Origin of the sequence: Blastococcus goldschmidtiae (assembly GCF_031845325.1) — a bacterium.
Lineage (GTDB): Bacteria > Actinomycetota > Actinomycetes > Mycobacteriales > Geodermatophilaceae > Blastococcus > Blastococcus goldschmidtiae.
The window spans coordinates 55539-170881 of sequence record NZ_JAVREI010000003.1 but is presented as its reverse complement, the minus strand read 5'-3'; the positions used below and the strand labels follow the sequence as shown (position 1 = coordinate 170881).

Annotated in this window: 103 protein-coding genes and 4 tRNA genes (1 of these 107 only partly in view); 67 read left to right on the top strand and 40 right to left on the bottom strand. The window is 73.9% G+C overall.

Going from position 1 to position 115343, the window contains the following annotated elements; genetic code table 11:
• From RM425_RS07715 to RM425_RS07700, 4 genes are all read right to left on the bottom strand, one after another.
• A protein-coding gene (locus RM425_RS07715; RefSeq protein WP_311344610.1) for an ABC transporter permease crosses the window boundary here: on the bottom strand, window positions 1–698 show its 5' portion. Its footprint begins 46 nt before the window's first position; the window shows 698 of its 744 coding nt (coding positions 1–698); it begins with the start codon at window positions 696–698; its stop codon lies beyond the left edge, outside the window.
• On the bottom strand, window positions 695–1414 hold the full coding sequence (locus tag RM425_RS07710; RefSeq protein ID WP_311344609.1) for an ABC transporter ATP-binding protein: 720 nt from the start codon (window positions 1412–1414) through the stop codon (window positions 695–697). The genes RM425_RS07715 and RM425_RS07710 overlap by 4 nt, the downstream gene beginning before the upstream one ends.
• A gap of 59 nt (window positions 1415–1473) precedes the next feature.
• Complete coding sequence (locus RM425_RS07705; protein ID WP_311344608.1) at window positions 1474–2790, bottom strand: sensor domain-containing diguanylate cyclase; 1317 nt, start codon at window positions 2788–2790, stop codon at window positions 1474–1476.
• Window positions 2791–2865: 75 nt separating this feature from the next.
• The gene (locus RM425_RS07700) at window positions 2866–3819 is read right to left on the bottom strand and encodes an NAD(P)/FAD-dependent oxidoreductase (protein WP_311344607.1); all 954 of its coding nucleotides are present in this window, start codon (window positions 3817–3819) and stop codon (window positions 2866–2868) included.
• 55 nt (window positions 3820–3874) lie between these two features.
• Between RM425_RS07700 and RM425_RS07695 the strand changes: the two genes are divergently transcribed.
• Complete coding sequence (locus RM425_RS07695; RefSeq protein WP_311344606.1) at window positions 3875–4675, top strand: TrmH family RNA methyltransferase; 801 nt, start codon at window positions 3875–3877, stop codon at window positions 4673–4675.
• An 82-nt stretch (window positions 4676–4757) separates the two neighbouring features.
• Here the strand turns inward: RM425_RS07695 and RM425_RS07690 are convergent, their stop codons facing one another.
• Genes RM425_RS07690 through sepH form a run of 4 tightly spaced genes read right to left on the bottom strand, consistent with a single transcriptional unit; the run spans window position 4758 to window position 9851 of the window.
• Window positions 4758–5231 (bottom strand): general stress protein, encoded by a 474-nt coding sequence (locus tag RM425_RS07690; RefSeq protein ID WP_311344605.1) that lies wholly within the window; start codon window positions 5229–5231, stop codon window positions 4758–4760.
• Window positions 5232–5267: 36 nt separating this feature from the next.
• Window positions 5268–7112 (bottom strand): ABC transporter ATP-binding protein, encoded by a 1845-nt coding sequence (locus tag RM425_RS07685; protein WP_311344604.1) that lies wholly within the window; start codon window positions 7110–7112, stop codon window positions 5268–5270.
• A complete protein-coding gene (locus tag RM425_RS07680) occupies window positions 7109–8890 on the bottom strand; it encodes an ABC transporter ATP-binding protein (RefSeq protein ID WP_311344603.1) in 1782 nt (593 codons plus the stop codon). The genes RM425_RS07685 and RM425_RS07680 overlap by 4 nt, the downstream gene beginning before the upstream one ends.
• Window positions 8891–8945: 55 nt before the next feature.
• Window positions 8946–9851, bottom strand: a complete 906-nt coding sequence (sepH, locus tag RM425_RS07675; RefSeq protein WP_311344602.1) for a septation protein SepH — start codon at window positions 9849–9851, stop codon at window positions 8946–8948.
• 308 nt (window positions 9852–10159) lie between these two features.
• Here sepH and RM425_RS07670 point away from each other — a divergent pair, with 308 nt between their 5' ends.
• Together RM425_RS07670 and RM425_RS07665 are read left to right on the top strand one after the other, a co-directional pair.
• Window positions 10160–12058, top strand: coding sequence for a S9 family peptidase (locus RM425_RS07670; RefSeq protein WP_311344601.1), 1899 nt, complete (start codon window positions 10160–10162; stop codon window positions 12056–12058).
• Window positions 12055–13506, top strand: coding sequence for a circularly permuted type 2 ATP-grasp protein (locus RM425_RS07665; RefSeq protein ID WP_311344600.1), 1452 nt, complete (start codon window positions 12055–12057; stop codon window positions 13504–13506). The genes RM425_RS07670 and RM425_RS07665 overlap by 4 nt, the downstream gene beginning before the upstream one ends.
• 15 nt (window positions 13507–13521) lie before the next feature.
• Here RM425_RS07665 and RM425_RS07660 read toward each other — a convergent pair whose 3' ends face one another.
• The 3 genes from RM425_RS07660 to RM425_RS07650 all read right to left on the bottom strand — a co-directional run bounded on the left by RM425_RS07660 (window position 13522) and on the right by RM425_RS07650 (window position 18568).
• Window positions 13522–16233 carry an ATP-binding protein gene (locus RM425_RS07660; RefSeq protein WP_311344599.1) on the bottom strand — a complete coding sequence of 904 codons (2712 nt, stop codon included), beginning with the start codon at window positions 16231–16233 and terminating at the stop codon, window positions 13522–13524.
• Between the two features lie 3 nt (window positions 16234–16236).
• Window positions 16237–17349, bottom strand: a complete 1113-nt coding sequence (gene serC / locus RM425_RS07655) for a phosphoserine transaminase (protein WP_311344598.1) — start codon at window positions 17347–17349, stop codon at window positions 16237–16239.
• 100 nt (window positions 17350–17449) lie between these two features.
• Window positions 17450–18568 carry a citrate synthase 2 gene (locus RM425_RS07650; RefSeq protein ID WP_311344597.1) on the bottom strand — a complete coding sequence of 373 codons (1119 nt, stop codon included), beginning with the start codon at window positions 18566–18568 and terminating at the stop codon, window positions 17450–17452.
• A gap of 166 nt (window positions 18569–18734) precedes the next feature.
• On the opposite strand from RM425_RS07650, the gene pdxH reads away from it, so the two are divergent.
• Window positions 18735–19382, top strand: coding sequence for a pyridoxamine 5'-phosphate oxidase (gene pdxH / locus RM425_RS07645; protein ID WP_311344596.1), 648 nt, complete (start codon window positions 18735–18737; stop codon window positions 19380–19382).
• Window positions 19379–20701 (top strand): MFS transporter, encoded by a 1323-nt coding sequence (locus RM425_RS07640; RefSeq protein ID WP_311344595.1) that lies wholly within the window; start codon window positions 19379–19381, stop codon window positions 20699–20701. The genes pdxH and RM425_RS07640 overlap by 4 nt, the downstream gene beginning before the upstream one ends.
• Before the next feature lie 84 nt (window positions 20702–20785).
• Here the strand turns inward: RM425_RS07640 and RM425_RS07635 are convergent, their stop codons facing one another.
• Window positions 20786–21475, bottom strand: a complete 690-nt coding sequence (locus RM425_RS07635; protein WP_311344594.1) for a UdgX family uracil-DNA binding protein — start codon at window positions 21473–21475, stop codon at window positions 20786–20788.
• Between the two features lie 55 nt (window positions 21476–21530).
• On the opposite strand from RM425_RS07635, the gene RM425_RS07630 reads away from it, so the two are divergent.
• From RM425_RS07630 to RM425_RS07605, 6 genes are all read left to right on the top strand, one after another.
• Window positions 21531–21959 carry a GNAT family N-acetyltransferase gene (locus RM425_RS07630; protein ID WP_311344593.1) on the top strand — a complete coding sequence of 143 codons (429 nt, stop codon included), beginning with the start codon at window positions 21531–21533 and terminating at the stop codon, window positions 21957–21959.
• Between the two features lie 81 nt (window positions 21960–22040).
• Window positions 22041–22955 (top strand): ABC transporter ATP-binding protein, encoded by a 915-nt coding sequence (locus RM425_RS07625; RefSeq protein WP_311344592.1) that lies wholly within the window; start codon window positions 22041–22043, stop codon window positions 22953–22955.
• Window positions 22952–24142 (top strand): ABC transporter permease, encoded by a 1191-nt coding sequence (locus RM425_RS07620; protein WP_311344591.1) that lies wholly within the window; start codon window positions 22952–22954, stop codon window positions 24140–24142. The genes RM425_RS07625 and RM425_RS07620 overlap by 4 nt, the downstream gene beginning before the upstream one ends.
• A 37-nt stretch (window positions 24143–24179) precedes the next feature.
• Window positions 24180–25160 (top strand): TIGR03557 family F420-dependent LLM class oxidoreductase, encoded by a 981-nt coding sequence (locus tag RM425_RS07615; RefSeq protein WP_311344590.1) that lies wholly within the window; start codon window positions 24180–24182, stop codon window positions 25158–25160.
• Between the two features lie 115 nt (window positions 25161–25275).
• Entirely contained in the window at window positions 25276–26136 is an 861-nt protein-coding gene (locus tag RM425_RS07610) for a tetratricopeptide repeat protein (protein ID WP_311344589.1), read from the top strand.
• Window positions 26137–26197: 61 nt separating this feature from the next.
• Window positions 26198–27262, top strand: a complete 1065-nt coding sequence (locus RM425_RS07605) for an inositol monophosphatase family protein (RefSeq protein ID WP_311344588.1) — start codon at window positions 26198–26200, stop codon at window positions 27260–27262.
• Window positions 27263–27278: 16 nt separating this feature from the next.
• Here the strand turns inward: RM425_RS07605 and RM425_RS07600 are convergent, their stop codons facing one another.
• Window positions 27279–28679: a ferredoxin--NADP reductase domain-containing protein gene (locus tag RM425_RS07600; protein ID WP_311344587.1), complete on the bottom strand. Its 1401-nt coding sequence runs from the start codon at window positions 28677–28679 to the stop codon at window positions 27279–27281.
• Window positions 28680–28763: 84 nt separating this feature from the next.
• Between RM425_RS07600 and RM425_RS07595 the strand changes: the two genes are divergently transcribed.
• Window positions 28764–29072 (top strand): putative quinol monooxygenase, encoded by a 309-nt coding sequence (locus RM425_RS07595; RefSeq protein ID WP_311344586.1) that lies wholly within the window; start codon window positions 28764–28766, stop codon window positions 29070–29072.
• Between the two features lie 24 nt (window positions 29073–29096).
• Here the strand turns inward: RM425_RS07595 and RM425_RS07590 are convergent, their stop codons facing one another.
• Genes RM425_RS07590 through RM425_RS07580 form a run of 3 tightly spaced genes read right to left on the bottom strand, consistent with a single transcriptional unit; the run spans window position 29097 to window position 31156 of the window.
• Window positions 29097–29951 carry a hypothetical protein gene (locus tag RM425_RS07590; RefSeq protein WP_311344585.1) on the bottom strand — a complete coding sequence of 285 codons (855 nt, stop codon included), beginning with the start codon at window positions 29949–29951 and terminating at the stop codon, window positions 29097–29099.
• Window positions 29952–29991: 40 nt separating this feature from the next.
• The gene (locus tag RM425_RS07585) at window positions 29992–30801 is read right to left on the bottom strand and encodes an Fpg/Nei family DNA glycosylase (protein WP_311344584.1); all 810 of its coding nucleotides are present in this window, start codon (window positions 30799–30801) and stop codon (window positions 29992–29994) included.
• Window positions 30802–30835: 34 nt separating this feature from the next.
• Entirely contained in the window at window positions 30836–31156 is a 321-nt protein-coding gene (locus RM425_RS07580; protein ID WP_311344583.1) for a GNAT family N-acetyltransferase, read from the bottom strand.
• 181 nt (window positions 31157–31337) lie between these two features.
• On the opposite strand from RM425_RS07580, the gene RM425_RS07575 reads away from it, so the two are divergent.
• Window positions 31338–31413: transfer RNA gene (locus RM425_RS07575), tRNA-Arg, on the top strand.
• Window positions 31414–31482: 69 nt separating this feature from the next.
• Here RM425_RS07575 and RM425_RS07570 read toward each other — a convergent pair.
• Complete coding sequence (locus tag RM425_RS07570) at window positions 31483–32772, bottom strand: hypothetical protein (protein WP_311344582.1); 1290 nt, start codon at window positions 32770–32772, stop codon at window positions 31483–31485.
• Between the two features lie 240 nt (window positions 32773–33012).
• On the opposite strand from RM425_RS07570, the gene RM425_RS07565 reads away from it, so the two are divergent.
• The 7 genes from RM425_RS07565 to RM425_RS07535 all read left to right on the top strand — a co-directional run bounded on the left by RM425_RS07565 (window position 33013) and on the right by RM425_RS07535 (window position 39509).
• Window positions 33013–34218 carry a serine hydrolase domain-containing protein gene (locus tag RM425_RS07565; protein WP_311344581.1) on the top strand — a complete coding sequence of 402 codons (1206 nt, stop codon included), beginning with the start codon at window positions 33013–33015 and terminating at the stop codon, window positions 34216–34218.
• 267 nt (window positions 34219–34485) lie between these two features.
• The gene (locus tag RM425_RS07560; protein ID WP_311344580.1) at window positions 34486–35883 is read left to right on the top strand and encodes a hemolysin family protein; all 1398 of its coding nucleotides are present in this window, start codon (window positions 34486–34488) and stop codon (window positions 35881–35883) included.
• Window positions 35880–36899 (top strand): hemolysin family protein, encoded by a 1020-nt coding sequence (locus tag RM425_RS07555; protein WP_311344579.1) that lies wholly within the window; start codon window positions 35880–35882, stop codon window positions 36897–36899. Before RM425_RS07560 ends, RM425_RS07555 begins: the two co-directional genes overlap by 4 nt.
• A gap of 34 nt (window positions 36900–36933) precedes the next feature.
• The gene (locus tag RM425_RS07550; RefSeq protein ID WP_311344578.1) at window positions 36934–37380 is read left to right on the top strand and encodes an SRPBCC family protein; all 447 of its coding nucleotides are present in this window, start codon (window positions 36934–36936) and stop codon (window positions 37378–37380) included.
• Window positions 37381–37418: 38 nt separating this feature from the next.
• Window positions 37419–38273, top strand: a complete 855-nt coding sequence (locus tag RM425_RS07545; RefSeq protein ID WP_311344577.1) for an NAD-dependent protein deacetylase — start codon at window positions 37419–37421, stop codon at window positions 38271–38273.
• The gene (locus RM425_RS07540) at window positions 38270–38575 is read left to right on the top strand and encodes a biopolymer transporter Tol (RefSeq protein ID WP_311344576.1); all 306 of its coding nucleotides are present in this window, start codon (window positions 38270–38272) and stop codon (window positions 38573–38575) included. Before RM425_RS07545 ends, RM425_RS07540 begins: the two co-directional genes overlap by 4 nt.
• 31 nt (window positions 38576–38606) lie before the next feature.
• Window positions 38607–39509 carry an MSMEG_6728 family protein gene (locus RM425_RS07535; protein WP_311344575.1) on the top strand — a complete coding sequence of 301 codons (903 nt, stop codon included), beginning with the start codon at window positions 38607–38609 and terminating at the stop codon, window positions 39507–39509.
• On the opposite strand, the gene RM425_RS07530 is transcribed toward RM425_RS07535, so the two are convergent.
• Both RM425_RS07530 and RM425_RS07525 read right to left on the bottom strand, forming a co-directional pair.
• Window positions 39506–39913, bottom strand: a complete 408-nt coding sequence (locus RM425_RS07530) for a PaaI family thioesterase (RefSeq protein ID WP_311344574.1) — start codon at window positions 39911–39913, stop codon at window positions 39506–39508. The genes RM425_RS07535 and RM425_RS07530 overlap by 4 nt on opposite strands.
• Window positions 39910–40266: a VOC family protein gene (locus RM425_RS07525; RefSeq protein ID WP_311344573.1), complete on the bottom strand. Its 357-nt coding sequence runs from the start codon at window positions 40264–40266 to the stop codon at window positions 39910–39912. Before RM425_RS07525 ends, RM425_RS07530 begins: the two co-directional genes overlap by 4 nt.
• A 66-nt stretch (window positions 40267–40332) precedes the next feature.
• Here RM425_RS07525 and RM425_RS07520 point away from each other — a divergent pair, with 66 nt between their 5' ends.
• Window positions 40333–41031 carry a YbaK/EbsC family protein gene (locus RM425_RS07520; protein WP_311344572.1) on the top strand — a complete coding sequence of 233 codons (699 nt, stop codon included), beginning with the start codon at window positions 40333–40335 and terminating at the stop codon, window positions 41029–41031.
• On the opposite strand, the gene mscL is transcribed toward RM425_RS07520, so the two are convergent.
• The 3 genes from mscL to RM425_RS07505 form a co-directional block, all read right to left on the bottom strand.
• A complete protein-coding gene (mscL, locus tag RM425_RS07515; protein WP_311344571.1) occupies window positions 41032–41493 on the bottom strand; it encodes a large conductance mechanosensitive channel protein MscL in 462 nt (153 codons plus the stop codon).
• A 41-nt stretch (window positions 41494–41534) separates the two neighbouring features.
• The gene (cpaB, locus tag RM425_RS07510; protein WP_311344570.1) at window positions 41535–42149 is read right to left on the bottom strand and encodes a Flp pilus assembly protein CpaB; all 615 of its coding nucleotides are present in this window, start codon (window positions 42147–42149) and stop codon (window positions 41535–41537) included.
• 85 nt (window positions 42150–42234) lie between these two features.
• Window positions 42235–42555: an FmdB family zinc ribbon protein gene (locus tag RM425_RS07505; RefSeq protein ID WP_311344569.1), complete on the bottom strand. Its 321-nt coding sequence runs from the start codon at window positions 42553–42555 to the stop codon at window positions 42235–42237.
• Between the two features lie 184 nt (window positions 42556–42739).
• Here RM425_RS07505 and RM425_RS07500 point away from each other — a divergent pair, with 184 nt between their 5' ends.
• The 3 genes from RM425_RS07500 to RM425_RS07490 are packed head-to-tail and all read left to right on the top strand — an operon-like array spanning window position 42740 to window position 44528.
• Window positions 42740–43660: a hypothetical protein gene (locus RM425_RS07500; RefSeq protein ID WP_311344568.1), complete on the top strand. Its 921-nt coding sequence runs from the start codon at window positions 42740–42742 to the stop codon at window positions 43658–43660.
• Between the two features lie 39 nt (window positions 43661–43699).
• The gene (locus RM425_RS07495; RefSeq protein WP_311344567.1) at window positions 43700–43993 is read left to right on the top strand and encodes a hypothetical protein; all 294 of its coding nucleotides are present in this window, start codon (window positions 43700–43702) and stop codon (window positions 43991–43993) included.
• 40 nt (window positions 43994–44033) lie between these two features.
• The gene (locus tag RM425_RS07490) at window positions 44034–44528 is read left to right on the top strand and encodes a MarR family winged helix-turn-helix transcriptional regulator (RefSeq protein WP_311344566.1); all 495 of its coding nucleotides are present in this window, start codon (window positions 44034–44036) and stop codon (window positions 44526–44528) included.
• 109 nt (window positions 44529–44637) lie between these two features.
• Here RM425_RS07490 and RM425_RS07485 read toward each other — a convergent pair whose 3' ends face one another.
• Entirely contained in the window at window positions 44638–46146 is a 1509-nt protein-coding gene (locus RM425_RS07485; RefSeq protein ID WP_311344565.1) for a carboxyl transferase domain-containing protein, read from the bottom strand.
• 541 nt (window positions 46147–46687) lie between these two features.
• On the opposite strand from RM425_RS07485, the gene RM425_RS07480 reads away from it, so the two are divergent.
• Complete coding sequence (locus tag RM425_RS07480; protein ID WP_311344564.1) at window positions 46688–47449, top strand: FkbM family methyltransferase; 762 nt, start codon at window positions 46688–46690, stop codon at window positions 47447–47449.
• 177 nt (window positions 47450–47626) lie between these two features.
• Here the strand turns inward: RM425_RS07480 and RM425_RS07475 are convergent, their stop codons facing one another.
• Window positions 47627–48220, bottom strand: coding sequence for a 5-formyltetrahydrofolate cyclo-ligase (locus RM425_RS07475; protein WP_311344563.1), 594 nt, complete (start codon window positions 48218–48220; stop codon window positions 47627–47629).
• 26 nt (window positions 48221–48246) lie between these two features.
• On the opposite strand from RM425_RS07475, the gene galU reads away from it, so the two are divergent.
• The 6 genes from galU to RM425_RS07445 all read left to right on the top strand — a co-directional run bounded on the left by galU (window position 48247) and on the right by RM425_RS07445 (window position 55425).
• The gene (galU, locus tag RM425_RS07470) at window positions 48247–49167 is read left to right on the top strand and encodes a UTP--glucose-1-phosphate uridylyltransferase GalU (protein WP_311344562.1); all 921 of its coding nucleotides are present in this window, start codon (window positions 48247–48249) and stop codon (window positions 49165–49167) included.
• A gap of 124 nt (window positions 49168–49291) precedes the next feature.
• Complete coding sequence (gene glp / locus RM425_RS07465) at window positions 49292–50671, top strand: molybdotransferase-like divisome protein Glp (protein ID WP_311344561.1); 1380 nt, start codon at window positions 49292–49294, stop codon at window positions 50669–50671.
• Between the two features lie 52 nt (window positions 50672–50723).
• Window positions 50724–51290 (top strand): GNAT family N-acetyltransferase, encoded by a 567-nt coding sequence (locus tag RM425_RS07460; RefSeq protein WP_311344560.1) that lies wholly within the window; start codon window positions 50724–50726, stop codon window positions 51288–51290.
• A 189-nt stretch (window positions 51291–51479) separates the two neighbouring features.
• Window positions 51480–52175 (top strand): hypothetical protein, encoded by a 696-nt coding sequence (locus tag RM425_RS07455; protein ID WP_311344559.1) that lies wholly within the window; start codon window positions 51480–51482, stop codon window positions 52173–52175.
• Between the two features lie 156 nt (window positions 52176–52331).
• Window positions 52332–52405, top strand: a tRNA-Ala gene (locus RM425_RS07450).
• Between the two features lie 197 nt (window positions 52406–52602).
• On the top strand, window positions 52603–55425 hold the full coding sequence (locus RM425_RS07445) for a PQQ-dependent sugar dehydrogenase (protein WP_311344558.1): 2823 nt from the start codon (window positions 52603–52605) through the stop codon (window positions 55423–55425).
• Window positions 55426–55552: 127 nt separating this feature from the next.
• On the opposite strand, the gene RM425_RS07440 is transcribed toward RM425_RS07445, so the two are convergent.
• Window positions 55553–57076: a dolichyl-phosphate-mannose--protein mannosyltransferase gene (locus tag RM425_RS07440; protein ID WP_311344557.1), complete on the bottom strand. Its 1524-nt coding sequence runs from the start codon at window positions 57074–57076 to the stop codon at window positions 55553–55555.
• 105 nt (window positions 57077–57181) lie between these two features.
• On the opposite strand from RM425_RS07440, the gene rsmI reads away from it, so the two are divergent.
• The gene (gene rsmI / locus RM425_RS07435; RefSeq protein ID WP_311344556.1) at window positions 57182–58021 is read left to right on the top strand and encodes a 16S rRNA (cytidine(1402)-2'-O)-methyltransferase; all 840 of its coding nucleotides are present in this window, start codon (window positions 57182–57184) and stop codon (window positions 58019–58021) included.
• 120 nt (window positions 58022–58141) lie between these two features.
• Window positions 58142–59011, top strand: a complete 870-nt coding sequence (locus RM425_RS07430; RefSeq protein ID WP_311344555.1) for an endonuclease domain-containing protein — start codon at window positions 58142–58144, stop codon at window positions 59009–59011.
• A gap of 64 nt (window positions 59012–59075) precedes the next feature.
• On the opposite strand, the gene corA is transcribed toward RM425_RS07430, so the two are convergent.
• Entirely contained in the window at window positions 59076–60215 is a 1140-nt protein-coding gene (gene corA / locus RM425_RS07425; RefSeq protein ID WP_311344554.1) for a magnesium/cobalt transporter CorA, read from the bottom strand.
• A gap of 153 nt (window positions 60216–60368) precedes the next feature.
• Between corA and RM425_RS07420 the strand changes: the two genes are divergently transcribed.
• The 7 genes from RM425_RS07420 to RM425_RS07390 all read left to right on the top strand — a co-directional run bounded on the left by RM425_RS07420 (window position 60369) and on the right by RM425_RS07390 (window position 68141).
• Entirely contained in the window at window positions 60369–61034 is a 666-nt protein-coding gene (locus tag RM425_RS07420; RefSeq protein ID WP_311344553.1) for a hypothetical protein, read from the top strand.
• Between the two features lie 125 nt (window positions 61035–61159).
• On the top strand, window positions 61160–62959 hold the full coding sequence (metG, locus tag RM425_RS07415) for a methionine--tRNA ligase (protein ID WP_311344552.1): 1800 nt from the start codon (window positions 61160–61162) through the stop codon (window positions 62957–62959).
• Window positions 62956–63852 carry a TatD family hydrolase gene (locus RM425_RS07410; protein ID WP_311344551.1) on the top strand — a complete coding sequence of 299 codons (897 nt, stop codon included), beginning with the start codon at window positions 62956–62958 and terminating at the stop codon, window positions 63850–63852. The genes metG and RM425_RS07410 overlap by 4 nt, the downstream gene beginning before the upstream one ends.
• Before the next feature lie 213 nt (window positions 63853–64065).
• Window positions 64066–64914 (top strand): hypothetical protein, encoded by an 849-nt coding sequence (locus RM425_RS07405; protein ID WP_311344550.1) that lies wholly within the window; start codon window positions 64066–64068, stop codon window positions 64912–64914.
• A 353-nt stretch (window positions 64915–65267) separates the two neighbouring features.
• Complete coding sequence (locus RM425_RS07400) at window positions 65268–66353, top strand: ubiquitin-like domain-containing protein (RefSeq protein ID WP_311344549.1); 1086 nt, start codon at window positions 65268–65270, stop codon at window positions 66351–66353.
• Window positions 66316–67230, top strand: a complete 915-nt coding sequence (rsmA, locus tag RM425_RS07395; protein ID WP_311344548.1) for a 16S rRNA (adenine(1518)-N(6)/adenine(1519)-N(6))-dimethyltransferase RsmA — start codon at window positions 66316–66318, stop codon at window positions 67228–67230. The genes RM425_RS07400 and rsmA overlap by 38 nt, the downstream gene beginning before the upstream one ends.
• Window positions 67227–68141: a 4-(cytidine 5'-diphospho)-2-C-methyl-D-erythritol kinase gene (locus RM425_RS07390; protein WP_311344547.1), complete on the top strand. Its 915-nt coding sequence runs from the start codon at window positions 67227–67229 to the stop codon at window positions 68139–68141. The genes rsmA and RM425_RS07390 overlap by 4 nt, the downstream gene beginning before the upstream one ends.
• A 7-nt stretch (window positions 68142–68148) precedes the next feature.
• Here RM425_RS07390 and RM425_RS07385 read toward each other — a convergent pair whose 3' ends face one another.
• Together RM425_RS07385 and RM425_RS07380 are read right to left on the bottom strand one after the other, a co-directional pair.
• Window positions 68149–68757 (bottom strand): TetR/AcrR family transcriptional regulator, encoded by a 609-nt coding sequence (locus RM425_RS07385; RefSeq protein ID WP_311344546.1) that lies wholly within the window; start codon window positions 68755–68757, stop codon window positions 68149–68151.
• An 89-nt stretch (window positions 68758–68846) separates the two neighbouring features.
• The gene (locus tag RM425_RS07380) at window positions 68847–69830 is read right to left on the bottom strand and encodes an acyl-CoA desaturase (protein ID WP_311344545.1); all 984 of its coding nucleotides are present in this window, start codon (window positions 69828–69830) and stop codon (window positions 68847–68849) included.
• A gap of 235 nt (window positions 69831–70065) precedes the next feature.
• On the opposite strand from RM425_RS07380, the gene RM425_RS07375 reads away from it, so the two are divergent.
• The 11 genes from RM425_RS07375 to RM425_RS07325 all read left to right on the top strand — a co-directional run bounded on the left by RM425_RS07375 (window position 70066) and on the right by RM425_RS07325 (window position 80341).
• A tRNA-Gln gene (locus RM425_RS07375) sits at window positions 70066–70138 on the top strand.
• A 30-nt stretch (window positions 70139–70168) separates the two neighbouring features.
• The gene (gene glmU / locus RM425_RS07370; RefSeq protein ID WP_311344544.1) at window positions 70169–71701 is read left to right on the top strand and encodes a bifunctional UDP-N-acetylglucosamine diphosphorylase/glucosamine-1-phosphate N-acetyltransferase GlmU; all 1533 of its coding nucleotides are present in this window, start codon (window positions 70169–70171) and stop codon (window positions 71699–71701) included.
• On the top strand, window positions 71698–72678 hold the full coding sequence (locus tag RM425_RS07365) for a ribose-phosphate diphosphokinase (RefSeq protein WP_311344543.1): 981 nt from the start codon (window positions 71698–71700) through the stop codon (window positions 72676–72678). The genes glmU and RM425_RS07365 overlap by 4 nt, the downstream gene beginning before the upstream one ends.
• A gap of 33 nt (window positions 72679–72711) precedes the next feature.
• Window positions 72712–73740: an adenylyl-sulfate kinase gene (gene cysC, locus RM425_RS07360; RefSeq protein WP_311344542.1), complete on the top strand. Its 1029-nt coding sequence runs from the start codon at window positions 72712–72714 to the stop codon at window positions 73738–73740.
• A 191-nt stretch (window positions 73741–73931) separates the two neighbouring features.
• Complete coding sequence (locus tag RM425_RS07355; RefSeq protein ID WP_311344541.1) at window positions 73932–74627, top strand: 50S ribosomal protein L25/general stress protein Ctc; 696 nt, start codon at window positions 73932–73934, stop codon at window positions 74625–74627.
• 98 nt (window positions 74628–74725) lie between these two features.
• Window positions 74726–75283 (top strand): aminoacyl-tRNA hydrolase, encoded by a 558-nt coding sequence (pth, locus tag RM425_RS07350; RefSeq protein WP_311344702.1) that lies wholly within the window; start codon window positions 74726–74728, stop codon window positions 75281–75283.
• A gap of 192 nt (window positions 75284–75475) precedes the next feature.
• Complete coding sequence (locus RM425_RS07345; RefSeq protein WP_311344540.1) at window positions 75476–76972, top strand: sugar transferase; 1497 nt, start codon at window positions 75476–75478, stop codon at window positions 76970–76972.
• A 151-nt stretch (window positions 76973–77123) separates the two neighbouring features.
• Window positions 77124–78353 carry a DUF1972 domain-containing protein gene (locus RM425_RS07340; protein ID WP_311344539.1) on the top strand — a complete coding sequence of 410 codons (1230 nt, stop codon included), beginning with the start codon at window positions 77124–77126 and terminating at the stop codon, window positions 78351–78353.
• A gap of 248 nt (window positions 78354–78601) precedes the next feature.
• Window positions 78602–79015, top strand: a complete 414-nt coding sequence (locus RM425_RS07335) for a hypothetical protein (protein ID WP_311344538.1) — start codon at window positions 78602–78604, stop codon at window positions 79013–79015.
• 7 nt (window positions 79016–79022) lie between these two features.
• On the top strand, window positions 79023–79484 hold the full coding sequence (locus tag RM425_RS07330; protein ID WP_311344537.1) for an adenylyltransferase/cytidyltransferase family protein: 462 nt from the start codon (window positions 79023–79025) through the stop codon (window positions 79482–79484).
• Window positions 79485–79660: 176 nt separating this feature from the next.
• Window positions 79661–80341, top strand: a complete 681-nt coding sequence (locus RM425_RS07325) for an acyltransferase (protein ID WP_311344536.1) — start codon at window positions 79661–79663, stop codon at window positions 80339–80341.
• A 103-nt stretch (window positions 80342–80444) separates the two neighbouring features.
• Here RM425_RS07325 and RM425_RS07320 read toward each other — a convergent pair whose 3' ends face one another.
• Window positions 80445–81212, bottom strand: coding sequence for a CDP-alcohol phosphatidyltransferase family protein (locus RM425_RS07320; protein ID WP_311344535.1), 768 nt, complete (start codon window positions 81210–81212; stop codon window positions 80445–80447).
• 497 nt (window positions 81213–81709) lie between these two features.
• Between RM425_RS07320 and RM425_RS07315 the strand changes: the two genes are divergently transcribed.
• On the top strand, window positions 81710–86185 hold the full coding sequence (locus tag RM425_RS07315) for a PKD domain-containing protein (protein ID WP_311344534.1): 4476 nt from the start codon (window positions 81710–81712) through the stop codon (window positions 86183–86185).
• 77 nt (window positions 86186–86262) lie between these two features.
• Window positions 86263–87513, top strand: a complete 1251-nt coding sequence (locus RM425_RS07310) for an MATE family efflux transporter (protein ID WP_311344533.1) — start codon at window positions 86263–86265, stop codon at window positions 87511–87513.
• A gap of 7 nt (window positions 87514–87520) precedes the next feature.
• Here RM425_RS07310 and RM425_RS07305 read toward each other — a convergent pair whose 3' ends face one another.
• Window positions 87521–88684: a glycosyltransferase family 4 protein gene (locus RM425_RS07305; RefSeq protein WP_311344532.1), complete on the bottom strand. Its 1164-nt coding sequence runs from the start codon at window positions 88682–88684 to the stop codon at window positions 87521–87523.
• A gap of 83 nt (window positions 88685–88767) precedes the next feature.
• Here RM425_RS07305 and RM425_RS07300 point away from each other — a divergent pair, with 83 nt between their 5' ends.
• Window positions 88768–90003: an O-antigen ligase family protein gene (locus RM425_RS07300; protein ID WP_311344531.1), complete on the top strand. Its 1236-nt coding sequence runs from the start codon at window positions 88768–88770 to the stop codon at window positions 90001–90003.
• Between the two features lie 55 nt (window positions 90004–90058).
• Here the strand turns inward: RM425_RS07300 and RM425_RS07295 are convergent, their stop codons facing one another.
• On the bottom strand, window positions 90059–91261 hold the full coding sequence (locus RM425_RS07295; protein ID WP_311344530.1) for a YveK family protein: 1203 nt from the start codon (window positions 91259–91261) through the stop codon (window positions 90059–90061).
• Between the two features lie 277 nt (window positions 91262–91538).
• Window positions 91539–92159, bottom strand: coding sequence for a hypothetical protein (locus RM425_RS07290; RefSeq protein ID WP_311344529.1), 621 nt, complete (start codon window positions 92157–92159; stop codon window positions 91539–91541).
• 213 nt (window positions 92160–92372) lie between these two features.
• Here RM425_RS07290 and mfd point away from each other — a divergent pair, with 213 nt between their 5' ends.
• From mfd to RM425_RS07275, 3 genes are all read left to right on the top strand, one after another.
• The gene (mfd, locus tag RM425_RS07285; RefSeq protein WP_311344528.1) at window positions 92373–95939 is read left to right on the top strand and encodes a transcription-repair coupling factor; all 3567 of its coding nucleotides are present in this window, start codon (window positions 92373–92375) and stop codon (window positions 95937–95939) included.
• A 101-nt stretch (window positions 95940–96040) separates the two neighbouring features.
• Window positions 96041–97018 carry a hypothetical protein gene (locus RM425_RS07280; RefSeq protein ID WP_311344527.1) on the top strand — a complete coding sequence of 326 codons (978 nt, stop codon included), beginning with the start codon at window positions 96041–96043 and terminating at the stop codon, window positions 97016–97018.
• 5 nt (window positions 97019–97023) lie between these two features.
• Window positions 97024–97938: a MazG family protein gene (locus RM425_RS07275; RefSeq protein ID WP_311344526.1), complete on the top strand. Its 915-nt coding sequence runs from the start codon at window positions 97024–97026 to the stop codon at window positions 97936–97938.
• Here RM425_RS07275 and RM425_RS07270 read toward each other — a convergent pair.
• Window positions 97890–98624, bottom strand: coding sequence for a hypothetical protein (locus RM425_RS07270; protein ID WP_311344525.1), 735 nt, complete (start codon window positions 98622–98624; stop codon window positions 97890–97892). The two genes, RM425_RS07275 and RM425_RS07270, sit on opposite strands and share 49 nt — an antisense overlap.
• 129 nt (window positions 98625–98753) lie before the next feature.
• Between RM425_RS07270 and eno the strand changes: the two genes are divergently transcribed.
• From eno to RM425_RS07250, 4 genes are read left to right on the top strand one after another with little or no spacing between them, the layout of a single operon-like run.
• Window positions 98754–100034, top strand: coding sequence for a phosphopyruvate hydratase (eno, locus tag RM425_RS07265; protein ID WP_311344524.1), 1281 nt, complete (start codon window positions 98754–98756; stop codon window positions 100032–100034).
• A gap of 10 nt (window positions 100035–100044) precedes the next feature.
• Window positions 100045–100641, top strand: coding sequence for an FtsB family cell division protein (locus tag RM425_RS07260; RefSeq protein WP_311344523.1), 597 nt, complete (start codon window positions 100045–100047; stop codon window positions 100639–100641).
• Window positions 100638–101138 carry a DUF501 domain-containing protein gene (locus tag RM425_RS07255; protein WP_311344522.1) on the top strand — a complete coding sequence of 167 codons (501 nt, stop codon included), beginning with the start codon at window positions 100638–100640 and terminating at the stop codon, window positions 101136–101138. The genes RM425_RS07260 and RM425_RS07255 overlap by 4 nt, the downstream gene beginning before the upstream one ends.
• Window positions 101135–102085: a Ppx/GppA phosphatase family protein gene (locus RM425_RS07250; protein WP_311344521.1), complete on the top strand. Its 951-nt coding sequence runs from the start codon at window positions 101135–101137 to the stop codon at window positions 102083–102085. Before RM425_RS07255 ends, RM425_RS07250 begins: the two co-directional genes overlap by 4 nt.
• A 4-nt stretch (window positions 102086–102089) precedes the next feature.
• Here the strand turns inward: RM425_RS07250 and RM425_RS07245 are convergent, their stop codons facing one another.
• Entirely contained in the window at window positions 102090–102674 is a 585-nt protein-coding gene (locus tag RM425_RS07245; RefSeq protein ID WP_311344520.1) for a hypothetical protein, read from the bottom strand.
• Between the two features lie 98 nt (window positions 102675–102772).
• Here RM425_RS07245 and RM425_RS07240 point away from each other — a divergent pair, with 98 nt between their 5' ends.
• The 3 genes from RM425_RS07240 (at window position 102773) to RM425_RS07230 (ending at window position 104619) form a co-directional block, all read left to right on the top strand.
• On the top strand, window positions 102773–103540 hold the full coding sequence (locus RM425_RS07240; RefSeq protein ID WP_311344519.1) for a uracil-DNA glycosylase: 768 nt from the start codon (window positions 102773–102775) through the stop codon (window positions 103538–103540).
• Between the two features lie 44 nt (window positions 103541–103584).
• A tRNA-Leu gene (locus RM425_RS07235) sits at window positions 103585–103661 on the top strand.
• Window positions 103662–103797: 136 nt separating this feature from the next.
• On the top strand, window positions 103798–104619 hold the full coding sequence (locus RM425_RS07230) for a Bax inhibitor-1/YccA family protein (protein ID WP_311344518.1): 822 nt from the start codon (window positions 103798–103800) through the stop codon (window positions 104617–104619).
• A 207-nt stretch (window positions 104620–104826) separates the two neighbouring features.
• Here the strand turns inward: RM425_RS07230 and RM425_RS07225 are convergent, their stop codons facing one another.
• Both RM425_RS07225 and RM425_RS07220 read right to left on the bottom strand, forming a co-directional pair.
• Window positions 104827–106047 carry an acetyl-CoA C-acetyltransferase gene (locus RM425_RS07225; RefSeq protein ID WP_311344517.1) on the bottom strand — a complete coding sequence of 407 codons (1221 nt, stop codon included), beginning with the start codon at window positions 106045–106047 and terminating at the stop codon, window positions 104827–104829.
• 134 nt (window positions 106048–106181) lie between these two features.
• A complete protein-coding gene (locus RM425_RS07220) occupies window positions 106182–107210 on the bottom strand; it encodes an SGNH/GDSL hydrolase family protein (protein ID WP_311344516.1) in 1029 nt (342 codons plus the stop codon).
• Window positions 107211–107287: 77 nt separating this feature from the next.
• Here RM425_RS07220 and RM425_RS07215 point away from each other — a divergent pair, with 77 nt between their 5' ends.
• A complete protein-coding gene (locus RM425_RS07215; RefSeq protein ID WP_311344515.1) occupies window positions 107288–108652 on the top strand; it encodes a DUF2252 domain-containing protein in 1365 nt (454 codons plus the stop codon).
• Here the strand turns inward: RM425_RS07215 and RM425_RS07210 are convergent.
• From RM425_RS07210 to RM425_RS07195, 4 genes are read right to left on the bottom strand one after another with little or no spacing between them, the layout of a single operon-like run.
• Window positions 108547–109278 carry an alpha/beta fold hydrolase gene (locus tag RM425_RS07210; RefSeq protein WP_311344514.1) on the bottom strand — a complete coding sequence of 244 codons (732 nt, stop codon included), beginning with the start codon at window positions 109276–109278 and terminating at the stop codon, window positions 108547–108549. The two genes, RM425_RS07215 and RM425_RS07210, sit on opposite strands and share 106 nt — an antisense overlap.
• Before the next feature lie 29 nt (window positions 109279–109307).
• A complete protein-coding gene (locus RM425_RS07205) occupies window positions 109308–109820 on the bottom strand; it encodes a GNAT family N-acetyltransferase (protein WP_311344513.1) in 513 nt (170 codons plus the stop codon).
• Window positions 109821–109853: 33 nt separating this feature from the next.
• A complete protein-coding gene (locus tag RM425_RS07200; RefSeq protein ID WP_311344512.1) occupies window positions 109854–111836 on the bottom strand; it encodes a VWA domain-containing protein in 1983 nt (660 codons plus the stop codon).
• A gap of 27 nt (window positions 111837–111863) precedes the next feature.
• Window positions 111864–113330 carry a sigma 54-interacting transcriptional regulator gene (locus RM425_RS07195; RefSeq protein WP_311344511.1) on the bottom strand — a complete coding sequence of 489 codons (1467 nt, stop codon included), beginning with the start codon at window positions 113328–113330 and terminating at the stop codon, window positions 111864–111866.
• Window positions 113331–113532: 202 nt separating this feature from the next.
• On the opposite strand from RM425_RS07195, the gene RM425_RS07190 reads away from it, so the two are divergent.
• The gene (locus RM425_RS07190) at window positions 113533–114531 is read left to right on the top strand and encodes an ATP-binding cassette domain-containing protein (protein WP_311344510.1); all 999 of its coding nucleotides are present in this window, start codon (window positions 113533–113535) and stop codon (window positions 114529–114531) included.
• Entirely contained in the window at window positions 114528–115334 is an 807-nt protein-coding gene (locus RM425_RS07185; RefSeq protein ID WP_311344509.1) for an ABC transporter permease, read from the top strand. The genes RM425_RS07190 and RM425_RS07185 overlap by 4 nt, the downstream gene beginning before the upstream one ends.
• The last annotated feature ends 9 nt before the right edge of the window (window positions 115335–115343 follow it).

Sequence of the window (115343 nt, the reverse complement as noted above, 5' to 3'; positions counted from 1 at the left end):
AGCACGGCCGCTCCCGCCACGACGGCGACGTCGACCCACATGGTGCCGGTCGGCTCGGTCGAGCGTCCCACCTCCTGCAGCGCGTCCACCGCGTAGGTCAGCGGGAGGGCGTCGCTGACCGCCTGCAGCCACCCGGCCATCTGCTCGCGCGGCACGAGGAGACCGCAGAGGAAGAACTGGGGCAGCACGATCACCGGCATGAACTGCACCGCCTGGAACTCGCTGCGGGCGAAGGCGCTGGCCAGCAGTCCCAGCGCCACCCCCAGGACGGCGGTGACCACCGCGATGAGCACGACGAGGGCGAGCGACCCGGCCACCTCCAGGTCGTAGACCGTCGTCGCCACCCCGACGGTGACCAGGGCCTGGACGGCGGCGGCCAGGCCGAAGGCGCAGCCGTACCCGGCGAGCAGCGCCGGCCGCGACAGGGGAGTGGTGAGCAGCCGTTCCAGCGTGCCCGAGGTGCGCTCCCGCAGCATGGCGATGCTGGTCACCAGGAACATGACCACGAACGGGAAGATCCCGAGCATGGTCAGGCCGACCCGGTCGAACGTGCTGACCTGGCCGGGTGGCGTCGGCAGGTCCTGCCACAGCAGGTACAGCAGGCCGAGCAGCAGGCTCGGCACGACCAGGAGCATGGCGATCGTGCGCGGGTCGTGGCGCAGCTGGCGGAGCACCCGGAGTGCCGTCGCGGTGGTCATGCCCGGACTCCCTCCGAGACGCGGACCAGGGTCAAGAAGGCCTGCTCCAGGTCGTCGGAGCGGCCGTCGGCGCGCAGCCGGGCCGGGGTGGTGTCGGCGAGCAGGTCGCCGTCGCGGAGCAGGAGCAGGCGGTCGCAGCGGGCGGCCTCGTCCATCACGTGGCTGGAGACGACCAGGGTGGTGCCGCCGGCGGCCAGCGCCGCGAACCGCTCCCACAGCTCCACGCGGAGCACCGGGTCGAGCCCGACGGTCGGCTCGTCGAGCACCAGCAGTTCCGGCTCGCCGACCAGTGCGCACGCCAGTGAGGCCCGGCCGCGCTGGCCGCCGGACAGGTCGGCGACCAGCTGGTGCGACGCGTCGGCGAGCCCGACGTCGGCCACCGCGGCGTCGGCGGCCCGGGCCCCGCGGCCGTACAGCGCGGCGAAGTAGCGGGCGTTCTCCCGCACGGTGAGGTCGGCGTAGACGCTGGGCGCCTGGGTGACGTACCCGACGCGGGTCCGCAGTCCCGGCGAGCCGGCCGGCTCCCCGAGCACGGTGACCTCGCCGGCGCGGACGCGCTGCACCCCGACCAGCGCCCGCATCAGCGTGCTCTTGCCGCTCCCGCTCGGTCCGAGCAGGCCGGTGACCTGACCCGGCGGAACGCTGAACACCAGCCCGTGCAGCACGCGGCGGCGGCCGCGGTCGACCACCAGATCCCGGACGACGACGGCGTCCATGACGGCTCCTCAATTCAACGGCTGATGAACTCAACGCTAGATGAGTTCGATCGCCGTCGTCAACGGGGCGTCGGGATCCGGTTCTCCCGGGCGTCGGCGTCCGCGTCGTAGACCTCGACCCCGCTCCGCCTGCCCTTGGCGGTGTACATGGCGACGTCGGCCTGGCGCAGCAGCGAGTCGACGTCGGCCGGGCCCGTCCCGGAGATCGCGACACCGATGCTGCCGTCCACGGCGAGGGTCAGCTCGTCGACCAGGAACGGTTCGCGAACGGCCGCGCGGACCCGTTCCGCCGCAGCCCGGGCGCCCTCGGCGGTCGTGTCGGGGAGCAGGAGGAGGAATTCGTCGCCGCCCAGGCGGGCGACGATGTCCACGTCCCGCACCTGCGGCCGCAGCCGGGGACCGACCTGGGCGAGCAGCCGATCGCCGAAGGCGTGTCCCAGCGTGTCGTTGACCTCCTTGAAGCCGTCGAGGTCGAGCAGGAGCACGGCGACCCGCTCCGACCCGCGCCGGTCGGCGAGCAGCTCGGCTCCACGGGCCAGCACCGCGGCCCGGTTGGGGAGGGCGGTCAACTCGTCGTGGGTGGCCTGGTAGGCCAGGCGTTCCTGCAGCTCGATCCGGTCGGTGACGTCGCGGGCGGTCAGCAGCAGGCCACCGATCACCGGGTCGCTGCGCCGGTCGGAGGTCGTCATCTCCAGGTGCCGCCAGCTGCCGTCGCCGTGGCGCACGCGGACGACGAAGGCGCCCGGGATCCTCCGGTCCGCGCCGGCCGGGCCGGGCGCGATGGGGGCGATGTCGTCGGGGTGGGCCAGATGCCGCGCTCCGGCGCCCACGAGCTCTGCCGGGCGCCGGCCGAGCAGGCCCTCGACGGAGTCGGAGACGAAGGAGACCTGGCCGCCGTCGTCGATCAGGAAGATGGTGTCGCTCGTCCCGTGCACGACCGACCGGAACCGGCGTTCCCGGTCGAGGGCGCCGAGCATGGCGTTGAAGGCGGCGGCCGTGCGGCCCAGGTCGTCCGGAGCGCCCGGGGGCAGCGTGAGGTCCGCGTCGGTCGGGCCGGCCACCCCGTTCGTGCCCAGGGGAGTGCCCACGGCATCGGCGACGTCGGTCAGCCGGGTCGCGAGCAGCTGGAGCCGTCGCCCGATGACGTGCCGGGCGAGCAGCCAGTTGGCTGCGCCCAGGGCGATGCCCGCGCCCAGGCAGGCGAGGCGGAAGGTGGTGGCGCGCGAGTACTCGGTCGGCACGGCGAGCAGCTCGGCGAACCAGGGGAACACCGCTCCCACGGCGATGCCCAGCGCGGTCATGCCGAGGGCCAGACGCGTGAACACGCCCCATCGGGGACGTCCGGCTGCGGCACCGGCGTCCGCTCTCTGGGTCACGCCCGCTCCATCGGCACGGGCTCACGGCTGCTGGACGGCGGCCTCCCTCGCACGGGTGGCCGGACGCCCCGGGGGTCATGGGGACAGCGCACGGCCGAGCGCGGTGCCCGACCGCCAGGCGTTCTCCACCTTGGCCGGTGCGTGCCAGCCGTCCCCGCACAGACCGATGCCGTCGACCAGGCCGAAGGGCTCCTCCCGTGGCGCGGCCGGCCGGGCGAAGGTCCAGCGCTGCACCTCGGTCCATGCGGGCTCCTCGTCGATGCCCAGGGCGGACCGGACCGCCGCCACCACCGCCGGCACCGCCGCGGCCGGGTCCTCGAGGTGCTCGGTGGCCAGGCCGGCCGTCGTGTGCGCGACCAGCACCGGAGCGGAGTCACCGCGTCGGTCGCCGTCGTCGGCGATCCACTCCACCGCGGGGTCGTCGTGCACGAAGGCGCCGTGCAGGTCGGCCGGCCACCGCCGCTCCGCCCAGCCGAGGACCACCGCCAGCGCCGGGTGCCAGGTCTCCGTGACGGCCAGGCCGCCCGCCTGGCCGGCCGGGTCCAGCAGCCGCGCCGCCTGTGGTCCCGGCATGGCCAGGGCGACAGCCGGCACCGGCCGACCGTCCACGGCAGGTCCAGCGGTCACCTCGCGCACGGTGGTGCCCGGCCGGACGGTCAGGCCGGTGGCGAGATCGGCCGCCAGGCTGCGCGATCCGCCGGGAGTGCCGTAGCGCAGCGGCCCGGATTTCCACTCGCGGAATCCTTCCGGCCCGACCAGCGCGAAGGTGTCCGTCCAGGGGCGCGCCAGCCCGCGGTCGACCCAGTCGGCCACCACGTCGGCGAAGGGAGACCCCTCACCGGCCGTCAGGTACGAGGCGCCGAGGTCGACCGGGCGTCCTCGCACGGTGCGCGAGGACAGCCGCCCTCCGGGGGCGCGCCCGCGGTCCAGCACCTCGACGTCGCGGCCTGCGTCCTGGAGGGCGCGGGCGCAGGCCAGGCCGGCGATGCCGGCACCCACGACGGTCAGGGGTGCGCGCGGGAGACCCATGGGCCCGATCCTGGGGGCTGCGGCTCGTCGGCGCCCACCCGGCAGAATCCTCCGGGTGCCCGTGACCATCACCGATCCCGGCGACCCGCGGGTGGCCGACTTCCGCGACCTCAAGGCGGGGGACCGCCCCGCCGGGACACCGCGGGGCACCGGCCCGGTCATCGTCGAGGGCACCGCGGCGGTCGAGCGGTTGCTGCTCTCGCCGTACCCCCTGCGTGCGGTGTTCGGGGTGCCAGGCCGGGTCGAGGACCTCGACCTGCCCGACGACGTCGCCGTCTACGTGGCCGACAAGTGGGTGCTGTCGGAGGTCATCGGCTTCCGCTTGACCCGCGGAGCGCTGGCGTCGGCCGACCGCCTGCCGCCGGCGGACCTCGACGCGCTGCTGAGGGGCGCCGACCCCGCGGCGCCCCGCCGGCTGGCCATCCTGGAGGGGCTCAACGACCACGAGAACCTGGGCTCGATCGCCCGGTCGGCCGTGGCGCTGGGCATCGAGGGGCTGCTGCTGGACCCCCGGTGCGCCGACCCGCTCTACCGGCGGTCGGTGCGCGTCTCCATGGGGCACGTGCTGACGCTGCCGTTCGCCGTGCTGCCCGACTGGCCCGCGGGGCTGGACCGGCTGCACGACGCGGGTTACCTCACCGTGGCCCTGACCCCGGCCGACGACGCGGTGGACCTGACCGAGGTCGACCCCCGGGAGCACACGCGGACCGCGGTCCTGCTCGGCGCGGAGGGCCCCGGGCTCACCCCGGAGGCACAGCGGGCCGCCCGGGTGCGCGCACGCATCCCGATGCGGTCCGGTGTCGACTCCCTCGGCGTGGCCGCCGCCGCTGCCGTCGCCTTCGCCACGCTGCGGTGACGGCCCCCTCGCAGGGCCCCGCCGTCGGCCCCGTCCCGGGTCCCGCCCTGAGCTTGCGAAGGGTGGGGAGGACGGGGTCCTTCTAGAAGCGGAGGGCGAACCTCGCGAGGACCTCGCGGGCCTGCTCGGCGTGGGCGGGCTGGCACATCACGTCGTAGCGCCCGGCGACGATGGTGCTCGTGCTGGTGAAGTCACGCTTGCCCTGGGTGGCCGCGTAGCCCATCCAGCCGAAGAGCGCACCGAACGCCAGACCCACCAGCAGACCGGTGAGCACCGACCCGATCCAGCCGGTGCCGTCGACGCTGAAGATGCCGAGCAGCAGCCCGACGAACAGACCCCACCAGGCGCCGCCGGCCGCTCCGGCGGCGATCGCCCGGCCGGTCGTCATCCGGCCGAGCACCTTCTCCACCTGCCGCAGGTCCGACCCGATGATCGTGACGTTCTCGACGGGGAACTTCTCGTCGGAGAGGTGATCGACGGCGGCCTGTGCGCGCTCGTAGCTGTCATAGGAACCGACCTGGACGCCGCCCAGCGGCATCGACACAGAAGCACTCATACCGGGTCAACTACCCACCCGGCGGGGCTGTTCCCCTCAGACCAGGCTGTCGGCCCAGGCCTGGTGCAGCGCGGCGAAGCGGCCGGTGCCGCCCACGAGCTCGGCTGGGGCCCCGTCCTCCACGATCCGCCCGCCCTCCATGACCAGCACCCGGTCGGCGATCTCGACGGTGGATAGCCGGTGGGCGATGATCAACGCGGTCCGGTCCGCGAGCAGGGTGCGCAGGGCGTGCTGCACCAGCCGTTCGCTGGGGACGTCCAGCGAGCTGGTGGCCTCGTCCAGGATCAGCACGGCGGGGTCGGCCAGGAAGGCCCGGGCGAAGCTGACCAGCTGCCGCTGCCCGGCCGACAGCCGGCCCCCGCGCTTGTTCACCTCGGTGTCGTAGCCCTCGGGCAGGGCGGCGATGAAGGGGTGCGCCCCGATGGCCCGAGCGGCGGTCTCGATCTCCGTGCGGTCGGCACCCGGCCGGCCGAAGGCGATGTTGTCGGCGATGCTGCCGGAGAACAGGAAGCTCTCCTGCGTCACCATCACGACGGCCCGCCGCAGGTCCGCGTCGCCCAGCCGGTCCAGCGGTACGCCGTCCAGCCGGATCTCGCCGTCGTCCGGGTCGTAGAAGCGGGCCGCCAGGCGGGCGAGGGTGGACTTGCCCGCGCCGGTGGTGCCGACCAGCGCGACGGTCTGGCCGGGCGGGAGCTCGAGGTCGAGCCCGGGCAGCACGGTGGTGTCGCCGTACCCGAACCGGACACCGTCGAAGGTCAGCCCGCCCGCGGAGGCCGGCAGCGGCACCGGATCGGTGGGCTCGGGCACGCTGGGACGCTCCTCGAGCACCCCGGAGAGCTTCTCGAGCGCGGCGGTGGCCGACTGGTAGCTGTTGTAGAACATCGCGATGTCCTGCAGCGGGTCGAAGAAGCGCCGCAGGTAGAGCAGGAAGGACACCAGCGTCCCGACCGCCAGTGCGCCGTCCATCACGCGCAGCGCTCCGTAGCCCAGGACGGCGGCGGTGACCAGGTTCCCGATCAAGGTCACCGCTGGGACGAAGACGGCGATCAGCCAGAAGGCCCGGTGGTGCGCCTGCCGGTTGTCGTCGTTGAGGGCGGCGTACAGCTCGTCGTTGCGCGGCTCGCGGCGGAAGGCCTGCACCGCCCGGATCCCACCGAAGGTCTCGGTGAACTGGACGATCAGCGCGGCGATCGTCTCGCGGGTGCGCCGGTAGGCCGCGGTGGAGTTGCGCTGGAACCAGCGGGCCACCCAGAACAGTGCCGGGAACCCGAGCAGCGCGGTCAGGCCCAGCGGCACGTCGAGGACCACCAGCACGATCCCGATGGACAGCACGCTGAACAGCGCGGTGAGCAGCCCGTCCAGACCCTCGTCGAGGAGTTCGGCCAGCGCCTCGACGTCGCTGGTCAGCCGGCTGATCGTCTTGCCGGAGGTGTACCGCTCGTGGAAGGACAGCGGCAGCACCTGCACGTGGGTGAACACCCGCCGCCGCAGGGTCAGCAGCACCTCCTGGCCGACCCGCCCGGAGCGGGTGAGGAAGACGAACCGCAGCACGGTGTCGAGCACGGCCGCGACCAGCATCGCCGCGGTGATCCAGATCAGCGGCTCCGCGTCGCCGTCGATCAGCGCCGGGACGGCGACGTCGATGCCCAGGCCGACGAGCAGCGGCCCGGCGAGCCAGGCGGCGTTCTGCCCGACGATCGTCGCGAGCAGCCACCACAGCGACCGGCGGTGCGGCCGGAGCAGTGCGCCCAGCAGCCGCCGGGAGCGGGCGCGCAGGAACAGCCCGGCGCCGGCGGACAGCTCGTCGGACTCCTCGGTGGCGACCCCCCGCCAGGCCTGGTCGGGGATCGCCTGGTCGGGGACCGTCTGGTCGGCGGTCACGACAGGGTCTCCAGCAGGTCGCTCTCCTGCGCCAGCAGGTCGCGGTAGGTCGGCTCGGAGGCCAGCAGCTCCGAATGCGTGCCGACGGCGGCGATCCGGCCCCCGGCCAGCAGCGCCACCCGGTCGGCCAGCAGCACGGTGGAGGGGCGGTGCGCCACGACCAGCGCGGTGGTGCCCACCAGCACGTCGCGCAGCGCACGCTCGACGAGTGCCTCGGTGTGCACGTCGAGGGCCGACAGGGGGTCGTCGAGCACCAGGACCGACGGGCGTCCCAGCACGGCCCGGGCCAGCGCCAGCCGCTGCCGCTGGCCGCCGGACAGCGACAGGCCCTGCTCGCCGATGCGGGTGTCCAGGCCCCAGGGCAGGTCGTGCACGAACTCCGCCTGGGCCACCCGCACGGCCTCGTCGAGGTCGGCGTCGGTGGTGTCGGGCCGCCCGAGCGTCAGGTTCTCCCGGACGCTCATCGAGAACAGCGTCGCCTCCTCGAAGGCGGTGGCGACGATGCCGCGCAGCTGGGCCAGCGGTAGGTCGCGCACGTCGATGCCGTCGAGGGTGACGCGTCCGGCGCTGACGTCCTGCAGACGTGCGACCAGCGAGCTGAGCGTGGTCTTGCCGGATCCGGTGGCCCCCACCAGCGCGAGGGTCTCGCCCGGCTCCAGGGTGAGGTGGACGCCCGAGAGGATCGGGGTGCTGGAGCCGGGATGGGTGAAGCCGACGCCCTCGAAGGCCAGCCGGGCCGGTGAGCCCACGGTCTGCGGCGTCACCCCGGGCCGGTCGGTGACGGTGAGCGGCTCGTCCAGCAGCTCGCCGATGCGGTCGCAGGCGCTGGCGGTCTCCTGGGCGAAGGCGAAGAGGAAGCCCAGCGACAGGATCGGCCAGAGCAGCACGGTGAACAGGGCCACGAACGCGACCAGCCCGCCGATGGTGAGGGCGCCGCTGCCCACCGCGAGCGCCCCGCCGACCAGGATCAGCGCCAGCGTCACCTGCGGGTGCAGCTCGAAGACGCACCACAGCAGCGCGAGCGTGCGGACCTTGTCCAGTTCCAGCCGCCGCAGCCGGCGCGCCTTCGCGTCGTACCGGTCGAACACCAGCCTGCCCCGGCCCAGCGACTTGACCACGCGGATGCCCTGCACGGACTCCTCGACCTCGGTCGCCAGCTCGCCCTGCTCGTCCTGCACCCGGCGGGACTGGACGTTGTAGCGCCGTTCCCAGCGCTGCCCCAGCACGGTCAGCGGCACCGTGGTGAGCAGCACCGCGAGGCCCAGCGGCCAGTACGTGACCAGCAGCAGGACCGCGACGATCACGCAGGTGATCAGGTTGACGACCAGGAACACCGCGGCGAAGCCCACGAAGCGGCGGACGGTGGACATGTCGCTGGTCGCGCGGGACAGCAGCTGCCCCGAGGCCCACCGGTCGTGGAAGGCCACCGGCAGCCGCTGCAGGCGCTGGTACAGGGCATCGCGCAGGTCGCGCTCGATCTGCAGGCAGCTGCGGTTCATCGCCCAGCGGCGGACGAAGAAGAACGCCGCCTCGGCGATGCCGAAGAGGAGCGCCAGGCCCACCAGCGGCACCAGTCCCGCGCGGTCGCCCTCGGCGATGGGCCCGTCCACGACGGCGGCGAAGATCAGCGGGACGGCCAGCTGGGTGAGGGTGGCGAGCAGCGCTGCGGCGAACGTGGCCGCGATCAGGCCCCGGTAGGGCCGGGCGTAGGGCCACAGCCGGAGCAGCGCGGAGAGCCGGCCCCGGTCCTCGGGTGCGGGGGCAGCGGCGTCGTCCATGGCGGATCGAGGCTAGGCCGGGCCACCGACAGGAGCGACCGACTTTCGCCCTCGGTCAGCGGTTGCGCCGCACCCCGAAGACGATGTCCTCCCACGCCGGGATGCGGGCGCGGGGGTCGTCCGAGTCGAGGTCCTCACCGGGGCGGCCGAGGACGACCGTGTCGTGGTCGGCGATCTCGTCGAGGAGGAGGTCCACCGAGCGGGTGTCGTCCGGGGAGCCGCTGGCCGGGTGGACGTCGCGCACGGGGAGGTCGTCGTGCGCGACGGGCGGCTCGGGTGCCGGGGCCGGCCGGGGTTCCTCGCGCACGACGGACACCGGCCGCGCGGGCTGGACCGGTGCCGGCGGCGGCCCGGTGGGCACGTCGGGGACGACGCGGACCAGGCGGGTCCCCTCGGCGAAGTCGGTCGTGACGGCGTCGAGCGGGGCGACGGTGCGCGAGGGCAGGTCGAAGGTCCAGCGGGCGGTGCCGGACTTGTCGCCGGCCCGCCACTCACCGCACACCACCCAGGCGCCGGTGTCACTGCGGTAGGCGTCCCAGGTGACGGCCTCGATGTCGGCGTCGATCAGCCGCAGGCGCTCGGTCATGAACTGCTGCAGCGTGGTGCCCGGGGTGCTCTCGGTGAGCCGCACCCGTGCCTCGCGGGCCTGCTCGGCGACCCGCTCGCGTTCCTGCAGCACGGGATGGGCGAAGCGCATGATCCGCTCCACGCGCGTCCCGGAGGCGGCGGCGACCTGCTCGGGTGTCTCGCCGGCCCGGATGCGGGACTGGATCACCCGCGGCGGCAGCTCGGTGCCCAGGTCGACGTCGATCTGGGTGAGCCGGCGGGAGTCCCCGCGGGCGGCGGCGCGGACGCGGTCGTCCACCGGCAGCGAGAACCGTTCCTCGCCGTCCTCGGTGTCCGCGACCAGCAGCAGTCTCGAGCCGTCGTCGGAGAGCCCCACGAGGCGCAGCGTGCGCACGGGCGACCTCCTGGAAGGCGTGAGCGGTCGGGGTCCGGAGAGAGACGGGGCCGAGGTTATCGGCGCCCGCCCCCGGCGCCCCGCAGGCGCGCCCGGAGCGGCGCGTCCCGATCGCCCACGTGGAGACATCTCCTGGAAACACGTGCTCGGCACAGTGGGGCGCGCCCTGTGACGGAAGGGGCGGCTGGGAGGCGTGGCGGCGGCGCGCAGCCCGTCCGGCACCGGGAGGGCCGGGGCGGGCGGACGGCGTGGAATCCTGCCGCTCGCGTTCCGCCCAGGAATGCACGAACGAGAGCCGAGGAGGTGCGATGGCCAGCCCCATGACCGATCTGGTGCCCGCCGCGCCCGCGAGGTTCCAGGACGCGGCCGCACAGGCAGCTCCGCCCCTGCCCGTGGAGCTGCGGTCCACCGTCGAACAGATCGCCGGTGCCGCCGGCGCCTGGTGCCCGGCGCTGTCGCCGGACGGCCGGCACGTCGCCTACGTGACCGATCGCTCGGGGACCCCGCGTCTCGAGGTGGCCGCCGTCGACGGCGGGGCGCCGCCCCGGGTCCTGTCGCAGCCGGCGCAGGAGGTGGTGTCGGTCGCCTGGTCACCCGACGGCGCCTGGCTCGCCTACCTGGTCAGCCCGGGCGGCTCCATCTGCGCCGAGCTGCACGTCGTGCGGCCCGACGGCAGCGACGCCCGCCTCGTGGCGGGGGAGGACCCCCGCGCGACGGTGTTCGCCGGGTTCTGGGCGAGCCCCGGCCGCTACGTCTGCTCGATCGCCGACGGCGCCGGGCCGGGTGCCGACGTGGTCCTCGTCGACGTCGCGACCGGCATGCTCCGGACGCTGGCCCGCGGCGGCTTCCTCTCCGTCACCGCGCTCTCCGCGGACGGCCGGACCCTGCTGGCCCGCCGCGGCGCGCGCGGGTACCGCCACGTGGTCGCCGTCGACGTCGCCACGGGCGTGCAGCGACCCGTCCTCCGGCCCGACGCCCCCGGCGGCGTCGCCTCCGAGGACGGCCGCTTCGCCGTGGACGGGTGCTCGGTCTACCTCCGCGCCTCGCTGCCCGGGCCGCTGCTGGCCGACCGGGCCGGCCTCGTCGAGGTCCCGCTGGGCCCCGAGGGTCCGTTGGGTCGGGGGCGGACGGTGCTGTACCGCGCCGACGCCGACCTCGACGGCTACGCGCTGCGCCCCGACGGCACCCTGCTCGCGGTCTGGAACGCCGGCGGTGTCACGGAGCTGTCCGTGCACGCGCTCGCCGACGGAGCGCTCGTGCGCCGGGTCCCGCTGCCCGACGCCGTGCTGCCCGGCTGGTCGCTGGCGGCCGACGGCCGCGCGATGGTCGCGGAGCTGACCGGGCCGACGACGCCGCGCGCGCTGTGGCGGGTACGTCTCGACGGGGAGCAGCCGGCCGTGCCGCTGCCCCTCTCGGTCCCACGCCCCGCCGCGCGCATGGTGCTGCCCGAGCGCCACGACTACCGCGCTCCCGACGGCATGCCGCTGTCGGGCTGGCTCTACACGCCGCGCGACGCGCAGGCGCCGAACCGGACGGTCGTCAGCTTCCACGGCGGCCCCGAGGGTCAGGAACGGCCGGCCTTCAACCCCCTGGCGCAGTGCCTGGTCGCCGCGGGCTTCACCGTCTTCGCGCCGAACGTGCGCGGCTCGGGAGGATCGGGCCGCGCGTTCATGACCTCCGACGACGTCGACGGACGCGAGTCCTCCTTCGAGGACGTGCGGACGACGGTCGACGAGCTGGTCACCGCAGGCATCGCCGCTCCCGGGCGGATCGGCGCGCACGGCTGGTCCTACGGCGGCTACCTGACGCTGGTCGCGCTGACCCGGTGGCCCGATCTGTTCGCCGCCGGTGCGACGCTGGCCGGCATGAGCGACCTGCGGACCTTCTTCGCCGGCACCGAACCGTGGATGGCGGCCGCCTCGGTCACCGAGTACGGCGACCCGGTCGCCGACCGGGACATGCTCGCGGCGATCTCGCCGATGACCGCGCTGGACCGGGTGACCGCGCCGCTGCTGCTCGCCCACGGTGACCGCGACACGAACGTGCCGGTCGCCGAGTCGGTCCAGGCGCACCAGGAGCTGACCGCGCGGGGGAACGCCCCCTGCGAGCTGCTCCTGCTCCCGGGCGAAGGTCACACGGTGGTGGGCCGCGACCATCTCGTCGAGCTGAGCGGCCGGGTCACCGCCTGGTTCGACCGCTGGCTGTGAGCGGCGGGCTGTTCGCCGGCTATCCCGCTCCCGCCACCGACGAGGCGGTGACCGCCGAGGGCCGGTTGCGCCCGGGCTACGCGGGCCTCGAGCCGGTGCTGACCGAGCTGGGCGCCGGCGGTCTGGCTGCCGCCGCCCGGTCCCTCGCCGCGGTGCGCGCGGCCCGCGGCGTGGTGCTGGGCAGCTGGAGCGACGGCCGACACGAGCGTCATCCGGTGGTGCTCGACCCGCTGCCCCGGCTGATCCCCGCCGAGGAGTGGCGGCTGCTGGCAGCCGGCGTGGAGCAGCGGCACCGCGCCCTGGGCGCGTTCCTCGCGGACGCCTACCGTGCGGCGGGCCGACGCCGGAGCGACGTGGACCGCGCCCCGGAGATCGTGCGCGCGGGTGTGCTCCCGGAGTGGGCCGTGGTGCGCAACCCGGCTCGCGACCCGGGTGCGGTGGGCCAGGCCTGGCCGGGCCAGCCCCGGGTGACGGTGGGCGCGGTCGACCTCGTGCGCACCGCCGAGGGCGGGTGGATGGTGACCGCCGACGACCTGCGCACCCCTGCGGGCCTCGGCTTCGCCGTGGAGGATCGCCTGTCCCTGCGCGCTGCCGTCCCGGAGCTGTTCGCGGCGGGCCCTCCCGGCCACCCGGCTGCCGCGCTGACGTTGCTCCGCCAGGCCCTCGCCGAGGCCGCGCCACCGGCCTGCCCCGGGCCGCCCCGGGTGGCCGTCCTCAGCGGAGGGGAGACCGACCCCTCCTGGTTCGAGCACGCCGTGCTCGCCGAGGCCCTGGGCGTGCCGCTGGTGCGGACCGGCGACCTCTGGCCGCGGGCCGACGGCGGGCTGGAGATCGCCGTGGACGGCGCGCGCCGTCCGGTCGACGTGCTGTACCGGCGGTTCGACGAGGGCGGCCTGGCCGCCTACCGGACGCCCGTCGGCCAGCCGCTGGACGTGCAGCTCACCGAAGCGGTCCGGGCCGGGCGGCTGGGACTGGCGAACGTGCCCGGCAACGGCGTGGCCGACGACGCCACCACCTTCGCCTGGGTGCCGGCGATGATCGGCTTCTACCTCGGCGAGCAGCCGCTGCTGCCGACGCCCCGCACCTGGGTGCTGGCCGATCCGGCCGCGCTCGCCGAGGTCCGCGGCCGGCTGCACGAGCTCACGGTCGAGGAGGTCGCCGGGTACGGGGGCCGGGACGCCGTCGACGGCCGTACCTGCGGTGCGGCGGAGCTGGCCCGGCTGGGAGCCGCGATCGACGCGGCTCCGCACCGGTTCGTCGCCCGGGAGCCCGTCGAGGAGGCGACCCTGCCGGCGTTCGTGGACGGGGCGCTGCGCCCGCGGAGGGCCCGGCTCCGGGTGTTCTCCGTCGCGAGCGGCGGCGGTGTCCGGGCGCTGCCGGCGCCGTGGACGCGGGTGGAGCTGGGCGCGCCGGTGGCCGGCAGCAAGGACACCTGGCTGCTGCCCTGAGGCCGGGCTCCGCGCTCAGCCCACCCGGGTGCTGATCAGCACCGTCGTGCCCGTGGGGCTGGGGACGGCGGTGACGTCGGCGAAGGCGCTCATCAGCGTGGATCCGCGGCCTCGGTCCATGCTCGGCACCCGCTCGCGCCACTGCCCGTGGTCCCGCACCCGGATCTCCAGCACCTCCCCGCGCACCGAGACGACCACGTCGACGAACGGTTCGGTGGGGTCCTGGGCGTGCTCGATCGCGTTCGTCACGGCCTCGCCGGCGGCCAGCAGGAGGTCGTAGGCCTGGTCGGGCCCGACGCCCGCCTCGTGCAGCACGGCGCGCAGCCCCCGCCGCACCAGGGGCACCGAGACGGCCTCGGCCGGTAGCCGCCACCGGCCCAGCTGCTGTTCCGGCGCGGTGGTTCCGGCCGGGGAGCGGGGGAGCGGAGGAGCCGCGGCGGGCGCGGACGGGGCCGCCGCGGGTGCGGGGGCGACCTCCGCGGCAGGCGCGGGGACGACCGGCCGGGCGGGCACGGGCGCGGTGTCGTCCGGGCCGGCGGTCAGCACGGGGAGGGTGATGGGACCGGTGCGACCGGTGCTGCGTTCCAGCAGCGCCCGGAGCCGGGCGATGAGCTCGTCGGCGCGGAACGGCTTGGCCAGGTAGTCGTCCGCGCCGGCCTCCAGGCCCTCGACGGAGGCCTCCTGCCCGGCCCGTGCGGTCAGCATGATCACCGGGATGTGGCGGGTCGCCGGGTCCGACCGGATGGTCTGCAGCAGCTCGAAGCCGTCCACCCGGGGCATCATCACGTCGGTGAGGACGACGTCCGGCTGCCGCTCGCCGACGGCCCGGAGCGCCTCCTCCCCGTTGGCCGTGGTGCGCACGGACCAGTGCGCGCCCAGCAGCCGGGCGAGGTAGCTGCGCATGTCGGCGTTGTCGTCCACGACCAGGATGTCGGCGCCGGAGGGGCGCGCGGCCGCCGGTTCACCGGGGCGCGTGGTGTCCTGTTCCCAGCTCGCGGCCTCCCCGAGCGCGGCGTCGGACGGATGCGCCGCGGTGCGCTCCTCGTCCGTGCCGACGTCCGAGGCCCCGTAGGGGAGCGTCACCGTGAACGTGCTGCCCACGCCCGGCTCGCTGCTCACCGCGACCGTGCCGCCGTGCAGCGCGGCGAGCTCCTGGACGAGCGCCAGCCCGATGCCGGTTCCCTCCCGGGTGCGTGCGGTGGCCCCGGGGACCCGGTGGAAGCGCTCGAACAGGTGCGGCAGCTGGTCGGCGACGATGCCCACCCCGGTGTCGCGGACGGTCAGCCGGAAGCCGAACCCGTCCGAGTCCAGCGCGACGTCGATGCCGCCGACGAAGGTGTACTTCACCGCGTTGGCCAGCAGGTTGACGACGATCTTCTCCCACATGCGGGGATCGACGTAGGCGGGCTGCCCCACCGGTGGGCAGTCGACGGTCAGCCGCTGCCCGGCCCGCTCGGCGGCGGCGCGGAAGATCCCGGCGAGCTCTGCGGTGAAGGTGGCCACGTCGGTCTCGACGCGGACCGGGTTCGCCCGGCCGGCCTCGATGCTGGCGAAGTCGAGCAGGTCGTTGACCAGCCGCTGCAGGCGCTGGCCGTTGCGCAGGGCGAGCTCGAGCTCCTCGCGGGCCCCGGCGGAGAGCGGCTCGGCGGTGTCCGCCAGGACGTCGCCGATCGGACCGAGGAGCAGCGTGAGCGGGGTGCGCAGCTCATGGCTGACATCGGAGAAGAACGTCGTCTTCGCGCGGTCCAGCTCGGCCAGGGACTCCGCGCGCAGCCGCTCGGTCTCGAAGGCCCGGATGTTGGCGACGGCGCCCGCGAACTGGGCCGCGACCAGCTCGTGGAAGGAGCGGTACTCGGCGTCCAGTGCCAGGTTCGGACTGGTCCCGAGCAGGAGCAGCCCCAGCGGTGAGCCGTCCCGGGTGGTGGTGAGCGGGAGGACCACCGCACCGGTCACGGGGTCGCCGAACGGGCGACCGGTCACTCCCGGCGGGGGTGCCACGGCAGCGAGCTCGGTGTCGGCGTCGACGCGGTCCGGGAGCGTCGCCGGATCGCACCCCACCGCAGCCACCCGGCCGAAGCCGGACTCGCCCGGGCCCGAGAGGTAGACGGCCGCGAACGGGACGTCGGGCTCGCCGTCCAGGGCGGCGCACATCGCCGCCGCCGTCGCGCGTTCCTCACCCAGCCGGCCGCCGGTGGCCGCGAGGGCGTGCAGGAGCCGCTGGCGACGCGCGCCCAGCACCCGCCCGGTGACCTCGGTGCAGACGCAGTGCATGCCGGCCACGTCGCCCCCGTCGTCGAACGCGGGTGCGTGCGAGACGGTGAAGTAGGTCTCCTCGCGGAAGCCCGCCCGCTCGAGCGGCAGGAGCAGCTCGGGGAGCCAGGAGGCCTCGAGGGTCGACATGGCGTGCTCGATCGGGGGCCGCAGCGCCTCCCAGCTCTCCGACTGGGTGACGCGGATGTCCCGCCCCAGCGCGGTGGGGTGCTTCGCCCCGATGAGCGGGATGTAGGCGTCGTTGTAGAACTGCAGGTACTCCGGACCCCAGGTGAGGACCATGGGGAAGCGGGAGACGAGCACCATGCGGACGGCGTGCCGGAAGCTGGCCGACCAGTTCTCCACCGGCCCGACCGGGGTGGTCGCCCAGTCGAAGCCGGCCATGAGCCGGCCCATCTCGCCACCGGCGGCGAACAGGCCGTCCGGGTCGGCGGCGCCGCGGTTACGGGCGTCCACGCGTCAGAGACGCTCGACCACGTGGTCGATGCAGGCGGTGAGCGCGGAGACGTCGTCGGGCTCGACGGCGGGGAACATGCCGACGCGCAGCTGATTGCGCCCCAGCTTGCGGTACGGCTCGACGTCCAGCACGCCGTTGGCGCGCAGGGTCTTCGCCAGCGCGGCGGCGTCCACGGAGTCGGCGAAGTCGATGGTGCCGACGACGAAGGAGCGCTCCTCCGGGTCACTGACGAACGGCGTCGCGTAGGGCGACTTCTCCGCCCAGGAGTACAGCCGGCTCGACGAGTCCCGCGTGCGGGCGACGGCGCCGGACAGCCCGCCCAGCGACAGCAGCCACCGGATCTGGTCGTCCAGCAGGAACAGCGTCGCGACGGCGGGGGTGTTGTAGGTCTGGTCCTTGGTGGAGTTGTCGACCGCGATGGACAGGTCGAGGAACCCGGGGATCCAGCGCCCGGAGGCCTTGATCTCCGCGATCCGCTCCAGGGCGTCGGCCGACATGAGGGCCACCCACAGCCCGCCGTCGGCGGCGAAGGACTTCTGCGGGGCGAAGTAGTAGACGTCGGTCTGCGACACGTCGACCGGCAGGCCGCCGGCGCCCGAGGTGGCGTCGATGAGCACCAGGGCGTCGTCGGTTCCGGTCGGCCGCTCGATCGGGGCCATGACGCCGGTGGAGGTCTCGTTGTGCGCCCAGCCGTAGGCGTCGACCCCGTCCTGCGCGGTCGGGAGGGCGAGCGTGCCGGGCTCGGCCGTGACGATGACCGGCTCACCGAGGAACGGGGCCTCCTTCGCGCCGGAGGCGAACTTCGCGGAGAACTCCCCGTAGGTGCCGAAGGCGGCGCGGTCGCGGATGAGCCCGAACAGCGCGGCGTCCCAGAAGGCGGTCGTCCCGCCGTTGCCGAGGACCACCTCGTAGCCGTCGGGCACGTCGAACAGCTCGCGCAGCCCCTCGCGCACCGACCGGACCAGGTTCTTCACCGGCGCCTGGCGGTGCGAGGTGCCCATGATCGCGGCGCCGTCGGCGGCCAGCGCCCGGAGGGCCTCCGGGCGGACCTTGGACGGGCCGCAGCCGAACCGCCCGTCGGACGGCAGGAGTTCGGCGGGGATGGAGATGGTCATCCGGGAAGTGCCTCTCGACGGTCCTGCGATCGGGCTCGCGGCGGCCCCGGTGCAGGGGCCCGCCGCGAGCGTGCGAGCGGTGGGGAGCAGCGGGGTCCTTCTACTGCGTGGTGGTCTTGGTCTGGACGGTGTCCCAGCCCTCGACCTCCTCGGGCTTGCGCGGGTCGGGCCCGATGTAGCGGGCCGACGGGCGCACGAGGCGTCCGGTCCGCTTCTGCTCGAGGATGTGCGCGCACCAGCCGGCGGTGCGGGCGCAGGTGAACATCGAGGTGAACATGTGGCTGGGCACCTCGGCGAAGTCGAGGACGATCGCCGCCCAGAACTCGACGTTGGTCTCGACCGGCCGGTCGGGGCGGCGCTCGCGCAGCTCCTTGAGCGCGGCCTGCTCCAGGGCCAGGGCGGCCTCGAAGCGGGGGGCGCCCAGCTCCTCGGACGCGCGCCGGAGCACGCGGGCGCGGGGGTCCTCGGCGCGGTAGACGCGGTGGCCGAAGCCCATGAGCCGGTCGCCCTTGTCGAGGAGGTCCTTGACGTACTTCTCCGCGTTCCCGGACGACTCCACCTCGTCCAGCATGTGCAGGACGCGGGAGGGGGCGCCGCCGTGCAGCGGGCCCGACATCGCACCGATGGCGCCGGAGAGCGAGGCGGCCACGTCGGCGCCGGTGGAGGCGATGACGCGGGCGGTGAACGTGGAGGCGTTCATGCCGTGCTCGGCGGCCGACGTCCAGTACGCATCGACGGCCGCGACGTGGCGGGGGTCGGGCTCGCCGCGCCAGCGGACCATGAAGCGCTCGACGATCGTCGAGGCCTGGTCGACCCGCTTCTGCGGCACGGCGGGCGTGCCGATGCCGCGGGCGGACTGCGCGACGTAGGACAGCGCCATGACGGCGGCCCGGGCGAGCTCCTCCCGCGCCTCGTCGTCGGAGATGTCCAGCAGCGGGCGGTACCCCCAGATCGGGGTCAGCATGGCCAGCGCGGCCTGCACGTCCACCCGCACGTCACCGGTGTGCACCGGGATCGGGAAGGGCTCGGCCGGGGGCAGGCCGGGGCCGAACTTGCCGTCCACCAGCAGGGCCCAGACGTTGCCGAAGGTCACCTTGCCGACGAGGTCCTCGATGTCGACGCCGCGATAGCGGAGCGCACCGCCGTCCTTGTCCGGTTCAGCGATCTCCGTCTCGAAGGCGATGACGCCTTCCAGGCCGGGTACGAAGTCGTCGGCCATCTCGCATGCTCCTCTGCGCGCGGGACCCGTGCGCGCATAGGACATGCCGCACGATTGCCTGCCGACCCTAGGCCGTGGGGACACGCCGGGCGCAAGTGGGGGCCGTCGCCGGAACGCCCCGGTCCTCTCCCGAGCCGGTCGGCCGCCGCGGTGTCAGCATGGCGGCGTGCCCGACCTCTCCCGCATGCGCAACGACTACACGCTGGGGCAGCTGAGCGAGGCCGACGTCGCCGCCACCTGGGTCGAGCAGTTCGACCGCTGGTTCGCCGACGTCGTCGCCGCCGAGGTGCCCGAGCCGAACGCCGTCGTCGTCGCCACCGCCGACGCCGACGGCGCTCCGGACGCACGGATCGTGCTGATGAAGGGCTACGACGCCAGCGGGATCGTCTTCGGCACGAGCTACGCCTCGGCGAAGGGCGCGCAGCTGGCGGTCAACCCGCGGGCCGCGCTGGTCTTCCCGTGGCACCCGCTGCAGCGCCAGGTGCGGGTGACCGGGTCGGTGGAGCGGATCGGCGGCACCGCCTCCGACGCCCTGTGGGACCCGCGGCCGCGGGGTGCGCAGCTGGCGGCCGCCGCGTCGGTGCAGTCGACGGTCGTGGACTCCCGGGACGAGCTGGCCGAGCGGGTCCGCCGGCTCGACGAGCAGACGCCGGAGGAGAAGCTGGCGCGCCCGGAGACGTGGGGCGGCTACCGGGTCGTGCCCGAGCGGGTGGAGTTCTGGCAGGGCGGGGCGGACCGGCTGCACGACCGGATCCGGTTCGTCCTCGACGACGAGGAAGGCGGCGGCTGGATCGTCCAGCGACTGGCCCCGTGAGCGCACCGCCCAGCGGGCCGGTCGACCCGGTCGAGGGTGGCAAGGCGGTCGAACAGCCGGTGCCGGTGACCCGCCGGCGTTCCTGGGCGATCGACACCACACCGCTGCGCAACCCGGCGTACCGGCGGCTGTTCTGGGGCGTGGCCGCGACCATGCTCGGCCAGCAGATGACGCTGGTCGCCGTCCCGTTCCAGGTCTACGCGCTGACCGGCGACTCCCTGATGGTCGGCGTGACCTCGATCGTCGCGCTGGTGCCGCTGGTCGTCTTCGGTCTGCTCGGCGGTGCCATCGCCGACTCGATGGACCGCCGCCGGCTGATGCTGATCACGTCGGTCGGCGCCGCGGTGACCAGCGCGCTGCTCGCCCTGCAGGCGCTGCTGCCCGGCGAGGGCAACCTCGTGGTGCTGTGGGTGCTCACCGCCTGCGTCTCGGCGTTCGCGGCGGTCAACCAGCCCACGCGCAGCGCCGCCATCCCGGCGATCGTGGGGCCCGCCGAGGTCCCCGCGGCCAACGCGCTGTCCATGACCGTGCGCCAGGCGGGCGTGATAGTCGGCCCGCTGCTCGCCGGTGTCCTCATCGGGGTGGGGGAGCTGTTCCTGGCCTACGCCGTCGACGCGCTGGGCTTCCTGGTCGCGGCGCTCCTGCTGCGGGGGCTGCCGCCGCTGCCGCCGGGGCGGAACGCCGGTCCGCTCCGGCTGGGCGCCGCCGTGCGCGGCGTGGGGGAGGGCTTCGTCTTCCTGCGCACGCAGCCGGTGCTGCTCATGACCTTCGTCGTCGACGTCATCGCCATGTGCTTCGCCTGGCCGCAGGCGGTCTTCCCCGAGCTGTCGGAGAACCGGTTCGCCGACTCGCCCAACTCGCTGGGGTGGCTGTTCGCCGGGGTCTCCATCGGCGCGCTGCTCATGGGGCTGACCTCCGGCTGGGTGTCCCGGGTCGACCGGCAGGGCGCGGTGGTGCTCGCCGCGATCGCGGTGTGGGGCGTGGCGATCATCGGTTTCGGCTGGGCGCCCTCGCTGTGGCTGGCCGTGCTCTGCCTGGCGGTGGCCGGCGCGGGCGACATGGTCAGCGCGGTGCTGCGCTCCTCGATGCTGCAGCTGGCGGCGCCGGAGGAGATGCGCGGTCGCATGCAGGGCGTCTTCATCGTCGTCGTCGCCGGGGGGCCGCGGCTGGGCGACCTGCGGGCCGGTGCGCTGGCGAGTGCGGCGTCGGTGAGCGTGGCGATGGTGTCCGGTGGCGTCGTCGTCGTGCTCGCCATGGCGCTGGTCGCGGTGCTCGTGCCCTCGTTCTGGCTCTTCCGCGCCTCCCGCACGACGGTCTGAGTCGCCTGGTACGCCAACTGCGGGGAAGGTGGCCCTGCGGAGCGGTCGCGAAGCCCTTCTTCCCCGCAGTCGGGGTCCATGCGTTCAGGCCAGCGCGGCGGCGACCACCCTCAGGTCCTCGACCAGCGCGTCGAAGGCGGCCGCGCGCCCCTCCTCCGGCGTGCGCAGGACCGCCGACGGGTGGGTCGTGGCGAGGATCCACGTCTGGCTCGGTGCGGCCTCGTCGGGCTCGTCGTCGTCCGCCTCGTCGGTGACCGGGGGTGGCGGCAGGCCGGGCAGGGCCCAGGGGAGCAGCCGCCCGCGGTCCTGGGTGATGCGGAACGACGGCGCGATGAGGCTCTTGGCCGCCGTCGCCCCCAGGGCCACGACGACCTCGGGCCGGAGGACGGCGAACTCGGACTCCAGCCACGGACGGCAGGCCCGCAGGTGCTCGGCGCCCGGGGTCTGGTGGATCCGCCGCTTGCCCTTCGGCGTGAAGCGGAAGTGCTTGACCGCGTTGGTGATGTAGGCGTCCCGGCGGTCGATGGCGGCGTCGGCCAGCGCCTTGTCCAGCAAGCGGCCCGCCGGCCCGACGAACGGCTCGCCGGTGCGGTCCTCCTGGTCGCCGGGCTGCTCGCCGACGAACACGATCCGCGCGGTGGGCGGACCCTCTCCGAACACCGTCTGGGTCGCCGGCTCCCACAGCTCGCACGCCCGGCAGCCGGCCGCGGCGCTCGCCAGCCCCTCGAGGCCCACTCCCGTCGGCGGCTGCGCCACCCCGTTCTCTTCGCTCATGCCCCGATGACACCGCAGGACGACGCCGGCCGCGAGCTGTCGCTACGGTCCCGCCGTGCCGTACGAGTTCGACGACGACCCCGCCCGCATCGACGTCGGCGCGGCCTGGGACTTCCTCGCCCACCACGCCTACTGGGGTCGGTGGCGCAGCGCCGAGGAGTTCGCCCGCCAGGTCGCTGGTGCGTGGCGGGTGGTGGGCTGCTACGACACGGCCACCGGCGCGATGGTCGGATTCGCCCGGGCGGTCTCCGACGGGGTGGGCTTCGCCTACCTGGCCGACGTCCTCGTGCTGCCCGAGCACCGCGGGCGCGGGCTCGGGGTGCGGCTCGTCGAGGAGATGGTCGAGCGCGGGCCCGGCGCGCGCTTCCGGTGGATGCTGCACACCGCGGATGCGCACGGGCTCTACTCGCGCTTCGGCTTCGCCCTTCCGGACGCCGCGGTGCTCGAGCGGCCACATGGAACCGGGCCGGCGTCGACCTCCTGACACGTCTCCCGCAACCGGTCCGATCCGGACACCTGCGACCGATACGGTCGGGCGACAGTCAGGACGACGGCAGGAGGACAGGTGCTCGAGTTCGACGGGCTCCACAAGAGCTTCGGCGACGTACGGGTCCTGGAGGGTGTCGGCTTCTCCGTCGCCCCCGGCTCGATGTTCGGGTTCTGCGGATCCAACGGGGCCGGCAAGACGACCACCATGCGGATCGCGATGGGGCTGGTCCGTGCCGACGCCGGCGAGGTCCGCTGGCAGGGCAGGCCGCTGGACCAGGCCACGCGCCGCCGGGTCGGCTACATGCCGGAGGAGCGCGGTCTCTACCCGAAGATGAAGGTCGGCGAGCAGGTCGCCTACTTCGCCCGGCTGCACGGCCTGGACGCCGCCGCGGCCGCGAGGGCGTCGGAGGACTGGGTGGAGCGACTCGGCCTCGGTGAGCGCCGGAGCGACCCGCTGGAGAAGCTGTCGCTGGGCAACCAGCAGCGCGTGCAGCTGGCCGCCGCGCTGGTCAGCCGCCCCGAGGTGCTCATCCTCGACGAGCCGTTCTCCGGGCTGGACCCAGTCGGCGTCGACTCGCTGGCCGACGCCCTGCTCGCCCAGGTGCGCGAGGGCGTCCCCGTCGTCTTCTCCAGCCACCAGCTCGACCTGGTGGAGCGGCTGTGCGACTCCGTCGGGATCCTGGCGCGCGGCCGCATGGTCGCCACCGGGACCGTCGACGAGCTCCGCCGCCGCGAGGCCGGCCGGCTGCTGCGCGTCGTCGTCCCCGATGCCGCACCGCGCTGGGCCGACGGCCTGCCGGGGACGCGCGTGGTGTCCGAGCAGGCCGGCGACACCCTGCTGGAGCTGGCGCCGGACGCCGACGACCAGTCCGTGCTCTCCGCGGCGCTGCGCACCGGCCGGGTGACCCACTTCGCCTGGCAGCAGCCCACCCTCGTCGAGCTGTTCCGTGGAGCCGTCGCGGCCCCGAGCACCCAGGAGGTGGCGGCGTGACCGCACCCACGAACGCCGGGCCCTCCAGCGCCTCGCTGGTCCGCCTGGTCGCCGCCCGGGAGCTGTCCACCCGCATCCGCGACAAGGGCTTCATCATCAGCTCGGTCGTGATCCTGCTGGTGATCGTCGGCGCCATGGTGTTCCAGGTGCTGGCCGCATCCGGTGACGACGAGACCCGGGTGGGCCTCGTCGGTGGCGACGCCTCGGTGACCGCCGCGCTCCAGGCCCAGGGCGAGGCGCTCGACGTCGACGTCACGGTGGTGGAGTTCGACGACGGGTCCGCCGCGCGCACCGCCGTCGACGAGGAGGACGTCGAGGGCGCGCTGCTGGCCGGCGCCGACCCCGAGCTCCTCGTGCGCGAGTCCGCCGGCAGCACGCTCGAGGCGGTCGTGCAGGGCGCCGTCGGGCAGCTCGCGATCGCCGACCAGCTCAGCGCGGCCGGGATCACCGAGCTCGACGTGCCCGAGGTCGCGGTCACCGCCCTGGACGAGGACGCCGCGGCCGACGCGCAGCGGATCGTGACCGCGATCTTCGGCGTGGTCATCCTCTACAGCCTGCTGATCCTCTTCGGCCAGTTCATCGCCCAGGGCGTCGTCGAGGAGAAGTCCAGCCGGGTGGTCGAGCTGCTGCTGGCCACGATGCGGCCCTGGCAGCTGCTGGCGGGCAAGATCCTCGGCCTGGGCCTGCTGGCGCTGGGGCAGATCGTCGCCATCGGGGTGGTGGCCGTCGCGGCGGCCCTGGCCTTCGACGTCGTCGACGTCCCGGGCGACCTGATCAGCACCGTCGCCGTCGTGATCGCCTGGTTCGTGCTCGGCTACGCCTGGTACGCCGCGGTCTTCGCCGTCGCGGCGTCGCTGGTGAGCCGGCAGGAGGACCTGGCGACGGTGCTGATGCCGACGTCGATGGTGCTCGTCGTCGCCTTCTTCATCGGCATCCAGGCCGCCTCGGACCCGGGTGGGGTGCTGGCACGGGTGACGTCCTACATCCCGGGTCTGTCTCCGCTGGTCATGCCGGTCCGGCAGGCCGCGGGCGAGGTGGCGCTCTGGGAGATCGCGCTGGCGGTCGTCCTCATGGTGCTGGCCATCGTGCTGGTGGTCCGGCTCGGCGGGCGCATCTACTCCGGCGCCCTGCTCCGCACGGGCGGGAAGATCAAGATGCGGGAGGCGCTGGCCGCCGAGCGCACCTGAGGGATTGCCCGCCCGGCGTGCGGGTAGCCGGGCGGGCATGGTGATGCAGCTGGGCTACACGATGATGACCGAGCAGGCCGGGCCCAAGGACCTGGTCGGCCACGTGGTCGGCGCCGAGGAGGTCGGCTTCGACTTCGCGGTGAGCAGTGACCACTACTTCCCGTGGCTGGACGAGATGGGCCACTCGCCCAACGCGTGGGTGACCCTCGGCGCCGTCGCCCAGGCGACCAGCCGCATCCCGCTGATGACCTACGTGACCTGCCCGATCTTCCGCTACCACCCCGCGGTCGTGGCCCAGCAGGCCGCGACGCTGCAGATCATCTCCGACGGCCGGTTCACCCTCGGCATGGGCGCCGGCGAGAACCTCAACGAGCACGTCGTCGGCGCCGGCTGGCCGCCCGCCGACGTCCGGCACGAGATGATCATGGAAGCGCTGCAGATCATCCGCGACCTGTTCGACGGCGAGGGCTACACCAACTTCCGCGGTGAGCACTTCGACGTCGAGTCGGCGAAGCTCTGGGACCTCCCGGACAAGCGCGTGCCCATCGGCTTCGCGGCCGGCGGGAAGCAGGCGGCCACGATCGCCGGCGAGCTGGCCGACGTGCTGGTCGCGACCGATCCCCTGGCCGAACTGGTCGAGGCGTTCGAGGCCGCGGGCGGAGCGGGCAAGCCGAAGGTCGCGCAGATGCCGATCAGCTACGGCACGGACAAGGCGGCTGCCGTCACCCGGGCGCACACGCTGTTCCGCTGGTTCGGCCTGGGCTGGAAGGTCAACGCCGAGCTGCCCGGGACGGCGGCCTTCGACGCCGCCAGCCAGTTCGTCCGCGAGGACGACGTCGAGAGCAGCATCCCGTGCGGGGACGACGTCGCCGCGGTGATCGAGGCGGCCAAGGAGTACGCCGACGCCGGCTTCACCCACCTGGCCCTGGTGCAGATCGGCGGTGACCAGCAGGAGCCCTACCTGGAGTGGACCCGCAGCACCCTGCTGCCGGCCTGGCGCGAGGCGTTCGGCGGCTGACTCTTTTCTGCCCCGCCCATGACCCGCCCATGACCCGCCCCTGACCCTCCCGTTGGGGTGAGGTCACCCGTGCGAGCGGCGCGCCGGCGGGGGAGTGCCCGCGATCATTCCCGGCATGACCGAGGACCTCGACAGGCGCCTGCGGCGGCTGCAGGCCTCCGGGGACGGCGACGCGTTGATCGATCTCGGCTGCGATCTCGCCGACGCCGGCCGGCACGCCGACGCCGAGGAGTGCTTCCGGCGGGCCGCCCAGGCCGGGGACACGGTCGCGTCGTTCAACCTCGGCAACGCGCTCGCCGCCCAGGGCCGCTGGCAGGAGGCGGTCGACGCCTACGAGGTGGCGCTGGCCGGCGGCGAGGCCGACGCCTGGCGCAACCTCGGCCTGGTGCTGGAGGACCTCGGCGACCTGGCCGGTGCCATGCGGGCCTACCGCGGCGCCGTCGACGCCGGCGACCTCGAGGGCGGCCTGCAGCTGGCCTTCCTGCTCCGCGAGCAGGGGGAGCGCGAGGAGGCGATGGCCGTCGCCGAGGAGATCGCCGCCGCCGGTGACGCCGAGGCCGCCGGCGTCCTCGCCTGCTGGCGGTTCTGCTCGACGCTGGACCCCGCGCTCGAGGCCGACCTGCGGGCCGGTGCCGACCACTTCCCGGCGGCGCGCACCGACCTGGCGCACCTGCTGCGGGAGAGCGGCCGTGGAGCCGAGGCGCGCTCGGTGCTCGAGCGGGGCGCCAAGCTCGGCGAGCAGGTGGCGTGGCTGCCCCTGGGCAACCTCTACCGCGAGGACCTCGACGACGACGAGGCCGCCGAGGAGGCCTTCCGCGCCGGCATCGCCGCCGGGGACGTGTACTGCCACCAGAACCTCGCCGTGCTGCTGGCCGACCGCGGCGACTTCGACGGGGCCGTGGAGCAGTTCCGCCTCGGCGCCGAGGCCGGGGACCAGCTGGCCGCCCAGACGCTGCGCGGGCTCGAGCTGGGCTGAGCCCGTCGCCGTGCGGGGGTGCCGGTACGGACCCGTTCCGCTGGTGTCGGATACTTGCCGGGTGACCCGGGCCACACATGCGCTGCGGACCGCGACGGGTGCCGATCTCACGGCCGTCGGGGAGGCGCTGGGCCTGTCGGCGCCGGCGCTGGCCCCGGCGATGGTGGAGCCCGGCGCTCGGGTGCTGGTCGGCACCGAAGGGCAGGTCGTCCTGCTCCGCCGGCACTGGTCGCACGACGCGACCGCCGAGGCGGTCGTCGTCCGCCGGGCCGGTGTCCCCCTCGACCACCCCGGCGTGCTCGCGGCGGCCGCGGGCTGGGGGTGCGACCGCGTCCGGCACCTGGCCACCGACCGGTGCGTGCCGGTGCCGACCCCACCGGACGGGGCCCCGCTGGCCCTCCGGTTCGCCCACCTCGCCGCGCTCGCGGCCACCCGGGTGGAGACGGCCGTCGCCCTGGCGCGGGACGTCGGGAGGCACACCACGGACGACGGCGGTCCGGAGGCTCCCGCGGAGGAGGCCGCGCACGCCGCGGCGGTCGGGGTCCTCGGCGCGCTCGGAGTGCCGGTGCTCGGTGAGGCGAGCGGTGACCGGCCGGTGGCCGGGGGCGAGCCGTGGATCGTCATCCACCCGCTCGACGGCGTCGGCAACTACCGGGCGGGGCTGCCGCCGTGGGCCTTCTCCGCCGCGCTGGTGCACGACGGCCGGCCGGTCGCGGGCCTGGTCGTCGATCTCTCCTGCGGACGGCGCTGGTCGGCGATCGAGGGCCGCGCGGAGCGGGACGGCGTGCCGGTGCGCACGCGGGCGGGGGGCACGGTCGTCGTCCCGAGCGCACCGGACGGGGGCGCGATCGGTGCGGCCCGGCGGGTGCGCATCACCGGGTGCACGGCGGTCGACCTGTGCCTGGTGGCCGACGGCGCGGTCGCCGCCTGGCACGACGTCGATCGCACCGGCACCGAGGTGCGGGACGTGGCCGGCGGGCTCGCCGTCCTGCTGGCCGCGGGAGGAGCGGCGCTGACCGCGGACGGGCGGCCCGTGGAGCTCGTACCGCACACCGGGGAGAAGGTCCGGTTCGTCGCGGCGGCCGACGAGACGGTGGCCCGCACGCTCCTCGACGCGGTCGCCTGACCCTCCCGCCGCCGGCTCAGGCGGTGGTGGCCCGGATGGCGGCGAGCAGGGCCTCGCGCTCGTGCAGCGTCGTGCGCGCCCGGCCACGGCTGGCCCCGAGCGCCACCTCGGCGGCGTCGATGGCGCGCCAGTCCTCGAGCAGGACCGGCTCGGCCCCCCGGGCCTGCAGCGTCGTCACCAGGTCGTCGACCTCGCCGCGGACGGCGAGCGTCCCGGCCGTCGCGTCGGACAGCAGGGCGGCCACGGTCTCCCGGGCGTCGTGCTTGTTGGTGCCCACGACGCCGCTGGGCCCGCGCTTGATCCACCCGGCGACGTACTCCCCGGCTGCGGGCTGCCCGTCCCGCAGCACCCGGCCCACGCCGTCGTGCGGCACCGTCCCGCTGCTCTCGTCCACCGGCAGCCCCGGCAGCGGCGTGCCTCGGTAGCCCACCGACCGGACCACCAGGTCGGCCGGGAGCACCTCCGTCTCGCCGGTGCCGACGGCGCGTCCGTCGCCGTCGACCGCCGTGCGCTCGACCTCGATACCGGTGACCCGGTCCTCGCCGAGCAGCCGCACCGGCCGGCGGAAGAAGCGCAGCCGCAGCGGGATCCGGCCGGCCTCGACCGCGTGCCCGGCCCAGCCGCGCAGCACCGTCAGGTTGCGGCCGACCACGCGGTCGGCGGCGGCACGCTCCTCGCCGGCCGGGTCGAGCTCCAGGTCGGCCGGGTCGACCAGCGCGGTCGCGGCGGCCATGTCGTCGAGCTCGCGCAGCTCCTGGGTGGTGAAGGTGGCCTGCGCCGGGCCGCGGCGGCCGAGCACCGTCACCTGCTCGACCGGTGCGGCGGCCAGCACGTCAAGGACGTGCTGGGGCATGTCGGTGGACTCCAGCTCCGCCGGCGTGCGCGACAGCACCCGGCCCACGTCCAGCGCGACGTTGCCGACCCCGATGACCACGACCGAGCGCGCCTCGGCCAGCGCGGCCTCCACCCGCTTGCGGTCGGCGTCGGGGTGCCCGGTGTACCAGGCGACCAGGTCGGTGGCGGCGAGGCTCCCGGGGAGCTGCTCACCGTCGATGCCCAGCTGCCGGTCCAGTGCGGCGCCGTAGGTGTAGATCACCGCGTCGACGTGCGAGCGAAGCTCGTCGAGGGAGAGGTCGACGCCGATGTCGACGTTGCCGACGAACCGGACCAGTGGCTGGTCCAGGCTGCGGTGCAGCGTCTCCCGGATGGCGCGCATCTTCGGGTGGTCGGGTGCGATGCCGTGCCGGACCAGCCCGAACGGCGTGGGCAGCCGGTCGATGAGGTCCACCGACACCGGGACGTCGTCCTGCTGCGTCAGGGCGTCCGCGGCGAAGATGCCCGCCGGCCCGGCGCCGATGATCGCCACGCGCAGCGGGCGGCGCTCGGACGGGGGAGCGGCGGAACCGTCGGCGACCATGACTGGCATCCTGACGTGGCCGGGGCCACTCCACCAGAGCGCGCGCCCGGCTTCCCGATCACCGTCGCTCGAGGAGGCCCTCTCTTGTCCATCGTCGTCGTCGCCACCATCACCCCCAAGCCCGACGCCATCGACGCCGTCCGGGAGGCGTTGCAGGCCGCGGTCCCGAAGGTCCACGAGGAGCCCGGTTGCGAGCTCTACGCCCTGCACGAGGCCGACGGCAGCTTCGTCATGGTGGAGCGCTGGGCCGACGCCGACGCGATGAAGGCGCACGGCAAGGCCGAGCCGCTGACCACCCTCGGTGGGGCGCTGGCCGGCAAGCTCGCCGCCGCTCCCGACGTCCGCCGCCTCACGCCCCTGCCGGCCGGTGACGCCGGCAAGGGCGCCGTCTGACCTGCTCCCGGTACCCCGGCGACCTCAGCCGCAGGAGTGGTTGCGGTCGAGGTCGTCGGGGACGTACTGGGTCATGGTGACCCGCCCGCCGGGGACCAGCGGCGGCTTGTCGCAGGCGACCACGGCCTGGCCCAGGCTGAGCGATCCGGCGAGCCAGCTGGGCAGCCCCGCGAGCGGGCTGTCGTCGGGCACGGTGCCGACGATCCGCGCCCACTGCTGGCCCGTCGAGTAGAGGCCGACGTCGGCCCGGCGGAAGTCCAGGTAGGCCGCCATGCCCTCCACCGCTGCCCGGTTGCGCTCCCGGGCGTCGTCGGACCCGGCCTGCCAGGTGTTCATCGTCTCGACGTCGAGCCACCACCGGTAGCTGGAGGGCAGGGTGTCCACCTCGGCGTCGCGCGCCGCGGGCTGGAAGAAGTCGGTGACGCTCTCCCGGGCGCGCTCCCAGCCGTACCGCCAGGAGCACGCGGCCGAGTTCCCGCCGTCGCAGTCGCCGTAGGGGGTCTCCCCGGCCGAGGGCCACGTGCTGACCAGGTCCCGCACCTGCCCGGGGTTCGCGGTGTTCAGGTACAGCTGGGCGACCGGCTGCTCGAGCACCGACCCGTTGGACTCCCACGCCCACTCGAGCTGCTCGGCCAGGCAGGGGTTGGCCCGCGTGGCCAGCCCGCCGTTGACGCCCACGACGGCGAAGGCGCGCTCGTCGGGCAGGTCGGTGTCGCACTGCGGGTGCGAGATGTCGACGCCGGACGGGCTTACCGGGACGTCGAACTCCGACGGCGCCGCGCCCGCCGGCGCCTGCAGGGCGAGCACGGTGGCGGCGGCGGCCAGCGGGACGAGGGCCGCCGAACGCAGCCTGCCGCGACGCGTGCCCCCGAAGCCCACGCCCTCGACGGTACCGGCGCGGGCCGGGAGAGGGGAGCGTTCAGACGGCCTGGCAGGTCGGGCACCAGTAGAGGTTGCGGCCGACCATCACCTCGGTGCGGATCCCGGTGCCGCAGATCCGGCAGGGCAGGCCGGTCCGGCGGTAGACGTAGTGGGCGTCCTCCCGCCGCACCGCGCCGCCGCGGCGGGTGCGGTCCTCGGGCCGCGTGGTGACGATCCGGCCCATCCGGACCCCGGACCGCAGGAGCGTCACGAGGTCGGCCCACATCTGCGCCCACAGCGCCTCGTCGACGGCGCGGCCGGGCCGGAAGGGGGAGACCCGGTGGCGGAACAGCAGCTCGGCCCGGTACACGTTGCCGACGCCGGCGAGCACGGACTGGTCCATGAGCAGGGCGCCGACGGCGGTGCGGCTGCCGGCGATGCGGCGGTGGGCGCGGCCGCCGTCGGCCCGGGGGCGCAGCGGGTCGGGCCCGAGCCGGTCGAGGATCGTCGCCACCTCGGGGGCGGGCAGCACCTCGCAGGCGGTCGGTCCGCGCAGATCGGTCCAGACCCCATCGCCGTCGGGGCCGTCGGCCTCCCAGCGCATGCGCAGCGCCCCCAACGCCTGCGGCGGCGTGCCGGAGCCGGTCAGGTAGGTGCCGTAGAGGCCGAGGTGCACGTGCAGGTGGTCGCCACCGAAGCGGGCGAACAGGTGCTTGCCGTAGGAGAAGACCTCGTCCAGCACCCGGCCGTCCAGCAGCGCCGCGCCCGCCTCGAACCGGCCCTGCGGACTGGTGACGTGCACCGGCCGCCCGGCGAACAGCGTCGACTGCTCCCGCGCCAGGCGGTACAGGGTGTGGCCCTCGGGCATCCGCGCAGCGTAGGTGGCGCCCCGGGAGGCCGGCTCAGCGGTCGGCGGTCTCCAGGCCGAAGTGCGGCCGGTCCTCGATGGTGACGAGGTCGAGGAACTCCGGGTGCTGGAGGATGTGCCGGCGCACGAAGGAGCAGTACGGCAGCACGGTCAGGCCGCGCTCCCGGGCAGCCGTGAGGACGGCGTCGATGAGCTTCGTGCCGATGCCCTGGCCACCCACGGAGGGGTCGACCTCGGTGTGCGGGAGCGTCATCTGGCCGTTGTCGACGTGGTAGCTGGCCAGTCCGACGACGCGCTCGCCCTGCCGGATCTCGAACCGTCCCCGCTCGGGGACGTCGACCACGGAGGTCTCCATTGCCTTCCACCTTCCGTCATCCCCGGCGTCGTTGCCGGAGCTCGACGTGTGCCCCAGAACGGTAACGCCTGGGAACCGGTTCGTCTCTCTTCGATACGACGACTCGGGTCGGGCGGCGGTTCCGGGCGGGTCACCGGATAGCCTCTGCGCCGTCGGTCCCGCGCGCGCCCGTCGTGCCGAGGCCCCCGTAGCTCAGGGGATAGAGCATCGGTTTCCTAAACCGTGTGTCGCAGGTTCGAATCCTGCCGGGGGCACCAGGACGTCGTGTCGTCCCGCCGTCCCGCTCGGCCGGCCGGGGGACGGGACGCCGTCCCCTGGCCGGCTCCTCAGCGTCCGCCGAGCCGGAAGATCGAGATCGTCCCGTCGTCCTCGTTGCTCGTCAGGAACAGGTGCTGGCGCTGGACCGCGAGCAGCCCCTCGGGTGCCGCACCCGTCGGCAGCACCTGCAGCAGCTCCGGCTCCGACTCGTCGGCGATGTCGTAGACCAGCACCGAGTCGCCGCGCTCCGAGCCGATGAAGGAGTAGTCGGTTCCGCGCAGGGAGGCGACCTCCGCCCCCTCGAACTCCGCTCCCTTGTCGTCGCTGCGGCCGTCGGGGTAGCGACCGGCGTCGGCGAGGGCCTGCTCCGCGCCGGCCCCGGCCGTGAAGAGGACCTGCCCCTCGGGTGAGAAGACCGTCCACCCGCGCCCGCCGCTGGGCTCCTCGGCGAGGTCGCCCTCGTCGGCGGTGATCAGGTTGCCGTCCGGGGTCCACTGGACGGCGTCGGGCTCGCGCGGTGCATCGAACGGGTCACCGAAGCTGACGACGCCGTCGTCGGCCGTGTCGGCGTCGGTGCGCGTCACGGTGCCTGCGGTCCACGAGTCCACGACGCGGCGCGCGTGGAGGTCGACCAGCGCCACGGCGTTGTTCTCCTGCAGGGTGACCGCCGCGAGGCCCGTCCTGTTGATGTCGACGTACTCGGGCTCGGGGTCCTCCGGGTGCCGGGCGCCCTCGAGGCCGGTCAGCTCGACCCGGTCGACCGTCCAGCGCGCGGGTGCCCCGTGCAGGTCCACCACGGCGAGGAAGCCGGCGGGTGCCTGGGGGAGGCCGCCCTCGACGCCGTCGACCTCGACGTCCTCGTCGCGCTGGTTCTCGATGGCGACGGCGGCGACCGAACCCTTGGGGCTGATCGCGATCGAGTCCGGCTGCCCGCCGAGGGGGATGGCCCGGATCACCGTGCGCGTGCGCAGGTCGATCACGGCCAGCTCACCGGAGGGCTGGGTGAACGAGGGGCTCGTGTCCACCACGGCCAGGGCGTGGCGCCCGTCGCGGGTGACGGCGACCGACGTCGGCTCTCCGCCCACCGCGACGGTGCCGAGGGTGCGGGGGTGCGCCGGGCGGGTCAGGTCGACCAGCCCCACCTCCTCGGTGGCGCTGTCGGTGTAGAGCAGCGCGCGGCCGTTCGGGGTGACCGCGAGGATCTCGGCGACCTCACCGTCCACCGCGAAGGTGGCCACCTCGGTGAAGGCGCGGTTCGCCCCGCCGGGTGCCGCAGCCGCGGGGCTCGCGGTCGCGGCGATCAGGGCAGCGACGGCGGGCACCGCGCAGACGAGGGATCGGGCAGGGCGAGAAGGCACGGAGTTCTCCAGGGTCGCGGGACACGTCCTCGCGAATGTGGTCAGCGCCGACGACCGCCGGATGACGAGCGGGCCGATCGCCGGTGTCCTGCGGGCGGCGGGCGCGGACCGGATCAGGCGCCGCGCGGGTCGGCGACCGCGGCGACGTGGTGCTGGGTGGCCGTGGCGGGTCCGTGGCATGGTGTGTCCCGCTCGGGACCTCCGGCCCGGACGTCGTCCCTCCACGGCGAAAGAGGCATCGTGACCTCCACCCCCATCCAGTCCCGTCGTCGGCTCCCGTCGCTCGGCCGGGGGAGGCGCACTGCCGGCGCGCTCGCCGTGCTCGGGCTCGTCGTGGCCGCGGGGTGCTCGAGCGACGGGCCGACGTCGTCGGCGGAGGCCGCGCCGACCTCGACGGCGGACGCCCGCGAGTACGACTTCTCGGCGGTCGAGCCGATCGTCGAGGCCTTCCTCGCCGAGCACGACCTGGAGGGCGCCGGTCTGGTCGTCGTCGAGAAGGACGACGGGATCGTGAGCGAGCAGTACTTCGGCGAGTTCGACGCCGACCGGGTGTCCCTCGTCGCCTCGGCGTCGAAGATGGTCACGGCCGGGGTCCTCGCCCGCCTCGCCGACCAGGACCTGCTCGACCTCGACCAGCCGATCGCCGAGTACGTCGACTGGGCGGCGGGCCACAACCCCGAGATCACGGTCGCCCAGCTGCTCTCGGGCAGCTCGGGCCTCGTGGGACTCCTGCCCACCCCCGCGTACGGGCCGTACCTCTGCCAGTTCCTGCCCACGGCGGAGCTGGAGGTCTGCGCGGCCACCGCCTGGGCGACGCCCGAGGACGACGGCGCCATCGTGCCGCCCGACACCGAGTTCCGTTACGGCGGCGTGCAGTGGCAGATCGCCGGGGCCGTGGCCGAGAGCGTCTCCGGCAAGACCTGGTCGCAGCTCCTCGAGGAGACCTACATCGCGCCGTGCGGTGTCGAGTCGCTGGGCTACAACAACCACTGGACCCAGCTCGGCGCCGGCGGGTTCGGCTACCCGGCCGGCTTCGACGGCGACGTGGGCGTGCTGGCCCCGACCGAGAACCCCCACATGGAGGGCGGGCTGTACATCCAGCCGGCCGACTACGCGCAGCTGCTCCTCATGCAGTTGCGGGACGGCCGCTGCGGCGACACACAGGTGCTGGAGCCGGAGTCGGTGGAGCGCATGCAGACCGACCGGATCGGCGAGGTGTTCGGCGGGGAGACCATGACCGGCACGGGGTACGGCTTCGGCTGGTGGGTCGACCGCGACGACAGCGACCGCATCACCGACGCCGGCGCGTACGGGACGGTGCCGTGGCTCGACCTCGACGGCGGGTTCGGCGCCTACCTGGTGCTCGAGGCGGAGGCGGAGCTCGGGATGTCGCTCGCCGCCGAGCTGTACGAGCCGGTCGAGGACGCGGTCACGGCCGCCCGGTAGCGCCGACGGGGTCGCCTTCGTCGTCACCGTTCCGGTCAACCGCTGGCTGATCGGGCGCGGCAAGGGTCACGCCGTCGTCCACCGGTTCCACGGCGGCGGGCAGCAGCACGGATGACTCGCCGAGTCGCGGAACGTCGCGCCGGGTACGACCGTTGACCCCCGCGAGTGCCGCACGGCGCCCACCATCTCGTCGAAGAGAGACATGAGTACCAGTCACAGTCCCCGGGCCACGACTTCCTCCGCCGGTGAGGGGGTGCGTGGCCGGTGATGGAACTCCTGTCTCTGCTGCTGGGTGTGCTGGTCGTCCTGGCGATCACCGCCGTCACGGGGTACTTCGTGGCCCAGGAGTTCGCCTACATGGCGGTCGACCGCTCGACGCTGGCCGCCCGTGCCGCCGATGGTGACGCGGCTGCCGAACGCTCGCTGAGCGTGACCCGCCGCACGTCGTTCATGCTCTCGGGCGCGCAGCTCGGCATCACCGTGACCGGGCTGCTCGTCGGCTACGTGGCCGAGCCGCTGATCGGTGAGTCGCTCGGCGCGCTGCTGGGCGGTGCGAACGTGCCCGCCGGGGTGAGCGTCGGCATCGGCGCGGTCCTGGCGCTGCTGTTCTCCACGCTGGTGCAGATGCTGTTCGGGGAGCTGTTCCCGAAGAACCTCGCGATCGCCAAGCCGGAGCCGGTCGCGCTGTGGCTGGCGACCTCCACCGTGCTGTACCTCAAGCTGTTCGGCTGGCTGATCTGGGTCTTCGACCAGGCGTCGAACCTGCTGCTCAAGGCGCTCAAGATCGAGCCGGTGCACGACGTCGAGCACGCCGCCACCGCCCGCGACCTCGAGCACATCCTCGAGGAGTCCAGGGAGAGCGGGAACCTGCCCGCGGAGCTGTCGATGATGCTCGACCGCATCCTCGACTTCCCCAACCGCGACGTCGAGCACGCCATGATCCCGCGGCCGCGGGTGGGCACGATCGCGATCACCGACACGATCGGCCACCTGCGCGAGCTGATGGCGCAGGGCCACTCCCGCTATCCGGTGCTGGACACCGCGACCGGTGACGTGGTCGGCGTGGTGCACCTCGTCGACCTGCTGACGACGACGGCGCCCGACGACGCGCCGGTGACCGCCGTGGCCCGGCCCTCCCTGGTGGTCTCCACCTTCACCTCGCTGCCCGATGCGCTGCGCCGGCTCTCGGACACGGAGGACAGGATGGCCTGCGTCATCGACGAGTACGGCGGCTTCGCCGGCGTGATCACCCTCGAGGACCTCGCCGAGGAGCTCGTCGGGGAGATCACCGACGAGCACGACGAGGAGCGCCCCGACTACGTCCCGGTCGAGGGCGACGGGATCTGGGAGATGCCCGGCGACGTCCACGTGGACGAGGTCGAGCGCGCACTCGCCGTCGACCTGCCCCGCGGCGACTACGAGACCATCGCCGGACTCGTCATCGCCGCGGCCGGCACCCTGCCCGGGCCCGGCACCCGGCTCACCATCGAACTCCCGCCGGACCCGGGCGACCTCGTGCGCGAGGACGACCCGGAGGTACGGCTGCTCAGCGTCGAGGTGCTCGAGGTGGAGCGGCACGTGCCCTCGCGCGTGCGTCTCGAACTTCCCGACCGCACTGCTGCCGCCCAGGACGCGGCCACCACCACCGAGGAGTCCTCCCGATGACCGACAACCCGTGGGTCGTCGTCACCGCCACGGTCGTGATCGTCGCGCTGAGCGCGTTCTTCGTGGCGGTCGAGTTCGCCGCGCTCGCCGCCAAACGGCACCGGCTCGAGGAGGCCGCGCCCACGAGCCGTGCCGCGCGGGCCGCGCTGCGGAACTCCGCGGAGCTCACCCTCCTGCTGGCCGGCTCGCAGCTCGGCATCACCGCCGCGACGCTGGCGCTCGGTGCCATCAGCAAGCCGGCGGTGCACCACTGGCTCACGCCGCTGTTCGAGGACTGGGGGCTGCCGCTGGTCGCTGCCGACGTCGTCGGGTTCGTCCTCGCCCTGCTGGTCGTCACCTTTATCCACCTGGTGGTGGGCGAGATGGCCCCCAAGTCGTGGGCGATCGCGCACCCCGAGCGCTCGGCCACGCTGCTCGCCGTCCCGATGCGCGCCTTCATGGCGGTCTTCCGGCCGCTGCTGCGGGGGTTGAACGCGGCGGCGAACCGGCTGCTGCGCTGGGTCGGCGTGGACGCCGTCGAGGAGCTCGCCGTGGGCCACAGCCCCGGCGCGCTGCGGCACCTGGTCGAGCACTCGGCGAACGTCGGCGCGCTGGACGCCAGCTTCTCCGAGCAGATCTCCGGAGTCCTGGAGCTGGAGCAGCTCACCGTGCGGGAGCTCCTCGACCCCCACGCGGCGCTGGCGGCCGTGCCCTCGGGGGCCACGGCGGGTGAGGTGCGCGCGGCCACCCGACGCACCGGCCACCTGCGCATCCTGACCCGCGACGGGAACCGCATCGACGGTGTGGTGCACGTCCGCGACACCCTCACCGCGGCCGACGAGGCGCCCGTGGCGGAGTTCGTCCGGCCGGTGTTCAGCCTGGCGGCGGACACCACGGTGCACGCCGCGCTCACGGCGATGCGCGAGACCCGCAACCACCTCGCCGTCGTCACGGACGCCGACGCCGTCGTCGGGGTGCTCACGCTGTCCGACGTGCTGCGCCGGTTGTTCCCGCCGCGCGAGGTGGTGACCGCGTGACCGCGGCGTCCGGCTCCGCGAGAGGATGGGCGGCATGAGCCAGGTCGTCGTCAACGCCGAGAAAATGATGTCCGCACCCGCCGAGCAGGTGAGCCGGGCGCTGGCGGACTACGAGACGGTCCGTCCGCGGATCCTGCCCGTGCAGTTCAGCGACTACCGCGTCGAGACCGGCGGACACGGCGCCGGCACGACGGTGCACTGGAGGTTCGCCGCGACCTCCAAGCGGGTGCGCGACCAACTGCTCGACGTCACCGAGCCGGCGCTCGGCACCCTCGTGGAGACCGACCGGAACTCCTCGATGGTGACCACCTGGACGGTGCTGCCCGCGGGCACCGGCGGATCCACCGTGAAGGTGCGCACGACCTGGGACGGCGCCGGCGGCATCGGCGGCTTCTTCGAGCGCACCTTTGCGCCCAAGGGCCTGGGCCGGGTCTACGTCGATCTGCTGCACAGGCTCGACGCGGAGCTCGCCGCCGGCTGATCCGGGCGCGGGCCCCGATTCGCGGGGACCATGGGCCGGTGACCCTCGCTCCGTCCGCTGCCGCGACCGGCACCCCGCTGGACGCTCTGGCCGACCTGGTGGCCGACGGCGACGTCGTCGTCCTGTCCGGTGCGGGCCTGTCCACCGACTCGGGGATCCCGGACTACCGCGGCGCCACCGGGAGCCTGCGCCGGCACACGCCGATGACGTACCAGACCTTCACCCGCGACCCCCGCGGGCGGCACCGGTACTGGGCGCGCAGCTTCGTCGGCTGGCGGCAGATGCGCGACGCGCGACCCAACGACGGGCACCGCGCGGTGGGTGCGCTGCAGGCCGCCGGGTTGCTGGGCGGCCTGATCACGCAGAACGTCGACGGTCTGCACCAGGCCGGCGGCGCCACGGACGTCGTCGAGCTGCACGGCGGGCTGGACCGCACGGTGTGCCTGGGCTGCGGCGACGTCGCCGACCGCGGGGCGCTCGACGAGCGGCTGCGGGCGGCCAACCCCGGATTCGGACCGCGGGTCGACGGAATCAACCCCGACGGCGACGCCGAGCTCCCCGACGAGCTGCTCGACGGCTTCGTGATGGTCGAGTGCCTCGCGTGCGACGAGGACCTGCTCAAGCCCGACGTCGTGTTCTTCGGGGAGACGGTGCCCCGGGACCGCGTGGACCACTGCTTCGCGCTGGTGGAGCAGGCCGGCAGCCTCGTGGTGCTCGGCTCGTCCTTGACCGTGATGAGCGGCTACCGGTTCGTGCTGCGCGCAGCGTCGCTGGGCGTGCCGGTGGCGATCGTCAACGCCGGCCCCACCCGTGGCGACGCCAGGGCCGACGTCCGGGTCGACGCCCCGCTCGGGGAGGTCCTCCCGGCACTGGCCGGACGCCTGGCCGGATGACCCGCGTGGTCGAGCGCACCGACGACGGGCGGTTCGTCGTCGTCGACGGACGGCGCTGGCGGACCGCGGACCCGGCGTTGCCCGAGGACGTCCGCGAGCGGCTGCTGCACCACCTGGGCGTCGGCCGGTCCGGGGTGCGGACGGCGAGGTCGGCGGGGGACGACGCCGCGGTGGCCGCCGCCCGGGCGCGGGTGCAGCTGGCCAAGACGGGGCTGGGAGAGCGCGGCACCGCCTGGTGGGAGCAGTCCGACGCGGAGCGGAGGGACCGCTGGGAGACGGCGCTGCGCCACCTCGACGGTTGAGCCCGCCGCCGCAGGGGCAGCACCGCTGACGATGCAGACCTTCCTGCCGGTCGCCGACTTCACCGAGTCCGCCCGTCACCTGGACAACCCCCGGCTCGGCAAGCAGCGCGTGGAGTGCCTGCAGGTGCTGCGCGCCCTCGAGCTACCGGACTACGGGTGGGCCAATCACCCGGTGGTCACCATGTGGCGGGGACACACCGCGGGGCTGGTCGTCTACTCGCTGGCGATGGTGCGCGTCTGGCGGGAGCGCGGCTTCGCCGACACCACCGAGACCCTCATCGCCGAGTTCGCCCCCGACGCCGCGTCCATGACCCAGGAGCAGGCGGCCGCCACCGGGCTCCTCCCCAGCTGGGTCGGCGACGAGGAGCTGCACCTCTCGCACCGGTCGAACCTGCTGGCCAAGGACCCGGACTTCTACCGCCCCCGGTTCCCCGGCGATCCCGACGACCTGCCGTACAAGTGGCCCGGCTCCGACGACGTGCCGCCGTCACCGGCACCCGAGGGCGTCGGCGTGTGGGTGGTGCGGCCGCGGGCGCACAACGAGCTGGGCGCCTGCCTGGCCGCCGGCGTGGTGGGGCTGGGCACCCAGTCGGGCATCGACGTCGACGCCACGGGGCTGGACCCCGTCGAGCTGCGGAACCTGTCCAAGGAGATCTCCGGCCGCCGGCCGGCCAAGGACCTGCGCCAGCTCTCGGCCTTCCTCGACGAGATGGTGCCCGAAGACCGCGTCGCGCTGCCCGTCGAGCACGGCGCCGGGCTGCTGCTGGGCGAGGTCGTGGGGGACTACCTCTTCCAGGGCCGCGAGCTCCTGCCGCACCGGCGGCCGGCTCGCTGGGAGCGGGTGGTGCCGCGCTCGGCGGCGCGCCCGCCGGCCACGCTGCAGGACCCCCGCGCCCTGTTCCGCGTCGTGCTCGACCCGGCGGCGGTCTCCTAGCTCCCGGGCAGGGGGATGTTCTGCAGGCGGACCTGGCCCCAGGCGACGAGCTTGCCGTCGTCGGTGCGGGTCAGTGTCACCTGCCAGAGCTGCTGGGTGCGCCCCTGCTGCACCGGCTCGGCGACGACGTCCACGCGCCCCTCGACCATCGAGCGGATGAAGTCGGTGTTGTTGTTGACGCCGACGGAGAACTGGCCCTGATCGCGCACCGCCTCGCTCGCCCCGATGCTGGCCGCGGTCTCGACGATCGCGCAGTAGACGCCGCCGTGCACCACGCCCCACGGGGTGTGCTGATCGGGACCGAACACGGCGTGCCCGGTCACCCGGGTGCCGCTCTTCTCCTCCGTCCGGAAACCCATCGCGGCCACGAAGGGCGGCGGGGTCGGCGGCTGGTCGGCGGTCACGCGTCCCACACCAGGCAGAACGGGTGGCCGGCCGGGTCGGCGTAGACGCGGAAGTCGCCGCCCTCACCGGGCAGCCGGCGAGCGCCCAGGGCGAGCACCCTCGGCTCGGCCTCGGCGATGTCGGCGACGCGGACGTCCAGGTGGAACTGCTGGGGGCGCTCGGGGTCGGGCCAGTCCGGCGGGCGCAGGTCGGGGGCCTGCTGGAAGGCGATCCGGTAGCCGGCGCCGGTGACCACGACCCACTCGTCCCCGGGCTCTCCCTTCACCTCCATCCCGAGCAGGTCGGCGTAGAAGCCGGCGAGGGCGTGGGCGTCGGGCGCGTCGATCACGACGGAGTGCAGCTGACCGATCATGGTGATGATCCTGGCCCGGCCGACCCCGCGGTGCAGCCGATATCCGCGCTGGCGCAGGATCGGGGCGTGGCCGCGATCCCGCCCGTCCTGGGCTCCCTGACCTGGCTGCCCGCCGCCGAGCACCCCGACCTGCTGGGAGCTCCGGTCGCCGCTGCCCTGTCCCAGCTCACCGGTCCCGCCTGGGTCGCCGCGATCGACGACGAGCTGGCCGACACCGCGGCGTTCACCGACGCCTACGGGGTGCCGGCGGAGGCCTCGGCGAACTGCGTGGTGGTGGCGGCCCGTCGCGCCGGTCAGACCACGCTCGCCGCCTGCCTGGTCCTGGCCACCACGCGCGCCGACGTCAACGGGCTGGCCCGTCGCCACCTGGGGGCGCGGAAGGCCTCGTTCGCCCCCCAGGACGTCGCCGTCGCCGAGAGCGGCATGGCCTACGGCGGCATCACCCCGGTCGGGCTGCCCTCGTCGTGGCCGGTGCTGATCGACGCCGCCGTCGCCGCGGCCGATCTCGTGGTGGTCGGCTCGGGCACCCGGGGGAGCAAGCTCGCCGTCCCGGGTGCGGTGCTCGCGGCACTGCCGTCGGCGGAGGTGCTCGAGGGTCTCGGGCAGCCGCTGCCCGACGAGACCCCGGCGGTTCCCGCGCCGCCCGCAGCCGCGCGCCGGGCGCCCGACGACAGCGACGTGGGCTGGGGCGACCGGGCGGCCGAGCCCTCCGACAGCGACCGGCGCTATCTGGAGGACCGGCCGCCGCACTGGGGCAGCGACTGATCAAGGACCCTCCTGCCCCCCGCCACTCGCAGGCTCGCGGCGGGACCCTGCAGGAGGGCCGCTCCGGTCGGTCCCCACCTGCTGCGCGCGCAGCAGGTCGCGGATCTCCTCGAGCAGCTCGACCTGGGTGGGGACGACCGGGCCGGGCTCCTCGCCCGCGGCGCGGCGCTCCAGCAGCCGCTTCATCGGGGTGACCACCACGAAGTAGAGGACCGCGGCGGTCAGCACGAAGGTGATGAGCTCATTGACGAAGCTGCCCCAGGTGAACTCCTGCTCGTCCACCTTGTAGATGCCGCCGTCGACGCCGCCGCCGCTTACGAGCCCGATGAGCGGCTCGAGGAAGGAGGTGGTGAAAGAGCCGACCAGCGCGGTGAAGGCGGCGCCGATGACGACGGCGACGGCCAGGTCGATGACGTTGCCGCGGAGCAGGAAGTCCTTGAAGCCCTTGATCATGGGCGCCATCCAACAGCGCTGCGGGGGCTGCCCGCGGGAGCCGCGACGGATCAGGGTGGCGGGAGGCTCACCGTGAGCGTCGCGCTGGTCGCCGCCGCGGCCAGCCGGGCCGCCGTGCCGGCGTCGACGGCCACCAGCAGGAGTCCCGCCGTCGGGTCCTCACCCGATCCACCGGCGGCCAGGACGCGCACTCCCGATGCCAGGGTCTCGGCCTCGACGGCGCCGGGACCGGTGGCCAGCACGTCGACCCGGTCGCCGGTGCGCACGAGCGCGGCCACGGCCAGGTCGGCGAGCCGGACGGGGGCTGCCACCTGCCCCTGCGGCAGCAGCGTGGTGAGACCAGGCCCGACCAGCCGGGTACCCGTGAGCGGCTCGCCCGCACCGATCGGGCCGGCGAGCACCCGGCCCACCAGCAGGCCGGGCTCGGCGACCACACCGGCGGGGGCCGTGCCGGGCGGGTAGCGGGCCAGGGCCAGGTCGTCCTCGCCCAGCGGCCGGCCGGCGTCCAGCGACCGTGCCGCGACCACCACCGGTTGCGCTTCCGGTGCCGCCGCGCCCGCCGGTGGCCCCGGACGCAGCGCGAGCACCAGCGCGACCGCGGCCAGCACGGCGGCGGCGACCCGCCGGGCAAGGGCGGCCGGGGAGCGGGGGCGGCGGAAGCGCATGTCCCGAGCCTTCCCCGGCCGGCACGCCAGCGGGGGAGCGGCGGACCAGATGTGGACGGACCCGCCGGTTGTGGACGGGGCCGGGTCAGTCGGCGGCCTTGGCCCCGCTGCCGGAGGTCGTGGCGGGCTTGCTCGCGGCCGGTGTCGCCGGGGTGGAACCGGCCGACGAGGAGCTGTCCGACGACGAGGAGCTGGAGGACGCGGTCTCCGAGGCCGACGAGGCCTTGCGGCTGTCGGTCCGGTAGAAACCCGAGCCCTTGAAGACGACGCCGACGGAGCCGTAGACCTTGCGCACCGGCGCACCGCACTCGCGGCACTCGGTCAGCGCGGCGTCGGTGAACGACTGCACGACCTCGAACTCGTGCTTCCCCTCGGGGTTGGTGCAGGCGTACTGGTACGTGGGCACGGTGCTGGGCTCCCTGGTCGAGCGGAGGTCGGTGCCGGGGCTGGCACTCTCGCCCGGCGACTGCCAATGATGCGCCATCCGGTGGCCGTGCGTCCACGCACCGTCGTCGGCGCGCGTGCCGTCCACGGCGGGGAAGCCCGGCGAGCCGGTGGACGGCGGTGCCGTTCTGCGGTGTGATCCGCGCATGCGACGTAGCGACCAGGTCAGCGGCGCCACCTCACGCGGTGCCCGTGCCGCCCGGGAACTGATCGTGGGAGCGGCCCTCGTGCTGGCCCTCGCCGGGTGCTCCGGATCGCCCGAGGAGGTCGTGCGCACCAGCGGGGCGCTCGCCGACGGGTTCGAGATCGAGCCGGGGTCGGGCCTGGTCGGTGCGGTGTTCCCCCGCGGCGCAGCGGGTCAACTGGCGGTCCTCCGTGTCGACGGCGACCTGCCGCGCGTCTTCGAGGGGTACGTCCGGCAGGCCGAGGAGCTGGGCTACCCGGTGGGCTCCGAGGGCGGCGGCGTGGATGCGGAGTGCAGCGGCCCCGACGACGGGGAGGACGACCAGATCGTGGGGGACGACGCGACCGAGGACGACCCGGTCGAGGGCAGGTTCCGGACCGAGTGCGCGGCGTCGGGCCTGGAGATGTCCGAGTCGGAGGTGTCCGTGCTGTCCGTGCGGGGCCTGGGCGAAGCGGACGGCACGGGCTACATCGTCCTCGAGACCGACCAGCACTCGAACGAGGTCCCGGAGCGGCCCGCTCTCGCGGCGGAGGGCCCGGTGGCGTCGCCCACGGACGACGAGCTCGCGCCCGATCTGGCGCCATCGACGGATGTTCCGCCCCTCCACATCGTGGAGGGCAGCGAGCTGGTCACCGACCCGCTCCCGTCCGGATGCACGACCGGTGGATACGTCGCGGTGCTCGAGGTGACGGGCGAGCTCATGCCGGTCATGCGCGGCTACCTGGAGCAGTTCACCGACACCACCGGCTTCACCAGCGAGGGGCTCGTCGGGGACGACGAGGAGCCGCGCGTGATAGCCGAGGCGGCTGGTGGGGGCAGCCTGAACGCGCTCGGGGTCGCCGGCGACCCCTCGTACGTGCTGATCGAGCGCTGCAACGACTGACGCGCGGTGAGACCGGGGGGGCCGGGTAACGGTCCTCCCGTGGCAGCGAGCGCGGCGGTGGCGGCAGCGGACCAGTGGGTCGACCCCGAGGACGGCATCCGGTACCCGGCCGGTGAGGTGCACGGCTGGCAGCAGGGGCGCAACGAGACGGTGTGCGGGCTGTCCCTGCACAGGTCGGGGCTGCGCCGCTTCCCGCACGTCGGCTGGGCCGACGTCCAGCCGGAGAGCGGCCGGCACGCGGAGGAGGTGCAGGCGGTCTGCCGGCGGTGCCGGGCCGCGCTGGGCGGGCGCCGCGACGAACGCGGCTGGACCCGGGTGAACCCCCGCCCGTGACCGTGGTGGGTGCGCGCGGGTGGCCAGTACGGTCTCCGCCGTGGCGCAGCGGTGGCTCGACGAGGACCAGCAGCAGACCTGGCGGGCCTGGCTCTCGGTGTCGGAGCTGCTGCCCCGCGCCCTGGACGCCCAGCTGCAGCGCGACGCCGGCATCAGCCACGCCGCCTACATCGTGCTCGCGATGCTCTCCGAGGCGCCCGACCGCAGCCGGCGGATGAGCGACCTGGCCCGCCGGTCGAACCAGTCGCAGAGCCGGCTCTCGCACACGGTGGCCCGGCTCGAGGAGCGGGGCTGGGTGCGGCGGCAGCGCCCGGCCGAGGACGGCCGCGGCAACCTCGCCGTCCTCACCGACGCTGGCTGGGATGTCGTCCAGAAGCTGGCCCCCGGCCATGTCGACGCCGTCCGGGAGGCGCTGTTCGCCCCGCTCACCGGCGAGCAGACCCGCGTGCTGGGTGATGCGTTCCGCGCGGTGCTGGACCGGCTCGACCCCGACCGCAGCCTGCGCTTCCAGGAGGGCGACGAGCTCCCGCGCTGAGCCTGCACCGTCGTCGTCCTCCCTCACCTCCGGGCGTCCTCCCTCACCGTCCACCGTGAGGGAGGAGGCGCCACGATCAGGTCACCTGATCGTCGCGTCGGACGAGTGATCAGCGGCCCAGGTGGCGGTACCGGTGCAGCCGGGTGCGGAAGCGCTCGGTGTCGTCGCGGCCGAGCAGCCCGGCGAGCTCCTCGCCCAGCACCCGTCCCAGCCGCAGGCAGAACTCGGTCGGCTCGTCGGCGGCGTCCGGGCGCTCGGGGACGACGCGGTCGACGATCCCCGCCCGGCGCAGATCGGTGGCCCGCACGCCCTGGTGCGCGGCCATCTCGCCGGCGTGGTCGGTGTCGCGGTGCACGATCGCCGAGGCACCCTCCGGCGGCAGCGGCCCGAGCCAGCCGTTGGCCGCGGCGAGCACCCGGTCGGCCGGCACGAGCGCCAGCGCGCCACCGCCGGTGCCCTGCCCGAGCAGCACGGCCAGCGTCGGCGCCTGCAGCATCACCAGGTCCTGCAGGCAGCGGGCGATCTCGCCGGCCAGCCCGCCCTCCTCGGCCTCCCGGGACAGCGCGGCGCCGGGGGTGTCGATCAGCGTCACCAGCGGCAGCCGCAGTTCCTGGGCCAGGTGCATGCCGCGCCGCGCCTCGCGCAGTGCGGCCGGCCCCAGGGGCGCCGCCGTCGACTGGCCGCGCCGGTCCTGCCCCAGCACCACGCAGGGCGCCCCGCCGAACCGGGCCAGGGCCAGCAGCAGGCCCGGGTCCTTCTCCCCGGCCCCGGTGCCGGACAGGCCGACGACGTCGGTGGCCGCGGCGCGCAGCAGCCGGCGCACGCCCGGGCGGTCGGCCCGCCGCGACGCGGTCACCACCTCCCACGCCGTGCGGGTGTCGCCGGCGTCGGCGTCGTCCTCCGGGCCGGGCCGCCCGGCGGAGGCGACGTCGACGTGCCAGGTCTGCCGGGCCGCGAGCACGCGCAGGGCCCGGTCGGCGACCTCGGCGATCTCGTCGTGCGGGACGACGGCGTCGATGAGCCCGTGCTCGGCCATGTTCTCCGCCGTCTGCACGCCGTCGGGGAACGGCTCCCCGTACAGGGCCTCGAACACCCGCGGGCCGAGGAACCCGATCGAGGCGCCCGGCTCGGCGATGGTCACGTGCCCGAGCGAGCCCCAGGAGGCCAGGACCCCGCCGAAGGTGGGGTTGCGCAGGTAGACCAGGTAGGGGAGACCGGCCTGCTTGTGCCGCGCGATCGCCGCGGTGATGCCGATCATCTGCAGGAAGGCGACGGTGCCCTCCTGCATGCGGGTGCCACCGGACACCGGGGCGGCCAGCAGCGGCAGCCCTTCGTCGGTCGCCCGCTCGACGGCCGCGATCAGCCGGTCGGCGGCGGCGACCCCGATGGAGCCCGCGAGGAAGCCGAACTCCCCGGCGACCACGGCGACGCGGCGGCCACGGAGCAACCCCTCGCCGGTGATGATCGACTCGTCCTGGCGGGTCTTCTCCGCCGCGCGGGCCAGCTCCTGCGCGTACTCCTCCGGGACGTCCCGCACCGGGATGGGGGAGTCCCAGGACCGCCACGAGCCCGGGTCGAGCACGAGGTCGCGCAGTGCGCGGGCATCAGTGCGGCTCATGTCTCCCTCGATCGGCCAGGCGCGGAGCTACCAGTCTGACGCGCCCGGCTCCGGGGGGAGCCACGAGGTCGCGGCGGGTGGGGGTCACCGTCCCGCCGTCCGGGCGAGGCACCAGTTGGCCAGGATGCCGCAGCAGACGGAGCGTGGCGTTGTCGACGTCGATCAGGAGCGCCTGCGACAGCGTTCGTCCCAGCCACACACGCGCCGATTCGCTCGCGCTCCGCCAGCCCTCCCAGCTTCCAGCGGCGGCCCGAACCTCATGGCCGCATCGCCGACGTGGTCGGTCGTGCCGGCCTCCCTGCAACGCGAGGACGAGGACGATCACGACGGCGATGAGCCGCACCGTCGACAGTTGCTCTGGCAGACCGCACCCTCGTGATGCAGGCGCTGTGGCTCCGGCGCCCTCGCTACCCGAAGTCCTCGACTGGTGTCGATGGACAGCTCCAACGGGCTACCTGTCCTCATTCGGCAAGCGGAAGGCGCGGTACGGTCACGCGTGATTGGCCCGCACAGGGCGTAGCGACTGCGACCCGGAGTTGCCATGAGCGCCCTCACTTCCGCTTTCGCAGTCTTGCCGCCCGCAACGCGGCATCGCCTGATCGCCATGCAATACCGGATGTCCGAGGGCGAGCTGCGTCGGCTGCGCGACTTCGTCGCGGCCGACAAAGCCGCGGTGGACGTCGGCGGCTGGTGGGGACCGTGGACGTACTGGCTCTCCCGTCGCGCGACGGCGGTACACACCTTCGAGCCGGTACCGCACGTCGCGCAGTTCCTGCAGTCGGTCAGCGCGGCCAACGTGACGGTGCACAACGTCGCCCTGTCCGAGGCAGCAGGAGAGGCCCTGCTGCATGTGCCTTCCGGAGGGCCTGGCAGTGAAGGCCGTTCCACCCTGCACACACCAGGGTTCGCCGATCCCATGGGTCTGACAGTTCAGCTGCGGACGTTGGACAGCGTCGACCTTCCCGACGCCATCGGCTTCATCAAGATCGACGTCGAAGGTCATGAGGCGCAAGTCTTGAAGGGAGCGCTCGACACCATCAACACTCACCGCCCGGTGCTGTTGGTCGAGGTCGAAGCCCATGACGACCGGCCGACCAATGTCGACGAGGTCGTGGCGTTGGTCGAAGGGCTCGGTTACTCCACGAGCTTCCTGCGCCGGCGCCGTTGGGTGCCGTTCTCGGAGTTCGATGTCGAGCGCGACCAGCGCTCCATGGCCCAGGCGGTGCGCAGCCGGGGGCTGCTCACCAACATGGTCATCTCCGGCGGTTACGTCAACAACTTCCTCTTCCGTCCCAGGGGCTGACCGCCCGACCGGTGCGGCGTCGTGATCCGCGCCGGTTCCCGGTCGGCCGCACTCAGGACCGAGGCCGCCAGCGCGAGCACCGTGGCGGTGCGCGGTGAGCGACAACCGGCAGGTCGGATGCAGGAACGCGGCGACGAAGGGCAGCACCCGCCGATGCCGGGCTCGGGGCGCTGTCTCTCAGCGACCGGCGGAGAGCGCCTGCCAGCCGCCGGAGGGGGTCACCACGGCGCCGACTCGCTGGTCGTGCGGCTCAGCGGGCAGCGCGTCGACGAACTCGTCGTCGTACACGACGGCCACCAGGAGCGCACCCGGCTGGGTGAGCAACAGCGCCCGGTCGTAGTAGCCGCCGCCGCGGCCCAGCCGCACCCCGTCCCGCGACGCCGCCAGTGCCGGGACGACGACGACCTCCGCCGTCCCCACCGCCGCCGCGCCCAGCCGCGGGCCCACCGGTTCCAGGAGTCCGAAGCGCCCCGGGGCCAGCCGGCCGGAGTCGACGGCCCACGCCAGCTCCCGCCCGTGCGGCGCGACCACCGGCAGCAGGACGCGCGCGCCCAGGCGGCCGAGCACCGCCGGCAGCCGGCCGTACCCCGGCTCGGTCTCCTCCGGTACGTAGGCGGCGACCGTCCGGACCCCCGCCAGTTCCTCGAGCAGGACCGTGGCGACCGCCGCGGCCGCCGCCGCGCGGTCGGCCGCCGGTCGCGCCCGGCGCGCCGAGAGGTGCTGCTCGCGGAGCGCCGACTTGGCGGCGACCGCGTCTCGGCCAGGAGTCATCCCGGCAGGCTAGTTAGGCTGCGGCCATGACGAGCCCGGGCGCACGATCTGCACGGAAGGCCGTCATCCCCGTGGCGGGGATGGGCACGCGGTTCCTGCCGGCCACCAAGGCCGTGCCGAAGGAACTGTTGCCGGTGGTGGACCGGCCGGCCCTCCAGTACATCGTCGAGGAGGCCGCCCGCGCCGGCCTGCCCGAGGTGCTCATGGTGACCGGCCGGAACAAGGGCGCCATCGAGGACTTCTTCGACAGCACCCCCGAGCTGGAGGCGGCGCTGGAGAAGAAGGGCGACGCCGGCCGTCTGGAGGCCGTCCGCTCCTCGACCGACATCGCCCAGGTGCACTTCGTCCGGCAGGGCGAGGCCAAGGGGCTCGGCCACGCCGTCCTGCAGGCGGCCGCGTTCGTCGGGGACGAGCCGTTCGCCGTCCTGCTGGGCGACGACCTGATCGACGCCCGCGACCACCTGCTGGAGCAGATGCTCGCGGTGCAGGCCGAGCACGGCGGGTCGGTCATCGCCCTGCTCGACGTGGGCATGGAGAACATCGACAAGTACGGGGCGGTCGCCGTCGCCCCGAGCACCGACGGCGGCGACGTCGTCGCCGTCACCGGCCTGGTCGAGAAGCCCCCGATCGACGAGGCCCCGAGCAGCCTGGCCATCATCGGCCGCTACGTGCTGGCGCCGGAGGTCTTCGACGTGCTGCGCGAGACGCAGCCGGGCCGGGGCGGGGAGATCCAGCTGACCGACGCGCTGGCCACGCTGGTCGAGCGCGGCGATCCCGTCCACGGCGTGGTCTTCAGCGGCCGCCGGTACGACACCGGCGACAAGCTGGACTACCTCAAGGCGGTCATCCGGCTGGCCTCCGAGCGCGACGATCTCGGCCCTCCGCTGCGCGCCTGGCTGCACGAGTTCGTCAACGAGCTGCCCGCCGAGGGCGCGTCGTCGTCCTGAGCGGGCCCCGCGGGGGCACCATCGGGCCGCGGGGCGTCGCGCCGGCTCCCGATCGGGGCCGGAGGAGCCACGCGGGCCGGTGCCGCCGAACGGCGGACGGCACGGCAGAACGGTGGTGGTGGGGATGACCGGCGAACAGGACGGCACGGACGGAACGGGCGGGGCGTACCGGGACACCGCGCAGGTCGCCATGCCGATGACGCCGCCGCTGCCCACCCCGCGGTCGGTGGTGGAGGGCGCGGTCCCGCTGCCCCCGGCGGAGTCCGTGCCGCTGTCGATCATCTGCACCGTGGAGCGGCACCTCGACGAGATCCTGAGCAGCGTTCCCCAGCCCGACCCGATCGAGCTCGCGGTGCTGGACGCCCAGGGCCTGCTCTGCGCCGAGGAGGTCATCAGCCAGCGCGCGCTGCCGGCCTTCGACCAGGCGGCCCTCGACGGGTACGCCGTCAGGGCCGAGGACGTCGCGGGCGCACGGCCCGCCGCACCGGTCGCCCTGGCGGTCGTGGGCGAGGGCGTCGCGGGCGCCGGCGTCCCGTCGTCGATCGGTCCGGGCCTGGCCTTCAAGGTGTCGGCGGGCGCGATGCTGCCCACCGGCGCCGACGTCGTCGTCCCGGCGGTCTGGACCGACCAGGGCGCGGTGCACGTGAACGTCCTGGCCGGCCCGCCCGCCGGCGGTTACGTGCGCCGCACCGGCGACGACGTCGCTCCCGGCGATCCCGCCGTCCAGGTGGGGACGCCCATCGGCCCGGCCCAGATCAGCCTGCTGGCCGCGGTCGGCCGCGAGCGCGTGCTGGTGCGACCGCGGCCCCGGATCGCCGTGCTCTGCGCCGGCACCGAACTGGTCGACGTCGGCACCTCACCGGCCCCGGGCCAGGTCGTCGACGTGAACAGCTACGCCCTGGCCGCGGCCGCCCGGGACGCCGGCGCCGAGGCCTACCGGTCGGGGATCCTGCCGACCGACCGGCGCCGGCTGACCGAGGTGCTCGAGAGCCAGCTGCTGCGCAGCGACCTGGTGCTCATCGCGGGCACCTTCGCCCCTGGCGGCTTCGACATGGTCCAGGAGGTGCTGGGGGAGCTGGGCCAGATGCAGTTCCGTCAGGTGACCATGCACCCCGGTCCCGTCCAGGGGTTCGGCCGGCTGGGCCGGGACCAGGTGCCGGTCATCTGCGTCCCCGGCGAGCCGGTGGCCGCGTTGGTGGCCTTCGAGGTGTTCGTCCGCCCGGCGATCCGGCTGATGCTGGGCAAGCGCCAGCTCTTCCGCCGCACCGTCCAGGCGGTCGCCGGCCAGTCCCTGGTCTCGCCGCTCGGCTACCGCCAGTACCTGCACGGGACGGTCATGCGCCACCCCGACGGCGGCTACGTCGTCGAACCGGTGGGCACCGGCACCGAGGCACTGCTGGCCCGCATGGCACGGGCCAACTGCCTCATCGTCGTCGACGAGGACGTCACCGAGGTGGCCGCCGGGGCCCTCGTCACCGTCATGCCGCTCCTGCTCGGCGGCTGAGCTGGAACCCGCACCGCACCCCGGCTGGCCGGCCCGGCTGAGCTGGGGGCCGGTGGAGCTGCACCCGCTGCGCCGCCGGGACGCCGTGGAGTGGAGCCGGCTCCGGACGGCCAACGAGGACTGGCTGCGGCCGTGGGAGCCCACCGCCGCGCAGCCCTGGGCGGCGCGGCACGACCCGGCGGCCTACCGTGCCATGCGGCGGGCGCTGGCGCGGCGGGCGCGCACGGGGGTCACGGTGCCGCTCGCGATTCGCGTCGAGGGTCGGCTCGCCGGCCAGGTGACCGTGGACAACGTCGTGCGAGGGGCGCTGCGGTCGGGCTGGCTGGGCTACTGGATCGACCGCGGGGCCGCCGGGCGGGGCATGGCGTCCCTCGCCGTCGCCCTCGTGTGCGACCACGCCTTCGGCGAGATGGGACTGCACCGGCTGCAGGCCGACATCCGCCCGGAGAACCAGCCGAGCCGGCGTCTGGTGGAGCGCCTGGGCTTCGTCCAGGAGGGCGTGCTGCGCCGCTACCTGGACATCGACGGGGAGTGGCGCGACCACCTGGCGTACGCGCTGCTGGACGACGACCTGCCGCGGGGCGCGCTGGCCCGCTGGCAGGACGGAGCCGGGTTGTGACCCGGCGCGCTAGCACGGTGCCGGATCGGCCAGCGGCTCTCCTGTGTCGACACGCCGACTGCTCGTCACACCAGTCACACGACTGATCAGCGACACGCCGCGCGCCTCCCTCGTTCGAGTGGGCTGTCTGCCTAACCTCCCCCTCGCGAGTGACTCATGTGACGGGTGGTGTTCGAAATGGGATCAGGCGTGCTCTTGGCTGCTCTGGTCGTCCTCTGGTTCGTCGTGCTCGTGCCCATGGTGGTGACCCGCGGCGACGCGCAGGACGACCGGACGGCGCGTGCCGACTCGGGTCGGACGCTGCAGCGGCGTCGGGCAGCGAGCCCCGTGGTGCACGCCGAGACCGAGCGGGTGTCCATCGACCGCGAGGCGCTGTTCACCAGCGGTGAGCTGAAGGTCGACGTGCACGCGCTGCGCCGTCGCACCCTCGGCGGACTGGCTGCGCTCGCCGTCCTCGCCCTGGTCGGCGCCGTGGCGTACAGCTCCTGGCTGTGGGTCGCCCAGCTCGTCCTGGACGTCGCCGTCGTCGGGTACGTGCTGGTGCTCCGCAAGGTGGCCCGCCGCGAGCGGCTGGCCGCCCGCCGGGCCGCCCGTGCCGCCGCCCGCGAGGCGCTGCGCCCGGCGGTCCTCCCCGAGCCGCGCAGTGCACCCGCACCGCGGCCGGCGCCGGAGGTCCACGAGACCGTCGCCGCCCAGGCCCTGCCCGGCCTGCCGCACCCCAGCGTGCCCCTGGCGCCGGTGGCCCAGTTCCGGGGCCGCGTGGTGACCGCACGCACGCCGGCTCCCGCCGGCTGGCAGCACAGCGCCGTGGTCGGCCTGGACGACGACGACATCGGTTTCGCCGACATCGACGAGTACGAGCCGCGCCGGGTCGCCAACCTCTGAAAGAGGACCCTCCTGCCCCCCGCCGGAGAAGGACCCCGTCCTCCTCACCCCTCGCACGCTCGGGGCGAGCCTCGGGACGGGGCCGGCGGCGGGCCCCTGCAGGAGGGCCACCCGGTGGTGGCGACGTGAGCAGAGCACGGTAAGGTCGGGCCAGAAGGGGCTGTGGCGCAGTCCGGTAGCGCACCTCGTTCGCATCGAGGGGGTCAGGGGTTCAACTCCCCTCAGCTCCACCCAGCAGGCCACGTTCGCCGTCGGGCATCCGCCCGGCGGCGTTCGTGCGTCCGGGCCCTGTCCACCGCCTGTGCCTGCCGCCAGCCCGACACCCTCCGTGACGACGCTCGGGGATGTGGAGGCCGTGGCGCTCTCCGAGACCGTCACGTCCGGATTCTGATTGTGGGCGGTTCGTCCAGGTGATACCCATCCCTCCGTGATCAGGGGCAATGCGGCGCGTAAACGCCGAGGTCAGGGCGGGTATGCCGCCGTGGTGCGCGCGGCGATCGTGGCCGCGCTGGTCGCGGCAGGTCTCGTCGTGACGCCGGGAGCCGGCCAGGCTGCGCCCTCGCTGCCGCCGGGGTTCGCCGTCCGGGACATGCCCAGCGGCCAGAGCGAGTTGCTGACCGACTTCGCCTACGCACCCGACGGCAGCTACTTCACGACCGGCAAGAACGGCCGGGTCGCCTGGGTCTCCGCCGACGGCGGGACGGTCCGGACGCTGGCCCACCTCCCCGTGGTCACCGTCCAGGACCTCGGCCTCAACGGCATCGCGGTGGCGCACGACTACGCGACGTCCAAGGTCATCTACCTCGCCCGCACGCTGATGGTGAACAACCAGTGGACGATGCGGCTGAGCGCAGCCGCCGTCCAGGGGGCCACGCCCACCTCGCTGGCGCCGGAGCGGGTCATCTGGGACCTGCCGATCGGGTCCGACGTCCACACCATCACCGGCATCGTGGCCGCTCCTGACGGCACCCTCTGGGTGACCATGGGCGACGCCGCCGACTTCCGGTTCGTCGACCCGGCCGCGCTGCGCTCGCTCGACGTCGACACCGGGTACGGGAAGCTGCTCCACGTCACGCCCGACGGCCGTGGCGTGGCGAGCAACCCCTTCTACGACGCCGCGGCGCCGTCGTCCTGGCGCAGCCGGGTGTACGCCAGCGGGTTCCGCAGCCCCTTCCGCGTGAGCCTCGACCCGGCCACCGGCGCGCCGCTGGTGGGTGACGTCGGCTGGAACACCTGGGAGGAGATCAACCTCGTCCGGCCCGGCGCCAGCTACGGCTGGCCCTGCTGGGAGGGGGACGGCCCGACCCCGGGATACCGCGACCTGCCCGGCTGTGCCGGGAAGACCAACACCGCACCGCTCTACGCCTATCCGCACGGGCCGATGGGCACGAGCGTGACCGGGGGCATCGTCTACACCGGGTCGGCCTACCCCGAGCAGTACCGGGGGGCCTACTTCTTCGGCGACTACGCCTCCCAGCGGGTGTACACCCTGCGCTACGACGACCAGGGCCGGCTCGTGCGCCAGCCCGAGGCCGGCGGGTTCGGCGTCCAGAACGGACTGCCGGTCAAGTTCGGCGCAGCCGAGAACGGCGACATCGTCTACGCCGACATCGGGAGCTCCCGGCTCAAGCGCCTGGTGCACGCCGCCGGCAACCGCCCGCCGACGGCGGAGGCGGTCATCACCAACGATCCGGCGTCCGCGCGCTCCTTCACCTTCGACGCGAGCCGGTCCTTCGACCTCGACGGCGACGCCCTCACCTTCGCCTGGGACTTCGGCGACGGCCGCCGGGTGACCGGTGTGCGGGTGACCCACACCTACGAGGGGACGAGCACCGCGCCGGTGACCGCCCGGTTGACGGTCACCGATTCCATGGGGGCGACGGGCACCGCCACGCTGACGGTGGTGCCCGGCAACCGCGTACCGGCGCTCTCGCTCACCGCACCACCGAGCAGCGAGCGGTACGTCGTGGGCGAGCGGGTCCGCCTGTCCGCGTCGGCGGTCGACGCCGAGGACGGGCCGCTCCCGGTGACCTGGAGCGTCGTCCTCGTCCACTGCAGCGGCGGCTACTGCCACGACCACCCGGGGATCTCCTTCACCGGGGACGTGTACGACGTCCCCTTCGAGGACCACGGCGACGACACCCGGCTGCAGATCACCGCGACCGCCGTCGACCGCGCCGGCGTCCGGGCCGAGCAGATCTTCATCGCCCTGCCGCAGCTGCGGACGCTCACCGTCGTCTCCACCCCGCCGAGCCCGGTCACCGTCAACGGTGTGCCGCGCGCCTCGGTCGAGGTGACGGCCGGTGCGCGCGTCTCGGTGAGCGCCCCCGCGGTGGCCGGCGACGGCGTCGCGTTCTTCGCCGGGTGGAGCGACGGGCAGCCGCGTGAGCGGCTGGTGGTCATGCCCGACGCCGACCTGACCCTGCGCGCGCAGTACGTCACCCCGATCGACGCGCGGTACTCCTCGGACGCGGCCGTGCGGGCCGTGCTGGGTGCGCCCGTCGCCGCCGAACGCGGGGACACCACGCTGCGCGCCCGGGACTACACCGGCGGGCGGATGTACTGGACCCCCGAGCACGGCGCGCACGAGGTGCACGGCTCCATCTTCGGGGCCTTCGACCGCACCGGGGCGGAAGGCAGATGGGGTGCGCCGCGGACCGACGAGCTGCGGACGCCGGACGGGCGGGGCCGCCTCAACGCGTTCACGAAGGAGGATGCGCACTTCTACTGGACGCCCACGACCGGGGCCCACGAGGTGCACGGCGCGATCTTCCGCCTCTGGCGGAGCATGGGCTTCGAGCGGAGCGTCCACGGCTACCCGCGCAGCGACGAGTGGCCCACTCCCGGTATGCGCGGACGCTTCAACAACTTCGAGAACGGCGGCATCTACTGGCTGCCGGGGGTGGGTGCGCACAGCGTCCACGGCGCCATCCACGCGAAGTGGGGCCAGCACCGCTACGAGCAGGGCCACCTGGGCTTCCCGACGACCAGCGAGTGGCCCACCCCCGGCGGTGTGGGGCGGTTCAACCACTTCGAGGGCGGCTCGGTGTACTGGACGCCCGGGACGGGGGCCCACGAGGTGCGTGGCGCGATCCGCGCGCGCTGGGCCGCGCTGGGCTGGGAGCAGTCCTACCTCGGCTTCCCGACCAGCGACGAGTTCAGCGTCGCCGGTGGCCGGCGGACCAACTTCGAGCGCGGCTACATCACCTGGACGGCCGCCACCGGCCGGGTGGTCGACCGCCGCTACTGAGCGAGACCGGGGCCGTCCGGCGACGGTCGGCCCCGGTGTCCTCAGCGCCTGGCGAGGACCGGTCCCGAGCGAGCGGTTCTGCCGGGCTGACCCGCACCACGGACCGCGGTCAGAACGCAGCGTGCGGTCAGAACCAGGAGGGGAACCACATCCGCCGCAGCCACTCCGCGTTGCTGAGCGGTTCTCCGGTGAGCACCGGCAGGAAGTACACGAACGTGACCGCGACGAGGGCCACGTAGAGGCAGACCGCGGCGAGGCCGACGGTGCGCCGCGTCCCGCTGCCGGGCGGGCCGAGGACGTCCTGCAGCAGCAGGGTCACGGCCAGCACGAGGAAGGGCAGCGCCGGCGCCAGGTAGAAGATGAACATCGTCCGGTCGGTGTTCGCCAGCCAGGTCAGCCAGCCCGCGGCGATCGCCGTGACGGCCACCCCGGCGGCGGCGTCGCGGCGGACCAGGCTGCGCCAGCCCAGCCACACCATCGCCGGCACGAAGAGGAACCAGAGGGTCGGCGTGCCGACCATCAGGATGTAGCGCACCACGGGCTCGCCGGCGTCGTCGGTCAGCCCCTGCGGGTTCCACAGCAGGATCGGCCGGCCGTTCACCAGCCACGACCACGGCTCGGACTCCCACGGGTGCGGCGCCGACAGTCCGCTGTGGAAGCGCAGCCACTCGGCGTGCTGGTGCCACAGCGAGCGCAGCGCATCGGGGACGAAGGGAAAGGCGGTGTCCGGGTTCTGCTGGGCCCAGGCCTTGCCCTGCGAGGTCTCCCCGAGGAACCAGCCGGTGAAGCTGGCGAGGTAGGTCAGCACCGGGACCGCGCCCAGCGCCCACACCGCTCCGGGCAGTCCGTAGCGAGCGGCTTGTCGGGTCGGCCGGGGCGTACCGGCGTCCCGCCAGGCGGCCCGGTCCCAGAGCAGCGAGGCGACGGCGAAGAAGACCAGGAACCAGATGCCGCTCCACTTCACCGCGCAGGCACAGCCGAACAGGAACCCGGCGGCGATGCGCCAGCCGCGCGGGCCCAACCGGAACCCGCTGGCCGCCCGGTCGCCGGCGTCGCGGATGCGGGCCCGCACCCGGTCCCGGTCGACCACCAGGCAGGCCACCGCCGAGAGGACGAAGACCTGCAGGAAGACGTCGAGCAGGCCGATCCGCGACAGGGTGAAGGAGAAGCCGTCGAGGGCCAGGAGCAGCCCGGCCACCAGCCCGAGGAAGGTCGAGCCGGTCAGCCGACGCGCCAGCCGCACGAGGACGACGACGGCGATCGTGCCGGCCACCGCGCTCGGGAACCGCCAGCCGAAGGAGTCGTTGCCGAACAACGCCTGCCCGGAGGCGATCAGCCACTTCCCGAGCGGCGGATGGACGATGAACGTGTAGCCGCGGTTGTACTCGAAGCCCCAGCGGAGCAGGTCCGCGGCCTGCGGCGGGTAGTAGGCCTCGTCGAAGATCAGCTCCCGCGGATAGCCGATGCCGACCAGCCGGCCGACCAGCGTCAGCACGCCGAGCACCGCCGTGAGCAGCCAGGACAACCGGTCGTCCGCGGGCAGCGGCGGTGTGCCGCCCCGTCGCCGTCGCGGCAGCACGCGGCGGCGGCCCGGCTGGGGGAGCGGCTGGTCCGGCTGCCACTCCTCCTGCTCGGGTGCCAGCACGGCCATGCTGGTCAGGGTAGTGAAAGGACCCGCCCTGCCCCCCACCACTCGCGAGCTCGCGCCGGGCCCCTGCAGGCGGGCCTGCCGCACCGGCCGTGACAGGCTGCGGAGGTGAGTGGACGGCTGGTACTGGGCGGGGCGCCCCTGGGGCAGCCCGGCGACGTCGGTCCGCGGCTGCGGTCGGTGATGGAGACCGCCGACGTGCTGGCCGTGGAGGACACCCGGCGTCTGCACCGGCTGGCCTCGGACCTCGGCGTCACCTTCGCCGGGCGGGTGGTGACCTTCCACGAGTCGGTGGAGCAGGCGCGGCTGCCCGGGCTGATGAGCGCGCTGGCCGACGGCGCGACCGTGCTGCTCCTCACCGATGCCGGCATGCCCTCGGTGTCCGACCCCGGGTACACGCTGGTGCGCGCGGCGATCGACGCCGGGATCGCCGTGACGTCGGTACCCGGACCCTCCGCGGTCACGACGGCCCTGGCGGTCTCCGGGCTGCCGGTCGACCGGTTCTGCTTCGAGGGCTTCCTGCCACGCAAGGCGGGGGAGCGGCGGGCGCGCTTCGCGGGGCTGGCCGACGAGCGGCGGACGATGGTCTTCTTCGAGTCGCCGCACCGGCTGGCCGACGCGCTGGCCGACGCCGCCGCGGTGCTGGGCGAGGACCGCCCCGCGGCGGTGTGCCGGGAGCTGACCAAAACCTACGAGGAGATCCGTCGCGGCCCGCTGGCCGAGCTCGCGACCTGGGCCGCCGACGGCGTGAAGGGCGAGATCACGCTGGTGGTGGGTGGCGCGCCCGAGCGGACGGTGCAGCTCACGCCGGAGGACCTCGCGGCGGAGGTGGCCGCGGAGGAAGCCGCCGGTGCGACGCGCAAGGACGCGATCCGGGCGGTGGTGGAGCGCACCGGGATGCCGCGGCGGACCGTCTACGACGCCGTCGTCGCCGCGAAGACGCCCTAGCCCACGCGCCGCTGCGCGCCCATCCACGTCGGGGATGCTCCCAGGAGTGGATCCGCGCGCAATGCCACGCACCTGTGGACAGCCGCCGGGGCGCTGCCGGGATTCCTGCACCGTGCACGGGTGCCACCGCCCCACGTGCCCGCCCTCCTGCGCCGGCGGCTCTTCCGCGGGACGGCGGTCGTACGCGCCGGGCTGCTGACCCATCGGCAGCTCGACGGGCCGACCTGGCGTCGTCTGTTCCGGGACGTGTACGTGCACGCCCAGGTCCCGGTCACCCACGAGCTCCGGGTGCGGGGTGCTGTCCTGCTGCTGCCGGACGCCGTCGTGACCGGACGGAGCGCCGCCGTCCTGTGGGGGGTTCCCCTCGCCGACGCCTGCGACGACGTGGAGCTCACCCTCCCGCCGGACTCGCATCAGCGGCGCATCCCCGGTCTGGTCGTCCGGCGGGCCGTCCTCCAGCCGGAGGACCACTGGCGTCGCGGCGACGTCCCTGTCACGACGGCGGAGGCGACGGCGGTCCGGCTGGCCGCTGCGCTCCCGACGGATCGGGCGGTGGCCGCGGTGGACCAGCTGGTCGCCAGTGGAGTCGTCGACCTGGCGCCGGTACGGGCGCGGGCGGCCCGGGAGCGAGGGCCGGGAGCGGCGCATGCCCGGACGGTGTGCGCGCTGGCCGATGGGCTGGCCCAGTCACCGCAGGAGACGCGGCTGCGGTTGCTGATGCATCGGCACGGCGTCCCTCCACCGGTGGCCCAGTACCGCGTGATGGTCCGAGACCGGTTCGTGGCGCGCGTCGACTTCGCCTGGCCCGAACGGAGACTCGCGGTCGAGTACGACGGTGCCTGGCACGGGGAACCGGCTCAGCTCGGGCGGGACCGCCACCGGTTGAACCGACTGCGCGCGGCCGGATGGCAGGTCGTCTTCGTGACCGCCGCTGACTGGAGGCGGCCGACGGAGATCATCGCGACGATCATGGCCGCGCTGGACGCATGAGCGTTGCGCGCCCATCCACCACTAGCGGAACTCCGGACGTGGATGGGCGCGCAGGCGTGCGACCTCAGAGCCAGCCGTTGCGCTTGAACCCGCGGTACAGCAGGACGATCGCCGCGAGGATGACCAACAGCACCGCCGGGTAGCCCCACCGCTCGTCGAGCTCGGGCATGTACTCGAAGTTCATCCCGTAGATGCCGGCGATCGCGGTGGGGACGGCGATGATGCCGGCGTAGGCCGAGATCTTGCGCATGTCCTCGTTGTCGGCCATCTGCGTCCGGGCCAGGGACGCCTGCAGGATCGAGGTCAGCAGCTCGTCCAGCCCCGCCACCTGGTCGCGCACCCGGATGGCGTGGTCGAACACGTCCCGGAAGTAGGACCGCATGGTCTCCGGGACCACGTCGATCTGCCGCTCGGCGAGCTTCTCCAGCGGCACCTCCAGCGGGGCCACCGCCCGCCGCAGCGACATGAGCTCGCGCTTGAGCTGGTAGAGCCGGCCCACGTCGTCGGTGCGCCGGGGGCTGAACACCGAGGCCTCCAGCTCCTCGACGTCGTCCTCGACCGCTCCGGCGACGTCGACGAAGGTGTCCACGACCAGGTCGGCGACGGCGTAGAGGACCGCCGCGGGGCCCAGGCACAGCAGGTCTCGCTGCTCCTCGAGCCGCGCGCGCAGCTCGCTCAGCTCGCCGTGGTGCCCGTGTCGCACCGTGATCACGTAGTGCGCGCCCAGGAAGACCATGACCTCGCCGGTGTCGACGACCTCGCTGGTCGCGGTCAGCTCCTCGTGCTCCACGTAGGTGGCCGTCTTCAGCACCATGAACAGCGCATCGTCGTAGCGCTCGAGCTTCGGGCGCTGGTGGGCGAAGACGGCGTCCTCCACGGCCAGCGGGTGCAGGTCGTAGTGCTCGGCCAGCGACCCGAGCTCGGCCTCCGTCGGCTCGTAGAGCCCGAGCCACACGAACCCGCCGCCGTCCCTCGCGACCCGGAGCGCCTCCTCCGGCGGGACCGGTGCCTGGCGGTGTCCGTCGACGTAGACGGCGCAGTCGACGACGGCGCGGGCGCCGGGGGGTCGTGTCGGCGAGCGCGGCTCCCGGCCGGCCGGGCGGGGTCGGGGGCTGGGCTGGACGTCCTCGGAGCCCGTGCGGCTCGACGCGCGATCGGGCAGCGGCGGGGTCGAAGCTGCGGACGACGTGTCGGCGCTGCTCATCGGGCATCTCCTCGTGGCCGGGCGGAAGCAGCGTAGGCGGGCCGCCGCGCCACCTCACCCATCCGGGTGGAACCGGTCTCCCGGGTCTACAGCGGGCCCGCGGACACGTCGAGCTGACCGTGAACGCAGCAGGCAACGGTCAGGGAGATCTCAGTGGCGATCAGCGTCTACGACGTCCGCGGCACCAGCGCGTGGCCGCGTCCCGTGCTGCCGTCGCTCCGGACCACCGCATCCGGGACGACGCCCCGCCGGCTGCCGCTTCCCGCTGCCCTCGCCGGCCTGGTCGCGGTCGTCGAGGCCGTCGGTCTGCTCGCCGTCGCGCTGCACGGCCTGGACGGGATGCTCACCGCGCCGTCACGTCCGGCCGGGCCGGTGCTCGCCCTCGCGCTGCTGGTCCTGGCCGCCTGGATCGTGCTGGCCGCCGCCGGCGGTGCCTCGGTGATCGACGGCTGCGGCCGCCGGCTGCTGGTGGGTGTCGCCGTCGGCGAGCTCGGCCTGGTCGCGACGTCCGGCGCCCTGGCCACCGTCACCCCGATCGCCCTGCCGGCCGGCCTGTCGCTGCCCGCCGTCCTCCTGCTGGCCGCCGCGGTGCCGGTGGCCAAGCTGCTGCTGGTCGGGTCGCCGTCGGCGGTGGCGTGGCTGGCGGCCGGTCCCCGTGCGGTCGAGCGCCGCCCCGACCCCGCGACGACGTACCGCGCCACCGCCACCGCCACCCTCGCCCTCATCGGCCTGGCCCTCGGCGCGGTCGCGCTGCTCGGCCCGGTGGAGGACTCCGTGCGCACCGGTGAGACCGCGTCGGTCACCGTCTACCAGCCCTGACCCCGACTGCCCCCTGAGCGGGTGGACGGGCCTCCGTACTGTGAACACGCAAGCGAGCTCGCGAGCTTGCGCGGGGACGGAGCAGTGTCACTCGCGCGGCCGACGAGCGCCAGCGAGGAGGACGCGTGAGTGATCGCCACATCCTGACCGCGGTCGCCTGGCCCTACGCCAACGGCCCGCGGCACATCGGCCACGTCTCCGGTTTCGGAGTCCCCTCCGACGTCTTCAGCCGCTTCCAGCGGATGAACGGCAACCGCGTGCTGATGGTGAGCGGCACCGACGAGCACGGCACGCCCATCACCGTGGCGGCCGACGCCGAGGGCGTCACGCCCCGCCAGATCGCCGACCGCAACAACCGCATCATCGTGGACGACCTGCAGTCGCTCGGGCTGAGCTACGACCTGTTCACCCGCACCACGACGGCCAACCACGCCGCCGTCAGCCAGGAGATCTTCCTGGGGCTGCTGAAGAACGGCTACGTCTTCCCGAAGACGACGCTCGGCGCGATCAGCCCGTCCACCGGCCGCACGCTGCCCGACCGCTACATCGAGGGGACGTGCCCGATCTGCGGGTACGACGGCGCGCGCGGCGACCAGTGCGACAACTGCGGCAACCAGCTCGACCCCACCGACCTGATCAACCCGGTCAGCAAGATCAACGGCGAGACGCCGAAGTTCGTCGAGAGCGAGCACTACTTCCTCGATCTGCCGGCGTCCACCCGGGCGCTCGGCGACTGGCTGGCGACGCGGAAGAACTGGCGCTCCAACGTCCTGAACTTCAGCGTCAACCTGCTCGAGGACCTCAAGCCGCGCAGCTACACCCGGGACATCGACTGGGGCGTGGCCGTGCCGCTGGACGGCTGGCGCGACCGCCCCGACAAGCGCATCTACGTCTGGTTCGACGCGGTGGTGGGCTACCTGTCGGCATCGATCGAGTGGGCCCGCCGCTCCGGTGATCCGGAAGCCTGGCGCCAGTGGTGGCAGTCGCCGGAGTCCGACGCCTACTACTTCATGGGCAAGGACAACATCGTCTTCCACTCCGAGATCTGGCCCGCCCAGCTGCTCGGCTACAACGGCGAGGGCGACAAGGGCGGCAGCCCCGGCTCGCTGGGCCGGCTGAACCTGCCCACGGAGGTCGTCTCCAGCGAGTTCCTCACGATGGAGGGGCGCAAGTTCTCCTCCTCCCGGAACGTCGTCATCTACGTGCGTGACTTCCTCGCCCGCTACGACGCCGACGCGCTGCGCTACTTCATCGCCGTCGCCGGCCCGGAGAACCAGGACACCGACTTCACCTGGGAGCAGTTCCGGCGGCGCAACAACGAGGAGCTCGTCGCCGGCTGGGGCAACCTGGTCAACCGTTCGGTGTCGATGGCGGCCAAGAACGTGGGCGGCATCCCGACCCCGGGCGAGCTGACCGACGCCGACCGCGCCCTGCTGGCCACCACGTCGGGCGCGTTCGGCCAGGTCGGTGAACTGCTGTCGCGCAACCGGCAGAAGGCCGCGATCGGCGAGGCGATGCGGGTGGTCTCCGAGGCCAACAAGTACCTGTCGGACCAGGCGCCGTGGAAGCTCAAGGAGGACCCGGCCCGCCGGGACACCGTGCTGCACACCGCCCTGCAGGCCATCAAGGACTGCAACGCGCTGCTGACCCCCTTCCTCCCGCACTCCGCCCAGCAGGTGCACGAGCTCCTGGGCGGGGACGGCGTGTGGTCGGTCGCGCCGGAGATCCACGAGGTCACCGACCTCGACGACGGTTCCCCGTACCCGATCATCACCGGCCCCTACGACCAGGGGCAGGCGGTCTGGGGCTCCACGCCGCTGGCCGCGCCGGGGACGCCGCTGGCCCCGCCGACGCCGATCTTCACCAAGCTCGACGAGTCGATCGTCGCCGACGAGATCCGGCGCCTGGAGGAGGGCGGCGAATGAGCCGGTCGGCGAGTGCCCGCGCCAACCGGCGGGGCGAGCCGCCGCCCTCCCCGGAGCCGCTGCCGGCCCCGGCGCTGGACAGCCACACCCACCTCGACATCGTGCTGGGGGAGCGGCCGGCCGACGACGAGCACGGCGAGTGGGCCTCCGACGCCGCCGTGGACGCCGAGATCGCGGCCGCGGCGGCGGTCAATGTGACCCGGCTGGTCCAGGTCGGTGTCGACGTCGCGTCGTCCCGCTGGTCGGCCGCGCTGGCCGCCCGGCACCCCGCCGTGCTCGCCGCGGTCGCGCTGCACCCGAACGAGGCGGGCGCCGGCAAGGCGACCGACGAGGCGCTGGCCGAGATCGACCGGCTGGCCGCCCACCCGCGGGTGCGGGCCGTGGGGGAGACCGGCCTGGACCGCTTCCGCACCGGGCCCGAGGGGTGGGACGCGCAGGAGGCGTCCTTCCGGGCGCACATCCGGATCGCCAAGGAGCACCGGATCGCGCTGGTCGTCCACGACCGCGACGCGCACGGGGAGATCCTGCGGGTGCTCGACGACGAGGGCGCCCCCGAGAACACGGTCTTCCACTGCTTCTCGGGCGACGCCGCGTTCGCGGAGGCGTGCGTCGACCGCGGCTTCGTGCTCTCCTTCGCCGGGACCCTGACCTTCGGCAACGCCGGCTACCTCCGCGAGGCCGCCGCCCGCACCCCGCTGTCGCAGCTGCTGGTGGAGACGGACTCGCCGTTCCTGACGCCGATGCCGCACCGCGGCCGCCCCAACGCCTCCCGCCTGGTCCCGCACACCGTCCGCGCCCTCGCCGACGTCACCGGCACCGATCTCGACGAGCTGTGCTCCGCCCTGACGAAGACCGCCGAACGAGTCTTCGGCCCCTGGGGGAAGGACGACTGAGCCGACCGACCACGGTGTCGTGACGAGCGGGGGCCCGGAGGCTCCCCCGAGGAACGACGGGACGCACCCGCGAAGCGGTCCTGACGACGGGGGCCCGGAGGGTCCCCGGAGGAAGGACGGGAGCGGCTCCGAGCAGGCCGGGAACTGCTCGTGGACGCGGTGTCGTCCGGAGGACGACGGTGTCATGGCCGCGATGTCGTCCGGAGGACGACAATGCACACCGTGGGCCGTCTCATCGCTGTCGTGCTGTTCATCGCCGTCCTGGTGCCGGGCGTGCTGCTGGCTCGCGCCTGGGCGCGGGCGGGCGACCGGCGGGCGGTGGCGGGGGGATCGGTCGAGCTCGCGGAACCCACGGCGGAGGGGTCGGCCGCGCTGACGCAGCAGGCCGTGCACGGTCGTCGCTGGCGCCGGCTGGGTCTGGTGCTGGGCATCGCCGGGATCGTCGGCAGCATCGTGCTGTGGGCCGAGGCGTCGGTGTTCCTCTGGGTGCCCGCCCTCGCGCTGGGGCTGCTGGCCGGCGTGCTGTTCGCCGAGGTGACCCGCCCCCGCCCGCGGTGGGTCGTTGCCCAGCCGCACCGTCGGCCGAAGCAGGCCGAACTGGTCTCGGGCTGGCTGGTCTGGTCGACCCGGGCGGTGGTCGCCGGCGCGGTCGCCGCCGGTGCGTGGCTGTGGTCGGCCGGTGAGCTGAGCGACGCCGTGGGCTGGACGGCGGTGGCCGTCCCCGCCGTCGCCTGGTTGCTGGCCGAGCTGGCCCTGTTCCGGGCGGTCCGGCGACCGGTGCCCGCGGCGGGGGCGGACGTGCCCGTCGACGAGGCGCTGCGCACCTGGACCGCCCACCTGGTCACCGCGGCGGCGAGCGTGCTCGGGCTGCTGCCGCTGGGTGCACTGCTGCTGACGGCGGGCATCGACCTGGGGGACCGGGTGACCGAGCACTTCGACCTGCTGCCGGTCGCGCTGGTCGCCGGTGGGTTCTCCGCCCTGACGTCGGGCGTCGCGGTGGCGGTCTTCCTGCTGAGCTGGGTGCGACCCGTCCGCCAGGGGGCCAGGGCGCTGGCGGGCTGAGGCCCGTGCCCTGTGTGGCGGCCGGTCACGCTGTGTCCTTGCTCACCGGGCGACCGCGGTCCTGGCCAGGCCGTCGGGACGCGCCCGACGGCATGGCTGTCACTCCACGTGTCGGCGCGTCCACATAGCGACAAGTCGTCGGTCTGCTTCACTCGTCTCGCACCGTTGCCCCACGCACCGTGTTCGTTATCGTGTCGTGATCGACAGCCGGGGTGGAGGACGCCCCGGGTCGTGCTGACCGGCCGGAACCGAGTTCCGGTCGGGCACCGACCCGGATGCGACCACAGCGGGCGTGCCGTCCACCGCGGCGTGCCCCTTCCTCCTGCCCGGGTTCCGTGACCCCTGGATGTGCCGTGCGCCGCTCGCTCCGTCTCAGCCTCTTCGCCCTTGTCCTGCTCGGACTCGTGGGCGGGACGCTGGCGTTCTTCATCGCCCAGAAGTCCCTCGTCCTCACCGTCGACGGGCAGGCCCAGCGGATCGGCACCTACGCCGACACCGTGGCCGAGGTGCTCGACGAGGAAGGCCTGGCGCCGGCCGCCCACGACGTCCTCCTCCCGGCTGCCGACCAGCCGGTCGGCGACGGCGACACCATCGTGTTCACCCGCGCCCGTCCGCTGCAGCTGAGCGTCGACGGGGTGGAGCAGGAGGTCTACGTGACCGCCCTGTCGGTGGACGAGGCGCTGGAGCAGCTCGGTCTGCGCGCCGACGGTCTCGTGCTCTCCGCCAGCCGCAGCGAGCGCCTCCCGCTCGACGGCATGACCCTGGAGGTCACCACCCCCAAGGACGTCGTCCTCGTGGCCGACGGCCAGGAGCGGGTCGTCACCACCACCGCGGCGACCGCCGGCGACCTGCTCGCCGACGAGGGCATCGCGCTGGGGGAGGTGGACCACACCAGCGTCGACCTCGGGCAGCCGCTGGCGGACCAGATGCGTGTGCAGGTCTTCCGCGTCCGCATCGAGGACGTCACCGAGACCCTCCCCGTGCCGCACGAGGTCGCCGAGACCAAGGACCCCGAGGCCTTCGCCGGCGAGAAGGAGGTCACGACCGAGGGCGTCGACGGGCAGCAGACCATCACCTACCGCGTCACCATCACCGACGGGGTGGAGACCGCACGCGAGACGCTGAGCACCGTCGTCGACCGCGCACCGGTGACCGAGCAGGTCGCCGTCGGCACGAAGGCCCGCCCGACCAACCGCCCCTCGGCCGACGGCCTCAACTGGGCTGCGCTGGCCAAGTGCGAGTCCGGTGGCCGCCCCGACGCGGTGAGCAGCACCGGCAAGTACCGCGGCATGTACCAGTTCTCGCAGGCCACCTGGAACGCTGTCGGTGGCACCGGCGACCCGGCGGCGGCGTCCGTCGACGAGCAGACCTACCGCGCGCAGCTGCTGTACAACCGCTCCGGTGCCGGCCAGTGGCCGCACTGCGGCAAGAACCTCTGATCGGACGCTGCTGAGCACGAACCCGGAGCAGCCGGACGGGCTGCTGGGCCCCGCGACCATCCGCGAGCTGGCCCAGCAGCTCGACCTGCGTCCCACCAAGAGCCTCGGGCAGAACTTCCTGCACGACGCGAACACGATCCGGCGGATCGTGCGCACCGCGGACCTGCGGCCCGACGACGTCGTGCTCGAGGTCGGGCCGGGGCTCGGTTCGCTCACCCTCGGGCTGCTGCCCGCCGCGGCCGCGGTGACCGCCGTCGAGATCGACGCCCGGCTCGCCGAGCTGCTGCCGAGGACGGTCGCCGAACGCCGTCCCGACCTGGCCGGCCGGCTGACCGTCGTCGAGGACGACGCCCTGCGGATCCGGCAGCTGCCCGGCGCCCCGCCTACGGCACTCGTGGCCAACCTGCCCTACAACATCGCGGTGCCCGTGCTCCTGCACCTGCTCGACCTGCTGCCCACCCTGGACCGGGCGCTGATCCTGGTGCAGGCCGAGGTGGCCGAGCGGCTGGCCGCCCCGCCCGGCGGCTCGGCGTACGGCGTCCCCTCGGTCAAGGCCGCCTGGTACGGCGAGGTGCGCCGGGCCGGCAACGTCGGCCGGCGGGTCTTCTGGCCCGAGCCCAACGTCGACTCGGGTCTGGTCGCCCTGGTCCGGCGCCCACCGCCGGCCGGGGACCGGAAGGCCACCTTCGCCGTCGTCGACGCGGCCTTCGGCATGCGCCGCAAGAGCCTGCGTGCGGCGCTGGCCCGCTGGGCGGGGAGCCCGGCCGCGGCCGAGGTCCGGCTGCGGGCGGCGGGCATCGACCCGGCCACGCGGGGCGAGCAGCTGTCGGTGACCGACTTCGCCCGGCTGGCGGCCACCGAGGCGGTGCAGCCGTGACCGCGGAGGCCGTGACCGCCCGGGCGCCGGCGAAGTTCAACGCGCTCCTGGCCGTGGGACCGCTGCGTCCCGACGGCTTCCACGAGCTGCGCACGGTCTACCTCGCCGTCTCCCTGTTCGACAGCGTCACCGCGCGACCGGGGGAGGGGCTGGCCGTCGCCGTGACCGGTGAGGACGCCGAGGTCGTGCCGACCGACCGGCGCAACCTGGTCTGGCGCGCGGCCGAGTTGCTGGCCGAGCACGCCGGGGTGCGCGCCGATGCCCACCTGGAGATCGCCAAGTCCATCCCGGCCGCGGCCGGCCTGGCCGGAGGCAGCGCCGACGCCGCTGCCGCGCTGGTCGCCCTGGACGCGCTCTGGGGGACGCGGGCGTCGCGCGCGGACCTGTCCGCGCTGGCCGCCCGGCTCGGCAGCGACGTGCCGTTCAGTCTGCTCGGCGGCGTCGCGCTGGGCACGGGGCGCGGCGAGCAGCTGGCCCCCGTGCTGGCCGGGCGGTCGTGGCACGTCGTGCTCGGCATCGCGGGCGAGGGCCTGTCGACGCCGGCGGTCTACGCCGAGCTGGACCGGCTCCGGGCCGCCGGCCGGGTGCCCGACGGCACGGACCTGCTGCCCGCCGAGCCGGTGATCGCGGCGCTGCGCAGCGGACCGCCCGCGGCCCTGGCCGCGGCGCTCGGCAACGACCTGCAGGCGCCGGCGATCGCGCTGCGCCCGGAGCTCGGTCGGGCGGTACGGGCGGCGACCGCGGCGGGCGCGCTGGGCGTCCTGCTGAGCGGCTCGGGTCCGACCGTTGCGGCGCTGGTGCAGGACGAGGCGGCCGCCGTGCGGCTGGCCGCGACGCTGGCGGCCGAGGGCGTCTTCCGCACCCTCCGCGTGGTCTCCGGGCCGGTGCCGGGCGCCCGCCTGGTCGGCTGACCCGGACTCAGGGCCCGGGCGGGCCGTCGAAGAGGTCCGGCCGGGCGTCGAGGTGGGACAGGCCGTTGTAGGCGAGGTTCACCAGGTGCGCCGCCACGTCGCGCTTGTCCGGCGACCGGGTGTCCAGCCACCACTGGCCGACGAGCGCCACCATGCCCACCAGCGCCTGGCTGTAGAGCGCGGCCAGCCGGGGGTCGTACCCCCGGACGCCGAACTGCTCGCCGAGTATGTGCTCGACCTTGCGCGCGACCTCGCCGATGAGCGAGGGGTAGCTGCCCATCCCGCTGGTGACCGGGGCGTCCCGGGTGAGCACGAGGAAGCCGTCGGTGTCGGACTCGATGTACTCGAGCAGCACCAGCGCGGCCCGCTGCAGCAGCTCCCGGGGGTGCCCGGGGTCCGACAGCGCCTCGGTGAACCGGCCGAGCAGGCGCTGCATCTCCCGGTCGACGACGACGCCGTGCAGAGCGTCCTTGCCGCCGAAGTGCTCGTAGACGACCGGCTTGCTGACGTCGGCGTGGGCGGCGATCTCCTCGATCGAGGTGGCGCCGAAACCCTGCCGGCCGAACAGCTCCCGTGCGACGTCGAGCAGCTGCTCGCGGCGCTGGGGCCCGGTCATCCGCACGCGCGGTCGGGCCGGCCCGCTGTCCGGCCCCCTCCCGGGTCCCGCCGCGAGCTTGCGAGGGGTGGGGAGGAGGGGGTCCTCTTTCAGGACGTGGCCGGGGCCTCGACGCGGCGCTTGGCGGCCAGCCGCACGGGGTCGGGCCACTTGACGTGGGAGGCCCAGCCGAGCTTCTCGAAGACCCAGATGACGCGGGCGCTGATGTCGATCTGGCCGCGCAGCACGCCGTGGCGGGCGCACGTCGGGTCGGCGTGGTGCAGGTTGTGCCAGGACTCGCCGCCGCTGAGGATCGCCAGCGGCCAGAAGTTGGTCGCCCGGTCGCGGGACGCGAAGGGCCGGTTGCCCACCACGTGGCAGACGGAGTTGATCGACCAGGTCACGTGGTGCAGCAGCGCCGCGCGGACCAGGCCGGCCCAGAAGAACGCCGACCATGCCCCGGCCCAGCTGCCGGTGATCAGACCGCCCAGGACGGCGGGGAGCGCCAGGCTGAGGAAGGCCCACACCACGAACGTCCTGCTGATCAGGACGAGGCCGCGGTCCTTGAGCAGGTCGGGTGCGTACCGCTCCTGGTTGGTCTTGCGGCGGTCGAACAGCCAGCCGAGGTGAGCGTGGAACATGCCCTTCAGCAGCGAGCGCAGGTCGGTGCCGTAGCGCCACGGGGAGTGCGGGTCGCCGGCGCGGTCGGCGAAGGCGTGGTGCCGGCGGTGGTCGGCGACCCACTGGTTGACCGGGCCCTGGATCGCCATGGAGCCGGCGACGGCCAGCCCGAGGCGCAGCGGCCGCGTGCCCTTGAAGGAGGCGTGCGTGAAGTGCCTGTGGAAGCCGACCGTCACACCGAGCAGGGCGAGGTAGTAGAAGCCGACGGCGAGTCCGACGTCCAGCCAGGAGATGCCCCAGCCCCAGACCGCGGGGATCACCGCGGCGAGGGCGACGAACGGCACGAGCACGATCACGTAGAGCGTGACGATCTCGAGCGTGCTCTTGTGCCGGCCGATGGCGTTGGCCGGCAACCCGGCGTAGGGCTCGGCGCGGGGGGGAGCCGTGGGCCGGGTGAGTGCGGGAGCGGACAAGGGAACTCCTGGGCGGTGTGACGATTGCTCCGGGCGCGGTTCGAACCGGCGTGCTCCGGGCTGTGTGGAGCCCAACCTACGGCAGCGTAGGGAGGTCCGCGACCCGGGACGGAGTCCCGGCGGACGCTCCGCGCGGGTGCCGGAGGTGTCCCCTCCCGCCGCCCGGCCCTTAGGCTCGCCCCCGGGTGCCGGTCCGCGCGGGCACCCCCGCGACGCCGTCCGCCGGCGCCGCGGGTGGGGGATGGGGTAATCGGCAGCCCGCCGGCCTTTGGAGCCGTGCAGTCTCGGTTCGAGTCCGAGTCCCCCAGCAGCCGTGCCGTCACCGTCGGAGGAGATCCGTGGCCAGCCAGGTTCCGTCCTCGCCCCATCCCGCAGGCCAGCCGGTCGTCGCAGCCGTCGTCGTCCTGGCCGCCGGCCAGGGCACCCGCATGCGCTCGTCGACGCCGAAGGTCCTGCACGCCCTGGGCGGCCGCAGCCTGCTGGGGCACGTCCTGGCCGCCGCTGCGCCGCTGGCGGCCGGCACGACCGTCGTCGTCGTGGGGGCCGGCCGGGACCAGGTGGAGGCGCACCTCCGGGACGTCGCCCCCGGCGCCCTGGCGGTCGTGCAGGAGCAGCAGCTGGGCTCCGGCCACGCCGCCGAGGTGGCCCTGGCCGCCGTGCCCGACGTGGAGGGCTCCGTCCTGGTCCTCAACGGAGACTCGCCGCTGCTGACCACCCGCACGCTCGCCGGCCTCGTCGCGGCCCACGACGCAGCCGGCAGCGTCTTCACCGTCCTGACCGCCGAGGTGGACGACCCCACCGGGCTCGGCCGCATCGTCCGGGACGACAGCGGAGCGCCCCGGGCCATCGTCGAGGAGCGCGACGCCACGGCGGAGCAGCGCGCCATCCGCGAGGTCAACGCGGGCGTGTACGTCGCGAACGCCGGCACGCTGCGCCGCGTGCTGGCCGGCATCGGCTCGGCCAACGCCCAGGGCGAGCAGTACCTCACCGACGCGCTCGCGCCGCTGGTCGAGGGTGGGGCACCGACCGCGGCGGTGCTGGCCGACGACCCCGACGACGTCCTCGGCTGCAACGACCGCCGGGAGCTGGCCGAGCGGCGGCGGACGCTCAACGACCGCGTGCTCGACGACCTGATGCGCGCCGGCGTCACCATCGTCGACCCGCAGACCACCTGGGTCGACGTCACCGCCTCCGCCGAGGCCGACGCCGTCCTGCAGCCCGGCACCCAGCTCCTCGGCACCACGACCGTCGCCTCCGGCGCGGTCGTCGGACCCGACAGCACCCTGGTCGACTGCGTCGTCGAGGCCGGGGCGAGCGTGGTCCGGTCGCACTGCCTGGGAGCGGTCGTCGGGCCCGAGGCCTCCGTCGGTCCGTTCAGCTACCTCCGTCCCGGGACGCGGCTGGGTCGGGGCAGCAAGGTCGGCGCCTTCGTGGAGACGAAGAACGCCGACATCGGCGAGGAGTCGAAGGTGCCGCACCTGTCCTACGTCGGCGACGCGAGCATCGGCCGCGGCGCCAACATCGGGGCGGCGACCGTCGTCGTGAACTACGACGGCGTGACCAAGCACCGCACGACCATCGGCGACCACGTCCGGATCGGCTCCGACACCATGCTCGTGGCGCCGGTCACGATCGGCGATGGCGCCTACACCGCCGCGGGGTCGGTCATCACCAACGACGTCCCCCCCGGGGCGATGGGCGTCGCGCGGGGTCCTCAGCGAAATGTGGCAGGCTGGGTCCGGCGCCGACGGCCGGGTACTCCCGCCGCGGAGGCCGCCGCAGCCGCAGAGCGGCGGGCGGACGCCCCCGAGAACGACGCACCCCCGAACCCAGGGGCGCACGACGACGACGAGGGACAGCAGACCCGATGAGCGCCATCCGGCAGACCACCAACAAGAGCCTGATGCTCTTCTCCGGCCGGGCCTACCCCGAGCTCGCCACCGAGATCGCCGGTCACCTGGGGGTGACCCCGACCCCGACCGCGGCCTACGAGTTCGCCAACGGCGAGCTGTTCGTGCGGTTCGAGGAGTCGGTGCGCGGGTGCGACGCCTTCGTGCTGCAGAGCCACACCGCGCCCATCAACACCTGGCTCATGGAGCAGCTGATCATGGTGGACGCGCTCAAGCGCGCGTCGGCCAAGCGGATCACCGTCGTCGCCCCCTTCTTCCCCTACGCCCGGCAGGACAAGAAGCACCGCGGCCGCGAGCCGATCTCCGCCCGGCTGGTCGCCGACATGTTCAAGACCGCCGGTGCCGACCGGCTGATGACCGTCGACCTGCACACCGCCCAGATCCAGGGCTTCTTCGACGGCCCCGTCGACCACCTCTTCGCCCTCGACCTGCTCATCCACCACGTGAAGGAGCGGTGGGGCGACCGCGACATCACCGTCGTCTCGCCCGACTCCGGCCGGGTGCGCGTCTCGGAGCGGTGGAGCGACAAGCTCGGCGGCACGCCGCTGGCCTTCATCCACAAGACCCGCGACCCGCTGGTGGCCAACGAGGTCGTCGCCAACCGCGTGGTCGGCGAGGTCGAGGGCCGGGTCTGCATCCTGGTCGACGACATGATCGACACCGGCGGCACGATCGTGAAGGCCGCCGAGACGCTCTTCGACGCGGGTGCGGCCGACGTCATCGTCGCCGCCACGCACGGCGTGCTCTCCGGCCCGGCCGTCGAGCGGCTCTCGAACAGCAAGGTCAGCGAGGTCATCATCACCAACACGCTGCCCATCGAGCCCGAGCGCCGGTTCGACAAGCTGACCGTCCTGTCCATCGCCCCGCTGCTCGCGCGGGCGATCAAGGAGGTCTTCGAGGACGGCTCGGTGACCTCGTTGTTCGACGGCGCCAGCTGAGCCCGCGGCTCGGACCCCGACCAGCACCGGCACATGCCCGACCCCCGGTACCGGCTGGGTGACGACGACGTCGCCGCCCTCGCCCGCCTGCACTTCGGCCTGAGCGCGACGGTTCCCGACCTCCCGGCAGCCGAGGCCTACGAGGACGCCCAGGGCGTGGTGGTGGCCACCCGCGAGGCGGGCCGGCTGACCGTCGTCGAGGTCCCGCGCTGGCGCTCGCCGGCCGCCGTGGCGGCACGGTTGGCCGAGCGCGGGTGGTCGGCGCCCGGCGGGTGGGTCGGGCACCCGCCGGCCGACCCGGCCGAGCTCCCCGCCCGCGTGCTCGCCCTCCTCCCCGTGGCGGGGGCGCCCGCCGACTCGGCGACGATCGCCGCGGCCGCGGTGGCGTGGGGGAGGGTGCGCGACAGCGGCCGCGAGGTCGAGCTCGTGTTCGTGCCCGTGACCCCCGGGGATCCCGAGGTCGACCGGGCCTCCCTGGCCGCGACGTACGGCGCGACGCTGCTGGGGGCCGGGGTCCCCACCGGGCCGGGTGCCCGTACGGGCGGCACCGTGCTGTTCTTCACCGGCCTGTCCGGCGCGGGCAAGTCGACGATCGCCGCCCGCGTCGTCGAGCTCCTCCTGGCCGACGGTCGCGGCGTCACGCTCCTGGACGGCGACGAGGTCCGCCACCACCTGTCCGCGGGTCTCGGCTTCTCGCGCGCGGACCGGGACACGAACGTGGCACGGATCGGCTGGGTGGCCGCCCGCATCGCCAAGCACGGCGGCATCGCGGTGTGCGCTCCCATCGCCCCGTACGCCTCGATCCGCGCGACGGTCCGCCGGGAGGTGGAGGCCCAGGCGGGCCCGGGCAGCTTCGTGCTGGTGCACGTCGCGACCTCCCTGGACGACTGCGAGCAGCGGGACCGGAAGGGCCTGTACGCCAAGGCGCGCAGCGGTGAGATCCCGGCGTTCACGGGGATCAGCGACCCCTACGAGACGCCCACCGACGCCGAGGTGACGGTGGAGACCCGTGGCCGCACGGTGGACGAGTGCGCCCGGCAGGTGCTCGCCCACCTCGCGTGAGCCAGGCCACCGGCGGGCCGTCGCCCCGACGGGTCGGAAGGCCTGCCGCCGGTCTGGGGTAATCTCGTCGGCGTTGCCCGGCGAGGGAGCGGTCCCACTGCTCCGTGATCGACGTGCGTGTGCCCCGGAGGGGTGCGCTGCGCCCGGACGCCGGCACGCACGCAGACCCTCTTCGCTAGGAGCACACCACCGTGGCTGACTTCCGTCTCGAGGCCGAGACCCGCACCGAGTTCGGCAAGGGCAGCGCTCGCCGCACCCGCCGCGCCGGCCGCGTCCCCGCCGTCCTCTACGGGCACGGCCAGGACGTCGTCCACCTGTCGCTGCCGGCCCGCGAGTTCGCCGCGGCCCTGCGCAACGGCGGTACCAACGCCCTGCTGACCATCGTCCTGGACGGCAAGGAGCAGCTGGCCCTCACCAAGGCGGTGCAGCGCGACCCGCTGACCCGCACCCACGAGCACGCCGACCTGCTGCTGGTCCGCCGCGGTGAGAAGACCACCGTCGAGGTGCCGATCGTGATCGTCGGTGAGCCGGCTCCCGACTCGATCCCCAACCACCAGCTCAACACCGTCTCGATCGAGGCCGACGCCACGAAGCTGCCCGACAGCATCGAGGTCGACATCACCGGTCGCAGCGCCGGTCAGAACATCTCCGCCGGTGACCTGGTGCTGCCCTCGGGCTCGACGCTGATCACCGACCCGGAGGCGATGGTCATCGGCTTCCTGGGTGCCCCGACCGTCGAGGCGCTGGAGGCCGAGCTCGCCGAGGCCGAGGCCGAGGCCGGCATCGAGCGCGAGGAGTCCGACGCCGACGGCGACGTCGTCCCGGAGCCGCAGGACCAGGGCAGCGGCGAGTCGATGGACTCGGCCGAGAACTCCGCGGACAACTGAGGCTTCCGCTGACCGACAGCTCGACCCGCAGGGGCGCCGGCACTGCCGGCGCCCCTGCGGCGTCCGCTCCCAGCGACGGGCCGTTCCTCGTCGTCGGGCTGGGCAACCCCGGGCCCGGGTACGCCGGCAACCGGCACAACGTCGGCGCCATGGTGCTCGACGTGCTCGCCGACCGGGCCGGCATCCGGCTCTCGCCCGGCAAGGGCGCCCGCTCGCGCGCGGTGAGCGGGGAGGGGCGACTGGCCGGACGCCGGGTGGTCCTCGCCCGGCCGCTGACCTACATGAACGAGTCCGGGGGCCCGGTTCGGGGCCTGCTGGACTACCACAAGCTGCCGGTCACCGACCTCGTCGTCGTGCACGACGAGCTCGACATCGACTTCGCGGTGCTGCGGCTCAAGCGCGGCGGCGGCGAGGGCGGGCACAACGGGCTGCGCTCGATCACCCGCTCCACCGGTACCAAGGACTACCTGCGCGTGCGGGTGGGGATCGGCCGCCCGCCGGGCCGCCAGGACCCCGCCGACCACGTGCTCAAGGACTTCTCCTCGACCGAGCGCAAGGAACTGGACCTGCTGCTCGTCGAGGCCGCCGACGCCACCGAGCTCCTCCTGGCTCGCGGCCTGGAGGCCGCGCAGAACGAGGTCCACCCCCGGAGCTGACCGTGCGCGATCGTGAGGCGTCGTGCCTCTCGAAAGGGTGAACGGTCGCTCTCCGTGTTGACCCTGGCGGTCACGGACTGTGAGTGTTGCTCCTGCGTCAGGGCCGCACTCGGGGGAGAACGTCCTGTTCGGAGGCCACTCGGCTCCAATCCCCGTATCGGTCTGATCACGATGCGTAACGGGGGAGTGACCATGTTGGTGGACAAGGCGACGCTGGGCGACGGGCTCGACCGGATCCCGGTCCCGCGCAGTGAGCGCGCCACCGTGCCCGCCCGGCCCCTCGAGCGCCGCCCCACCGCCTCCTGGGTGCGCACCTATGCGCTCGCGCTCGCGTCCGTCGAGGCCCTCGCGGCAGCGGTCATCGGGGCCTGCGTCGTCGTCACCCGCCCCGAGGGCCTGCCGCCGGTGCCCTCGCTCTTCTGGGCCTCCGTCGCGCTCGTGGTCGCCTGGCCGCTCCTGCTGTGGGCCTGCGGCGCCTACGCCGAGCCGGTGTTCGGGACCGGGAGCGACGAGTACCGCACCGTCGCTCGGGCCGGGCTCGTGCTCCTCGCGGTCGCCGGGTTCGTCTCCTACGCCGCAGACCTCCAGCTCAGCCGCGCGCTCGTCGTCGTCGGCATCCCGGCCCTCGCCGTCACCACGCTGGTGTGGCGGTACGCCGCCCGGTGCCGGCTCCGCCGGCTGCGGGCCCACGGCCGGTGCACCAAGCGCGTGGTCGTCGTCGGCCGCGGGGGCGCGGTCATGGAACTGGCCGACCGCCTGCGCCGGGAGAACTACGCCGGCCTGGACGTCGTCGGCTTCTGCGTGACCCCCGCCGACCGCGCCCGGGTGGCCGCGCTGGCCGACGTGCCGGTCGAGGGGCTGGACGACGTGGTCTCGATGGCCGCCCGTCTGGACGTCGACACCATCGCCGTCACCTCCGCCAGCGAGACCGCAGCCCAGTACCTGCGGCAGCTCTCCTGGCGCCTGGAGGGCAGCGGCGTGGAGCTGCTCGTCGCACCCGGGCTGATCGAGGTGGCCGGCCCGCGCCTGCACATCCGGCCCTTCGAGGGGCTGCCCCTGCTCTCGGTCGAGCAGCCCCGCTTCGAGGGCTGGCACCGCATGGTCAAGGGCGCCGTCGACCGGTGCGCCGCCGCGCTGGCACTGCTGGTGCTCTCGCCGGTCCTCCTGGGCATCGCGCTGGCCGTCCGGCTGACCAGCTCCGGCCCCGCCCTGTACCGGCAGGAGCGGATCGGCATCAACGGCCGGTCCTTCACGATGCTGAAGTTCCGCAGCATGGTCGTCGACGCCGACGCGCAGCTCGACGCCATCCAGGCGGACAACATGTCCGACGGGCTGCTGTTCAAGATGCGGAACGACCCGCGGGTCACCCCGGTCGGCCGCTGGCTGCGCCGGCTCTCTCTCGACGAGCTGCCCCAGCTGTTCAACGTCCTGGGTGGCTCCATGGCGCTCGTGGGCCCCCGGCCGCCGCTGCCCGGCGAGGTGGCCCGGTACGACTCCTCGGTGAGCCGGCGGCTGCTGGTCAAGCCCGGCCTCACGGGCCTGTGGCAGATCTCCGGCCGCAGCGACCTGCCGTGGGAGGAGGCCGTCCGGCTCGACCTCCGCTACGTGGAGAACTGGTCACTGGCCCTGGACCTCCTGATCCTCTGGAAGACCACGCGCGCCGTCCTGAACCGGTCCGGGGCCTACTGACCCACCCCTTTGGGAGGTCATCCCGAGGGGGGACGGCGTCCGCCGGAACGGCTCCCCTCCGCCCGCAGCGGGCAATCCTTGATCCGCGGTGCGTGACCACGCGCCGAAGCGGTCGCTCCCGGCCGCTGACCAGCGAACGAACGGATCGACGATGCGCATCGCCATGCTGGGGACGCGGGGCGTCCCGGCCCGGTACGGCGGCTTCGAGACCGCGGTCGAGGAGGTCGGCCGGCGGCTGGCCGAGCGCGGGCACCGTGTCGTCGTCTACTGCCGGACCGAGAGCGGGGATGCGTCCCGGCCCGCCCGTCACCTGGGCATGGAGCTCGTCCACCTGCCCGCCGCGCGCAAGCGGTCGCTGGAGACCCTCAGCCACTCGGCGCTGTCGGTGGGCCACCTGCTCGCCCACCGCACCGACGCCGCCTTCGTCTTCAACGCCGCCAACTCGCCGCTGCTGCCGCTGCTCCGCGCCGCCCGCATCCCGGTCGCCACGCACGTCGACGGCCTGGAGTGGAAGCGGGCCAAGTGGGGCCCGGTCGGCCAGCGGTACTACCGCGCGGCCGAGTCCCTGGCGGTGCGCTGGTCGGACGCCCTGATCGCCGACGCCGTCGGCATCGCCGACTACTACCGGCACGAGTTCGGGGCGCCGACGACGCTGCTCACCTACGGCGCCCCGCTGATCGAACCCGGTGCCGACCGGCTGGCGGAACTCGGGCTCGAGCCGGGGGAGTACCACCTCGTGGTCGCCCGCTTCGAGCCGGAGAACCACGTCGAGCTCATCGTCGAGGGGTACGCCCGCAGCTCGGCCACCAAGCCGCTGGTCGTGGTCGGCTCCGCGCCGTACTCCGACGACTACACCGCCCGGGTGCACGCCGCGGCCGACGATCGCGTGCGCTTCCTCGGCGGGGTCTGGGACCAGGTCCAGCTCGACCAGCTGTACGCGAACTCCTACACCTACCTGCACGGCCACTCCGTCGGCGGCACGAACCCCTCGCTGCTGCGCGCCATCGGCGCCGGCACCGCCGTGCTCGCCTACGACGTCGACTTCAACCGCGAGGTCGTCGCCGAGGCCGGGCGCTACTTCGGCAGCCCGGCCGACGTCGCCGCGCTGGTCGAGGCCGCCGAGGCCGAGCCCCGGCGGATCCGGTCCGCGGGGCGGCGGGCCCGCGAGCTGGCCGCCGGCTACGACTGGGACGAGGTGGCCGCGGGGTACGAGAAGCTCGCGCAGGCACTGGCCCGGCGCGACTTCCCGACCCGGCGCCCCACCGGCCGACGGCTCCCTGTCACCGAGGCCTCACCACGTCTCGTCCCGGTTCCCCGTACCGCACCCGGTACGGGCGAGGGCGATGCGTCCGTCATCCCCATCCGAGGAGCCCAGCAGTGAAGCGTCGGCAGATCGAACGACGGCTCGCCGTCGTGCTCGGGTTTATCCTGGTCGCTGCGCTGGTGGTGGTCGCAATCCTCGCGCTGGGTGGCGACGATCCCGACACAGAGGCGTCGTCCGCGACGCCTTCCACGCCTTCGACTTCTTCCTCGGCGCCGGCCTTGCCTGCTGGGGGCCCCGTTGCTCCGAGCAGCAGTGAGCCGTCCCCGGGCAGCGACCCGGGGCCGAGCGCCACCACGGCACCCGAGGTGCCCGTCGACGCCCCTCCGCCGGCGCTCGAGCCGGTGTCCTTCGACTCCGATGCCCGATCGGTGGGGATCGAGGGGTCGCTCGTCCGCGTGGAGGAGATCGAGGGATCCGCCCAGGGGCCGGGCAACATCAACGGGCCGGCACTGCGGATCACCGTGCGGTTGGTCAACGGGACGGCCGAGGAGCTCCCGCTCTCCGGCGTCGCGATCAATGTGTTCCACGGCGCGGATCGCACCCCGGCGCCGCCGCTGGAGGACCCATCCCAGTCCCCGTTCGCCGGATCGCTGCCGCCCGGGGACGCCGCGGAGGGCGGCTACGTCTTCCGGGTCCCGGCCGACGATCGTCAGGAGATCCGGGTCGAGGTCGCCGTCCGTCCGGGTGCTCCGGTCCTGGTCTTCACCGGAGGGGTCTGACATGCCTGTGTGGCGCACCCAGCGGGCCGGGACCCGCGTGATCGGATACACCACAGGGGTCTACGACATGTTCCACATCGGACACCTCAACGTGCTGCGGCGCGCCCGCGAAGCCTGCGATCACCTCGTGGTGGGCGTGACCACCGACGAGCTGTCACTCGCCGCCAAGGGAAAGACTCCGATCGTCCCGTTCGAGGAGCGCCTGGACATCGTGCGGGCGATCCGCCACGTCGACGAGGTCGTGCCCCAGACGAGCATGGACAAGCTCGAGGCGTGGGAGAAGGTCGGCTTCGATGCCGTCTTCGTCGGCGACGACTGGAAGGGCACCGACAAGTGGAACGCCCTGGAGCGCGAGTTCGCGGTCCGGGGTGTCTCGGTGCATTACTTCGCGTACACGCAGCACACGTCGAGCACGATGTTGCGTGCCGCTCTGACGCGCATCACCGAGTCCGGCTCGGCTGCCGGCTGAGCGGTACGCCGGGGCGGCAGCAGCCGAATCCGACCGAGCCGGCAGAGGATTTCGGGGGTCAGCGCCACATGCAGAAGCACGTCGACACGTTGGAGGCATCGAGCCGCCCGGGCGACGCACCTGGTTCCGGTGTGCCCAGGCGTCAGGCCTCTCGCGACCGGTTGCGCCGTTGGGTGATGCGCCGCGCCACGCAGGTCCGCGGGCGACCGCTGGCCGTCGACGAGGGCATCAGCGCCGGTCACCTCGCCTCGGTGGTCCTCGAGCGCGGCGTGATGGCGGCCCGCGGGGCCGTCCGCTTCCCACTGCGATCGCCCAGGCCCTTCGTCGGCCGCGGCGTGCGCCTGCGGTCCAAGCGGCAGCTCGTCGTGGGCGCCGGTGTGACCTTGGGGCACGGCTCACTCATCGACGCGACCTCCCACGACGGCGTCCTGCTAGGCAGCGGGGTGTCCGTCGGCCGGAACACCCGGATCGAGTGCACCGGCAGCCTGGCCAGCCTGGGACGGGGGATCGTCGTCGGTGACGGGACGGGTCTGGGCACCGACAGCCTCTACGGGTGCGCCGGCGGCATCAGCATCGGGCCCGACACGATCATCGGGAACTACGTGTCCTTCCACTCGGAGGACCACGTGTTCAGCAGCAGGCACGTCCCCATCCGCGACCAGGGCGTCACGCACCAGGGCATCGAAGTCGGTGCCGGGTGCTGGATCGGCTCGCGGGTGACGGTCCTGGACGGTGCCCGGATTGGGGACGGCTGCGTCATCGCCGCCGGGGCTGTGGTGGTGGCGGGGGAGTACGCCCCCTACGGGGTGTACGGAGGCGTGCCGGCCCGCCTGATCAGCCGGCGTCCCGGGGACTGACCGGGCTCGTCCGGCGGATGCCGCCGGGCGGACGGCTCGGCGGAACGGACGGTACGAGGGCTCCCGCCATGGCGGGAGCCCTCGTGCGCCGGAGCCGGAGACGTCAGCTGCAGGCGGCCGCGCGCTCGACGTCCAGGGCGGCCAGCTGGGAGCGCCACCGCACCAGTCCGCCGGCCAGGTAGGCGATATTGCCGAGCAGCAGCACCGCGTAGAACGCCAGGAACAGGCTTTGGAAGCCGAAACACGCGAAGGCGACGCACAGCAGGCCGTAGTCCGCCGGCGCCACGAGGACCGAGCGGACGACCGAACGGCCCGCCTTTTCGGTCCGGCCCTTCTGGGGGCCGCCGCGTAGCTGCTCGGTCAGGATGTTGCCGAAGAACAGCACGGTCACGATGACCTGGAACGCCGCGGGCAGGAGGAGGAACGCGGGCTCGACGTCCCCGCCGAAGCGGTACAGCGAGATCAGGACCGCCAGGTGGATCGACGAGTTCTTCGCGCAGTCGATCATGTGGTCGAGCCACTCGCCGGTGAGGGTGCCCCCTCCACGGAGCCGGGCAAGCTGACCATCGGAGGAGTCCAGGGCGTACCCGAGCGCCAGCAGGAGAGCGACGACGATCCCCATGGTGACGCCGGGCTCGACGAGCCCTACGGTCAGGATCGCCGTGAAGGTCAGCAGCGCGCTGATCGCCGTCACCTGGTTCGGAGTCATGCCCGCGACGTGCGCAAGCGCGGCGAACTGGCGGCCCAGCGGTCGGTTGACGACGCGGGAGTACAGCGGGATCCCGTAGTTCGACTTGCCGACGGTGCGCAGTCGGGCGACCGACCCGGAGAAGGTCGGCCGGTCCCAGGGGGCGGTGGTCGCGGCGGGCATGCGGTACTCCTCGGGCATCGGCACGGCGGGAACGGCGGGCGCGGCGCGGCCGTCGGTCCGAGCGCAGCCCGATGACGGTCGCCGCCGGGCCGTCGCGGAGGTCCATCGTGCCCAGTCCGACCCCGCGGACGGCCGCCCGGCGTGCAGTCCCTGCCCCCAAGTGGTGACTTCCGGTCGGACGTGCCAGCGGCGCCGGTTGCACCCTCATCCGCCGCGCGTGGTCCGTTCTCTGCCCCGAACGGGCCGAAGTGGGTTCCGCGGTCATATTTCTCGGCGCAGCGCTACTTGATGCTCACAATGCGTGAGTAGTCATTCAGGGACCTCCTGCGTTTTCGCAGGTCATGACCGTATCGAGTGACAAGCGCGCTCTGGTCCGGCCGTGATCGTCACGCTTAGTATCCGTCCGCTGCTCTCGGCGAGTGCCGGGTATTGAGCACATGGGGGAAAAGATGTTCGCTCGACCGGCCTTGGTCTCGAAGCGGTTGACGGCGGGGTTCGTGGCACTGCTGCTGGCCACCGGAACGCTGGCTCTCGTGGCGCCCGCCTCGGCCCGCGCCGACTCCGCGCCCGTGGATCCGACGAACCCGGCCACGCCCGTCACGGTCACCGCTGACGGGCTGCCGACGACGCAGATCGACCGCGTCGCCTGGTCGCAGGCCGTCGTGGGCAACAAGGTGTACGTCGCCGGTGACTTCTCCACTGCGCGCCCCGCGGGAGCGGCGGCCGGGACCAATGAGGTTCGGCGCAACAACCTCTTGGCCTATGACATCCGCACCGGCGAGCTGGACACCGGCTTCCAGCCGGACCTCAACGCCCAGGCTCTGGTCGTCACGGCCTCGCCCGACGGATCCCGCATCTACGTCGGCGGCGACTTCACCGTGGCCAACGGTCAGCCGCGCAACCGCATCGCGGCGTACAGCACCGCGACCGGTCAGCTCGTCGACAACTTTCGCCCGAGCGTCGGGGGCCAGGTCCGCGCCATCGCCGCGACCGACAGCACTGTCTACCTCGGCGGCGGCTTCTCCTCCGTGGGTTCGGTCGGCCGCACGCGCCTCGCCGCGGTCTCCGCCGCCAACGGCGCCCTGCTGCCGTGGGCTCCGGTCACCGGGGTGGGCCCGACCGACGGCAACGACAACGGCAACCGTGCCACCAGCGACCACGTGATGGCGCTCGTTCTGACCAGGGGTGATACGCAGGTCGTGGCCGCCGGCCGCTTCGACACACTGAACGGCCAGAAGGCCACCGGTGTCGGGGCCCTGGACGCCGCGACGGGCGCAGTGCGGCCCTTCGCGGTCAACCAGCTGATCACCAACCAGGGCGTCAACTCGGCCATCTACAGCCTGTCGACCGACGGCCGGACCGTGTACGGCACCGGCTACGACTACGGCGGGCCGGGCAACGTGGAGGGCTCTTTTGCGGCTGCGGAAGACGGCGGCGCCCTCGTGTGGATGAACGACTGCCACGGCGACACGTACTCGAACTTCGCCATGAACGGTGCCCTCTACATCGCGGGGCATCCCCACGTGTGCAGCAACATCGGCGGCTACCCCGAGCACAATCCCCGCATCCACCGGTACGCCACTGCCACCAGCCTGGTCCCGACCGGCACCGTGGGCGCCGAGACGGTGCAGAACAAGAACTTCACCGGCAAGCCGGCGCCGTCGCTGCTGCACTGGTTCCCGACGATGACGCCGGGCACGGTCACCGGCGCATACCAGGCCGGCTGGACGGTGAGCGGCAACGACCGATACGTCGTCTACGGCGGCGAGTTCCCGCGGGTCAACGGCAAGGCCCAGCAGGGTCTGGTCCGGTACGCGCTGCCCACCATCGCGCCGAACAGGCTCGCTCCGTCCGCGACCGGGTTCACTGCGTCGGCTGTGGCGATCGCACCAGGCGCCGTGCGAGTCAGCTGGCAGGCGGCGTCCGACAAGGACAACGAGAACCTGACGTACCGCGTCTACCGCGACGGGGCCACCGGGACGGCGATCCACACCGTGACTGCTCCGTCGACGTTCTGGGAGCGCCCGACGCTCGCCTTCGTCGACACCACCGCGAGTCCCGGGTCCCACACCTACCGGGTAAGCGCCACCGACCCGGCCGGCAACCGCATCAACACCGCCTGGGTGACCGTGGAGGCGACCGCCGGCACGACCGCGCCGCGGGCGTACGCCGACGCCGTCCGCGCGGACGGGGCCGAGTCGCTCTGGCCGCTCTCCGACTCCACCGGTGCCAGCCGCGACTGGGTCGGCGGGAACGACCTCACCGTGGCCAGCGGCGTGAATCGCGGCCGCCCGGGCGCGATCCAGGGTGACCAGAACGGCAGTTTCGAGTTCACCGGTGGGTCGTCGTCCTACGCGTCGAGCAGCCAGACCGCGGTCTGGGGGCCGCACACCTTCAGCGTCGAAGCGTGGTTCCAGACGACGTCCGACCGCGGCGGGAAGATCATCGGCTTCGGCAACCGGCCCACCGGGACGAGCAGCAGCTACGACCGGCACATCTACCTGGACGGTGCGGGCCGCGTGATCTTCGGTGTCTACCCGGGTTCGCAGCGGACCATCTCCGGCCCGACCGGCTACAACGACGGCCGCTGGCACCACGTGGTCGCCTCGCTGGGCAAGAACGGGATGGAGCTCTACCTCGACGGCCGGCTGGTCGCCTCGCGCGCCGACACGATCTACGGGCAGAACTACCAGGGCTACTGGCGCATCGGTGGCGACAGCTCCTGGGGAGGTACGCAGCCGTGGTTCGACGGGCGGATCGACGAGCCGGCCGTCTACCCCGCGCCTATCTCGGCCGACCGGGTGAAGAACCACTACTCCCTCGGCACGACGGGGCAGCCGACGAACGTGTCGCCGACCGCGTCGTTCACCGCCTCGGCGACGTACTTCACCGCTGCCTTCGACGCGTCCGGGTCCAGCGACCCGGACGGCACGGTCAGCAGCTACGCCTGGGAGTTCGGTGACGGGCGCACCGGCACCGGTCGGCAGGCCGAGCACGTGTACGCCGAGGCCGGCACCTTCGCCGTGACGCTCACGGTGACCGACGACAGAGGTGCCACAGCCACCCTCAGGCGGGACGTCACCGTGACGGCACCGCCGCCGAACCAGGCGCCGGAGGCCGCCTTCACCGTCGCGATGTCCGGGCTGGAGGGCGCCTTCGACGCCGCGACGTCCACCGACCCCGACGGCACGGTGGCCGCCTACGCCTGGGACTTCGGTGACGGCGAGGTCGCGACCGGTCCGACGGTCAGCCACACGTACGACACCGACGGCACCTACACGGTCCGGCTCACGGTGACCGACGACGACGGGGCGACCGACACGATCGAGCAGTCCGTGGACGCGGTCACCGCAACCGTGCTCGTGTCCGACAGCTTCCAGCGGACGGTGTCGGGTGGGCTGGGGAAAGCGGACGTCGGCGGCTCGTGGACGGCCAACTTCGGCGCGACCCGTCAGTCGGTCGAGGCCGGCATGGCGACGCTGCAGCTCCCGGCGCCGGGCAACAACACCGGCTCCTACCTCGGCGGGGTTGCCCAGACCAGCGCCGACGTGCGCACCACCTTCGCCCTGACGGCCGCGCCGACGGGTGCCGGTACCTACGTCTACGTGCGGGGTCGCGTGGTCGGGACCTACCAGGAGTACCGGGCCCGACTCCGGATGTTGTCCACCGGTGCGGTCGCGCTGGCGTTCAGCCGGCAGACGGGGACCGCCTCGGAGACGCTCATCGGCGGCGAGGTCGTCGTCCCGGGTCTGACCTACGTGCCCGGCACCCCGCTGAACGTGCGGGTGCAGGTGTCCGGCACGGGGACCGCCGAGCTGGCGGCGACGGTGTGGGCCGACGGGACGCCCGAGCCGCCGACGCCCACGGTCGTGCGCACCGACTCGACCGCGTCGCTGCAGGCGCCGGGTGGCGTGGGTATCTCCGCGTACCTGTCGGGCAGTGCGACCGCGCCGCTGGCCGTCCGGATCACCGGGCTGACGGCCGTGCCGGTCGGCGCCCCGGCGCCGACGCCGAACGCCTCGCCCACGGCCGCGTTCGTGTCCACGGCCGACGGCCTGACCGCGTCGTTCGACGGCACCGGCTCCGCCGACGGTGACGGCACGGTCGCGGGCCACGCGTGGGACTTCGGTGACGGGCAGACCGGCACCGGCGCCACGACGTCGCACACGTACGGCGAGGCCGGCACCTACACGGTCCGTCTCACCGTCACCGACGACGACGGCGCCACGGGGTCCGTGGAGGAGACGGTCACCGTCGCGGCGGTCGAGCAGCCGGAGCAGCCGGAGCAGCCGGAGCAGCCGGAGGAGCCGGAGCAGCCGGAGCAGACGCCGTTCGCGGCGGACGCGTTCGACCGCACGGTGTCGGGTGGCCTCGGCACGGCGGACGTCGGTGGTCCGTGGACCGTCTCCTTCGGTGGCAGCCGTCAGTCGGTGCAGCCCGGTACGGCCACGCTCGCCCTGCTGGCCCCTGGCAACAACACGGGCTCGTACCTGGCCGGCGTGTCCGAGACCAGCACGGACCTGCGGACGACGTTCTCGCTCTCCGCGGCGCCCACCGGGGCCGGCGCCTACGTGTACATCCGGGGCAGGATCGTCGGCAGCTTCCAGGAGTACCGCGCGCGGCTCCGCATGCTGGCCAGCGGTGCGGTCGCTCTCGCCTTCACCAAGCAGGAGGGAACCGCGACCGACGTCCTCATCGGCTCGGAGGTGGTCGTCCCCGGCCTGACCTACGTGCCCGGGACCGCGCTCAACGTGCGGGTCCAGGTGTCCGGGGTGGGGACGACGCAGCTGGCCGCCTCGGTCTGGTCCGCGGAGGCCGCGGAGCCGGTGGCCCCGCACCTGACGCGCTCGGACCAGACCACCGCCCTCCAGGCGGCCGGTGGGGTCGGGATCTCCGCGTACCTGTCGGGGAGCGCCACCACGCCGGTGTCGGTGCGGCTTACCCGCATCACCGCGGCGCGCGTCGCAGACTGACGCGTCAGCCGGGTCCGGTGGCCGGTCGCTGCGGCGGCCGCCGGACCCGTCGTCACGGCTGCGGAAGGGGGAGCGGCATGTCGGTCCTGGTTGTGCTCCGCCGGCCGGTGACGGCCGCGGTCGCCGGGCAGGTGAGCCAGGCGCTGGCCGGGCTGGTCCTGCAGGTGGCCGCCGCCCGGGCCCTCGGGGCCTCCGGGTTCGGTGCGTTCGCCGTCGTCTACGGGGCGATCGTGCTCGCCACCGCCGTCTGCAGCGGCCTGGTCGGTGACTCGCTCACCGTGCTGGATCGGCAGGAGCCGCGCGTCCGGGCGGCTCTGCACGGCTGGACCGTCGCGGTCTCCACGGGGGCGGGGCTCCTTGGAGCCCTCGCGACCTCGCTCACCGACCTCGCCGGTCCCGGCACCGGGGTCCTGCTGGGGCTCGCCACAGCGGCATTCATCGTCGAGGACACCCTGCGCCGGCTGCTGATGGCGAGTGGCCGCTTCTGGTCGTTGTCGGTGGTCGACCTGACCAGCCTCGTCCTGGCGCTCTCGACCCTCGCTGTGCTCGCCGCGGCGGGTGCCCTCTCGTTCACGTCCTTCGTGGTCGCGCTGCTGGTCGGCCAGGCGGGCGCTGCTGCGGCCGCCTACGTGCGGCTACCGTCCGCTGAGCGGCCGCACGGCCCCTGGCGCCCCGCCGCGTGGGGGCAGGTCTTCGCCTTCGGCAGCTGGCGCGCGGCCACGCAGACCATCCGCCCGGCGCTGATGACGGTGCTGCGGCTGCTCGTCGTGGCCACGGCGGGGGTGGCCGCCTACGGGCCCATCGAGGCCGCGAGGGTCTACACGGCCCCGACCCTCGTCCTCGTCGGCGGACTGGGTTCCTTCCTGCTCCCGCACTTCGTGGCACTGCGGGACCGCCCCGCTGCCCACAGCTTGCGTGTGGCGGACCGAACCGCCCTCGGCCTCGGTGCGTCCGTCGCACTGGTGGGCGTGGCCGCACTGCTGGCGCTCCCGCTCCTGGGCCCGGTGATCACCGGTGGGGACTACGGGGTGCCGGCTGCCGCGGTCGCGGGATGGTCGGCGTACGCCGTCGCCAGCGCGCTGCTGCTGCCGTACGGCTCGATGGCCTCCGCGCGCCGGATGCAGGCCCAGGTACTGAAACTGCGGGCGCTCGAGCTCGTCTCCCTGGCCGTCGTGCTGCTGGTGGTCCTCACCGATCCGTCGCACGCCGTGTGGGCGCCACTGGCGCTGACTATCGGTCCGGTCCTCGCCGCGGCCGCGGTCCGCCAGCGCGTGCTCCGCCCCCTGACCCGGCCGTCGCTGCGTGGCGAGGCGCTCCCGGTCGGCTGAGGCCGGGTCAGCGCCGGGCGATGGCCGAGACGGCCGAGGCGATGTCCTCCTGGTACCGCTCCGGGGAGAAGCGCCGGAGCGCCGACGCCCGCCCTTCGGAGGCCAGCCGCAGGGCCAGCTCCGGGTCGTCGAGCAGTCTGGTGAGGGCGGTGGCCAGCGCGGGTGGGTCGTCCGGCGGCACCAGCAGCCCGTTCTCCCCGTCCGTGACGATCTCGCGGAGGCCCTGGACGGCAGAGGCGACCACGGGCCGCGCGGCGAGCTGACCCTCGACGGCGGCGTTGCCGAACGGCTCGGCACGGGAGGGCACGAGCACGACCTCGGCGCGGTCGAGCGCGGGCCAGGTCGGCGACGTGTACCCGGCGAAGGTGACCCGGCCGGTGAGGTCGGGACGGGCGGCGCGCTCCCGCAGTTCGGCCTCGTACCACTCGTAGCCGGGGAAGACCGATCCGCAGAGCTGGAGCGAGACGTCGTGCCCTCCGGCGGCCACGAGCGCGACCGCCTCGAGGGCCACGTCGATCCCCTTGCGCGGTGACAGCCGCCCGACCAGCGCGATGCGTCGGCGACCGCTCGTGCTGATCGCCCCCGGCTCCGTCGCCGGGCCTGGCACGCCGTTGTGGACGACCTGCACCCGTCGCGCCAGCCCGGGGAGTGCCGAGAGCACCGTGTCGGCAGCCGCCTGGCTGTTGACCACGACGGCACGCGCGAGGAACAGCGGGAGGTTGAGCACGACCCGGACGAGCGTGCGAGCCTCCTCCGCCTCGTGCACGTGGCACAGCGCCGGACGACGGGCCAGGCGGGCGGCGATCAGCCACAGCGGCACGGTCACCGTGTTGACGTAGACGGCGTCGGGCGCGTCGCGGCGCAGCTGCTGCAGCATCGGACCGAGCGCGCGCAGGCTCGACCACACCAGCGAAAGGAGACCGGCCGGCGACAGGAGCGACTTGCGCAGGACCGGGACCGGGAGGAACCCGACCTCGGCCCCGCACGCGCGCAGCCGTGGGGTCAGCGGCCCCTCGTGCGGCAGGGTCACGACCACGCGCCACCCGCGCGTGACGAGCCCGCTGATGCTCTCGAGCAGTTGCAGGTCGGAGCCGTAGAGGTCCGCCGACGGATGGGCGACAAGGACCGTGCCGGTGGGCGCGTCGGCCACCACGTCCCCTCTCCGGGTCATGGTCCCGCCCGGGACCACGTCGATGCTGTCAGATGACCGTACGATCCTGCCCGGTGCGGCTGGCGTGCCGCCGAGGAGGTGCCGTGCCGGTCCCGTCCCCCAAGGTCGCGGTCATCAGTCTCCTGATGATCGCCAGTACGGTGGTCTGGCGCCGTGGAGACATCTTCTCCGGTGGGCTCGACGCCGTCGTCGTCGGCAAGGGTGCGCTGAGCGTGCTGGCGCTAGGGCTGGCCTTCCTCACCGTCCCGCCGCGGGACCGCGCTCTACGGGTGGGCACGGGGTCACTGTGGCTGCTCGGGACGCTCCTCGTGAGCGGTCTGCTCGGAGCTCTCGCCTTCGGCACCCTCGTGCCCACCGCGGTGATAGCCGTGCGCATCGTGATCCTCGCGGCGACGGTGTTCTTCCTGCTGCGCTCCCGGCCCGCGATGGACGTGCTGTACGGCGCCGTCTGGGCCTGCGGCGTGGTCGTCGCCGTCGCCACCGCGACTGGCGTGTCGACGCTGACCTCCGGCCGCCTGGAGGGCGGCGTGCCGCCGCTGAACCCGAACGAGATGGCGGCGCTCGCGGCGCTGGTCGTGCTGTGGATCGCGTGGCGGACCGTCTGCGGCGAGACACGACCAATGGGCCTGCTGCTCGCGACGGTCTATCTCGGCATCATCTGGGCAACGGGATCACGCACGGCGCTGGCCATGCTGGTGCTCGCCATGGCGGTGATGGCCCTCCACCTGCGGCGACCGGCCGTCGGGCTGGTCGTGGGCGGCCTGCTGCTCGCGGGCATCGGCTCTCTGGCGGCGGTCAGCACCGGCGCGGTCGCGAGCTTCGCGGAGCGCGACGGAGCCGGTGCGAGCACCCTCGAGTCCCGGTTCATCGCGTGGCGCGCGGCCGGTTCCTGGGCCGAGTCGTTGTGGCAGGGGGCCTTCGGTGGCGGCCTCTCGGTGAAGCTCATCCCCATCGAGGGGCAGTGGTGGGATGAGCAGCTCCTCGACAGCACCTGGGTGTCCGCGCTGGTCCAGGCGGGCGTGCTCGGGCTGGTGACCGTGGCGGTGTGGGTGCTCTGGATCCTCCGGTCGGTGCTGCGTGCGCCGCGGCGCTTCCGCGTCCTGTTCCTCGGGCTCACCGTATTCCTCGTCGGCCGCAGCTTCCTGGAGAGCGGTCTGTTCGACGCCACCCCGATGTTCCTGGTGCTACTGGCGGTATCGCTCCTCGCCGAGGGCGGCTCGCGCGCGCGGCTCGGCAGAGACGAGGAGCATGGAACGGGGCTCCCGTCCGCGCAGGTCGACCGACGGATCGATCGGACCGCCGAGCGGCGCACGGCCTGACTCCGGAGAAGGGCGCCTCCTCCAATGCGGTGCGCCCGCCCGGAGGTGGACGACGTCAGCCGCGGACGGCGACCTCGTCCGGGCGTCCGGCAGGGCGCTTGACGGCGAGACGCCGGACGGGGATGCGGGCGTGCCCGCTTGTCAGCCGGCGCAGCCTGGAGCCCGGCCCGGGTCGCAGGATGACGAAGGACAACGGCTCGAGACCGAGCACGTCCAGCCTCCGTCGGACCTCCGACAGCTCTGCAGCTTGCACACGGCCGGCGCCGATGACCACGACGACGGCGGCGTCCTTGCCGCGGTATGCGCGCAGCTCCCCTGGAGGGCCGAGCGCCGTACCGAGCACGAGACGGACCCAGTCGGCCGGCTTCCCTGGGCCGCGGGAAGCGTTGGTTGCATCCGGTCCGGTGGCAACGACCGCCGTCGTCCCGGTCCGGGTGAGTTCCTCGGCGACGTCCTCGGCGAGCCGGCGGACATCCTCTTCACCCACGGTGGGCGACAGCAGGAGGACCCGAAGTGGCTGCAGCTCCGCCGCATCCTGTAGGCGCCTCGAGAGGAGTGTGGCCGGTCGCCCGATCAGCCGACTACGCCGGGCACTGCCGGTGGTCGGCGTGATGACGGTCAGGTCGTCGTCATCGGCGCCCCAGGCGCGGCGAAGGTCGGCGACGGTGTGGACCCGGCTGTCCATGCGATCCCGCAGGATCGCCACCGCAGCCCCGACGCACGAGCCGAAGACGAAGCCGAGGGCCAGCAGGAGGTGCGGTACGGGGGAGACGGGCGACGAGGGGACGGTGGCCGGCGAGGTGATGGTGAGGGTCACCGGACTCGTCTCGCTCGCGCCCTGCTCGAGCTCCACAACGGTGCGGGTGAAGCGCTCGGCCGCGGCATTGGCGATGTCCGCCGCCGTCTCCGCGGCCGGGAAGGTCACCGTGATCTCGATCTGCGAGGTGTCCGTCGGATTGCGTGCGGAGACAGCCCCACGCAGCTCCTCAAAGGATTCGGGAAGATCCAGGGCCGTGATGACGGGTACGAGGACGACCGGGCTCTCGGCGATGTCGGGATAGCTCTTGACTCGCTGGCTCACGAACTGGAAGCCGGACGCGCTGTCCGATGCCGTGCCGACGAAGATCTGGGCGGTCGCCTGGTAGGTGCGCGGGAGCGTCGTGATGGCGACGAGCGCTGCGCCGATGCTCAACGCGAAGATCACGGCCCAGGTGAGCCAGCGGCGCCGCAGCGCAGCCAGGTAGTCCGTCAGTTCCACTTCCCCGACTCCCTGCTCGGCGGCCGCTCCGACTGCGGAGGCGCGGGTGCGCCTTCCCGCTGTTCAGCGGGCCCATTTCCTTGCTCGATCCTATGGCGCGACGAGCGCTGGGGAGCCCCGTCCGGCGGGACGCTCACTCCTCGGGGTGGGCTGTGCCGGGCGACCGTCAGGAGACTCTTCACCGGCGAGAGCCGTGGTTGTGTCCGGTCGACGCCGGTCCCCGGTACTGGTCGATCCTGTTCGGTGCCGGGACGGGCCGACCCTGCTCCGGACGCGGTCAGCCCGGCTGGGAGCGGTGTTCGAGGGCTCGGTCGAGACCCAGGACCGGCACAGCGGCTCTCGGCGCCGAGTGGGCAAGCAGGGGGACGGTGGACCAGACCAGGACCCCTAGCAGCTTCGCGCCGTCCTCCAGCAGGTAGGCGCCCAGGAACGCCACGTCGACGAGGACGGAGATGGCGAGCAGGGCCGCTCCCGTCCAGAAGGCAAGGGCCACTATCCGCTCCTCGCCGAGCATGAGGTAGGCGATGCGGAGGGCGCCCAGGCCGTAGACCGCGTAGATGAGGAGTTCGTGGATGCCCAGGCGCGGCCCGACGGATTCGTGCAGCAGCAGGGCGTCGTCAGCCGCCAGTGCGAGGAGCAGGTAAGCGAAGGGTGCGAGGCGCCGCCGGTGCTTCCCGTCCGTCCAAGCTATGAAGGCCGACAGCGTGCCGGCGGCGAACCACACCATGACCGTGAACGTGCTGATGACTCCGGTGTACGGAGGCAGGCCCGCGCTGGCCGCCGCGTCACGAGTGAGTAGCCCGACCGGGTCACCGGCGAGGCGTGCAACCGCGACGGCGGAGGCGAGGACGAGCCCACCCACGATGAGAGCTGCGATGACCAAGTCCCGGCGCTTCACGGTGCGGAATCTAGGGCGCCACAGCCGTCTTTTCGCCGCCGGAACGGCGTCCGTGCCCCTTTCGAGGTGCTCGTCGGGTCGTGCCCGTCCGCTGATCCTGCGAATGAGCTGGCCCCGGCGGCGCTCTCGGCGGGCGGACTAACCTGGAAAACCGGCCCCGCGTCGCACTCGGCGGCAGCGGTGCGGCCCCGGCACCCCAGGAGTGAGAACAGCGTGAGTCTGCGTGGCGTGCTCGACGTCGTCCTCGGCGATCCCGGCATGGCCCGCGTCGTCGCCGCGGCGGGGAGCGCGGAGCTCGCCGTCACCGCTCCGCCCCCGGTGCAGCCCCTCGTCGCGGCCGCACTGGCCGCCCGCGCCGACGGCGCGGCGCAGGGAGCCGGTGTGCCGGTGCTCCTGGTGACGGCCGGGGAGCGGGATGCCGACGTCGCGGCCGACCTGCTGCGCTGCTTCCTGCCCGGGCACCGCATCGCCACCTTCCCGGCCTGGGAGACGCTGCCGCACGAGCGGCTGAGCCCCCGCGCCGACACGGTGGGCCGCCGGCTGGCCGTGCTGCGCGACCTGACCCACCCCGGTGAGAACGGGACCATCGACGTCCTGGTCGCCCCGGTGCGCAGCGTCCTGCAGCCCCTGGCGCCGGGCCTGGGCGACCTGGTCCCGGTCGAGCTGAAGCCGGGGGACTCCGCCGACCTCGACGACGTCGCCCGTGCGCTGGCCGACGCCGCGTACACCCGCGTGGAGCTGGTCGAGAAGCGCGGCGAGTTCGCCGTCCGGGGCGGGCTGCTCGACGTCTTCCCGCCCACCGAGCCGCACCCGGTGCGGGTGGAGTTCTGGGGCGACGAGGTCGACGAGCTGCGTTACTTCTCCGCCGCCGACCAGCGCTCGCTGGACGAGCGGCCCCAGCGGCTGTGGGCACCGCCCTGCCGCGAGCTGCTGCTCACCGAGGAGGTCCGCACCCGCGCGGCGGCGCTGGGCGTCGAGCACCCCGGGCTGATCGAGGTGCTGGGCAAGCTGGCCGAGGGCATCGCCGTGGAGGGCATGGAGTCGTTGACGCCGGCGCTCATCGGGGACGAGGCGATGCAGCTGCTGACCGACCTCGTGCCCGCCGGCACGCACGTGCTGGTGGCCGACCCGGAGAGGGTGCGCAGCCGCTCGGCCGACCTCGTGCGCACCGCGGAGGAGTTCCTCGCCGCGTCCTGGGCGACCGCCGCGGAGGCGGGGGAGGCGCCGCTGGACCTGGGCGCCTCGTCGTTCCGCGACCTGGCCGACGTCGAGACCGCCGCCCGCGGCCGGGGGCTGCCGTGGTGGACGACGGGGTCGTTCACCGTCACAGCTGATGACACGACGGACGACGGCGTGATCAACCTGGACGCGACGGTGGTCGACCGCTTCGCCGGCGACGTGCCGAAGGCGATCGAGACGATGCGTGGCTGGCACCGCGACGGCTGGCGTGTCGTCGTCACGTTCGCCGGCCCGGGCCCCGCCCAGCGCGCCGCCGACCAGTTCGCCGAGGCCGACCTCGGTGCCGCGCTCGTGCCCGGCCTCGACGCCGCGCCCGAGCCGCGGCTGACCTCGGTCACCCAGGGCAACCTCGAGACCGGCTTCGCCTTCCCCGGCGTCGGCCTGGCGCTGCTGGCCGAACATGACCTCACCGGCCAGCGCGGCACCTCGATGCGCGACGCGGTGAAGATGCCGGCGCGCCGGCGCAACGCCGTCGACCTGGTGCAGCTGCAGCCCGGTGACCTGGTCGTCCACGAGCAGCACGGCATCGGCCGCTACATCGAGATGATCAGCCGCACCGTCAACGGCGGGCAGCGCGACTACCTGATCGTCGAGTACGCGGCCTCGCGCCGGAACCAGCCGCCGGACCGGCTCTTCGTGCCGACCGACGCCCTCGACCAGCTGACCCGCTACGTCGGCGGCGAGGCCCCGGCGCTGTCGAAGCTCGGCGGGGCGGACTGGAAGAACACCAAGAGCAAGGCGCGCAAGGCGGTCAAGCAGATCGCCGGCGAGCTCATCCGGCTGTACTCGGCGCGGATGGCGACGGCGGGGCACGCCTTCGGCCCCGACACCGTCTGGCAGCGCGAGCTCGAGGACGCCTTCCCGTTCCAGGAAACGCCCGACCAGCTGGCCGCGATCGACGAGGTCAAGGCCGACATGCAGCAGACCGTTCCGATGGACCGGATCATCTGCGGCGACGTCGGCTACGGGAAGACCGAGATCGCGATCCGCGCGGCGTTCAAGGCGGTGCAGGACGGCAAGCAGGTCGCCGTCCTGGTGCCGACGACGCTGCTGGCCAACCAGCACTTCAAGACCTTCTCCGAGCGGGTGGCGCAGTTCCCGGTGACGGTGAAGGTGCTCTCCCGGTTCCAGTCGGAGAAGGAGACCACCGAGATCCTCCGGCAGCTCGCGGCCGGTGACATCGACATCCTCGTCGGGACGCACCGGCTGCTGCAGCCCACGACCCGGTGGAAGGACCTCGGCCTGGTCATCGTGGACGAGGAGCAGCGCTTCGGGGTCGAGCACAAGGAGTACCTCAAGACGATGCGGACGGCGGTCGACGTCCTGTCGATGTCGGCCACCCCGATCCCGCGCACGCTGGAGATGTCGCTGACCGGCATCCGGGAGATGTCGACGATCCTGACCCCGCCCGAGGAGCGGCACCCGGTGCTGACCTACGTGGGCGCGTGGGCGGACAAGCAGATGGCCGCCGCGATCCGCCGCGAGCTGCTGCGCGACGGCCAGGTCTTCGTCATCCACAACCGGGTGCAGTCCATCGACAAGGCCGCGGCGAAGATCCGGAGCCTGGTGCCCGAGGCCCGGGTCGCCGTCGGCCACGGGCAGATGAAGGAGCACGAGCTCGAGCGGATCATGGTCGGCTTCTGGGAGAAGGAGTACGACGTCCTGGTCGCGACGACGATCGTCGAGTCCGGCCTGGACATCCCGAACGCCAACACCCTGATCGTCGACCGCGCCGACACCTTCGGGCTCTCCCAGCTGCACCAGATCCGCGGTCGCGTCGGCCGGGGTCGGGAGCGGGCCTACGCCTACTTCACCTACGACCCGACCCGCACGCTCACCGAGACCTCGGTCGACCGGCTGACCACCATCGCCAACAACACCGACCTCGGTGCCGGCATGGCGGTGGCGATGAAGGACCTGGAGATCCGCGGCTCGGGCAACCTGCTCGGCGGCGAGCAGTCCGGGCACATCGCCGGCGTCGGCTTCGACCTCTACGTCCGGCTGGTCGGTGAGGCGGTCGCCGACTACCGGGCCCAGGTCACCGGCGAGGAGGCGCCCGCCGAGCCGGTCGAGGTCCGGGTGGACCTGCCCATCGACGCGCACCTGCCGCACGACTACGTGCCCGGCGAGCGGCTGCGCATGGAGGCCTACCGCAAGGTGGCCTCCGTGCAGGACGAGGACCAGGCGCAGGCGGTGCTCGACGAGCTCACCGACCGGTACGGCGCCCCGCCGGCCCCGGTGCTCAACCTGCTCGCCGTCGCCCGGTTCCGCGTCGCCATGCGCGCGCTGGGCATCACCGAGGTGTCACTGCAGGGCCGTGCCATCCGGATCAGCCCGGTCGTGCTCCCGGAGTCCAAGCAGATGCGGCTGGCCCGCCTCGCCGACGGGGCCTCCTACAAGGCGGCGGTGGAGACCATCGCGCTCAAGATGCCGGTCGGCCCCGACCGGCGGACCCCGCTGCGGGACATCGCGCTGCTGGAGAACCTGCGCGCCACCCTGACCGCCGTACTCGACACGCCCGTGGCGGCCGCCGCCTCCTGAAGGAGGACCCTGCTGCCCCCCACGCCTCGCAGGCTCGGCGCGGGCTACTGCAGCAGGGCCGGGAGCCGGGCGAGTCGCTGTCTGTGTGGCAATCTGCGGGCGTGCTGATGCCTCGCGCTCCCCGGGTGGTGGCCGCCGGGATGCTGGTCGCCCTCGCCCTGCCCGCTCTGGCCGCGTGCCGGACCTCCCCGGACGTCGCGGCCTACGTCGGTGAGGAGACCATCACCGTCGACGAGCTGCAGGATGCGGTGGACGCCCGCCGGGACGACCCGTCGGTGGCCGCTGGCGAGGGCGCCGCCTACGACCGGCTGGTCCTCACCGAGCTCGTGCGCGCCGCGGTCTTCGACTCCGCCGCCGAGCACTACGGCGTCGACCCCGACCCCCGCGGGCTGCCCGAGCTGTTCCAGATCCTCCTGGGTGATCAGGAGCCGGACGCGTACGTCGAGGAGGCCGGGGCGCAGGGCTACAGCCGGGAGGACACCCTCGAGCGCGTGCGGCAGGTCGCGCTGCTCCAGGCCATCGCCGTGGCCGAGGGAGAGGCCGAGGAGCCGACCGCGGCAGCACTGCGCGCCACCTACGAGCAGGGTCTGGCCGAGCAGCCGGAGCGGGTCGAGCTCGGCATCATCAACGTGCCCGACCAGGCCACGGCCGACGCGACGGTGGCGGACCTCCTGGCCGACCCCGAGCGCTACGGCGAGGTCGCGGCCTCCTACCCCGGTCCGGCGACGACGCCGGCGCCGCAGCCCGCCGCGATCGACGAGCTCGCCGCCCAGGCGCCCGACCTGGCCGCCCGGGTCGCGGACACGCCGGCGGGCGGCATCTTCTCCACGACCGTCCAGGGGGTTCCCGGCGTGCTCGTGGTCGCGGTCGGCGAGCCGGTCGTCCCCTCGTTCGAGGACGTGCGGCCCCAGTTGGAGGCGGCGGCGCTGAACGAGGCGGCGGCGGCCGGCGAGGAGGTCCTCGCCGAGTACCGGGACGGCCTGGACATCGACGTGAACCCCCGGTACGGGGAGCTGGAGGAGGGGTCGGTGGTCCCCCTCGAGGGCGGCGTCGTCCAGCTCCTGGGCACGGAGGACTGACGCCGGTGCCCGTCGTGCGCGCCGTGGTCGTCAGTCCCCGGCTGCCCGGCCTGCTGGAGCCCGCCGCCTGGCAGGCGCTGGGGGACCACCCGGTGATCGCCCTGCCCGGCGCCTCCGGCACCGCGGAGGCACTGCGGGCCGCCGGCCGGCGGGTCGAGGACGTCGAGGACACCGCGGCCGCGCTGGCCCGGCCCGATGCCGTCGTCCTCCTCACCGACGGCGCGGACGAGCTCCCCGGTGTCGAGGTGATCGCCGCCGCACCGGAACCGCCCGGTGCCCGCCTGCTCGACGTCGTCCGCGTCATGGACCGGCTGCGCTCGCCCGGCGGCTGTCCGTGGGACGCCGAGCAGACCCACGCCTCGCTGCGCGGTTACCTGCTCGAGGAGGCGCACGAGGCCTACGACGCGATCGTCGACGACGACCCGGTGGCGATGCGCGAGGAGCTCGGGGACGTGCTGCTGCAGGTCGTCTTCCACGCCCGCGTGGCGGCCGAGGCGGAGCCCGGGCGGCGGTTCGACGTCGACGCGGTGGCCGGGGACCTGGTCGACAAGCTGGTCCGCCGGCACCCGCACGTGTTCGGGGACGCCGGGCCGCGTGATGTCGCGGAGGTGGAGGCCGGCTGGGACGAGATCAAGCAGCAGGAGAAGCAGCGGCGCTCGCCGACCGAGGGCGTCTCCCGGTCGCAGCCGGCGGCCTCGTGGGGCGCGGCCCTGGTCCGGCGCGCGGGACGGGCCGGGCTGCCCACGCCCGGGGCGGCCGAGCTCGCCGTCGACAGCCCGGAGGCCCTCGGCGAGCAGCTGCTGGGCGTCGTGACGGCGGCGCAGGCGCGCGGCTGGGACGTCGAGGACGCGCTGCGCGAGGCGGTGCGGCGCTACGCCGGCGAACTGGACGCCGAGGCCGCCGAGCGCGCCACCTCCTGATCCTCGGGCGCGGGCCGGGTCCGGCGCGCCGCCACCAGGAGAGCACCGACGTAGCCGACGGCGACGCTCAGCAGCACCAGCTCACCGCCGTCCTCCAGGATGCCCAGCGTCCGATCGAGGGGGCCGCCCAGTGTCATGGAGTGGAGCTGGTCGACGACGACACCGAAGAAGGCGTAGCCCGCCACGACCACGGCCATGCCCCGGCTGGCCGCGCGGACCTGGTCGGGGCTGCGGCGGTGCAGCACCGCCACCGCGACCAGCGGGAACACCCCGAGCACCCCCCAGATCGCCAGCTCGCCGAGGTCCTGCCCCCGCAGTCCGGCGATCCCCTCCGGGAGCGACAGCTGCCGGGCCAGCCAGCCACCGGCCCGTTCGTGGATCTGCAGGCGGTCGTCCACGAGGGCGCAGGCGAACACCGCCGCCCAGGCGGCGAACACCCCGCCGCGGGTCCGCCGCCACAGCAGGAGCAGCAGACCGGCGGAGGTGGCCTCCTTGGCGTAGGCGAACTGCTCGGGCCATCCGTTCTCGGTGCGCAGCAACCACTGCCGGTACCGGCCGTCGGACCACCCCCGCCGCTGCGCCTCGACGGACGCGGCGATGAGCAGCAGGTCGGCGACGAGCAGGACGGCGAGGACCAGCGACGGCCGGCTGCCGGGGCGGGCCACACGGGCCTCTGCGGTGGTCATGGAGGACACCCTTCCGCGGGCGTCCCGCGGTGCAGGACGCCGTCCCCGACGGGCGGGGCAGGGGGACGAGGAACGGCCGCGACCGCGCGGCTGATGAGCGCGGTCGGGCGCGCTGGTTAGGCTGCCCCCGTGCCGAGCATCGATGCCGTAGGCGCGCGGGAGATCCTCGACTCGCGCGGAAACCCCACCGTTGAGGTCGAGGTCGCCCTCGACGACGGGACGATCGCCCGTGCGGCGGTCCCCAGCGGCGCGTCCACCGGCGCCTTTGAGGCGGTGGAACTGCGGGATGGTGGGAGCCGCTACGGCGGCAAGGGCGTCACCAAGGCCGTCGACGGCGTCCTCGACGTCATCGGCCCCGAGCTCGTCGGCTACGAGGCCAGCGAGCAGCGGCTGGTCGACCAACGGCTGATCGACCTCGACGGCACGCCGGACAAGTCGCGCCTGGGCGCGAACGCGATCCTGGGCGTGAGCCTGGCCGTCGCGCGAGCCGCCGCCGACTCCGCCGGTCTGCCGCTGTTCCGCTACGTCGGCGGCCCGTCCGCGCACCTGTTGCCGGTGCCGATGATGAACATCCTCAACGGGGGCTCCCACGCCGACAGCAACGTCGACGTGCAGGAGTTCATGATCGCCCCCATCGGCGCCGGGACCTTCGCCGAGGCGCTGGCCATGGGCACCGAGACCTACCACGCGCTCAAGGGCGTGCTGAAGGGGCGCGGCCTGGCCACGGGCCTGGGTGACGAAGGAGGCTTCGCTCCCGACCTGCCGAGCAACCGCGACGCGCTCGACCTGATCGCCGAAGCGGTGGAGAAGGCCGGCTACTCGCTGGGCACCGACATCGCCCTCGCCCTCGACGTCGCAGCCAGCGAGTTCCACACCGACGGCGGCTACGACTTCGAGGGCCAGACGCGCTCGGCGGAGTACCTGGTCGACTACTACCGCGGCCTGGTCGACGGCTACCCGATCGTCTCGATCGAGGACCCGCTCGACGAGGAGGACTGGGACGGCTGGATCGCGATGACCGCCGCGCTCGGCGACCGGGTGCAGATCGTGGGCGACGACCTCTTCGTCACCAACCCGACCCGGCTGGCCGACGGCATCGCCCGCGGCGCGGCCAACGCGCTGCTGGTGAAGGTCAACCAGATCGGCACGCTGACCGAGACCCTCGACGCGGTCAACCTCGCCCACCGCAGCGGCTACCGCTCGATGATGAGCCACCGCTCGGGCGAGACCGAGGACACCACGATCGCCGACCTCGCCGTCGCCACCGACTGCGGGCAGATCAAGACCGGTGCCCCGGCCCGCAGCGAGCGGGTGGCCAAGTACAACCAGCTCCTGCGCATCGAGGAGGAGCTCGACGACGCCGCCCGCTACGCCGGTGCGGCGGCCTTCCCCCGCCTGACCCGGGGCTGATCGGTCGCACATGAGCAGCGTCCGCGGCCGGCGCGGCGGGACACCGCCGCCCGGCTCCCGCAGCACCGGTCGCGCACCGCGGGTCCACACGACCCGCCCGGTGCGCACCGGGCTGCGGGCGGGGACGCCGCACCCGACGCGACGGCCGGGGGAGCGCCGTGCGGCGCGCCGGCCGGCACGGACCGCTCCCGCGGCGACCGTCCGGCGGCGTCCGCTGTTCACCGGGCGGGCGGTGCTCCTGGGCGCGCTGGTCCTGCTGCTCGCGCTGACCCTCGCCGGCCCGCTCCGCCAGTACCTGGCCGGGCAGCAGGAGCTGGTCGAGCTCACCGCCGAGGGGCAGGCCCTCGACCGGCGGGCCGCCGAGTTCGAGGCCCAGCTGGAACGGCAGCGGGACCCGGCGTGGACGCAGCAGCAGGCCCGGGAGCGGCTCACCTACGTGCTGCCCGGTGACCGGCTGGTCGTCGTCGTCGACGGCGAGGCGGTCGAGGGCGACGCCGGGACGCTGGACGAGGCGGCCGCGCCCGCGGAGCCGCAGCCGTGGTTCCAGGGGCTGATGGAGTCGGTCGCCCGGGCCGACGGCGACCTGCCCGAGGAGCCCCAGGAGTGAGCGAGCCGATCACCCCCGCCGACCGCGACGTCGTCGAGCGGCAGCTGGGCCGGCCGCCGCGCGCCCTCGAGGGCGTCGCGCACCGCTGCCCGTGCGGTCAGCCCGACGTCGTGGAGACCGCGCCGCGGCTCGAGGACGGCACCCCCTTCCCGACGCTCTACTACCTCACCTGCCCCCGGGCCTCGGCCGCCGCCAGCCGGCTCGAGTCGGCCGGCCGGATGCGCGAGTGGCAGGACGAGCTCGCCACCGACCCGGAGCTGGCCGCCGCGTACCGGGCGGCGCACGAGGCCTACCTGGCCGAGCGGGACGCCAAGGACGTGCTCCCCACCCGCGCGACGGCCGGCGGCATGCCCGACCGGGTCAAGTGCCTGCACGCGCTCGCCGGTCACGCGCTGGCCGCCGGACCCGGGGCGAACCCGATCGGCGACCGCGCGGTCGCCGGGATGGGGGAGTGGTGGGCCAAGGGCCCCTGCGCGCTCCCCGAGGGGGACGGATGACCCGGGTCGCGGCCATCGACTGCGGGACCAACTCCATCCGGCTGCTCGTGGCCGACGTGCCGCCCGCCGGTGGGGCCACCGACCTGCTGCGCCGCATGGAGGTCGTCCGGCTGGGCCAGGGCGTCGACGCGACCGGCCGGCTGGCTGCGGAAGCCATCGAGCGGACCCGCGTCGTGCTGGCCGAGTACGCCGCGACGGCTCGCGATCTGGGGGCCGAGGACGTCCGCATGGTGGCGACCAGTGCGACCCGCGACGCCGCCAACCGCGCCGACTTCGAGCAGATGGTGCTGACCACGCTCGGGCGGTTGCCCGACGTCGTCCCGGGCCGGGAGGAGGCCGAGCTCTCCTTCCTCGGTGCGACCGCGTCCCTGGAGTCGGCGGCCGCGGCGCACGGCACTCCGGCGCCGCGAGCGCCGTTCCTCGTGGTCGACATCGGCGGCGGGTCGACGGAGTTCGTGCTGGGCGACGCTTCGGGTCTGCGGGCGGCGCGCTCGGTCGACATCGGCTGCGTGCGGCTGACCGAGCGCCGGCTGCACGGCGACCCGCCCTCGGCCGCCGAGGTGCAGGCGACCGTCGCCGACATCCGGGCAGCCCTCGCGCTGGTCAGGGACGTGGTGCCGGTGGCCGACGCCGCCAGCCTCGTCGGACTGGCCGGCTCGGTCACCACCGTCGCGGCGCTGGCGCTGGACCTGCCCGCCTACGACCCGGTGGCCATCCACGGCTCCCGGATCCCCCTCGCCGACGTCCGCCGGGTCAGCGAGACGCTGCTGGCGATGCCGCGGGCCGAGCGGGCCGCGCTGGCGGTCATGCACCCCGGCCGGGTCGACGTCATCGGCGCCGGCGCGCTGATCCTGCGGGTGCTGATGGACGAGTTCGGCCTCGACGAGGTCGTGGTCAGCGAGCACGACATCCTCGACGGCATCGCCCTGCGCCTCGCCCGCGGCTGACGGGTCACGCCCGCCGCGGCACGCCCTCGACCCCGGCTGGCTCCTCGATCTCGGCGAGCACCTCGCCGTCCCGATCGAGGATGCGGACGGTGCACGGCGCATCGGCGACGACGCTCACCACGAACAGGCCCGTCGGCGCCTCGACGGTCCGTCGGGTGAGCTCGCCGAGCTGCTCGACCTCGGCGATCGCCGCGTCGACGCCGACCACGCCGTAGAGCGCCTTGCAGCCGTCGTCGTCCGGGGCCCGCCAGTCGCACACCTGATAGTCGAGGCGCACCTCGCGGGCCGGCACCGGCGGCACCAGGAGCTCGTCCGCGGACCAGCTCCTGAGGCCGCCCCGGTACTCCCAGCCGTCCCCGACCATGGCGAGGAGCCGGAGGTCGGTACCCGTGTGCGGCTCGGGGGCTCCCTCGTCCTGCGACCGGTAGAGGTGCAGCACCGCCGCTGTCCGTACCCCGACCCAGTACGCCACCGGCACGGAGTCCCCGAAGGCGACCGGCGTGCGGGGCAGCTCCGGAAGACCGTGGTCGCGCACCCACTCGTCCCACAGGTGGCTGTGCCCCGCCCAGAAGTCCGGTGGCCGCTGCACGGGGCGAGGATGGCAGGGCCCGGTCGTGGTCCGCCAGAGCTGCCGGCCCGGTGCACCCGCTGCCCGTGGGTGGCTACGGGCATGTTCTGCTTCGTGCCATGGCACTGGATGCCGGCGGGTTCCCCGTCACGCGGACTCCCGCCGGGGTGCAGCGCTCCGCGCGAGCCACGCACGCGCTCGCCGTCCTCGACGAGCGCATCTCCGGTTGCTACGCCTGCTCCCGCTTGGTCGCGTGGCGGGAGCAGGTGGCCCGTGAGAAGCGCGCGTCGTTCCGGGACGAGGACTACTGGGGCCGGCCGGTGCCGGGCCTGGGGCCCGCGGATGCGCGCATCGCCGTCGTCGGCCTGGCGCCGGCCGCCCACGGCGGCAACCGCACCGGGCGGGTCTTCACCGGCGACCGCAGCGGCGACTGGATCTTCGCCGCGCTGTGGCGGGCGGGGCTTGCCAACCAGCCGACGTCCACGCACCTCGGCGACGGCCTCGAGCTGAGCGACGTGCGGGTCGCCGCCGCGGTGCGCTGCGCCCCGCCGGGCAACGCGCCCACCCCCGAGGAGCGCGACACCTGCTCGCCGTGGCTCGCCCGCGAACTGGACCTGCTGCCGCGGCTGCGGGTCGTGGTGGTGCTCGGCGGGTTCGGCTGGACGGCGCTGTGGCCGGTGCTCGCCGCGGCCGGCTACGCGATCCCGCGGCCCCGCCCGGTCTTCGGCCACGGGGCCGAGGTGGAGCTGGCGGGACCGCGCGGACCGCTCTCCGTTCTGGGCAGCTACCACGTCAGCCAGCAGAACACCTTCACCGGCAAGCTCACCGAACCGATGCTCGACGCCGTCCTCACCCGGGCGACGGATCTGGCCGGCTCGGCCCACTGACCCGGCGGCGCTAGCGTGCAGGCCAGGCAACCGCAGATCGAAGCGCCCCCGTAGCCCAACTGGCAGAGGCAGACCCCTTAAAAGGGTTCCAGCGTCGGTTCGAACCCGACCGGGGGCACCAGCGGAACGCCTGGGGCGACCAGGGATGACGGGTGTGACACGCCGGAACTACTGGGACCGCCGGAGCGTTGACCAGACCGAGTGGAGTGCACCACCGTGTACCCCACGATCCAAGCGGTCACCTCGAGGAGATGACGATGCCCAGCAGCAACCCGGCGTTCAAGGGCCTCGGCGGCGCCGGCAACGGCCAGAACGCGGGCTGGGGAGCTCAGCCCCAGTACGGCGCGCCCGGCCAGTACGGCGCCCCCGCCCCGACCGACCCCTACGCCGCACCGTCGCCCTACGCGGCGACCGGCACGCAGTACCTCACGATGGACGACGTCGTCCAGAAGACCGGCCTGTCCTTCCTGGTCACCGTGCTCTCGGCGGCCGTCACCTGGGCGCTGCTCCCCGAGGACGTCGCGCTCGGCCTCGCCCTCCCGGCGGTGCTCGTGGCCTTCGTCCTGGGCCTGGTGATCGCGTTCAAGCAGATCGCCAACCCGGTGGCCACGCTGTCGTACGGCGCGCTGTACGGCGTCGCGCTCGGCGCGATCAGCGAGGTCTTCAACGGCCTCTACCCCGGCATCGTGGTGCAGGCGCTGGTCGGCACCTTCGGTGTGTTCGCCGGGATGCTCATCGTCTACAAGACCGGCGCCATCCGGGTCACCCCGAAGCTCACCAAGTGGGTGCTGGCCGCCGGTATCGGCGTCCTGGCGCTCATCGTGGTGAACCTCCTCGCCAGCTTCTTCATCGACGGTGGTCTGGGTCTGCGTGAGGGCGGTCCGCTGGCGATCGGCTTCAGCCTCCTGGTGATCGGTGTCGCGGCGTTCTTCCTGCTGCTGGACTTCGACCTGGCCGACGAGGCCATCCGTCGCGGTGCTCCGGCCAAGTTCGCCTGGTACATCGCCTTCGGTCTGCTCGTGACCGTCATCTGGCTGTACATCGAGATCCTGCGTCTGCTCAGCTACTTCCGCGAGTGAGCTGAACTTCGCACCGCATGGCAGTGGCCCGGTCCCCGCGAGGGGGCCGGGCCACTGCCATGTCCGGGGTCGGTGCGCCGACAGGGTGCGCGGATGCGTCGTCCACGGCTCTCGGGCGATGCATCCGCGCACTCCGTCGGGCCGTGCCCGACAGCACAGTGGCCCGGCCCCCGAGGGGAGCCGGGCCACTGTCGGGCTAGCGCAGGATCAGGAGAGGCGCTCGATGACCATCGCCATGCCCATGCCGCCGCCGACGCACATGGTCTCGAGACCGAACGTCTTGTCGCGGGTCTGCAGGCCGTTGATCAGCGTGCCGGTGATGCGGGCACCGGTCATGCCGAACGGGTGGCCGACGGCGATGGCGCCACCGTTCACGTTCAGCTTGTCGATGTCGATGTTCAGGTCGCGGTAGCTCGGGATGACCTGAGCGGCGAAGGCCTCGTTGATCTCCACGAGGTCGATGTCGTCGATGCTCATGCCCGCGCGCTTGAGCGCCAGCTTCGAGGCGTCGACCGGGCCGTAGCCCATGATCTCCGGCGAGAGGCCGGTGACCGCGGTGGAGACGATGCGGGCCAGCGGGGTCAGGCCCAGCTCGGCTGCCTTGGTGTCGCTCATGACGATCACCGCGGCGGCGCCGTCGTTCAGCGGGCAGGCGTTGCCGGCGGTGGCGCGGCCGTCGGGGCGGAACGCCGGCTTGAGGCCGGACAGGCCCTCGACGGTGGTGCCGCGGCGGGGGCCGTCGTCCTGGCTGACCACGGTGCCGTCCGGGGTCGTGACGGGGGTGATCTCCCGCGCCCAGAAGCCGTTGTCGATCGACTCGACGGCCAGGTTCTGGCTGCGGGCGGCGAACTCGTCCATCTCCTGGCGCGAGACGTCCTTGATCAGCGCCAGGTTCTCGGCCGTCTGGCCCATGGCGATGTAGACGTCCGGGATGTCGCCGCCGTCGCGCGGGTCGGTCCAGGTGTCGGCGCCGCTCTCGGCGGCCTTGGCGGCCTTGGCCTGGGCGTCGGCGAAGGCCGGGTTCTTCGTGTCCGGCAGGCCGTCGCTGTTGCCCTTCACGAAGCGCGAGACCATCTCCACACCGGCGGAGATGAAGACGTCGCCCTCGCCGGCCTTGATGGCGTGCATGGCCATGCGGGTGGTCTGCAGCGACGAGGAGCAGTAGCGGGTGATCGTGGTGCCGGGCAGGTGGTCCATGCCCATGAGGACGCTGACGACGCGGCCCATGTTGTAGCCCTGCTCGCCCCCGGGCAGGCCGCAGCCGAGGATCAGGTCGTCGATGTCGCGGGGGTCGAGCGACGGGACCTTGTCGAGGGCGGCGCGCACGATGGTGGCGGCGAGGTCGTCCGGGCGCATGTCCTTCAGCGAGCCCTTGAAGGCGCGGCCGATGGGGGAGCGGGCGGTCGAGACGATGACTGCTTCGGGCATGAATCCTCCACGATGAGGGGGTCCGGCCGCGATCGCCGGACGTCGGGTCGCCCTTGAAGTTACCCCCGCCCCTCCGCGCGCTATGAGCCGCGGCACACCAGCGTCGGCTCTGTGGCCCGCATCACCGCCGGATGTCAGGTGGCGACCGGCTCCTGCTCCGCCTGCTCGAGCTGCGCTGCCTGCTCCACGGCGGAGATCTCGGAGGGGCGGCGACGGCGCAGCAGCGCCCATCCGCCACGAGGCTCCGCACCCTGCCCGGCGACCTCGGCGGGCTGGACCTCGCTGCCGGTGCGGCTGGCGGCGCGTGCGGCCGCGCTGGCGACCGGACGCACGGACTCCCGCCGGAGCGGGCCCCGGCGACGGTCGGCGGCGGCCGGCCAGACGCCGAGCGCGTCGGCGACCGAGGGCAGGATCACCGCCGCGGCGTGCGCGTAGCCGTACGCGCTGGGGTGGAACTCGTCCCGGCTGAACAGCGAGCGGTCGGTGGCGAAGGTGGGTCCGAGCGCCGAGCCCAGCGAGACGGTGCGGCCGCCCGCCTCGACGACGGCGATGGTCTGGGCGGCGGCCATCTGCCGGCTCCAGCGGCGGGCGAGCGTGCGCAACGGCTGGCCGATCGGCCGGATCGTGCCGAGGTCGGGGCACGTGCCCACGACCACCTCGGCGCCGGCGGCGGTGAGCCGCCGGACGGCGTCCCCGAGGTGGCGGACGGAGACCGCCGGCCGGGTCCGGCTGGTGACGTCGTTGGCGCCGATCATGATCAGCGCGACGTCGGGCCGCTCCTCGAGCGCGGCATCGACCTGCGCGTCCAGTTCGGGGGACTTCGCGCCGGACACGGCCAGCCGGGTGAGCCGCACGGGCCGCTCGGCGAGCTCGGTCAGCGCCGAGGCGATGAGGACACCGGGTGTCTGGGCGGCGCGGTCGACGCCCAGGCCGACGGCGCTGGAGTCCCCGAGCACGGTGAAGGAGATCGGTGTGCCGCGCCCCCGGCCGTACACGCCGTTGCCCGACGGCGGATCCGGCTCGCGTCGAGCGTCCACGCGCCGCCGTGCGGCGCGGGCCTCCTCGCGGAGCAGCGCGACCAGGACGGCGCCGGCCAGGGTGACCCCGCCACCGCCGTAGGCGGCGCCGGTCGCCAGCCGGCGGGCTGCGCTCGCTCGGATCACGGTGCCTCCTCCCGGTCGTCGTCTGGGCCGATCACGGTCGTGCCCACCGAGGTTATCGACCGCCTACCGTGCAAGCTGTGGCCCTCTCCCCCTCAGGTGTGACCCAGCCCACAGATGCCGACGACCGGAGCCGGTTGATCGTCGACGTCCTGGTCGACGCGTTCGCCGACCTGATGGCTGCCGACGCCGACGCCTTCCGGACCAAGTTCCGCAAGATGGCCGCGGACCCGTTCGCCTTCTACCGCGGGAGCGCCTGCCTGTTCTACGCCGACATGGCGACGGGCGAGGACCGCTGGTGTGACGAGCGGACGTCCCGGGTGTGGATCCACGGTGACCTGCACGCGGAGAACTTCGGCACCTACATGGACGCGAACGGCCGGATCGTCTTCGACGTCAACGACTTCGACGAGGCCTATCTCGGCCACGTCAGCTGGGACCTGCGACGCTTCGCCGCCAGCTTCGCCCTCATGGCCTGGCGCAAGGCCTTCTCCGACGAGGTGATCGGCGAGCTGCTGACCGTCTACCTCGACGCCTGGCTCGACCAGGTGGAGGCCTTCACCCGCTCGGACGCCGACCGGGACTTCGCCCTCGTCGTCGGCAACACCCACGGCGCGGTGCACGAGCTGATCCGCGCGACGGCCACCCGCACCCGCCTGGGACTGCTGCAGCGGATGACGGTGATCGAGGAGCACGAACGGCGCTTCGCCGACTCCCCGCGCAACCGGCGGCTGGACGACGCCGAGCACGCCGAGGTGCTCGAGGCGCTGGAGCGGTACAAGGCCACGCTGCCCCCGCGGCCGTGGCGGCGGGAGGTGGCCTACGAGGTCAAGGACCTCATCGGCACCGGCGGCTTCGGCATCGGCAGCGCCGGGCTGCCGGCCTACAACGTGCTTCTCGAGGGGTACGACGAGGCGCTGGAGAACGACGTCGTGCTGTCGATCAAGCAGGGCAACGTGCCCGCCCCCAGCCGGATCGTGGACGACCCGGAGATCCGCGGGTACTTCGAGCACGAGGGGCACCGGACCGCGGTGAGCCGGCGGGCGCTGCAGTCGCACGCCTCCCAGTTCCTGGGTCACACGGAGATCCGGGGGACGGGCTTCGTCGTCGCCGAGCTGTCGCCCTACGAGCTCGACCTGGACTGGGAGGACCTCACCGAGCCCGCCGACATCCGGCCGGTCCTGGAGCAGCTCGGGCGCGCGACGGCGAAGCTGCACTGCGTCGGCGACGCCGACAGCGACCACACGCTGGTCCCCTTCCAGACCGAGGAGGCGATCGTGGCCATGCTCGGCGGACGACGGCAGGAGTTCGTGGAGGACCTGGTCGGGTTCGCGCACTCCTACGCCCGGCGCACCCAGGAGGACTTCCGGCACTTCGTCGACGCCTTCCGCGCCGGCGCGATCCCGGGGATCAGCTCGAGCGACGCCCAGCAGGAACGCCGCTGACCGCGGCCGGGAGGCGGGCGGCCAGCTGGTCGGCGAGGTCGGGAACCCGCCAGCGGTGCCCACTGCCGGGGATGTCGGTCCGCTCGGCGCGGGCCAGCGCCTCGGCGTCGGCCTCCAGGGCCGGAGCGCATGTCCTCGAACCACTCCGGTGGCATGCCGTCGGTGTAGAGCCGCCAGATCCCCTCCCGGTCGCCGGCCGCGACGAGCGCACGGACGGCGGCGAGGTGCTCGGCGCCGTCGGTGCCGCACTCCGGCCCGAGCGGCACCTCCCACAGGAACAACCGCTCGACCCCCGGTAGCTCGGCCGCCGCGGCGAGCGCGATCGCGCCGCCCGACGAGCTGCCGTACAGCCAGGCGCGGCCGCCGACGGCGTCGATCAGCGCGCTCACCGCCGCCACCTCCCGGGCCAGCCCGAACGGTGGGTCGCCGGCGCTGTCACCTCGCCCCGGCCGGTCGTGGTGGAGGACGGTGAACCCACGGCGGGCCAGCTCGCCGGTCAGCTCGCGGGTGTCGGGGTCCACGGCGCGGAACTGGCCGGCGCCACCGATCAGGATCAGCGGCTGGCCCGCCCCTGCGCGGTCGACGGCGATCCGGGTGCCGTCCGGTGCCTGCACGTACTCGGTCATGTGCTGCAGACCGGAGGAGAGGACGGAACTCAGCGCATGCGCGGCTCCGTACCGGCGCTCCCCAGAGCCCAGCCGGAGGGCGTCGGAACCCGGCCGATGTCGACCACCATGCCCACGTGCGGGCCGGTGGCCGGCCGGTCGAACGGCCCGGTGACGGCCGTGAAGCCCATCCGCGCGTAGAAGCCGGCCGCGCTCGCGCGGGCGTCGCACCACACCACGTCCGCGCCGCGCCCGGTCACCCGGGCGAGCCCGAGCCGGACGACGGCGCGCCCGACGCCGGAGCCGCGCACCGACGGGTCGGTGGCCATGCCGCGCAGTTGCCAGGAGGCACGGGCTCGTGGCCGGTACGGGCAGGCGGCAGGGACGAAGCGGACGACGCCGACGACCCGTCCGTCCGCGGTCCGGGCGGCCAGGTGGAGGGTGCCCGGAGGGTCCACGGGCCACGAGCCGGGCCGCCCGGCGCGGAGGACGTCCCGCCGGAGCGGGTACGTCGCCTCCGCGGTGGCCTCGCCGACGACGAGACCGGCCGTCCCGCCGGTCATGACGGTTCCACCCCGTCCGGTGTCCGCCCGCGGTCAGCGGGTGCGGCGGCCGCGGCGGGAGCGCAGGTAGTCGGCCACCACGAATTCGCCGAGCCGGTCGCTGTCGGGCGTGAACACCCGTCCGCCCGCCCGCTCGGTGAGGTCGTGCACGAAGTGCACCAGGCCGGGGTCGGGGTCGAGCGCGAAGACGTTCACCGTGGCGCCTGACCGGGCCACCCGCTCCACCTCGGCGACCGTCCGGGCGATGGTCTCGGGCATCGGCGGCCAGCAGAAGAACGGCGTCCCGTCGTCCTCCAGGTGCGCCGTCGGCTCGCCGTCGGTGACCACCAGGACGACCGGCTCGGCGTCGTGGTGCTTGGCCAGGAACCGCCGTGCCAGCATCAGGCCGTGCTGCAGGTTGGTGCCTTGCAGGGTGTCCACCGACAGCTCGGCCAGCGTCGACGGCTTGAGCACCTGGGCGGTCGAGGCGAACCCGATGATCTCGATGGCGTCCTGCGGGAATCGGGTGGTGACCAGCGAGTGCAGCGCCATCGCCGTCGACTTGGCCGCGCCCCAGGTGCCGCGCAGCGCCATGGAGTACGACAGGTCGACCAGCAGGGCGACCGCCGCCCCGGTGCGCCGCTCCGTCTCCACCACCTCGAAGTCCTCGACGGCGATCTGGACCCGGCGCTGGTGCTCCGGCCGGGGCTCGCCGGCGGTGCGCAGGACCGCGTTCTTCACCGTGCGGACGACGTCCAACGGCTGCTCGTCGCCGAACCGCCACTCGCGCGAGCTGCCGGTGAGCTCGCCGGCCGATCCCGCGTCGGCGACGTCGTGGTCGCCGCGGCCGGCGGCGTCGAGCTGGGCGAAGACCCGCTTCAGCGCGGTCGCCCCGAGTCGGCGCACGGCCTTGGGGGAGAGCTCCAGCTTGCCGCCGGAGCGGTTGAGGTAGCCCTGCCGCTCGAGCTCGGTCTCCATCTGCCGCAGTGCGGCGAGGTCGTCGACGGCGGGCCGGCCGAGCGCGCGCTCGAGCAGCTCCTCGTCGATGTCGGCCAGCGAGGCGCCCGCGTACCCCTGCGAGAGCTGGTTGGACAGCGCCTCGAGGTCCGCGAGCTCGGCCACGGCGGAGGTGGCGTCGCCCATGCCCAGGGCCTGCTCGCCGTCGGGCACCTGTCCCCGCCGTCCCCAGGGCAGGTCGGGGCGGGCCTGGCGCAGCGCGTCACCGAGGTGGGCCATCTCGCTGGCCAGACCCATGTCCTCCATGGTCTGGGCCATCAGGTCGGCCAGCTCGGCCCGCTGCTCGGGCGAGAGCCCGGCCATCATCCGCTCCTGCGCCGCGGCGCGGCGGGCGAGGGAGTCGATGAGCTCCTCGACCGTCTGCGGGTCGTCGGGGAAGAACTGGCCGTGCTTGTCCATGAAGTCGGCGAAGCGCTCGTCGGTGTCCTCGCCGCGGTTGTGCGCGTCGACGAGCTGCGAGAGGTCGGCGACCATGTCCTTGATCGCCTGCATGTCCTGCTCGCCGGCGTTCTCCAGTGCCTGCTTCATCGAGGCGAAGGAGCTGTCGAGCACCTCGCGGCGGAGCAGGTCCTGGATCTGGTCGTAGGCCTGCCGCGCCTCGTCGGACCGCCACTGCCAGTCCTTGAGCGCGCGCACCGCGCCCGCGGTGTCCTCGGGCAGCGCATCGAGCTCGCCCTCGGCCAGCCGGGCGGCGTCGTCCGGATCGGGGAACAGCGCCCGGCGCTCGGCCTCGACCGCCCGGTCCAGCAGCTCGCGCACCTCCTGCAGGGTGCCGTCCATCCGGCCCGCGGTCCGGGCCTTGCGCAGCCGTTCGCGGACCGAGCGCCGCAGCTCGTCCAGGCCCCGGCGTCCCTCGGCGCCGCGGCGGAGCAGCTCCCGGAGCGCCTCGCGCACACCGCTGCCGCCCAGGACGGAGTCGCCGATCTCGTCGACGGCGTTGCCCAGGTCGTAGGGCGGCGCGAGCGGGTCGGGTCCGCCGCGCCAGCGTCCGTAGCGGTAGCCCTTGGGGCTGCGCCTCATCTCAGCCACCCGCCCAACGCGCCCATGTCAGGCCCCGTAGATCGTGCGGCCGCCGTCGGTGTCCTTGGCCAGCCGCCGGGTCAGGTACAGCCCCTCCAGGGCGAACTCCACCGCGGCCGCGGCCTGCTCGGCGGACTGGTCGCCCTCGGGGACGCCGAGCCGGCCCAGCAGCTCGGCCAGCTTCGGGATCGTGCCCAGCTGCCCGAGCAGGGCCGGTGCGCTCACCAGCTCGCCGGACTCGACCGTCTCGCCGCCGGTGAAGTGCTCCTGCAGGCCGGCGAGGTCCAGGCCCGCGCACCGGGCGCGGAACGTCTGCGCCGTCGCCTGACGGAGGAGGTGGTCGAGGATCTCCAGCTCCCTGCCGTCGTCGTTGTCGCTGCCGGAGTCGGCGAACTCGACCTTGCCGCGGCTGGCGGGGACGACGCTGGGGAGGTCGACGACGCGGGCGACGGGACGGCTCTCCCCGGCGATGGCCGCCCGGCGGACGGCGGAGGCCGCCACGGTCTCCAGACCGGCGATGGCGAAGCGCGCGCTGACGCCGGAGCGCTGGTCGACGTGCGTCGACTCGCGGACCAGTCGGGTGAAGCGGGCGACGATCTCGACCAGGTGCTCGGGCACGAGGGGCGCGCTCTGGCCGTCGCCGCCCAGGGCGGAGGTCTGCGCCTCCTGGTGCAGGAGCTGGATCTCGTCGGCGAGTTCGATCGGGTAGTGGGTGCGCACCTCGGCGCCGAAGCGGTCCTTGAGCGGGGTGATGATCCGGCCGCGGTTGGTGTAGTCCTCAGGGTTGGCGCTGGCGACCAGCAGCAGGTCCAGCGGCAGGCGGACGCGGTAGCCGCGGATCTGGATGTCGCGCTCCTCCAGGACGTTCAGCAGCGCCACCTGGATCCGCTCGGCGAGGTCCGGGAGCTCGTTGACGCTGAAGATGCCGCGATTGGTGCGCGGCACCAGGCCGTAGTGGACGGTCTCCGGGTCACCGAGCGTCCGGCCTTCGGCCACCTTGATCGGGTCGACGTCGCCGATGAGGTCGCCGACGCTCGTGTCCGGGGTGGCCAGCTTCTCGCCGAAGCGCTCGCTGCGGTGCAGCCAGCCCACGGGGGTGGCGTCACCGTGCTCGGCGATCTGCCGGTGCGCCCAGACGCTGATCGGGGCCAGCGGGTGCTCGTTGAGCTCGCTGCCGGTCAGCACCGGGGTCCACTCGTCCAGCAGCCCCACCAGCGTGCGGATCAGCCGGGTCTTGCCCTGCCCCCGCTCGCCCAGCAGCACCAGGTCGTGCCCGGCGATCAGGGCCCGCTCGACCTCGGGCAGCACGGTGTCCTCGAAGCCCACCATGCCCGGCAGGCTGGGCTCGCCGCGGCCGAGGCGGGCGAGCAGGTTGGCACGGATCTCGCCCTTGACGGGGCGGGGCACGGCGCCGCTCGCGCGCAGCTCGCCCAGCGTCGTGGCAGCGGGGGATGGGGTGGTCGGTCCGGCAGCGACGCCGGTGGTGTCCGTCACCCCAGGAACGGTACGACGCTCGCGGCGGGAACGGGGGCCGGAACCGATCGCCTCGGACGCGGACACCGCACGGCCGATGACTTCGCTGCTCATCGCCGGTCACCGTCGGCATGGATCCGTTGCGCGCGCGCCGCCGTCCGTTCCTCCGCCGTCGGCGACGAAGCGTCGGGAAGTGTCGGTACCCGACCCTACGGTCGCCCGCATGACCGACGCGATCGTGGTCGAGGGGCTGGTGAAGCGCTTCGGCGCCACCACCGCCCTCGACGGAGTGGACCTGACCGTCACCGAAGGCTCGGTGCTCGGGCTGCTCGGCCCCAACGGTGCCGGGAAGACCACGGTGGTGCGCATCCTGAGCACGCTGCTGGAGCCCGACGGGGGGCACGCGCAGGTCGCCGGCCTCGACGTCGTGCGCGACGCCCACGCGGTCCGGGCCGCCATCGGGCTCACCGGTCAGTACGCCGCCGTCGACGAGTACCTGACCGGCTACGAGAACCTGGAGATGGTGGGCCGCCTGTACCGGCTGTCCAAGGCCGAGGCGCGCAGCCGGGCCGGCGAGCTGCTGGAGCGGTTCGACCTGACGGGTGCGGCGAAGCGCCCGGCGAAGACCTACTCCGGGGGCATGCGCCGCCGGCTGGACATCGCCGCCTCGCTGATCAACCGCCCGCGGGTGCTCTTCCTGGACGAGCCGACGACCGGCCTCGATCCGCGCAGCCGGCTGGCGATGTGGGAGTTCATCGCGGAGCTGGCCGACGGCGGCACGACCATCCTGCTGACCACCCAGTACCTGGAGGAGGCCGATCGGCTGGCCGACCGGATGGTGGTCATCGACTCCGGCACGGTCATCGCCCGCGGCACCGCCGACGAGCTCAAGGCCCAGGTGGGCGGTCAGCGCCTCGAGTTCACCGTCGCCGATGCTGCCGTGCTGCCGGGCATGGTGGCGGAGCTCCGGTATCTGGCGGTCGACGAGCCGCACGTCGACGTCGCCGGCCGGCGGCTGTCCCTGCCGGTCAGCGGGGGCGCCGAGGTGCTGGCCGAGGCGCTGAGCCGGCTCGACGGCTCCGTCGCGCAGATCGTCGACGTCGGGCTGCGCCGCCCCGACCTGGACGACGTGTTCCTCGCCCTCACCGGCCGCGTGGCCGAGGAGGCCGTTCCCGACGACGAGCAGCCGGCCGAGCCGGTCGCGGCCGGAGGCAACCGATGAGTTCACTCACCGCGGCGCTGTCCGACAGCGCCGTCATCACCAAGCGCAACCTGATCAAGGTCAAGCGCGTGCCGGACATCGTCGTGTTCGCGACGCTGTCGCCGATCATGTTCGTGCTGCTGTTCCGGTACGTCTTCGGCGGCGCGATCCAGCTGCCGGAGGGAACGAGCTACGGCGAGTTCCTGCTGCCGGGCATCTTCGCCCAGACCATCGTGCTCGGGAGCACGACGACCGGCGCCAGCCTGGCCGAGGACCTGCAGAAGGGGCTGATCGACCGGTTCCGCTCGCTGCCGATGTCGCGGTCGGCGGTGCTCATCGGCCGGACGGTCGCGGATGCCGGCCTCAACGTCATCTCGATCACGGTGATGGCGCTGACCGGACTGGTGGTGGGCTGGCGGATCAACTCCTCGGTCGGGGAGGCGATCGCCGGTTTCCTGCTGCTGCTCACCTTCGCCTTCTCGATCTCCTGGCTGATGGCGATGGTGGGGCTGCTGGTCAGGACGCCGGAGGTGGTGAACAACGCCAGCTTCATCGTGATCTTCCCGCTCACCTTCGTGGCCAACACCTTCGTGCCGCTGGAGAGCCTCCCCACGGTGCTGCGCACCTTCGCGGAGTGGAACCCGGTCTCCTCGGTGGTCCAGGCCGCGCGGGACCTGTTCGGCAACACCTCGCCGCTGGCGCCCGTTCCCGACGCCTGGTCGCTGCAGCACCCGGTGCTCTACACGCTGATCTGGGTCGTGGGGATCCTGGCCGTCTTCGTCCCGCTCTCCGTGCGCGCCTACCGGCGGGCGGCCGGCCGCTGAGCGGCGTGG

Coding starts and splice junctions, on each gene's coding strand:
- RM425_RS07710 (WP_311344609.1), bottom strand. CDS start 1,414: ATGGACGCCGTCGTCGTCCGGGATCTGGTGGTCGACCGCGGCCGCCGC.
- RM425_RS07700 (WP_311344607.1), bottom strand. CDS start 3,819: ATGGGTCTCCCGCGCGCACCCCTGACCGTCGTGGGTGCCGGCATCGCC.
- RM425_RS07690 (WP_311344605.1), bottom strand. CDS start 5,231: ATGAGTGCTTCTGTGTCGATGCCGCTGGGCGGCGTCCAGGTCGGTTCC.
- RM425_RS07680 (WP_311344603.1), bottom strand. CDS start 8,890: ATGGACGACGCCGCTGCCCCCGCACCCGAGGACCGGGGCCGGCTCTCC.
- RM425_RS07670 (WP_311344601.1), top strand. CDS start 10,160: ATGGCCAGCCCCATGACCGATCTGGTGCCCGCCGCGCCCGCGAGGTTC.
- serC (WP_311344598.1), bottom strand. CDS start 17,349: ATGACCATCTCCATCCCCGCCGAACTCCTGCCGTCCGACGGGCGGTTC.
- RM425_RS07650 (WP_311344597.1), bottom strand. CDS start 18,568: ATGGCCGACGACTTCGTACCCGGCCTGGAAGGCGTCATCGCCTTCGAG.
- RM425_RS07635 (WP_311344594.1), bottom strand. CDS start 21,475: ATGAGCGAAGAGAACGGGGTGGCGCAGCCGCCGACGGGAGTGGGCCTC.
- RM425_RS07615 (WP_311344590.1), top strand. CDS start 24,180: ATGGTGATGCAGCTGGGCTACACGATGATGACCGAGCAGGCCGGGCCC.
- RM425_RS07610 (WP_311344589.1), top strand. CDS start 25,276: ATGACCGAGGACCTCGACAGGCGCCTGCGGCGGCTGCAGGCCTCCGGG.
- RM425_RS07600 (WP_311344587.1), bottom strand. CDS start 28,679: ATGGTCGCCGACGGTTCCGCCGCTCCCCCGTCCGAGCGCCGCCCGCTG.
- RM425_RS07585 (WP_311344584.1), bottom strand. CDS start 30,801: ATGCCCGAGGGCCACACCCTGTACCGCCTGGCGCGGGAGCAGTCGACG.
- RM425_RS07580 (WP_311344583.1), bottom strand. CDS start 31,156: ATGGAGACCTCCGTGGTCGACGTCCCCGAGCGGGGACGGTTCGAGATC.
- RM425_RS07560 (WP_311344580.1), top strand. CDS start 34,486: ATGGAACTCCTGTCTCTGCTGCTGGGTGTGCTGGTCGTCCTGGCGATC.
- RM425_RS07555 (WP_311344579.1), top strand. CDS start 35,880: ATGACCGACAACCCGTGGGTCGTCGTCACCGCCACGGTCGTGATCGTC.
- RM425_RS07550 (WP_311344578.1), top strand. CDS start 36,934: ATGAGCCAGGTCGTCGTCAACGCCGAGAAAATGATGTCCGCACCCGCC.
- RM425_RS07540 (WP_311344576.1), top strand. CDS start 38,270: ATGACCCGCGTGGTCGAGCGCACCGACGACGGGCGGTTCGTCGTCGTC.
- RM425_RS07535 (WP_311344575.1), top strand. CDS start 38,607: ATGCAGACCTTCCTGCCGGTCGCCGACTTCACCGAGTCCGCCCGTCAC.
- RM425_RS07525 (WP_311344573.1), bottom strand. CDS start 40,266: ATGATCGGTCAGCTGCACTCCGTCGTGATCGACGCGCCCGACGCCCAC.
- mscL (WP_311344571.1), bottom strand. CDS start 41,493: ATGGCGCCCATGATCAAGGGCTTCAAGGACTTCCTGCTCCGCGGCAAC.
- cpaB (WP_311344570.1), bottom strand. CDS start 42,149: ATGCGCTTCCGCCGCCCCCGCTCCCCGGCCGCCCTTGCCCGGCGGGTC.
- RM425_RS07500 (WP_311344568.1), top strand. CDS start 42,740: ATGCGACGTAGCGACCAGGTCAGCGGCGCCACCTCACGCGGTGCCCGT.
- RM425_RS07485 (WP_311344565.1), bottom strand. CDS start 46,146: ATGAGCCGCACTGATGCCCGCGCACTGCGCGACCTCGTGCTCGACCCG.
- RM425_RS07480 (WP_311344564.1), top strand. CDS start 46,688: ATGAGCGCCCTCACTTCCGCTTTCGCAGTCTTGCCGCCCGCAACGCGG.
- RM425_RS07475 (WP_311344563.1), bottom strand. CDS start 48,220: ATGACTCCTGGCCGAGACGCGGTCGCCGCCAAGTCGGCGCTCCGCGAG.
- galU (WP_311344562.1), top strand. CDS start 48,247: ATGACGAGCCCGGGCGCACGATCTGCACGGAAGGCCGTCATCCCCGTG.
- glp (WP_311344561.1), top strand. CDS start 49,292: ATGACCGGCGAACAGGACGGCACGGACGGAACGGGCGGGGCGTACCGG.
- RM425_RS07440 (WP_311344557.1), bottom strand. CDS start 57,076: ATGGCCGTGCTGGCACCCGAGCAGGAGGAGTGGCAGCCGGACCAGCCG.
- corA (WP_311344554.1), bottom strand. CDS start 60,215: ATGAGCAGCGCCGACACGTCGTCCGCAGCTTCGACCCCGCCGCTGCCC.
- RM425_RS07410 (WP_311344551.1), top strand. CDS start 62,956: ATGAGCCGGTCGGCGAGTGCCCGCGCCAACCGGCGGGGCGAGCCGCCG.
- RM425_RS07405 (WP_311344550.1), top strand. CDS start 64,066: ATGCACACCGTGGGCCGTCTCATCGCTGTCGTGCTGTTCATCGCCGTC.
- RM425_RS07385 (WP_311344546.1), bottom strand. CDS start 68,757: ATGACCGGGCCCCAGCGCCGCGAGCAGCTGCTCGACGTCGCACGGGAG.
- RM425_RS07365 (WP_311344543.1), top strand. CDS start 71,698: ATGAGCGCCATCCGGCAGACCACCAACAAGAGCCTGATGCTCTTCTCC.
- cysC (WP_311344542.1), top strand. CDS start 72,712: ATGCCCGACCCCCGGTACCGGCTGGGTGACGACGACGTCGCCGCCCTC.
- RM425_RS07345 (WP_311344540.1), top strand. CDS start 75,476: ATGTTGGTGGACAAGGCGACGCTGGGCGACGGGCTCGACCGGATCCCG.
- RM425_RS07340 (WP_311344539.1), top strand. CDS start 77,124: ATGCGCATCGCCATGCTGGGGACGCGGGGCGTCCCGGCCCGGTACGGC.
- RM425_RS07325 (WP_311344536.1), top strand. CDS start 79,661: ATGCGCCGCGCCACGCAGGTCCGCGGGCGACCGCTGGCCGTCGACGAG.
- RM425_RS07320 (WP_311344535.1), bottom strand. CDS start 81,212: ATGCCCGCCGCGACCACCGCCCCCTGGGACCGGCCGACCTTCTCCGGG.
- RM425_RS07310 (WP_311344533.1), top strand. CDS start 86,263: ATGTCGGTCCTGGTTGTGCTCCGCCGGCCGGTGACGGCCGCGGTCGCC.
- RM425_RS07305 (WP_311344532.1), bottom strand. CDS start 88,684: ATGACCCGGAGAGGGGACGTGGTGGCCGACGCGCCCACCGGCACGGTC.
- RM425_RS07270 (WP_311344525.1), bottom strand. CDS start 98,624: ATGACCACCGCAGAGGCCCGTGTGGCCCGCCCCGGCAGCCGGCCGTCG.
- RM425_RS07260 (WP_311344523.1), top strand. CDS start 100,045: ATGAGCAGCGTCCGCGGCCGGCGCGGCGGGACACCGCCGCCCGGCTCC.
- RM425_RS07250 (WP_311344521.1), top strand. CDS start 101,135: ATGACCCGGGTCGCGGCCATCGACTGCGGGACCAACTCCATCCGGCTG.
- RM425_RS07240 (WP_311344519.1), top strand. CDS start 102,773: ATGGCACTGGATGCCGGCGGGTTCCCCGTCACGCGGACTCCCGCCGGG.
- RM425_RS07230 (WP_311344518.1), top strand. CDS start 103,798: ATGCCCAGCAGCAACCCGGCGTTCAAGGGCCTCGGCGGCGCCGGCAAC.
- RM425_RS07225 (WP_311344517.1), bottom strand. CDS start 106,047: ATGCCCGAAGCAGTCATCGTCTCGACCGCCCGCTCCCCCATCGGCCGC.
- RM425_RS07210 (WP_311344514.1), bottom strand. CDS start 109,278: ATGACCGAGTACGTGCAGGCACCGGACGGCACCCGGATCGCCGTCGAC.
- RM425_RS07205 (WP_311344513.1), bottom strand. CDS start 109,820: ATGACCGGCGGGACGGCCGGTCTCGTCGTCGGCGAGGCCACCGCGGAG.
- RM425_RS07200 (WP_311344512.1), bottom strand. CDS start 111,836: ATGAGGCGCAGCCCCAAGGGCTACCGCTACGGACGCTGGCGCGGCGGA.
- RM425_RS07190 (WP_311344510.1), top strand. CDS start 113,533: ATGACCGACGCGATCGTGGTCGAGGGGCTGGTGAAGCGCTTCGGCGCC.
- RM425_RS07185 (WP_311344509.1), top strand. CDS start 114,528: ATGAGTTCACTCACCGCGGCGCTGTCCGACAGCGCCGTCATCACCAAG.